The sequence below is a fragment of the Pseudomonas sp. S5F11 genome (assembly GCF_019641515.1).
In the GTDB taxonomy this organism is placed as follows: Bacteria; Pseudomonadota; Gammaproteobacteria; order Pseudomonadales; family Pseudomonadaceae; genus Aquipseudomonas; species Aquipseudomonas rhodesiae.
Genome location: NZ_JAIFJZ010000001.1, coordinates 4,523,511 through 4,638,853, shown reverse-complemented (window position 1 = coordinate 4,638,853; position 115,343 = coordinate 4,523,511). Strand labels below are relative to the sequence as shown.

Sequence of the window (115,343 nt, the reverse complement as noted above, 5' to 3'; positions counted from 1 at the left end):
GCGAGGAAACGCTGGGACAGTCGGCCTTGATCCAGACCGGCGAGCCAGGCTTCGCGGACCACGGTGAGCGGTAACTCGTCCTGCAGGCCGACGGACTCACAGGTTTCCAACCAGGTTTCTCGCAGCTGTTCCAGTTGGCTCAGCAGATAGTCATCGTGTTCACTACTGGCCAGGAAGAACCGCTGCATCAAGTCTTGCAAGCGCTCGCCCCATTGCTGCGGCGCTGCTGGCTCGGACAAGGTCTGATGAGCGTCACTCAGCGCATCGAGCAAGGCAACCAGCGGGCCAATCAGCGCCGCGTCGAGGCCGCCAATTTCGTCGTAAGGTTCGATACCTTCGCAGGCCGCGCCACTGCCCACCGCATACCCCAGCAACATGCGGCGCAGGCCGAATCGCCAGCTGTTCTGTTCAAGCTCAGCAGGCAGGCCCAGGCCGGCACGTTGTTGCGCGTCGAGCCCCCAGCGGATACCGGCGCCTTCGATCCAGCGATGCAGCGTCGGCAGGTCGCGTTCCTTGATTGCAAAGCGTTCGCGCAGGGCGGGAACGTCGAGCAGATCGAGGATTTCGCTGACGGGGAAGCGGCTGTCGGGGAGTTTAAGTAGATGCTCGACTGCGATCAGCAACGGATCGCGGCCGCGTTGGCCCTGGTCCGTCAGGGTGAACGGGATAAAGCGCGGATCGTTGCGCTCAAGCTGACCGAACACAGCACGGATATGCGGCGCGTAGCTGTCGACATCCGGGACCATAACGATGATGTCACGAGGACGCAGCGTGGGATCGGCACTGAAGCGCTGCAGGAGTTGGTCGTGCAGCACTTCGACTTCACGTTGCGCGCTGTGGGCGATGTGGAAACGGATAGACGAATCATGCTCCAAGTCGACAGCGGGCCATAGATCGCGGGTTTCATTGAGTGGGCGCAGTTCGAGGATATCGTCCTGCAACTGATTGAGCAGTGTGGTCGGGGTGCTCTCGCTGAACAGATCGATGCGTCCATCGCGGAATGCGGCGCGGTAGCTATTGGGATCGTCGTAACTGTCCAGCAGGCTGATGTAGTCGCGCCCCTGTTTGCCCCAAGCAGCCAACAGCGGATGGGCATGCTGGTGCAGGGTTTGCGGGTCGATACTGATCGGCATGCCGGCTTTACGTGCCTGGCGTTTGTATTCGTTTCGAAGCAGGTCTTTGTCGGCGACGATGTCGGACCAATGGTGGCGACAGGGGTTGTGTACGCATAACAGAACTTGACTGAAACGAGCCAGACCGGCGAGTGCTTCGAGAGCCTGGGCGGGCAATGACGAAATACCGAACACGATGACCCGTGAAGGGAGGTCGGGTGGAGCTTCCTCGAGGGTATTGATGCGTTCGATAAAGCGCTGATGCACGCCGGCACGGCTTTCGGCCATGCCCTCCTCACCCACATCCAGCAGCAATGCACGCCATAACTCGGCTTGCCAGCAGTTCGCCGGACTGAGGGGCTTGGCCTCACCTCGTCCATTGCGCAGTTGATGCCGACCGGCGGCCCAATCTTCAAGCCAGTCGGCGCGGTAGACCTGATATTGGTCGAACAGGTCGGCCAAGCGTTCGGCCAATTGGTAGCGTTTGCGCAGGTCGGTGTCGTGGGTTAGGAAGCGCTGCAGCGGCTCGAAGTGCGGTTGGTCAATGAGCTCGGGCAGTAGGCGCATCAACCGCCAAGTGAGTGGGGCTTTATCGAGCAAGGATTTGGGGGGGATTTCGTCACGCCCCAGGACCATGCGATAGAGCTGCCACATAAAACTGCCGGGGAGTTGTACGTCGATGGCAGCAGCGATGCCGCAGCCGCCCATGTCATCGTCTTCCGGATCTTCAGCCAATGCCAGCTTGAGCCACTGGGCAATACCGTTGCTTTGTACCAATGCAATTTCATTTTCCAGGGGCGCTAGGGGATACCGGCGCATCCAGCTAACCACCAGGCTGCGCAACTCATCCAAGCGGTTACCGTGAACCACCATGAATCCAGCGCTGAGGGACATCGCATCCGGCATAACAGCTTCCTTGGGAAAGCAAAATCGGGGGTATGGACTTTAGCACCGAAGTCGGCGCTGATGATGCCCACGGCTTTTCGAGCGCGCAAAACAAAACCCCAACTGCTTTCGCAATTGGGGTTTCGGAATTTAATCTTGACGATGACCTACTCTCACATGGGGAAACCCCACACTACCATCGGCGATGCATCGTTTCACTTCTGAGTTCGGGATGGGATCAGGTGGTTCCAATGCTCTATGGTCGTCAAGAAATTCGGGTACTGACTCGTGACCTTTTGGCCTCGCTTCAGCAAATTGGGTATGTGACAGCTGTCGGTGTTTTGTGAGCATCGAACTTTCGGTTCATTGCGTCTTCACACACCGCAATCTGGCCTTTCGACTCAAATTGCTTGGGTGTTATATGGTCAAGCCTCACGGGCAATTAGTATTGGTTAGCTCAACGCCTCACAGCGCTTACACACCCAACCTATCAACGTCGTAGTCTTCGACGGCCCTTCAGGGAACTCAAGGTTCCAGTGAGATCTCATCTTGAGGCTAGTTTCCCGCTTAGATGCTTTCAGCGGTTATCTATTCCGAACATAGCTACCCGGCAATGCCACTGGCGTGACAACCGGAACACCAGAGGTTCGTCCACTCCGGTCCTCTCGTACTAGGAGCAGCCCCTCTCAAATCTCAAACGTCCACGGCAGATAGGGACCGAACTGTCTCACGACGTTCTAAACCCAGCTCGCGTACCACTTTAAATGGCGAACAGCCATACCCTTGGGACCGGCTTCAGCCCCAGGATGTGATGAGCCGACATCGAGGTGCCAAACACCGCCGTCGATATGAACTCTTGGGCGGTATCAGCCTGTTATCCCCGGAGTACCTTTTATCCGTTGAGCGATGGCCCTTCCATACAGAACCACCGGATCACTAAGACCTACTTTCGTACCTGCTCGACGTGTCTGTCTCGCAGTCAAGCGCGCTTTTGCCTTTATACTCTACGACCGATTTCCGACCGGTCTGAGCGCACCTTCGTACTCCTCCGTTACTCTTTAGGAGGAGACCGCCCCAGTCAAACTACCCACCATACACTGTCCTCGATCCGGATAACGGACCTGAGTTAGAACCTCAAAGTTGCCAGGGTGGTATTTCAAGGATGGCTCCACGCAGACTGGCGTCCACGCTTCAAAGCCTCCCACCTATCCTACACAAGCAAATTCAAAGTCCAGTGCAAAGCTATAGTAAAGGTTCACGGGGTCTTTCCGTCTAGCCGCGGATACACTGCATCTTCACAGCGATTTCAATTTCACTGAGTCTCGGGTGGAGACAGCGCCGCCATCGTTACGCCATTCGTGCAGGTCGGAACTTACCCGACAAGGAATTTCGCTACCTTAGGACCGTTATAGTTACGGCCGCCGTTTACCGGGGCTTCGATCAAGAGCTTCGCGTTAGCTAACCCCATCAATTAACCTTCCGGCACCGGGCAGGCGTCACACCCTATACGTCCACTTTCGTGTTTGCAGAGTGCTGTGTTTTTAATAAACAGTCGCAGCGGCCTGGTATCTTCGACCGGCATGAGCTTACGGAGCAAGTCCTTCACCCTCACCGGCGCACCTTCTCCCGAAGTTACGGTGCCATTTTGCCTAGTTCCTTCACCCGAGTTCTCTCAAGCGCCTTGGTATTCTCTACCCAACCACCTGTGTCGGTTTGGGGTACGGTTCCTGGTTACCTGAAGCTTAGAAGCTTTTCTTGGAAGCATGGCATCAACCACTTCGTGTTCTAAAAGAACACTCGTCATCAGCTCTCGGCCTTAAGATCCCGGATTTACCTAAGATCTCAGCCTACCACCTTAAACTTGGACAACCAACGCCAAGCTGGCCTAGCCTTCTCCGTCCCTCCATCGCAATAACCAGAAGTACAGGAATATTAACCTGTTTTCCATCGACTACGCTTTTCAGCCTCGCCTTAGGGACCGACTAACCCTGCGTCGATTAACGTTGCGCAGGAAACCTTGGTCTTTCGGCGTGGGTGTTTTTCACACCCATTGTCGTTACTCATGTCAGCATTCGCACTTCTGATACCTCCAGCAAGCTTCTCAACTCACCTTCACAGGCTTACAGAACGCTCCTCTACCGCATCACTTACGTGATACCCGTAGCTTCGGTGTATGGTTTGAGCCCCGTTACATCTTCCGCGCAGGCCGACTCGACTAGTGAGCTATTACGCTTTCTTTAAAGGGTGGCTGCTTCTAAGCCAACCTCCTAGCTGTCTAAGCCTTCCCACATCGTTTCCCACTTAACCATAACTTTGGGACCTTAGCTGACGGTCTGGGTTGTTTCCCTTTTCACGACGGACGTTAGCACCCGCCGTGTGTCTCCCATGCTCGGCACTTGTAGGTATTCGGAGTTTGCATCGGTTTGGTAAGTCGGGATGACCCCCTAGCCGAAACAGTGCTCTACCCCCTACAGTGATACATGAGGCGCTACCTAAATAGCTTTCGAGGAGAACCAGCTATCTCCGAGCTTGATTAGCCTTTCACTCCGATCCACAGGTCATCCGCTAACTTTTCAACGGTAGTCGGTTCGGTCCTCCAGTTAGTGTTACCCAACCTTCAACCTGCCCATGGATAGATCGCCCGGTTTCGGGTCTATTCCCAGCGACTAGACGCCCTATTAAGACTCGCTTTCGCTACGCCTCCCCTATTCGGTTAAGCTCGCCACTGAAAATAAGTCGCTGACCCATTATACAAAAGGTACGCAGTCACAGAACAAAGTCTGCTCCCACTGCTTGTACGCATACGGTTTCAGGATCTATTTCACTCCCCTCTCCGGGGTTCTTTTCGCCTTTCCCTCACGGTACTAGTTCACTATCGGTCAGTCAGTAGTATTTAGCCTTGGAGGATGGTCCCCCCATATTCAGACAAAGTTTCTCGTGCTCCGTCCTACTCGATTTCATGACTAAGAGATTTTCGCGTACAGGGCTATCACCCACTATGGCCGCACTTTCCAGAGCGTTCCGCTAATCTCAAAGCCACTTAAGGGCTAGTCCCCGTTCGCTCGCCACTACTAAGGGAATCTCGGTTGATTTCTTTTCCTCAGGGTACTTAGATGTTTCAGTTCCCCTGGTTCGCCTCTTGCACCTATGTATTCAGTACAAGATAACCATCTTATGATGGCTGGGTTCCCCCATTCAGACATCTCCGGATCAAAGTCTGTTTGCCGACTCCCCGAAGCTTTTCGCAGGCTACCACGTCTTTCATCGCCTCTGACTGCCAAGGCATCCACCGTATGCGCTTCTTCACTTGACCATATAACCCCAAGCAATCTGGTTATACTGTGAAGACGACATTCGCCGAAAATTCGAATTTCTCAACTAAGAGAACTCACAAATTTTACCTTAGCCTGATCCGTTACCAGTGAAAGTAACGTTCAGTCTATCTTTCTATCACATACCCAAATTTTTAAAGAACGAACTAGTCAAAGACTAGAAATCAACATTCACCATCGACACGATGGAATGCTCATTTCTAAGCTTTATACAAACAGAAGCAGTAGTGGTGGAGCCAAGCGGGATCGAACCGCTGACCTCCTGCGTGCAAGGCAGGCGCTCTCCCAGCTGAGCTATGGCCCCGTATTTCTACAGGCGTTTCCCACACAAAATTGGTGGGTCTGGGCAGATTCGAACTGCCGACCTCACCCTTATCAGGGGTGCGCTCTAACCAACTGAGCTACAGACCCAATTTCGGGCTGCTTCTTTCGTCTTCTTCAATGAATCAAGCAATTCGTGTGGGAACTTATGGAGCAGCTGATGTCGTCGATTAAGGAGGTGATCCAGCCGCAGGTTCCCCTACGGCTACCTTGTTACGACTTCACCCCAGTCATGAATCACACCGTGGTAACCGTCCCCCCGAAGGTTAGACTAGCTACTTCTGGTGCAACCCACTCCCATGGTGTGACGGGCGGTGTGTACAAGGCCCGGGAACGTATTCACCGCGACATTCTGATTCGCGATTACTAGCGATTCCGACTTCACGCAGTCGAGTTGCAGACTGCGATCCGGACTACGATCGGTTTTATGGGATTAGCTCCACCTCGCGGCTTGGCAACCCTCTGTACCGACCATTGTAGCACGTGTGTAGCCCAGGCCGTAAGGGCCATGATGACTTGACGTCATCCCCACCTTCCTCCGGTTTGTCACCGGCAGTCTCCTTAGAGTGCCCACCATTACGTGCTGGTAACTAAGGACAAGGGTTGCGCTCGTTACGGGACTTAACCCAACATCTCACGACACGAGCTGACGACAGCCATGCAGCACCTGTCTCAATGTTCCCGAAGGCACCAATCTATCTCTAGAAAGTTCATTGGATGTCAAGGCCTGGTAAGGTTCTTCGCGTTGCTTCGAATTAAACCACATGCTCCACCGCTTGTGCGGGCCCCCGTCAATTCATTTGAGTTTTAACCTTGCGGCCGTACTCCCCAGGCGGTCAACTTAATGCGTTAGCTGCGCCACTAAGAGCTCAAGGCTCCCAACGGCTAGTTGACATCGTTTACGGCGTGGACTACCAGGGTATCTAATCCTGTTTGCTCCCCACGCTTTCGCACCTCAGTGTCAGTATCAGTCCAGGTGGTCGCCTTCGCCACTGGTGTTCCTTCCTATATCTACGCATTTCACCGCTACACAGGAAATTCCACCACCCTCTACCATACTCTAGTCAGTCAGTTTTGAATGCAGTTCCCAGGTTGAGCCCGGGGATTTCACATCCAACTTAACAAACCACCTACGCGCGCTTTACGCCCAGTAATTCCGATTAACGCTTGCACCCTCTGTATTACCGCGGCTGCTGGCACAGAGTTAGCCGGTGCTTATTCTGTCGGTAACGTCAAAACCATCACGTATTAGGTAACGGCCCTTCCTCCCAACTTAAAGTGCTTTACAATCCGAAGACCTTCTTCACACACGCGGCATGGCTGGATCAGGCTTTCGCCCATTGTCCAATATTCCCCACTGCTGCCTCCCGTAGGAGTCTGGACCGTGTCTCAGTTCCAGTGTGACTGATCATCCTCTCAGACCAGTTACGGATCGTCGCCTTGGTGAGCCATTACCCCACCAACTAGCTAATCCGACCTAGGCTCATCTGATAGCGCAAGGCCCGAAGGTCCCCTGCTTTCTCCCGTAGGACGTATGCGGTATTAGCGTCCGTTTCCGAACGTTATCCCCCACTACCAGGCAGATTCCTAGGCATTACTCACCCGTCCGCCGCTCTCAAGAGAAGCAAGCTTCTCCCTACCGCTCGACTTGCATGTGTTAGGCCTGCCGCCAGCGTTCAATCTGAGCCATGATCAAACTCTTCAGTTCAAACATCTTTGGGTTTTTAAGAAACCCTAAACTTGGCTCAGCAATCGTTGGTTACATCTTTGATTTCTCGCGGAGTAACTTGTGATGCTGATAATCTTGTTGACTATCAGTCTGACTCCACAAGCACCCACACGAATTGCTTGATTCAGTTGTTAAAGAGCGGTTGGTTAAGATCTTTCGTCTCAACCGAGGCGCGCATTCTACAGCAGCCTCATTTGCTGTCAAGTGATTATTTTCAGAAGTTTTTGAAGATTTCCTCAACAACTTCAACCACTTGCGCTTCCGATCTCTCGTTAGCGGGAGGCGAATTCTACAGCGTTACACGCTGCTGTCAACACCTCTTTTTCTCCGCTTTCGATCGAGAAGATCGAAACGTTAATAGAGCCAAACAACACTGCTCTACCAACTCCTTCTGGGCTTCGATGAACTGAAGCGATCCGCTGTCGAATCTTGCGTAACTCTTTGTTTACCAAGGAGTTTTCCGTTTCGACTGCGCCGGAAGTGGGGCGAATTATAGACTTCTGGAATCTGCCGTCAAGCGTTAATTACACCTTTTCCGCAGAAGATGGCTTTTTCGCCATAAGTCGGGGGATACGGCGCATTAATGGGGGTACCCGCAACGCCAAAAGCAGCGCCCCTATAAAGGCGTAGACTGCCCACTCCTTCAGATCTGCCCTCACGATCCACAACATATGCAATAAACCAAGACCAAGAATCACATACACAAAGCGATGCAGCTTCTTCCAACGAGTACCCAGCCGACGCTGGCTATAGCGATTCGAAGTCACGGCCAAGGCTAACAAGCCCAGGAACCCGAATGCTCCGACGATAATGTAAGGTCGCTTGCGCAACTCCACTCCCAGTTGTGACCAGTCCAACCCTAAGACAAAGACACAATAAGTAGCCAAATGCAGCACCACATAAGCAAAGCACCACAACCCCAACTGCCGACGCACCGCTATCCACCCCGACCACCCAGTGAGCTTCTGCATCGGCGTCATTGCCAGAGTGATCAGCAACAGGACCAACGTGCCCAACCCCAAGCGATCAACCAACACCTTGCCCGGATCAGGCCCCAGCGCAAAACTCCATGCTTGATACAACCACCACAACGGCCATATCGCTACGGCGATAAAAACGCCGACACGCCAGATAGGATGACGCATCAATAGTTCTTCCGCAGGTCAAGGCCCGTATAAAGAGAAGCCACCTCTTCCGAGTATCCATTGAACATCTGCGTTTCACGCACGTTAGGACTGAAAAGGCCACTTGGCAGCCGACGCTCCCGCGCCTGAGTCCAACGAGGGTGATCGACAGTGGGGTTCACATTTGCATAAAACCCATACTCATCCGCAGCGATGCTTTGCCATGTGGTTTTCGGTTGCTCACTGACCAGGCTGATACGCACAATCGACTTCACACTCTTAAAGCCATACTTCCACGGCACAACCAAACGTAACGGCGCGCCATTCTGGTTAGGCAGCTCCCGCCCATACATGCCCACGGCAAGAATCGCCAAAGGGTTCATCGCCTCATCCAAACGCAAGCCTTCCACATAAGGCCAATCGATCAGAGCGAAGCTAGAACGCTGACCCGGCATGCTTTTTGGGTCCTGCAAAGTCTCGAAACGGATGTACTTGGCCTTGGACGTCGGTTCGACCTGCTTAAGCAAAGCGGCAATCGGAAACCCTATCCATGGAATAACCATCGACCACGCCTCGACGCAGCGTAAACGGTAGATTCGTTCTTCCAATTGATAAGGTTTCATGAAGTCTTCAAGGGCATAACGCCCAGGTTTCGCCACCTCACCATCGATCACAACACTCCAGGGCTCAGTCTTGAGCGCACCGGCATTTTTTGCCGGATCGCCCTTGTCGGTACCGAACTCATAGAAGTTGTTGTAGTGGGTTGCGTCCTTGAATGGAGTAACTGCCTCATCTTTGACCGTTACCGCTTGCCACTTTGTAGCAGGCAGCTTTTCGGTAAACCACCCAGGCGCCCTACCCGGTTCGACGTCGGCATAACGCGCAGCATCCTCCGCACTCGCCCAACGTGGAAGACTGGTGGCGGCAATGCCGGCAAGTGCGCCACCGAGCAGGCTGCGACGAGAGAGGTAAAATGATTCAGGCGTGACGTCCGACTCATGGGAATCGGACGCTTTAGGCAATTTGATTAACATGGCAACTCCGCAGCATTGGAGGACTGATGCACCAATAGACTGTGGAGTATGGGGGAAATTACATTAAGGCAACGTTTTGTCCCGACGCAGACGCAGCAAATACTGAATCGGGCCCGACGCGGCATAAACCAGGAATGCCAGCAGCAGAATCCGCGGCGGATCGCTGAACACCACGGCGAACACCAGCACCACGACAAGAATCGCCACGAAAGGCACACGCCCCTTGAGGTCCAGCTCCTTGAAGCTGTTGTATTTGATGTTGCTGACCATCAACATCCCGGCAGCCGCCACCATCAAGGCCACCAGGAACGACATTTTCGACCCCTGGATACCGTAATCACTGAACGCCCAGACAATACCCGCCACCACTCCCGCAGCAGCCGGACTGGCCAAGCCGATAAAGTAACGCTTGTCCGCGGTACCCACTTGGGTATTAAAGCGCGCCAGACGCAAAGCGGCACCCGCGACATAGATAAAGGCAACCATCCAGCCAACCTTGCCCATATCACCCAGCGCCCAAGCAAACGCCAGTAATGCAGGGGCGACGCCGAATGCCACCATGTCCGACAGCGAGTCGTATTCGGCACCAAATGCACTTTGCGTATTGGTCATCCGCGCTACACGACCATCCAGACCATCAAGCACCATGGCCACAAAAATCGCGATAGCAGCAAAACCGAAATATTTGCTGGCACTCGCCGCGTCGCCCGCCGCCAGTGCACTTTGGGCGCTCATGGAGTTGATGATCGAGTAGAAGCCGGCGAACAGGTTCGCGGTGGTAAACAAGTTAGGCAGAAGATAGATGCCACGATGCCGGACCTTGCGGCCTTCCGCGTCATGCCCTTCTTCAACATGCTCATCAATCGGCAGCATGCTTTCGGCGTCGGAAGCCTGGTTTGGCTCTTCGGGACGTTCGCTCATGGACTTTACCTTGCAACAGTTTGAAAAATTCGACAAAGACTTGCGGCGAGTGTTCGCCAGCAAACGATGCAGCTTTATACCAGAACCGGCCAGCCAAACGAAAAAACGCGGCCTAGGCCGCGTTTTTCTTTGATGCGTACGACTTAGTTTTTGGCTTTGTCGACGATCTTGTTGGCACCGATCCACGGCATCATGGAGCGCAGTTGCTCGCCGATGACTTCGATACCGTGAGCAGCGTTGTTACGACGCTTAGCGGTCATCGAAGGGTAGCCGGTAGCGCCTTCGCTGATGAACATTTTGGCGTACTCGCCGTCCTGAATGCGTTTCAGGGCGTTGCGCATGGCCTGACGGGACTCGGCGTTGATTACTTCCGGACCAGTCACATACTCGCCGTACTCGGCGTTGTTGGAGATCGAGTAGTTCATGTTGGCGATCCCGCCCTCGTACATGAGGTCAACGATCAGCTTCAGTTCGTGCAGGCATTCGAAGTAGGCCATTTCCGGCGCATAGCCAGCTTCAACCAGGGTTTCGAAACCAGCTTTTACCAGTTCAACGGTACCGCCGCACAGAACGGCTTGTTCGCCGAACAGGTCGGTTTCAGTTTCGTCTTTAAAGGTGGTTTCGATGATGCCGGTACGACCGCCACCCACGCCAGCAGCGTAGGACAGCGCAACGTTCTTGGCGTTGCCCGATGCGTCTTGGTAGATCGCGATCAGGTCAGGAATACCGCCGCCTTTGACGAACTCGGAGCGTACGGTGTGGCCCGGCGCTTTCGGCGCGATCATGATCACGTCCAGGTCGGCGCGTGGCACAACCTGGTTGTAGTGAATTGCGAAGCCGTGGGAGAAGGCCAGGGTGGCGCCTTTTTTGATGTTCGGCTCGATTTCGTTCTTGTACAGCGAGGACTGGAACTCGTCCGGGGTCAGGATCATGACCAGGTCGGCAGCAGCAACCGCGGAAGCAACGTCAGTCACTTTCAGGCCATGAGCTTCAGCCTTGGCTACGGTGGCCGAGCCTTTGCGCAAACCAACAGTCACGTCAACGCCAGAGTCTTTCAGGTTGCAGGCTTGCGCGTGACCTTGGGAGCCGTAGCCGATGATGGCGACTTTCTTGCCCTGGATGATCGACAGGTCACAATCTTTATCGTAATAAACTTTCATGAGGTTCCTCTATATATCCAGGCCTTAAGGCCATTCGCTAATTTGGGTTAGATGCTGAGTACTTTGTCGCCACGGGCAATCCCGGTGACACCACTGCGTACGGTTTCCAGAATCGAGGCTGTCCCGATCGACTGGATGAAGCTGTCCAGTTTGTCGCTGGTACCAGTCAGTTGAACGGTATAAACGCTGGCGCTCACATCGACGATCTGCCCGCGATAGATGTCGGTAGTCCGCTTGATCTCAGCACGTTGGGCGCCCGTGGCCTTGACTTTAACCAGCATCAGCTCGCGCTCGATGTGAGCGCTTTCCGACAGGTCGACCAGCTTGACCACTTCGATCAGCTTGTTGAGGTTCTTGGTGATCTGCTCGATCACCTCATCGTGGCCTACGGTTGTCAATGTCAGACGCGACAGAGTCGGGTCTTCGGTCGGCGCCACTGTCAGGCTTTCGATGTTGTAGTTGCGTTGCGAAAACAGGCCGACAACACGAGACAGAGCGCCGGGTTCGTTCTCAAGAAGCAGGGAGATGATATGCCGCATGATTACGTACGCTCCGTCTTGTTCAGCCACATGTCGCGCATAGAGCCGTCTTTGATCTGCATCGGGTAGACGTGCTCGCTGGTATCCACCTGAATATCGATGAACACCAGACGATCCTTCATGGCGAACGCCTCTTCCATCTTCGGCTTCAGATCTTTCGGATCAGTGATGCGAATGCCAACGTGGCCATACGCTTCTACCAACTTGATGAAATCTGGCAGCGACTCCATATAGGAATGGGAGTGACGGCTGTTGTAACTCATGTCCTGCCATTGACGCACCATGCCCAGCACGCCGTTGTTCAAGCAGACGATCTTGACCGGCAAACCGTACTGCAGGCACGTCGACAGTTCCTGGATGTTCATCTGGATGCTGCCTTCACCGGTGACGCACGCAACATCGGCGTCCGGGAAACTCAGCTTCACCCCCATAGCGGCGGGAAAACCAAAGCCCATGGTGCCCAGGCCGCCGGAGTTGATCCAGCGGTTCGGCTTGTCGAACTTGTAGTACTGCGCGGCGAACATCTGGTGCTGGCCCACGTCGGAGGTCACAAAGGCGTCGCCCTTGGTCACTTCGCACAGGGTTTCGATCACGGTTTGTGGCTTGATGATGCTGCCGTCACCCTTGTCGTAAGGGAACAGGCCGCGATCACCGCGCCACTCATCGATCTGCTTCCACCAACTGGCCACCGACTCCTTGTTAGGCGTCTCGCCGATATCCTTAAGCGCGGCGACCATTTCGGTCAGCACGCTCTCTACAGGACCCACGATCGGCACGTCGGCCTTGATGGTCTTGGAGATGGACGCCGGATCGATGTCGATATGGATGATCTTGGCATTTGGGCAAAACTTGCTCGCGCCGTTGATAACCCGATCATCGAAACGTGCGCCAACCGCCAGAATGACATCCGCGTGGTGCATGGTGAGGTTAGCGGTGTAGCTGCCGTGCATACCGAGCATGCCGACGAACTGACGGTCCGTACCCGGAAACGCACCGAGCCCCATCAGTGTGTTGGTCACCGGCAAGTTGAGCAGCTTGGCCAGTTCGGTCAGCGGTGCGGAACCGCCGCCCAGGATCACACCACCGCCCGAGTACAGCACTGGGCGCTTGGCCGCCAGCAACATCTCTGCGGCCTTGCGGATTTGCCCTGAGTGCCCACGGACCGCCGGGCTGTAGGAACGCAGCTTGGCTTTTTTGGGGAAGACGTATTCGAATTTTTCCGCCGGGTTGGTCATGTCTTTCGGAACATCGACAACGACAGGGCCCGGACGACCGGACTGTGCGAGGTAGAAGGCCTTTTTCATGACTTCCGGGATTTCCGACGGATGCTTGATCATGAAGCTGTGTTTCACGATCGGCCGGGAAATACCAATCATGTCGGTTTCCTGGAACGCATCGGTTCCCACCATGGTGCTGGGCACCTGGCCGGAAATGATCACCATCGGGATGGAGTCCATATAGGCCGTCGCAATGCCGGTAATAGCATTGGTTGCGCCTGGGCCGGAAGTTACCAGCACTACACCGGCTTTACCGGTGGCGCGGGCATAACCGTCAGCCATATGGGTCGCGGCTTGTTCGTGGCGAACCAGGATGTGGGTAACAGCCGGTTCCTTGAACAGCGCGTCGTAAACATGCAGAAGAGCACCACCTGGGTACCCGTAGATATAGTCGACGCCTTCGTCACGCAAAAAGCGGACGAGCATCTCACCACCAGATAAAAGCTCCACGTTGTTCACCTCTAAAACGCCAGAATACCGTCCGTTAAAAACCGACGGGTCTTAATAGGTTTACTTCTCAACAGAGCATGAGCGACGGTGGTCGCCGACTACGTCAGCACTGACTGAGCAAGTATTGGGATCGTCCCAAGTGTTGCGGGCTTTTCCCACCCAGCGCGAGGTAACGCGTTGCGGGTGTAACAGGTCGGCGCGGATGTGCGCCTCATGATCTGCTGAGCGGGCCTGCTTCTGGCAGTCCCGATACAGCGGACTTTGGATTCTTCTGTTTCAGGCCCTTCAAGTCAAGCAATAATTGCGCTTTTTTCCAACTAAGCGCATGAGAACGTAGAAGAAAGGGCCGTGAGGAGGGATAAAACTCGCCTGAATGTCGTGAAGCGGTAGAAATATGCGCAAGACTGCCGAAAAAGCCGGCAGTCAGGCAATTAACGAGCGTCGACGATCAATTGATCGAACTTTTTCAGCGCGTTGCGCAATCCGAGGCTTTCCTGAGGCCGGTCTACATAGACCATCTCGGCCATTTCTAGAATCCCCGACGCGCGTGGCAAAGGCAGATCCTGTTCAAGGATGTGCTTCATGCGCGCCAGGAAGATCCATTGCAGCCACTGGTGGAAATCCAGCGTATCCACCGAAAACGGCTCAACACTGCTGAGTGCTTCAGAGCTGGGGGGAACCTCTTCCCACCAGCCTTGCACGCGCAGCTCTCGCTCAATCAGCAATAACTGTTCGGCAATCGCAGGAAAACGCCCATCCATCAGAGGTTGACCTTGGCTTTCTGGCGGGCCTGGGCGGCGCCGGCGGCATCGCCCTGCGCGGCGCGCGCGTCGCCGATCAATGCCCACAGGCTGGCTTGCAGGTCTGGGCGACCATTGGCCAGGCTCAAACCCCGACGCGCGAATTGTTCGGCCTGCGGCGCGTCGCCCTGAGCCATGCGCACCTGCGCCAGGCGATACAGGACCTGAGGTTCTCGGGGTGCGACACGTTGCGCGCGTTCAAGGCTTGAGGACGCGCCGTTCAAATCGCCACCCGCCTGTTGCTGCTGAGCAGTGGTCAACAAAGCCAGCACCGGCCCGTCCAGTTGCTCGTCAGCCGACAAGCCGCCTGCATTGGAAGACGACGGAATGCCGCTCGGCGAGGACGGCATGTTATAGGTGCCTTGATTGACCGGCGCCGTTTGAATCGGCGTGGCGTCGATCGGGCCGGAAGTGCTTGGCCCTGGTGTCCACGGCTCGGCACTGATCGGCGCCGAAGTCGCGGCACCGCCGCCGGGCACCATCACCACCACGCCCGAGTCCTGCGGCACCGCTTGAGCTGCGGCCTGGACGGGACGCTTGGTCACGGTTTGGCGGAAGCCGCCATTGGCCGAGATCCGGTCGCTATTGGAAACGGCCGTGCTCGAGTCCACCACTGGAATGGAACCGCGTTGCACGCTGGAGCAACCGCCGAGCAAAGCCAGCGCTGTAATAGCTGGAAACCACCACTTGTTCACTTGAAACCCTCTTTGCTTAGTTCATCCAGCCCTTGACCCAGTCCATCACCGATTCTGCGTCAGCAGGGGCACCGCCACCGCACGCAGCACCGGGTGGTGGTTCGCTGCCGCGAATATACGGCATCTGCACCGCGCCCGGGCAGTTGGCATCAGAGCCCTGACCGGTGTGCGGATCGATCCAGGCCTGCACGATGTTATCCGGCTGCGGCATGTTCAACGGGAGCGGGTCAGCCTTGCGCATAAAACTGGTCCAGACCTGCAACGCACCTGTCGCACCGGTGAACGGTGTCTTGCCATTATCGTCGCGCCCCAGCCATACAACGGCCAATACATCCTGACCAAAACCGGCGAACCAACTGTCCCGCGAATCGTTACTGGTGCCGGTCTTGCCCGCCAGCGTCAGATTGGACGGCAGCACCTTATAGACCGAACTGCCAGTACCTTCGCGCATTACGCGCTGCATGGCGTTCTGGATCAGGTAGATGGAACCCGCGTCGAAACGCTGCTGAATCTGGAAAGGATAGCGCTTGAGCGGCTCCCCTTCGGCGGTCAATACACTGCGGATGCCCCGCATCGGCGTATTGAAGCCACCGTTGGCCAGGGTCTGATACATCGTTGCCACTTCCATCGGCGTCATCGCGCCAGCGCCCAGCAGAATGGATGGAAACGCTGGGAATTCACGAGTAATGCCCAGTCGCGCCAATGTCTTGAGCACATTCGGCACCCCCACTTCCAGACCGAGGCGAGAGGTGGAAATGTTGTAGGAATGCGCCAAGCCCTGGTACAGGAATACCGTGCCATGGGAGCGGCGATCAAAGTTCTGCGGGGTCCACACCTGACCATCCCCGCCCTTGACCGACAGCGGATCGTCCGAGAGCCAACTCGTGAGCGTGTATTTGCTCGGCTTTTCCAGTGCGGTCAGGTACACCGCCGGTTTAACCAGCGAGCCGATCGGGCGCACAGCATCCAAGGCGCGGTTGAACCCGGCAAAGCTGGCCTGACGACTGCCGATCATGGCCTGCACTTCACCCGTTTCAGGGTTAGTCACCACCATTGCCGCTTCCACTTCGTCGGAACCTTTGCGCCCGGTCAGACGCTTGAAGGTGTCGTTGACCGACGCTTCAGCCTTCATCTGCAGGATCGGGTCAAAACTGGTGAAGATTCGCAGCCCCTCCTCGGTCAAGTCTTCGTCGCGATAGTCTTCACGTAACTGGCGTTTGACCAGATCGATAAAGCCTGGGAATGAGCTGTCCGCCAACTTGCCGCGGGAGGTCACGCCCAATGGCATTTTCTTGGCCGCGGCAACCTGCTCGGCGTTAGCAACGCCCTGCTGCTCCAGCACGTCCAGTACCAGGTTGCGGCGCTCCAGCGCACGCTCCGGATTACGACGCGGATTGTAATAGGAAGGCCCTTTGACCATGCCGACGAGCAGCGCTACCTGGTGCAGCTTCAATTCGGACAGCGGCTGGCCGAAGAAGAACTGACTGGCCAAGCCGAAACCGTGCACTGCGCGCTGACCATCCTGGCCGACGAACACCTCATTAAGGTATGCCTCAAGGATTTCCTGCTTGCTGTAATGCAGTTCAAGCAGCATCGCCATCATGGCTTCGGTGAGCTTACGGGTCAGGCTGCGCTCGTTGGTCAGGTAGAAGTTCTTAACCAATTGTTGCGTCAGCGTACTGCCGCCCTGGGTCATTTTGCCGCCAGAGGTGTTCACCCAGATCGCGCGGGCAATCGACTTGGGCGAGACGCCCCAGTGGCTGTAGAAATCGCGATCCTCTACTGCAACCAAGGTTTCCAGCAGGTAAGGCGGCACCTGATCCAGCTTGATCAGGATGCGATCTTCAAGGTTTTTAGGGTAAATACCGCCGATCATCAGCGGTTCCAAACGAACCACAGGCAGTTTGGAACCATTGAGCGACGACAGTTCGGCCACATAATCGCCGGAGAAGCGCACGCGTACCGGCTGAGGCTTTTCCAGGCCTTCATAGAATTGGAAGCCACGAGTGTTCAAGTCAACCGTATTACCGCTGACGGCGGCGGCACCCGGGCCATTGCTGACCGGCTCACGGCGATAACCGAGCGCGTCGAGCTCGGTGAGGAAGTCATCCTTGCTCAGCTTCTGGCCAGTGAACAGCTCCAGCGGGCGGGCGTAGACCTTGGCCGGGATAGTCCAACGTTTACCAGAGAACTTCTCTTGGACCACAGCGTCGAGGTACACCGCAAAGCCGGCGAGCACTACAAGACCGACAAGGCCGAGCTTGAGCGCCCAGCCCAACCAGGGGCGCAGGCTGCGGGAAGGTGTTTTTTTACGGGAGCGGGGAGATCGGGTTCGAGTCATGGCGGCGGATTATACGCATTTTATCGATGATCAACATGAGCCGGACAGCGGTTTGCACGACCGCCTACAGCGGCCATAATGCCCGACATGATTTCCCCAAGACTCTGAAGGATCGCCCGTGAGCCAGTCCCTGATCGCAGCCCTGCAAGACCCGGCGTTGTACCCCCATCCGGTAGAAGCGTTCCAAGTCATCGAAACCCATATCTCCTGGGTCATTTTGACCGGCCCCTTTGCTTATAAATTGAAGAAACCGATGAACTTCGGCTTTCTGGACTTCACCGCCCTGGAAGATCGCCGGCATTTCTGCAACGAGGAATTGCGCCTCAACCAACGCCTGACCCAGGATTTGTACCTGGAAGTACTGCCGATCACCGGCACCGCCGAATCGCCACAACTGGGCGGTGACGGCCCTGTGATCGAATACGCGCTGAAGATGCGTCAGTTTCCCCAAAGCCAACTGCTCAGCACCTTGCAGGCCAATGGCGAACTGACCGCTGCGCACATCGATGAAATGGCCCGGCAGATCGCGCACTTTCACCTCAGCGCCCCTCATGTACCGCAAGCTCACCCCGCCGGGACCCCGGACGAGGTGATGGCGCCGGTGCGACAGAACTTCGAGCAGATCCGCCCGTTCCTCAGCGACAAGGCCGACCTGGCTCAACTCGACGCCTTGCAAGCCTGGGCCGAAAGCAGCTTCGAACGCCTCAAGCCGCTAATCGCGCAGCGCAAGCTCGATGGGTTCACCCGCGAGTGCCACGGTGACATCCACCTGGGCAACGCAACCCTGATCGATGGGCAAGTGGTGATCTTCGACTGCATTGAGTTCAACGAACCGTTTCGCTTCACCGACGTTTACGCCGACACCGGTTTCCTGGCCATGGACCTGGAAGACCGCGGCCTCAAGTCCCTGGCTCGCCGCTTCATCAGTCAGTATCTGGAACTGACCGGCGACTACCAGGGCCTTGAGTTGCTGAATTTCTACAAAGCCTACCGTGCCCTGGTCCGCGCCAAAGTCGCGCTGTTCAGCATGCCGAGCGAAGCCAGCCCGGTGCAACGGGCCACCACCCTGCGCCAATATCGCAACTACGCCAATCTGGCGGAAAGCTACAGCACCATTCCATCGCGCTTTCTGGCGATCACCCACGGCGTCTCGGCCGTCGGCAAAAGCCACGTCGCCATGCGCCTGGTGGAAGCCTTGGGTGCTGTGCGCCTGCGGTCGGATGTAGAACGCAAACGCCTGTTCGGTGAACAGCAGGTAGAAAACACACCTCAGGCGGGCATCTATGCCGCCGACGCCAGCACCAAGACCTACGCACGCCTGAATGAAATCGCCAACATCGTGCTGCGCGCCGGTTTCCCGGTGGTGCTGGACGCGACGTTCCTCAAACGTGAACAACGCGATGCTGCCGCCAAGGTCGCCGAAGCCACTGGTGCGCCGTTTCTGATTCTGGATTGCAATGCGCCACAAGCGGTCATCGCCAGTTGGTTGGCGCAACGCCAGGCGGAACAAAACGACCCGTCCGACGCGACCCTGGCAGTTATCGAGGAACAGCAGGCCCATCGCGATCCCCTCACGCCGGAAGAGTTATTGCAGAGCAAGCGGGTGGAAACCAATCAAAGCGGAACCCTGGATGCACTGGTCGCGCAAATTCGTCAGCGTCTGCCAGGCTTGTAAGAAAAATTTATTGGTCGCGTCGTCTACTTAAACGCGCGACCGCACAATAGTGGCACTATAATGGCGTCATAAGTCCAACAGGAGTCGTTTTCATGAGTAAGCCTAAGCTTCTTGATACACCGCTCTACGCGCTCCTGCACAAAGACGATATCCGCGGCTTCAACCAAGAGCGCCCTACCGAAGGTGTCATCGATATGCGCGGAGGCGATTTCCGCGGTTTGGACCTGCGCGACCTGAACGCCACCGGCGTGGACTTCACCGACGGGTATTTCCGCTCTGCCGACCTGCGCGGTCTGGATTTGCGCGGCTGTTCGCTGGAAGGCGCCAGCCTTGCCCATGCGCAGATTTCCGGCACGTACTTCCCGCCTGAACTGACCGCCGATGAGATCCTGATGTCGGTCAACTTCGGCACTCGCCTGCGTTACCGCACCAAGTGAACCTCAAGGTCCAGGCCCCGGTTATGCGCCAGCGTAACCTGGGCCTTGGGACTGCGCGCGTCAAAGTTACAGCGTCAGGCTTATAAGCTTTTGAGCCGTATCAGAGCAAAGAACTGCACTTTTCCTACTGAACGCTACACTCCTTTTCAGGCCTGTCTGGTCACGATACCCACCGCACCGTTCGGCCGTCGCAAGGAGGCTTGATGAACGATGAGCTGCAACACCTGAAAAACCTCGGCAAGACCTCAGCGCAGTGGCTGCATGCAGTGGGCATCCACAGTGCATCCGACCTGCGCCGCCTGGGGGCGGTCGATGCCTATCGAGCAGTAAGGACTCGCGGATTTCGGGCATCGAAAGTGTTGCTGTATGCGATCGAAGGGGCTTTGCTGGATGTGCACTGGAACGATATTCCTGCCGAACGCAAGGAAGCCTTGAATCGCCAGCTGGAGGCCGTGTCGTCTCGCCCTAAGAGTTGAGCCTGGCTAGATCTCGCCACTCGGCGTTTCGAACGAGCGTTTGAGAAAACTTCAGGAAGCCGCACAAACAACGGTTGACTCTCAAATGAGAATCGTTATGATTATCACAACTGGTCGCGAGATCAGCCGATAACTGAAAGGCCCTTGGTTCGGACTCTCAGATTATCTCCTCATCAGGCTAATCACGGTTATTTGACCCGGCTTTTGCCGGGTCTTTTTTTGCCTGATAGAAATCCCATTTCAGCGCGCGATGACCAATGGATGCCCACGCTCCGGATGCGGCTGCACCAACACTTCAAGGCCGAATACTGCCTTGACGATCTCAGGCTGCAGCACCTGGGTCGGCGTGCCCAAGGCGTAGGGACGCCCTTGCTCCAGGAGCAGCATCCTGTCGCAGTAACGCGCCGCCAGGTTCAGGTCATGCAGGATCACCAGCACCGCCGCTCCGCGGTCAGCAAAGGCACGTATTGCCTGCAGGATGGTGTGTTGGTGCAAGGGGTCGAGCATCGATGTGGGCTCATCCAGCAGCAATGTCTGCCCCGCCTCACCCGGCCACAATTGCGCCAATACCCGTGCCAGGTGCACGCGCTGGCGCTCACCGCCCGATAAGGCCAGATAGTTGCGACCGCTCAGGTGCCCGACATCCGCCGCCTGCAACGCCGCAGCGATGATCTGCTCATCACGGGTTTTGCCGGTCTGATGGGGCAGTCGCCCCATCCCCACCACCTCTTCGACACGGAAAGCAAAATCCAGGGTGGAGGTTTGCGGCAACACTGCCAGGCGCTGAGCACGCTGTGCCCCGCTCCATGCGCTCAAAGCCTGCTGATCCAGCCAGACATTGCCCTGATCTTCTTGCAACTCACCGCTCAAGGTACTCAACAGTGTGCTTTTGCCGGCGCCATTGGGCCCCAGCACGCCGAGCACCTCACCTGGCAGCAGATCGAGGGTTATGTCCGCCAATACGATTTTGCTATCACGACGGACCTGCACCCCTTCCACCCGCAACATCAGGCGCGTCCTCGTAATAACAAGTACAGAAAAAACGGCGCGCCGATAAATGCAGTCACAATGCCGATCGGTAATTCGGCAGGCGCCAGGGCAAGCCGTGCGATCAGGTCGGCACACAGCAACAAACTCGCGCCCGCCAACACCGACGCAGGCAATAGCACGCGATGATCAGGCCCAGCGAGCAATCGCACCAAGTGCGGCACCACCAAGCCGACAAATCCGATCATCCCCGCCGCAGCCACCGCCGCCCCTACACCCAGGGCGGTGCAAAACACCAGTTCACGTTTAAGCCCTTCGACATCAACGCCCAGGTGGCTCGCTTCAGACTCGCCAAGCAGCAACGCATTCAACGCCTTCGCCCGCCGCGGCAACCACAGCGCCACCCCCGCAGTTACCAGCAACAACGGCCATAGCCTTGAATAGCTGGCACCGTTGAGGCTACCCAGGTTCCAGAACGTGAGTGTGCGCAACGTGGCGTCATCTGCCAGATAGGTAAACAAACCGACTGCCGAACCGGAGAGAGCCGTTAGCGCAATGCCCGCGAGCAGCATCGTGGCCACATGGGTCTGACCATCACGCCTCCCCAGGCGATAAACCAACGCAGTCACCCCCAGCCCACCGGCAAACGCGCACAACGACAGCACATAGGGCCCGAACACATCCGGTAAACCGCCCAGGAACGCAGAGCCGACAATCGCCACCGCCGCCCCCAAGGCCGCACCGCTGGACACCCCAACCAATCCCGGGTCCGCCAACGGGTTACGAAACAGCCCCTGCATCGCCACCCCCGACAACGCCAACACGCCGCCGACCGCCAGGCCCAGCAAGGTGCGCGGCAGCCGGATCTGCCCCAGGATCAGCTCAGCCTGCTCCAGGCCGTGGGCATCGATGGGTAGGCCCATCAAGCGCAAAGCTGCACGAAGCGTATCCCCCAGCGGCAGGCTGACGGGCCCTAAAGCCAATGACAGCCAGGTGGCCAACCCGCATAAGAGCGTCAAGCCGATAAACAACGTTCGTGGCTTTACCAGTGTGGTCATGGTGTAGCTTCAGACGAAGTCGGATAGAACCCAGCCGATAATACTTCCAGATTTTGCGGCAGACGCGGCCCCAATCCGCCAACCAGCAGAGTGGGGTCCACTTCAAGCACCCGGCCCTGTTTGGCCGCTGGCGTCGACGCCAAAATCGGGTTTTCCTTGAACAGCGCCGCACGCGCCGCCGCCCCTGTCAATGCGCGATCCGCAAACACCAGCACCTGCGGACTCAGCCCCGCCAGCGACTCTGCCGAAAAGGGTTTATACCCCGTGTGCGTAGCTAGGTTGTGGCCACCCGCCTGGCGCAGCATCCAGTCCGCTGCCGTGTCCTGGCCAGCAACGAGCGGCTTGCCACCGGCATTGCCAACAAGCAGCAACACACCCGGCGCCTGCCGAGTCGCCTGGATCTTCACGAGGCGGTTTTTCTGCCGTTGCAGCGCCTGCTCATAATCGCCGAACAGTGCGCGCGCCTCAGCCGCCTTACCGAGTAATGTCCCCAGGTGCTCAAGGTTGCTTTTCAGCGCCTGTAAATCTGGCTGTGCGGAAAACATCTCCACTTGCACACCCGCGCTGCGGATCTGCGCCAGCACCGGCGGCGGCCCCATTTCTTCGGTGCCCGCCAGTACCTGCGGACGCAGGCTGAGAATGCCCTCGGCCGACAATTGACGCTGGTAGCCAATACTCGGCAACGTTTTGAGTGTCGCGGGATGCTGGCTGGTGGTATCCACACCCACCAGTTTTGGCTCGCCCCCCAAGGCCACGACCCACTCCGACAGCGCGCCACCGGCACTCACCCAGCGTTGTGGTAGTTCAGAGGCCATTGCCCCGTGATTGATGAGCAAACCAACAACAAGCGCAATAGCGCTGGTACTCAGGCGCATAACAGGGTTTCCTTCCAGGGGCTGGGTCTCAGAACGCTTTTCGAGGAGACAGATTGGCCCTGCCAGGCATCGAACGTAGCGCCCCGTCAGCCGACGAGCGAAGCCCGCATTTGATAATTGTTTGCATTTGAACGTCAAGGTACTTAAGGATTGAAATGAAGTTTCTCTGCTCCTCCGCCGCACTGGCACCCAATACCAGCCTCGGCTTTGATATCGACGGGTGCAAGTTATTGGCTGTGCGCCGCGATGGCATTGCCTACTTCTATATCAACCGTTGCCCCCACCGCGGTGTTGCACTGGAGTGGCAACCCGGCCAATTCCTCGACGACAGCGCCAGCCTGATCCGGTGCGCGACCCACGGTGCCTTGTTCCTGATTGAAACCGGCGAGTGCATCGCCGGACCCTGTGCCGGTAAAAGTCTGGTCGCCCTGCCCGGCCGCGAAGACGCACAGGGCCTGTGGGTGGACCTCTAGTCGAGCAGCACGTCCAAGCGGCGATCCACGCAAATCTCTTCGGCCGTGACACGCACGCCATAGGCCAGCACCTCCACCCCCGCCGCCTTGGCCTCGCGCAGCGCCGCGCCATAGGCCGCATCGATTTCCACGGCCGGGCGCACCGCATCGATCCCCGAAAGATTGACGCAATACAACTGCACCGCCCGCACGCCATCCCGCGCCAGGTAAGCCAACTCCCGCAGATGCTTGGCTCCGCGCTGGGTTACCGCATCGGGAAAGGCCGCCACTCTGGAATCATCGAAACCTAAGGTGACACTTTTAACTTCAACGTAGGCCGCGCCATGGGGATAGTCCAAACTGAAGTCGATACGGCTTTTCTCCTGGCCATAGGGGACTTCGCGCTTCAACGCGGTAAAGCCATCCAACTCGGCGATCACCCCAGCGCGTAGCGCCTCCTCAACCAATTGATTGGCGCGCGCCGTATTCACGCAGGCCAGCCGGCCCTGGGGCGTTTCGGCGATTTCCCAGGTGCCGGGCAACTTGCGCTTGGGGTCATCGGAGCGGCTGAACCAGACCTGCCCGCCTTCGACCATGCAATTGAGCATGGAACCGGTGTTCGGGCAGTGAATCGTGAGTAACTCGCCGGTAACGGTTTCGATATCGGTGAGAAAACGCTTGTAACGGCGAATCAAGCGGCCTTCTTCAAGGGGAGGATAAAAACGCATCAGCCTTGCCAACTCCGTAGACCACGGGCGATGCGCTCCACCGCCTCCTGCAGGCGCTCGATGTTCTGCGTATAGGCAAAGCGCACATGATGGCCGGCCTGATAGCGGCCAAAATCCAGACCGGGCGTGAATGCAACGTGCTCGGTTTCCAGGAAATGACGACAAAATGCGAACGCATCGCCGCCAAACGCGCGAATATCGGCGTATAGATAGAAGGCCCCTTCCGGCTCGACCTCAATGCCAAAGCCCAGCTCCCGTAGCGCCGGCAGCAGGAAGTCGCGACGGCGACCGAACTCGGCGCGGCGCTCCTCCAGAATGCTCAATGTTTGCGGAGTGAAACACGCCAGCGCCGCATGCTGAGCCATGCTCGGCGCGCTGATATAGAGGTTTTGTGCCAGCTTCTCCAGCTCTCCCACCGCTGCGGGCGGCGCCACCAGCCAGCCCAGGCGCCAGCCGGTCATTCCGAAATACTTCGAAAAACTATTCAAGACGAAGGCGTCATCATCGACTTCCAGCACACTGGCGGCGTCGGTGCCGTAGGTGAGGCCGTGATAAATCTCATCCACCACCAGATGGCCATCGCGCGCCTTGATTGCACTCGACAGCTCGGCCAGTTCGTCACGGGTGAGAATCGTGCCGGTCGGGTTCGCCGGCGATGCCACCAGGGCGCCCACACTGTCCTGGTTCCAATGCTTGTTTACTAAGTCGGCCGTCAGTTGATAGCGCATGTCCGGCCCTACCGGCACCAGTTGCGCGGCGCCCTCGACCAAGCGCAGAAAATGCCGGTTACATGGGTAACCTGGGTCTGCCAGCAGCCAGTGCTTGCCCGGGTCAACCAGCAAACTGCTGGCCAGCAGCAACGCACCGGAACCGCCTGGCGTGATCAGGATGCGTTCCGGATCGACATTCAAGCCGTAGCGTTGCTGATAAAACCCACTGATGGCTTCGCGCAGCTCCGGCAGGCCACGGGCGGCGGTGTAGCGGGTTTTGCCATTGGCCAGCGCGGCCTGGCCGGCCTGGATAATCGGCTCGGCCGTGGTGAAATCCGGCTCGCCGATTTCCAGGTGGATCACATCATGGCCGGCCGCTTGCAGCTCATTGGCACGCGCCAGTAACGCCATGACATGAAAAGGTTCGATGGCGCGACTGCGCGCACTGTAGGGCTGGGCCATTAGCCTTCCTTAACGGTGAGGACAAAATCAGGATTCTACCGAACCCTCGCGGTAAAACATGCTCTATTGCCTGCTCGGTCGTTCGTGATGAACCCGGCACGCGCCAGCAAAACGACTAAAATCAACATTCGAGGCGATCCATACCCAGCCACAGCGGGCTGCTGCAGTTTGCAACCCCTGAGCGAAGGGCTTCGACAACCGGGAGTGGCGCACCCTGAATCTATCTGGTAAGTTCGCCCGCTTGCAGCCGCAGGGCCGGCAGGTGTCGGTGACGTTGCAATCCTGCGCAATGGATTAGAAGAGTGAGAGGCGGTCTATTCATGTCCACCCAAGCAAAGCAACAGCAGCAGAGCCTCAGCGGCTTCACACCTTACGTCGAAACGAAGGGTGAGGAGTACATGGGCAAGCCCATGCGCCAGCACTTCACCAAGATCCTGCAAAAGTGGAAGCAGGACTTGATGCAGGAAGTCGACCGCACGGTTGACCATATGAAGGACGAAGCCGCCAACTTCCCGGACCCGGCCGACCGTGCCAGCCAGGAAGAAGAGTTCGCCCTCGAACTGCGCGCTCGTGATCGCGAACGCAAGCTGATCAAGAAAATCGACAAGACGCTGCAACTGATCGAAGACGAAGAATACGGCTGGTGCGAATCCTGCGGCGTCGAGATCGGCATCCGTCGCCTGGAAGCCCGCCCAACCGCGGACCTGTGCGTAGACTGCAAGACCTTGGCCGAAATCAAGGAAAAACAGGTCGGCAAATAATCCTGCCGGGCTGATCGAATGGGGCGTGCGAACGCTCCATTTTTGTTTCTGGCGCTTGCCGATTTTCCAGTAGTATCCGGCCCATGACAGCCTCTACCTATATCGGGCGTTTCGCCCCCACGCCCAGCGGCCATTTGCATTTCGGCTCCCTGGTCGCCGCCCTCGCCTCCTACCTCGACGCCCGCGCCAATCAAGGCCTCTGGCTGATGCGCATGGAAGATCTGGATCCCCCCCGCGAAGAGCCCGGCGCCCAGGCGGCGATTCTTCATGCCTTGGAGAGCTATGGATTTGAGTGGGACGGTGAACTCGTCCGACAAAGCGAACGGCATGATGCCTACGCCAAAGTACTGAACGACCTGTTCAACCACGGCCTGGCCTACGCCTGCACCTGCTCACGCAAACAGCTGGAGCCTTACAACGGCATCTACTCGGGCCTTTGTCGTAACGCCGGTCATGACCCGCACGACGCAGCCATCCGTTTGCGTGTTCCTGAGCTGGAATACCACTTTACCGACCGAGCACAGGGCCATTTCCGACAGCACTTGGGCCGTGAGGTCGGCGATTTTGTTATCCGTCGGCGCGACGGCCTCTACGCCTACCAGTTGGCCGTGGTGTTGGACGATGCCTGGCAAGGCGTAACCGACATCGTGCGCGGCGCCGACCTTTTGGACTCCACGCCACGCCAGCTGTACCTGCAAGAACTGCTGGGCCTGCGCCAACCGCGCTATTTGCATGTACCGTTGATCGTTCAGCCGGACGGCCACAAATTGGGCAAGTCCTATCGCTCACCGCCGTTGACACCCGACCAAGCCACGCCCTTGCTGTTAAGAGCCTTGCGTGCCCTTGGCCAACAAACGGGCAGCGAACTGCTCTACGCCAGCGCGCGCGAGCTGCTCGATTGGGGCGTCCGGCATTGGGATGCCAACCGCATCCCGCGCGCGCTCACGTTGGCAGAAGCGCAATTGAGCTGAAGGCGCTTGCAGCTTGCCAGCCATCCGTTACCATCGCGGCAGTTTTTAACTCAGAGGCCAACATGTACATCTATCGATTGGTCCTGCTGTTGGTCGTCGGGATCTACCTGTTTTCCCCCGCCATCATGGATTGGTGGATCGACGCCACCGGCGCCTGGTATCGCCCGTATCTGCTGTGGCTGATCCTGATCGTCGTGACCTTCATCCTGCAGAGCCAAAAAGATGCCGATGAGCTTTAGCCTCACTCAGATGCTGCTGATCAGCGCCGCCTACCTGGCCGCGCTGTTCGGCGTCGCCTGGATCAGTGAGCGCGGGATGATCCCGCGGGCGATCATTCGCCATCCGTTGACCTACACCTTGTCCCTTGGGGTCTACGCAAGCGCCTGGGCGTTCTATGGCACGGTGGGCCTGGCGTATCAGTATGGCTACGGGTTTCTGTCCAGCTACCTCGGCGTATCCGGAGCATTCCTACTGGCGCCGGTGCTGCTGTACCCCATATTAAAAATCACCCGAACTTACCAGCTGTCGTCCCTGGCCGACCTGTTTGCGTTTCGCTTCCGCAGCACCTGGGCCGGTGCGCTAACCACTGTGTTCATGTTGATCGGCGTGTTGCCCTTGCTGGCCTTGCAGATCCAAGCGGTGGCCGACTCCATCAGCATCCTTACCCATGAGCCGGTGCAGCATCGCGTGGCCCTGGCCTTTTGCGCGCTGATCACGCTGTTCACGATTTTCTTCGGTTCACGCCACATCGCCACCCGCGAAAAGCACCAGGGGCTGGTATTCGCGATAGCCTTCGAATCGGTGATCAAGCTGATCGCCATCGGCGGCGTCGGCCTCTATGCGCTCTATGGCGTGTTCGATGGCCCACAACAGTTAGAGCTTTGGCTGCTGCAGAACCAGACTGCCCTCGCTGCCCTGCACACACCTTTGCAGGAAGGCCCGTGGCGCACATTGCTGCTGGTGTTCTTCGCGTCGGCAATCGTGATGCCGCACATGTATCACATGACGTTCACCGAGAACCTCAACCCCCGCGCGCTGGTGAGTGCAAGCTGGGGCCTGCCGCTGTTCCTGCTATTGATGAGCCTCGCCGTACCGCTGATCCTCTGGGCAGGTCTAAAACTGGGCGCTACCACCAACCCGGAATACTTCACCCTCGGCATTGGCATGGCCGCCAATAGCCCGGCCCTTGCATTGCTGGCCTATGTCGGCGGTCTGTCGGCGGCCAGTGGCCTGATTATCGTCACGACCCTGGCGCTGTCGGGCATGGCGCTCAACCACTTGGTGTTGCCGCTGTACCAGCCACCGGCGGAAGGCAATATCTACCGTTGGCTGAAATGGACACGCCGTGCGCTGATCGTCGCCATCATCATGGCCGGCTACGGCTTCTACCTGATGCTCGGCGCTGGGCAAGACCTGGCCAACCTCGGCATCGTGGCGTTTGTGGCCACCTTGCAGTTCTTGCCGGGGGTGCTGTCGGTGCTGTACTGGCCGACCGCCAACCGTCGTGGTTTTATCGCGGGGCTGCTCGCGGGGATTCTGGTGTGGGTCGTGACCATGCTGCTGCCACTGGTCGGCAACCTCCAGGGCTTTTACATCCCGTTGCTGAATATGATTTACGTATTGGACGACACCAGTTGGCACATGGCCGCGATTGCCTCCCTGGCCGCCAACGTTTTGATGTTTACCCTGATCTCGCTGTTCACCAACGCCAGCCCCGAGGAAACCAGCGCCGCCGAAGCCTGCGCAGTGGACAACGTGCGCCGCCCGCAACGCCGCGAACTGCACGCAGCCTCGCCCCAGGAGTTCGCCACGCAACTTGCCAAACCCCTGGGCGCCAAGGCCGCACAAAAGGAAGTCGAGCAAGCGCTGCGCGATCTTTATTTGCCCTTTGACGAGCGCCGCCCGTATGCGTTGCGCCGCCTGCGCGACCGTATCGAAGCCAACCTGTCCGGCCTGATGGGCCCCAGCGTTTCCCAAGACATGGTCGAAACCTTTCTGCCCTACAAGGCCGGCGGCGAAAACTACGTGACCGAAGACATTCACTTTATCGAGAGCCGCCTGGAGGACTACCACTCGCGCCTCACCGGCCTGGCCGCCGAACTCGATGCGTTACGCCGTTACCACCGCCAGACCCTGCAGGAGTTGCCCATGGGCGTGTGCTCCCTGGCCAAGGATCAAGAGATTCTGATGTGGAACAAGGCCATGGAAGAGCTGACCGGTATCGCCGCGCAGCGCGTAGTGGGCTCGCGCCTCACGACCTTGGGCGAACCGTGGAAAGAGTTGCTGCAGGGTTTTATCAACCTGCCTGATGAGCACTTGCACAAACAGCACCTGGCCCTCGATGGCCAGACCCGCTGGCTCAACCTGCACAAAGCCGCCATCGACGAGCCCCTGGCCCCCGGCAACAGCGGTTTGGTGTTACTCGTGGAAGATTTGACCGAAACCCAGATGCTCGAAGACAAACTGGTGCATTCCGAGCGCCTGGCCAGCATTGGTCGCCTGGCTGCGGGTGTGGCCCACGAGATCGGCAACCCGATCACCGGCATTGCCTGCCTGGCCCAGAACCTGCGCGAAGAACGGGAAGAAGACGGTGAAATCACTGAAATCAGCGGGCAGATCCTTGAACAGACCAAGCGCGTATCGCGCATCGTGCAGTCCTTGATGAGTTTTGCCCATTCCGGCGCTCATCAGAATCAGGACGAGGCGGTGTGCTTGGCTGAGGTCGCGCAGGATGCCATCGGGCTGCTGGCCTTGAACCGACGCAATTTCGAAGTACAGTTCTTCAACCTGTGCGATCCCGATCATTGGGTCGACGGCGACTCGCAACGCCTGGCCCAAGTCCTGATCAACCTGTTGTCCAACGCTCGCGACGCCTCGCCACCCCACAGTGCGGTACGCGTCAAGAGCGAGGCTTTCGAGCATACGATCGACCTGATCGTGGAAGACGAAGGCAGCGGCATTCCACAGAACATCATGGACCGTTTGTTCGAACCCTTCTTCACTACCAAGGACCCAGGTGAAGGCACCGGTCTGGGCCTTGCACTGGTCTATTCCATCGTTGAAGAGCATTATGGACAAATCACCATCGACAGCCCGGCTGACACCGAAAGCCAACGCGGCACCCGTATTCGGGTGACTTTACCGCGTCATGTCGAAGCGACGTCCGCTGTGAACTGAGACCGTCGAGAGAATTGAATCAATGCCGCACATTTTGATCGTCGAAGACGAAACCATTATCCGCTCTGCCTTGCGTCGCCTGCTTGAACGCAATCAGTATCAAGTCAGCGAAGCCGGCTCGGTGCAGGAAGCCCAGGAGCGCTTCAGCATTCCCACGTTCGACTTGATCGTCAGCGACCTGCGCCTGCCCGGGGCGCCCGGCACTGAGTTGATCAAACTCGGCCAAGGCACCCCGGTGCTGATCATGACCAGCTACGCCAGCCTGCGCTCAGCAGTGGACTCCATGAAGATGGGCGCGGTGGACTACATCGCCAAGCCTTTCGACCATGACGAAATGCTCCAGGCAGTGGCCCGCATACTGCGCGACCGCCAGTCGGCCAGCAGCGTTCCCGCCGAGCAGCGCCCCGCCGGCAAGGCTGCCAACGGCTCAGAAAAGCCTGGCGTCGACAACAGCAACGGCGAGATCGGCATCATCGGCTCCTGCCCACCGATGCAGGACCTTTACGGCAAGATCCGCAAAGTCGCCCCCACCGACTCCAATGTACTGATCCAGGGTGAATCCGGGACTGGTAAGGAACTGGTGGCCCGCGCCCTGCATAACCTCTCCAAGCGCGCCAAAGCTCCGATGATTTCGGTGAACTGCGCGGCGATCCCAGAATCGCTGATTGAATCCGAACTGTTCGGCCACGAGAAAGGCGCCTTTACCGGCGCCAGCGCTGGACGTGCGGGCCTGGTCGAAGCGGCGGACGGCGGCACGCTGTTCCTCGACGAAATCGGCGAGCTGCCGCTGGAAGCACAGGCGCGGCTGCTGCGAGTACTGCAGGAAGGCGAGATTCGCCGTGTAGGCTCGGTGCAATCGCAAAAGGTGGATGTGCGCCTGATCGCGGCGACCCACCGCGATCTCAAGAGTCTGGCCAAGATCGGCCAGTTCCGTGAAGACTTGTACTATCGCTTGCATGTGATCGCTCTCAAGCTGCCTGCCTTGCGCGAGCGTGGTGCAGACGTCAACGAGATCGCCAATGCCTTCCTGCAGCGCCAGAGCGCGCGCATCAACCGTACCGACCTGAAGTTTGCCCCGGATGCCGAACAGGCCATTCGGCATTACTCATGGCCAGGTAACGTGCGCGAGCTGGAGAACGCCGTGGAACGCGCGGTGATTCTGTCGGAAAGCCCGGAAATTTCCGCTGAGCTGCTGGGCATTGACATCGAACTCAGCGACCTGGAAGACGACGAGTTCATCGGCTTGGCGCCGCAACAGGGCGCGGCCAGTAACACCAGCCATGAGCCGACGGAAGATCTGTCGCTGGAAGATTACTTCCAGCATTTCGTCCTGGAGCATCAGGACCACATGACCGAGACCGAGCTGGCGCGCAAATTAGGCGTGAGCCGCAAGTGCCTGTGGGAACGCCGTCAGCGCTTGGGCATTCCTCGGCGTAAGACCGGCGTGGCCAGCGAGAGCTGAGGGCGCGCCCACCGGTAACACCGGCAAATGTGAAAAAACTGTTACCGCGGACAACCCGCGTAACAAAAGCCGGGGCTTACGGTAACGAAGCCCCGGCTTTTTTTGGCCCGTCAAAAAACCGAAACCTCCTCAACCCCCCGGTTTTGCTGGACGACACAAAAGTTGGCACGCACCCTGCTATATGCTTAGTACAAAAACAATAACAAGCTTTGTACAAGACAATAAAAATAAGACGAATCGACTCACGCATAACAAAAACAACACGGCGGAGGCGCAGCTAACTGATTCTTTTGGAGAGGCGTTGCATTTGGGGCTTGCCCCGCAACCAGGCCGAGAACAACAAAAACTGCCCTAAGGCAGAGCCTGAACTGGTTGGATCGTAGATCAGCAACACAGCGACCAAAGCAATCCGTTTGCTCTTGACTCCCGATTGGGAGTGTCATGAAGGTGAAGCTTCATGGCGAGGGCGATCAACAAAAACAAGAAGCCCGAAATCAATAATAAAAATAGAGCACGCAACTACTTCTGGGGGAGCTTCGGCTCCCCTTGTAGTTTCCGCGATTTGACCTTCCAAAGCTTATGGCGCAATGCCTGCAGCTTGTTCCTACACCATCCCCTGACTAAATGCTAGAATCCCGGCCCATCATGCGGTCATTCTTCGTTTTGGCCGAACATTCCTTCAAACAGTGCATCCCATGCTGAAGAAGCTGTTCCAGTCATTCCGTTCTCCCTTGCGTCGTACGCAACACAAACGCAGCACGCCTGAAGTGCTCAATAGCAGCCAGCATTCGCTGCAACGTGCTCAGTTCAGCCGTTATGCGGTGAATATCGTCGAACGGTTGCAGAACGCCGGCTACCAGGCCTACCTGGTGGGTGGTTGCGTACGCGACATGCTGCTCAACATCACGCCCAAGGACTTCGACGTCGCCACCAGCGCCACGCCCGAACAAGTGCGCGCCGAGTTTCGCAATGCGCGGATCATCGGTCGCCGGTTCAAACTGGTGCATATCCACTTTGGCCGAGAAATCATCGAAGTCGCCACATTCCGCGCCGGGCATCCGCAAAACGATGAAGAGGAAGACACCAACCAGTCTTCCCGAAACGAAAGCGGGCGTATCCTGCGTGACAACGTGTACGGCACCCTGGAAGAAGACGCGCAACGCCGCGATTTCACCATCAACGCCTTGTATTACGACCCGGTCAGCGAGCGCATCCTCGATTACGCCAACGGCGTGCACGATATTCGCAACAACCTGATCCGCCTGATCGGCGACCCGACCCAGCGCTACCAAGAAGACCCGGTACGCATGCTGCGCGCCGTGCGGTTCGCCGCCAAGCTGAACTTCGGGATCGAGAAACACACCGCCGCCCCCATTCGCGACCTGGCGCCGATGCTGCGGGAAATCCCCTCGGCGCGCCTGTTCGAAGAAGTGCTCAAGCTGTTCCTCTCGGGTTACGCGGCCGATACCTTCGAAATGCTCGTCGACCTGCAGTTGTTCGATCCGCTGTTCCCGGCCAGTGCCGAGGCGCTGGAATACAACCCCACCTACACCCACACGCTGATCAGCGAAGCGCTGATCAATACCGACCTGCGCATCAAGCAGAACAAGCCGGTGACACCAGCCTTCCTGTTTGCTGCGCTGTTGTGGCCAGCCCTGCCAAAACGTGTGCTGCGCTTGCAGGAACGAGGCATGCCGCCGATTCCGGCCATGCAGGAAGCCGCTCACGAGTTGATCGCTGAGCAGTGCCAGCGCATTGCAATTCCGAAACGTTTCACCCTGCCGATCCGCGAGATCTGGGACATGCAGGAACGCCTGCCACGCCGCAGCGGCAAACGCGCCGATCTGTTGCTGGACAACCCGCGCTTCCGCGCCGGCTACGATTTCTTGCTATTGCGCGAAAGCGCCGGCGAACAGACCGACGGCCTGGGCGAATGGTGGACCGACTACCAGGATGCCAATGACAGCGAACGCCGCGAGATGATCCGTGAGCTGGGCAGCAAAGGCGATGGTGCTGGCGAAGGGCCGAAAAAGCGTCGTCGCAGCGGTGCCAAGCGCAAACGTAGCGCCGCCGATGCATCTGGCACCGCAGGCGAGTAACCGTGGAACGTATCTACATCGGCATGGGCAGCAACCTGGCGGCCCCGGAGCAACAACTGCGCAATGCTGTCCAAGCGCTGGCGCGGTTGCCCGGCACTACCCTCGCCGGGGTGTCCGCCTTCTATCAAAGTGACTCCCTATTGCCCGGGCAACCGCGTTACACCAACGCAGTGGCAGCCTTGGACAGCGACCTGGCGCCCCTGGACCTGCTCGACGCGCTGCAAGCTATCGAAAATGACCAAGGCCGCGAACGCCTCGAACGCTGGGGCCCTCGTACCCTTGATCTGGATATCCTGCTGTTTGGCGATCACCTGATCGACCAGCCGCGCCTGAAAGTGCCCCACTACCAGATGCACCTGCGTGCGTTTGTGTTGTACCCGTTGGCCGAACTGGCGCCCGCCGCATTGCAATTGCCGGATGGCAGACGCCTCAGCGCCCTGCTCGAAGCCTGCCCGTTTGTCGGCCTGGAACGGCTCCCAGTTGCTGAATCGCGTCAGTAACAGCGGTAACACCGCCGTCGTAACAATGCGGTAACACATCCAATTGACTTCCCGTGTCCTCCTCACGACTATAGGCGTCCCGCTGCCGCCAACCCGGCGCTAAAGGGCGCAATCCAGGCCTTATAAGCACTGCTCTCAAGACGGTGCGCCTGTATAAACGAAGACTCACGCGCGTTACTCGCTGTTTCCAAGCGCCTGAACGAGGACCCTTTTCATGCCAGACATTACCCTGACCACCTTGCAGAGCCTCAAGCTCAAAGGTGAAAAAATCGCCATGCTGACCTGCTATGACGCCACTTTCGCCCACGCCAGTTGCCAGGCCGGGGTCGAGGTGTTGCTGGTGGGCGACTCCCTGGGCATGGTTCTTCAAGGGAATGACAGCACACTGCCTGTGACCACGGATGAACTGGCGTACCACACCGCCAGCGTCAAGCGCGGCAATGATGGTGCGTTCATCATCGCCGACCTGCCGTTCATGGGGTACGCCACCCTCGAACAAACCTTCCTGAACGCCGGAAAACTGATGCAGGCCGGCGCCCACATGGTCAAGGTCGAAGGCGCCGTATGGCTTGCCGAGTCGATCCGCCTGCTGGCTGAGCGCGGCGTGCCGGTATGCGCACACATGGGCCTCACCCCGCAGTCGGTCAATCTGCTCGGCGGCTATAAAGTGCAAGGCCGCCAGGAAGCCCAAGCGCGACAGATGCGTGCCGACGCCATCGCCCTGGAGCAAGCCGGCGCCGCAATGATTCTGCTGGAATGCGTGCCGAGCGAACTGGCCGCTGAAATCACCCAGGCCGTCAAAGTACCGGTGATTGGAATTGGCGCCGGTTCGGCCACCGATGGCCAGGTACTGGTGCTGCACGACATGCTCGGGCTGTCGATCAGCGGCCGGGTTCCGAAGTTCGTCAAGAACTTCATGCTCGGCCAGGACAGCATCCACGCCGCCTTGAGCGCCTATGTCGCCGAAGTCAAAGGCGTGACCTTCCCCGGCGCCGAACACGGATTTTCTGCATGAACACCGTAAAAACCGTACGAGAACTGCGATCGGCCGTGGCCCATGCGCGCAAGGCCGGCAAACGCATCGGCTTTGTGCCCACCATGGGCAACCTGCACAGCGGCCACGCCACGCTGGTGACCAAGGCCGCGCAACAGGCCGAATTCGTGGTGGCGAGTATCTTCGTCAATCCACTGCAATTCGGCGCAGGCGAAGACCTGGATAAATACCCCCGCACCCTGGCCGCCGACCAGGAAAAACTCCTGCAGGCTGGCTGCAACCTGCTGTTCGCGCCGACCGTCGAAGAGATGTACCCCGACGGAATGGCCGGCCAGACCCGCGTCAGTGTCCCGCAATTGTCCGAAGGTCTGTGTGGCGCCAGCCGCCCCGGTCACTTCGAGGGCGTGGCCACGGTAGTCAGCAAGCTGTTCAATATGGTTCAGCCGGACATCGCGGTGTTTGGTCAAAAGGACTACCAGCAACTGGCCGTGATTCGCGCCATGGTGCGCGACCTGAACATGCCGATCCAGATCATCGGCGAACCCACCGTACGCGCCGACGACGGCCTGGCGCTGTCCTCGCGCAACGGTTACCTCAGCGATGAACAACGTGCCATCGCTCCGGTGCTGTACCGCAGCCTCAGCCAGATGGCCGCTGCGATCAAATCCGGCGATCGCGATTTCGCCAGGCTGCGCGCCGAACAGGTGGAGCAGATCGAAGCCGCCGGGTTGCGCCTGGATTACCTGGAAGTGCGTCAGGGCGTAAATCTGCGCTCGGCCACGGCCGAAGACCGTGACCTGGTGATTCTGGTCGCCGCCTATCTGGGCGCAACCCGCCTGATCGACAACCTGCACCTGACCCTCGACTGACCCTGCCGACACCCCGCCATTGCTCCGCCCGCTGTGCCGGTATAAAAAAGTACCGGCTACAGCACAGACAAAGCCAAGACATATGCCCACGCTAGGTTTAATGTAATCGCCCTGCGCTATGGTTAGCGCTATCTGGAACCCAGCCCCTGATAAAAGACTGGATGTTCCGGGCTTTGAAGTGTCCTAAAGGCAGTCCCCGTAATAAAAGGAAACCCGCAGCGATGGCGTACTACCGCACTCCTCATGACGTTACCGCTCTGCCCGCCTGGCAAGCGCTCACTCAACACCGCCAAGCCATGCAGGATTTCAGCATGCGCGAAGCGTTCAATGCCGATCCCCAGCGTTTTTCCCAATTCACCTTGAGCAGCTGCGGACTTTTCCTCGATTACTCGAAAAACCTGATCACCAGCGAAACCCGTGACCTGCTGGTGGCCCTGGCCAAGGAAGTCAATCTCAAGGGCGCCATCGATTCGCTGTATGCCGGCGACCCAGTCAACTCGTCCGAAGGCCGCCCGGCCCTGCACACGGCCCTGCGCCGTCCGGTGGGCGACAAGTTGTCGGTCAACGGCGTGAACATCATGCCGGACGTGCACAAAGTGCTGAATCAGATCACTGATCTGGTCGGCCGCATCCATGACGGCTTGTGGCGTGGCTACACCGAAAAACCGATCACCGACGTGGTGAACATCGGTATCGGTGGCTCGTTCCTCGGCCCGGAGCTGGTCTCCGAAGCCCTGCTGTCCTACGCTCATAAGGGCGTACGCTGCCATTACCTGGCGAACATCGACGGCAGTGAGTTCCACGAACTGACCATGAAGCTGCGCGCCGAGACCACGCTGTTTATCGTCTCGTCGAAATCCTTCAACACCCTGGAAACCTTGAAGAACGCCCAGGCCGCACGCGCATGGTACCTGGCCCAGGGTGGCTCGGAAGCCGAGCTGTATCGCCACTTTATTGCGGTGTCGAGCAACAACGCGGCAGCTGTGGCCTTCGGTATCCGCGAAGAAAACATCTTCCCGATGTGGGACTGGGTCGGCGGCCGTTACTCGCTGTGGTCGGCCATCGGCTTGCCCATCGCCCTGGCCATCGGTATGTCCAACTTCAAGGAATTGCTGTCCGGCGCCTACACCATGGACCAGCATTTCCAGAACGCACCGTTCGAAGCCAACATGCCCGTGCTGCTGGGCCTTTTGGGCGTGTGGTACGGCAATTTCTGGGGTGCGCAGAGCCATGCGATCCTGCCGTACGACCACTATCTGCGTAACATCACCAAGCACTTGCAACAGTTGGACATGGAATCCAACGGCAAGAGCGTGCGCCAGGACGGCACGCCGGTGTCCACCGACACAGGCCCAGTGATCTGGGGCGGCGTGGGGTGCAACGGTCAACACGCGTACCACCAGTTACTGCACCAAGGGACTCAGTTGATTCCGGCCGACTTCATCGTGCCGATTGTCAGCTTCAACCCTGTGTCCGATCACCATCAGTGGCTGTACGCCAACTGCCTGTCCCAAAGCCAGGCGCTGATGCTCGGCAAAACCCGCAGCGAAGCCGAAGCCGAGTTGCGTGACAAGGGCATCGCCGAGGAAGAGGTGCAGAAGCTGGCGCCGCATAAGGTGATCCCAGGCAACCGTCCGAGCAACACGTTGGTGGTCGAGCGCATCAGCCCGCGTCGCCTGGGTGCTCTGGTCGCCATGTATGAGCACAAAGTGTTTGTACAAAGTGTGATCTGGGGTATCAACGCTTTCGACCAATGGGGTGTGGAGCTGGGTAAAGAACTGGGCAAGGGCGTGTACAACCGCCTGACCGGTGCCGAAGAAACCTCGGCCGAGGATGCTTCGACCCAGGGCCTGATCAACTACTTCCGCGGGCGTCACCGCGGCTGATCGCACTGCCCGCAAGGCCAACGTCCGTTTGGACGTTGGCCTTGCCCCCCTCCCCACGCTGGGTGCATCTTTATGCCTTGTCCCGACAACAAGAATAAGGACCGCTCATGTTCGATATCAGCACGTTTCCCGCCGCCGATGCCGTCCGCCGGGCAGCACAACTCAGTCAAGAGGACTATCAGCGCCTCTACCGCCAATCCATCGAGCAACCCGATACTTTTTGGGCCGAGCAGGCCAGCGCTTTTCTCGACTGGATAACCCCATGGCATACCGTCCAACTGTCAGATATCAACACCGGTGCCGCCCATTGGTTCGCCGGCGGCCAGTTGAACGTCAGCTATAACTGCATCGATCGCCACCTCCAGCACCGCGCCGATCAGCCGGCCTTCATCTGGGAGGGCGACGATCCGACAAACTCCAGCAAGATCACCTACCGCCAACTGCACCAGAACGTTTGCCGCCTGGCCAACGTGCTGAAAAGCCGTGGCGTGAAGAAAGGTGACCGGGTGTGCATCTACATGCCCATGATCCCCGAAGCCGCCTACGCCATGCTGGCCTGCACGCGCATCGGCGCAGTGCACTCGGTCGTGTTCGGTGGATTCTCGCCGGATGCCCTGCGCGACCGCATCCTGGACGCCGATTGCCGCACCGTGATCACCGCCGACGAGGGTGTGCGCGGCGGCAAGCCGGTGGTGCTGAAAAACAATGTCGACAAAGCCCTGGCCAGTTGCCCGCGTGTGAGCACCGTGCTGGTTGTGCAACGTACCGGCGCGTCCGTGAATTGGAGCGACGGCCGTGACCTGAAATATCAAGAAACCCTGGCCGCCGCCAGCGATGATTGCCCGCCCGAGCCCATGGACGCCGAAGACCCGCTGTTCATCCTGTACACCTCCGGCAGCACCGGCAAACCCAAGGGCGTGCTGCACACCACCGGGGGCTACCTGCTGCAAGCGGCGATGACCTTCAAGTACGTGCTCGACTACCGCGACGGCGAAGTCTTCTGGTGCACCGCCGATGTCGGCTGGGTCACCGGCCACAGCTACATCGTGTATGGACCGCTGGCCAACGGCGCCACCTCGCTGATGTTCGAAGGCGTCCCCAGCTACCCGGACAGCTCGCGCTTCTGGCAAGTGATCGACAAGCACCAGGTGAATATTTTCTACACCGCCCCCACCGCGTTACGCGCCTTGATGCGTGAGGGACACGGCCCGCTGGAAAGCACTTCCCGCGCCAGCCTGCGCCTGCTGGGCAGCGTAGGCGAGCCCATCAACCCGGAAGCCTGGGACTGGTACTTCAACGCCGTGGGCGAACAACGTTGCCCGATTGTCGATACCTGGTGGCAGACCGAAACCGGCGGCATCATGCTCAGCCCGCTGGTCAGTGCCCAGCGCATCAAACCCGGCTGCGCTACCCAGCCGATGTTTGGCGTGCAGCCGGTACTGCTGGACGAACACGGCCGCCCTTTCACTGGCCCAGGCAGCGGCGTGCTGGCAATCCAGGCCAGCTGGCCGGGGCAGATCCGCAGCGTCTACGGCGATCCGCAACGCATGATCGATACCTATTTCAAACCCTACCCCGGCTATTACTTCACCGGCGACGGCGCGCGGCGCGATGAGGATGGCGATTACTGGATCACCGGGCGTATCGATGATGTGATCAACGTCTCCGGTCATCGGATCGGTACTGCCGAAGTGGAGAGCGCTCTGGTTCTACACGACCAAGTGGCCGAAGCCGCAGTGGTGGGCTATCCCCATGATGTGAAGGGTCAGGGCATCTACGCGTTTGTCACGCCCATGAACGGCGTGGAGCCCAGCGATGCGCTGAAAAAACACCTTTTGGAACTGGTCAGCCAGGAAATCGGCAGCTTTGCCAAACCGGAACTGCTCCAATGGGCACCGGCCCTGCCGAAAACCCGCTCCGGCAAGATCATGCGCAGAATTCTGCGCAAGATTGCCTGCAACGAGCTGGACAGCCTCGGCGACACCTCAACCCTGGCCGACCCCAGCGTAGTGGACGGCCTCATCGACAAACGCTTGAACCGATAGGAAGCCTTACGTCGCCATGGAATTTATCCGCAGCCGTATCGAAAGCCAGTTGATGAGTCTGACGGGGCTGTCACTGGGCCAGTTGGACTTGGAGAACCCCAAGGGCGATCCAGGCCTGTTCGGGCCGGATTCGATCAGTTGGCAAGTGCATGGCGACTTCAGCAGCATGCTGATCGGCGGGATCAGCGCATTGATGCTGCAAGCCCTGCACCCCTTGGCCCTGGCCGGGGTGTGGGACCACTCGAACTTTCGCCAGGACATGCTTGGACGTCTACGACGTACCTCGCAGTTCATTTCCGGCACCACCTTCGGCGCACGCAAGGACGCCGATTGGCTGATCGAGAAAGTGCGCACCATCCACCTGCAAGTGGTCGGCCACGCCCCGGACGGGCGCCCCTACGCGGCGAGCGATCCGGCGCTGCTGACGTGGGTGCATGTGGCGGAAGTGAGCAACTTTCTCGCCGCCCATCTGCGCTACCGCAACCCACGCCTCTCAGGCGCCGATCAGGACCGTTACTACAGCGAGATTGCGCTGGTCGCCGAACGCTTGGGCGCGCAAAACGTACCGCGTTCCAGGCAGGAAATTTCTGAGTATCTAGAGCGCATCCGCCCCGAACTGCTATGCGACGAGCGCAGCCGGGAAGTGCTACGCCTGCTGCTCAATGCGCCCGCGCCCAGCCCCTTGGCCAAGCCGTTTGGCGCTTTGATGATGCAGGCCGGCATCGACCTGCTGCCGGATTGGGCCAGTGAAATGCTCGATCAGCATCAGAGCCCGCTGCAGCGCCGGATGATCCGAGCCGGGGTCAAGCGCAGCGCACCGTTGCTACGCTGGGCGATGCGCGATGGTTCGGTGCAGCGCGCCCATCGACGGATGGGGTTGCTGTAGGCCGCATCCCTTAGCTGGTAGACTTCGCGCCCTCATTGCCCACATTTACCTAAAGCAAGGCGCGCTCTATGTCTCCCCTGAACCAGGCGCTGCGCGCCGCCCTCGACCATCGCCAAGACTTGATCCACGAGCTGCATGCTCAAGGCACCGATTGCTACCGACTGTTTCATGGCAGCCAGGAAGGCGCCGGCGGCTTGACCATCGACCGCTATGGCCCGCAGTTGCTGGTGCAGAGTTTCCATCAGTCGCTGCAAGCATCCGACTTGCTGGACCTGCATCGACAGATCAACCAGTACATGGGTATGGAGTTGCTGCTGGTGTACAACGACCGCTCCCGAGGCAACTCGCGGATCGATCGCGAAGACTCGGTGTACCGCGCCGACCCCGTCGCTCTGCAAGACCTGGTCGGCCACGAGTGGGGCCTCAATTACCGTGTGCGCGGACGGCATGCCGGACAGGACCCGCTGTTGTTTCTCGATCTGCGCAACACACGTGGCTGGGTCAAAGAACACGCCGCCGGCAAGAGCGTGCTGAACCTGTTCGCTTACACCTGCGGTGTGGGCCTGAGCGCCGCCGCTGGGGGGGCTCGGGAGGTGTGCAACTTGGACTTCGCCGAAGGCAACCTGGCGGTCGGGCGCGAAAATGGCCAGCTCAACCCCCACCTGCAAACGATGAACTTCGTGCAATCGGACTACTTCCCCGCCATTCGCCAATTGGCCGGCCTGCCGATCACTCAGCGTCGCGGGCAGAAACTGCCCAGCTACCCGCGCCTGGAGCAGCGCCAATACGACCTGGTATTGCTCGACCCACCCGCCTGGGCCAAGAGCGCCTTCGGCACCGTCGACCTGCTCCGCGACTATCAAAGCCTGCTCAAACCCGCCCTGCTCACCACCGCCGATAACGGCGTGCTGATCTGCTGCAATAACTTGGCAAAGGTCAGCATGGACGACTGGCGTGAACAGGTGCTGCGCTGCGCGGAAAAAGCCGGGCGCCCTGTACGTGATTGGAAAGTGATGACTCCGAGCGCGGATTTCCCATCGCAAGATCAACAGCCGCCCCTGAAAACGCTGATCCTGCAGCTGTAAGATTCGTCCCAAACGCCCGGCTCTTCGGAACCGAAAACCCGTGCCATACTCCAAGGCACTCCTTGTTCGACATAGATGGCGTCACCCATGCCCAAAGGATTGATCCGCGCCGCCGGCGCCTTGTTGACTGCCCTGGCCTTGTACAGCTTGCTGGGCTTTTTGATCCTCCCCGGCATTGGCCTTCGCATTGCCAACCAACAATTGGCCGAGTACGCCACAGTGCCGGCACGCATCGAGCGGATCGAACTGAACCCGTTCAGCCTTGAGCTGACGGTCTGGGGCCTGAAAATAGGTGACCCGGGCAAGGAGCAGCTGGGCTTCGAGCGTCTGTATGCCAACCTTCAGGTCGACAGCCTTTGGACCCGCGCCCTGCATCTGGCCGATGTGCAACTGGACAAGCCCAAGACCGAATTGCTGTTCAACAAATCCGGCCAATTGAACCTGGCGCAGTTGTTCAAACTACCACCCAGTGAGCCAACACCGACTGATCCTGACGCCAAGCCCTTCCCGCTGCGTGTGGACAACATCAAACTGGCCGGTGGCTATTTGCACTTTGAGGACTTGCGCCCCAGCGAGCCCATCGAATTCCTCTACGACAAACTCGACTTCGAACTGAAGAACCTCAGCACCCTGCCTGAGGACAATGCCGACATGACCCTGGTCGCGGCCGGCCCCGAGGGCGGGCATATCGACTGGAAAGGCAATTTCAGCCTGGTGCCGATCACGTCCCAGGGCACCCTGAAGGTCACCGACGGCAAAATGAAAGCCTGGTGGCCGTATGTGCGCGACGCACTGCCCTTGGTGCTTGAAGATGGCGTACTCAATTTCAGCACCGAATACACCCTCAGCCTGGCCAAAGATACCCAACTGAACCTCACCAACACCGCCGCCAGTATCGCGCCGTTTGCCATCAAGGCGCCGGACGGCCGGCCACTGGTGCGATTGGAGCGTCTGGACGTCAGCGACACCACCGTGGACCTGGCGAAACAGCAAGTGGTCGTCGGCAAAATCCGCAGCAATAAGCTCGAAACCTGGGCCGCGCGTGAGGCTGACGGGCAACTGGACTGGCAAAAACTGTTCGCCAGCCAACCGAGCAAACCGGCCAAGGCACCGGAGCCGGCCAGCGCCCCTGCCACCGCCGACTCGCCCAAGGCAGAACCCGCCGCGCCCAGCAAGCCATGGCAAGTGCTGCTCAAGGATGTGCAATTGCGCAACTACCAAGTGCACCTGGCTGATCGTCAGGCCAAGCCTGCGGTCGCACTGGAACTGGGCCCGCTGAACGTCGACATGCAGAACTTCGACAGCCTCAACGGCAGCCCCTTCAACCTGAAAATCGATAGCGGCTTGGGCAAACAGGGCAAGCTGCAGGCCAGTGGTGAGGTCAACCTCAACCCGGTCACCGCCAGATTGAAAGTCACGACCCAGGACATCGACCTGCGTGTCGCCCAGTCCTATATCAGCCCATTCATACGCCTGGAACTGCGTAGCGGCATGCTCGGCAGCAATCTGGACGTCAACCTCAAGAGCACCGAACCGCTGGCACTCCAAGTCACTGGCCGGGCTCAGGTCGACCAACTGCACACCCTCGATACGCTCAAGACCCGCGACTTTCTCAAGTGGCAGCGTCTGGTACTCGAAGGCGTGAATTACCAACATGGCCAAAGCCTGTCGATCGATAAGGTCAACCTGCTGCAGCCCTACGCCCGTTTCATGATCAACGATGATCGCACCACCAACGTTGATGACCTGCTGATTCCGCAGCCGGCGGACACTGGCGCCAAGTCGACAGCCAAACCGGCTGCGAGCAAAGACAAGCCGCTGGGCATTCGCATTGGGCAGATTGCGATCAACGACGGCTCGGCCAACTTTGCCGACTTCAGCCTCACGCCTAACTTCGCCACGGCGATTCAACAGCTCAACGGCCAGATCGGTACCATCGACAGCCGCCAGGCCAAGCCTGCCAGCGTCGACATCAAGGGTAAGGTCGACCGCTATGCGCCCGTGACGATCAAAGGCAGTGTCAACCCGTTCGATCCGATGGCGGCGCTGGACATCGCCACCAGCTTCAAGCGGGTCGAACTGACCACCCTCACGCCTTACTCAGGCAAGTTCGCCGGTTTCCGTATCCGCAAGGGCCGCCTGAACCTCGACTTGCATTACGTGATCACCAAAGGCCAACTGAAAGCCGAAAACAAAGTAGTGGTCGAACAGCTGCAATTGGGGGAAAAAGTCGACAGTGCCGATGCGGTGGATTTACCGATTCGTCTGGCCATCGCACTGCTCAAAGACAGTGACGGCAAGATATCCATCGAGCTGCCCGTCAGTGGCGACCTCAACAATCCCCAATTCAGCGTTATGCCGATCGTTTGGCAGACCCTGCGAAACCTGGTGGTTCGCGCCGCCACGGCGCCTTTTAAATTCATTGGCGGGCTGGTCACCGGCGGTGGTGCCGAAGACTTGGGCAACGTCTCGTTCGCACCGGGCTCCAGCGAATTGAGCAAGGACGCCGAAGGCGCGCTGAATAAACTGGCCACAGCGCTTAAAGAACGCCCTACCCTGCGCCTGGAAATCGAAGGCACTGCCGCCGCCAGCAGCGACGGGCCATTCCTGGCTGAACAACGTCTGGAGCGCGAATACCAATACAACTACTACAAGATGCTGCAGCGTCGGGGAGACAAAGTCCCGGCCCAGGCCTCATTGCTGCAAGTACCGGAAAGCGAGAAAGCGCCCCTGCTGGAAGGCATCTACCGAACCCGCTTGAAACAGCAGCCGCCCGCGGAGTGGAAAGACCTGAGCCGAGACGAGCGTTCGGCGAAGCTTAAGGACGGCGTGATCAAGTTCTGGAGTACCAGTGATGTGCTGTTGCGCCAATTGGGTCAAGACCGTGCCAGCACTATCAAGGACTACTTGGTGGATAAAGGGCAATTGGAAGACGATCGGGTTTACTTCATTGATGCGCAGTTAGGCCAGGCTGAAAAAGACGGTAGCGTGGTGACGCCAATGCATCTGGATGCCGAGTAGTGAGGGGGCGTATCTAGGCGCATTGTGGCTGGGGCCGTGCTCGTAGTGTCCGTCTGGCCCCAAAGACGATGATGCCTACCTCACGCCAAGTCACAGTCTTGGCGTACTTTGAAGGAAGCCCTCAAACGGCTGCAGGCGCAGCCGGTAATTAAGATCAGCCAGCTACCGCAGCCTACGTGGAATGGCGACTAACTAAGGCACGTTAAGCTGGACCGACGCCATCAACGCACTGGCGGCTCTTGACCCATAGCCCAAACTGTTTCATTACCTCAACCACAGGCTCTAACCGCCGTCCGTCGAGTGTGAGCTCATATTCAACCGTGACGGGCACGGTGGGAAATACTGTACGTTTGACGAGACCTGCTTCCTCAAGAGCGCGTAAATCGAGGGTTAACATTCGTTGGGAAATAGCGGGGATGTCCCGCCTAAGCGCATTAAAGCGCTTTGGCCCATCGAGCAGGTATGAGGCAAGGAGCAGACGCCAGCGACCACCGAGCAAACGCATCGCTTCTTCGACCGAGCAGCCAGATATATTGTCTTTCATGGTCAAAATCCTAAACGCATGCAGGTATATTTTTTGTACCTATACTACAAAATAGTGCGTTCTTCCTATTTTATACCTGACATCTAGAATGAGCTGAAACCACCTCTGTGTTGGAATTGAAAGCGCTCGCTCATGCTCTGGAGTCTGTAAATGAAGCTGTACTACATCCCCGCATCTTGCTCCTTATCGCCCCATATCGTCATGAATGAGCTTGGTCTCGACGCCACGCTGGTTAAAGTCGATCACAAGAAACACCTCACCGAATCAGGTGCCGATTACTTCGAGGTCAACAGCTTTGGTTATGTGCCGGCAATCGAGCTGGACGACGGCACTATCCTGCGTGAAGGCCCAGCAATCGTGCAATATTTGGGTGACCTGAGGCCGGAGCTTGGGCTTGTTCCCCCCCATTGCACCCTTGATCGATACCGGCTTCAAGAGTGGCTGAGTTTCCTGGCGTCTGAGATTCATAAGGGGTTCATTCCGCTGTTGTACTCCACACTCGCAGGTAAATACGTAGACACTGCCAAGCCGAAGCTGGAGAAGCGCTTCGCCTGGATTGACGAACAGTTGAGTACTCGCCCATACCTCATGGGTGATTCCTTCACTGTGGCAGATGCCTATTTGTTCGCATTGACAGGCTGGGGGCAGGCCGCGTGGCTGACCAGTTATTACAAAGCCGACATTCACTTCGACAATTTGCCTAACCTACATGCCTGGTATGACCGGGTTAAAGTGCGTCCTGCCGTTCAAAAAGCGTTGCAAGAAGAAGGTCTTGCGTGAACGTGGGTGCAGGCCGATTCGAGATAGCTATGGACAATCAATACTAGCTCCCCCGGTGCAATAGGCTCGCTTGTTGCAGTCGGCCTTAAAATAGAACAGGCCCCGACACAAAGTGCCGGGGCCTGTAATGACCACATCCGTGTAGTCGGTCGCATGAATCTCAGAGGTGCATTGAGTGGATATCTAACTCACGCGCCGCCGCCGCTAAGCTCAGACGAACCATTGAGCGTTACTCAGCTTTCAGGCCATCAGCCGATACAGCTTTCACGCCTTTGATTTTCTTGGTGATCGCAACAGCAGTGGCTTTCTGCGATTCGGTCACTGGGGTAGCGGACGACAGGGAAACCACACCTTTGTTGGTCTCGACCTTAATGTCAGTGCCAGGAATGCCTTTTTCGGTTACCAGGTCAGCTTTCACCTTGGTGGTGATCCAAGTATCCGAAGTGGCTTCTTTGGACTTGTCGATGTTGTCAGCCTTTGCAGCGCCGCCAGCCATCAGGCCATCAGCGGAAACAGCGGTAACACCTTTGATTTTCTTGGTGATAGCTACGGCAGTCGCCTTCTGCGAGTCCGAAATTGCTACATCGGAAGACAGGGAAACCACGCCTTTGTTGGTTTCAACCTTGATGTCCGAACCTGGAATGCCTTTTTCGGTCAGCAGGTCAGCTTTGACTTTGGTGGTGATCCAGGTATCCGAAGTGGACTCTTTAGCCTTGGTCATCTCGCCAGCAGCCAGGGTCATCGGCGCCTGAGTAGGTTGGGCGAAGGCAGCGTTGGCCATAGCCAGGGTCAGAGCGGTAGCTGTTGCGGTAGCGAGAGCGAACTTCTTCATACGAGTAACTCCTGTTTTATTAAAAGTCTGCAGCGTGTAAACCTCAATGCTGCAGCGTTAACAGGGATATTGCAGACACTGTGCCAATTCTATTCTTGCTATTAAAACCTTTAAAAACAATGACTTACAAATCAACACCATTTCCGGAATCGTGCATATTGCATGAAGCCCTCAACACCTGCATGCAAGTTGCGGCATTCGGGTTTTCATTAACCGTCTGATTTTTAGGCATTTTCCAGCAGCCATAAAAAAAGGACTCCGAAGAGTCCTTTTTTAGCTTGAGAACTAGGGGTAATTAAACGCCCGAGGCTTTGGCCGCTGCTACGTCTTTGATGGACAGTTTGATACGGCCGCGGTTGTCCACGTCCAGTACCAGTACTTCCACTTCCTGGCCTTCTTTGAGGATATCGGTCACCTTCTCAACGCGAGCGTCGCTCAACATGGAGATGTGAACCAGACCGTCCTTGCCTGGCAGGATGTTGACGAATGCGCCGAAGTCGACAATGCGCTCAACCTTACCTACGTAGATTTTGCCGATCTCAGCTTCTGCAGTGATGCCCAGCACGCGCTGACGTGCAGCTTCCGCAGCTTCCTTGGTTTCGCCGAAGATCTTGATCGAACCATCGTCTTCGATATCGATCGAGGCCTTGGTTTCTTCGCAGATCGCACGGATGGTCGCGCCGCCTTTACCGATAACGTCACGGATTTTGTCGGTGTCGATCTTCATCGCGATCATGGTCGGAGCGTTTTCCGACAGTTCGGTACGCGACTGACCAATGATCTGGTTCATCTGGCCGAGGATGTTCAGGCGCGCTTCAAGGGCTTGGCCCAGAGCGATTTCCATGATTTCTTCGGTGATGCCTTTGATCTTGATGTCCATCTGCAGCGCAGTAACACCTTTAGCGGTACCGGCTACTTTGAAGTCCATGTCGCCCAAATGGTCTTCGTCACCCAGGATGTCGGTCAGGACGGCAAACTTCTCGCCTTCCTTCACCAGGCCCATGGCGATACCGGCAACCGGCGCCTTCATCGGCACACCGGCGTCCATCAATGCCAGGGAAGCACCGCACACGGAAGCCATCGAGCTGGAACCGTTGGACTCAGTGATTTCCGATACGACACGGATGGTGTACGGGAACACGTCAGCAGCCGGCAGCATGGCCTGAACCGAACGACGGGCCAGACGGCCGTGACCGATTTCGCGACGACCCGCACCGCCCATGCGACCGCACTCGCCCACCGAGAACGGAGGGAAGTTGTAGTGCAGCATGAAGGGGTCTTTTTTCTCGCCTTCCAGGGTGTCCAGCAGTTGTGCGTCACGGGCAGTGCCCAGGGTCGCAACTACCAGTGCCTGAGTTTCACCACGGGTGAACAGGGCCGAACCGTGAGTCTTCGGCAGAACGCCGACTTCGATGTTCAGCGGGCGCACGGTACGGGTATCGCGGCCGTCGATACGTGGCTTGCCGTTAACGATGTTTTCGCGAACGGTGCGGTATTCGATTTCACCAAATGCAGCTTTGACGTCGCTGGCGGAAGGCTGGCCTTCTTCACCGGACAGCTTAGCCACCACCTGATCCTTCAACTCGCCCAGGCGAGCGTAACGGTCGGCCTTGACGGTGATGGTGTAGGCGTCGGAGATGGCAGCGCCGAACTCAGAACGGATGGTGCCCAGCAGTTCGGTAGCTTCGGCTTGCGGAGCCCAGGTCCAGGTTGGCTTGGCGGCTTCAGCAGCCAGCTCGGTGACCGCTTTGATAACGGCCTGGAATTCGTCATGGGCGAACAGTACAGCGCCCAGCATCTGGTCTTCAGTCAGCTCTTTGGCTTCCGATTCAACCATCAGTACGGCTTCCGAGGTACCGGCAACGACCATGTCCAGGCTCGACGCTTTCAGTTGCTCGTAAGTCGGGTTCAGCAGGTAACCGGTGCTTTCGTGGAACGCAACGCGGGCAGCGCCGATCGGGCCATCGAAAGGAATGCCGGAGATGGCCAGGGCAGCCGAAGTACCGATCATCGCAGCGATGTCCGGATCGGTCTTCTTGCTGGTGGACACGACGGTGCAGACAACCTGCACTTCGTTCATGAAGCCTTCAGGGAACAGCGGACGGATCGGACGGTCGATCAGTCGGGAAGTCAGGGTTTCTTTCTCGGAAGGACGACCTTCGCGCTTGAAGAAACCGCCAGGGATCTTACCGGCAGCGTAAGTCTTTTCCTGGTAGTGAACGGAAAGAGGGAAGAAGCCTTTGCTAGGGTCAGCGGTCTTGGCGCCAACAACGGTCACCAATACGGTAACGTCATCATCAACGGTAACCAGCACTGCGCCGGAGGCTTGACGGGCGATACGGCCTGTCTCGAGGGTAACGGTCGACTGACCGAACTGAAATTTTTTGATAACCGGGTTCACGGTGTCCTACCTTCTTTGTGGCTCTTGGGGAACTTGTCTTCTTGCGAAATTCTTGGGCAATGCCGGGAATCGGCCCGACGCTCGTCCAGGGTAAAACGTGTATCCAGATAAAACTTGAGGCTGGGAGCCTGCCATGGGCCAGCGGGATTCCACTGACACACGGCAGACAACCAACCTCTAGCGCAATCGCTTATTAGCGACGCAGACCCAGGCGACCGATCAGAGTCTGATAACGACCCAGATCTTTGCCTTTCAGGTAGTCCAGCAGCTTACGGCGCTGGTTTACCATGCGGATCAGACCACGACGGGAGTGGTGGTCTTTACCGTTGGCCTTGAAGTGACCTTGCAGCTTGTTGATGTTGTGGGTCAGCAGTGCAACTTGCACTTCTGGCGAACCAGTGTCACCAACAGCTTGCTGATAGTCAGCTACGATTTGTGCTTTTTCTTGAACGTCGAGAGCCATGAGGCAATCCTTTTTTCAGGAAACCACCCAAAGGGAAGTTTCAACAGGCCAGGGACAAATCCCTGTATCTAAAAATGAGTGTTGACCATGCCTGTTAACAGCCACACTCGTTCGGTCATTCTGACCGAATCAGTCGACGCGGCGCGATGCGCCCGTCTTCGCTCACTTCACCGATACCGATAAAGCGACCGTTGTGATCCTGTACTCGCACCATACCGAACTTCGGGGCATCCGGAGCGCGTACCGGTTGGCCGTTGAGCCAGTAGAACGCGCTGTGTTCCGAGAAGTGCAGCAATGGCCAATCCAGCAGCCCACTGTCCGATGGCATCAGGAAGCGATCAACCGCTTCATTACCGCCTTCGGCATGCACCGCTTCCAACTCTTCCAACGTCACCGTCTGGGCCAGACTGAAAGGCCCGGCCTGGGTGCGTCGCAGTTCTGCAACGTAGGCACCGCAACCGAGCTTTTCACCGATATCTTCCACCAGGGTACGGATATAGGTGCCTTTGCTGCAGTCCACGGCCAAACGCGCGGTATCGCCTTCACAGGCGAGCAATTCCAAGCGCGCAATAGTAACAGAACGCGGTTCACGCTCCACTACTTCACCCGCACGCGCCAACTTGTAAAGGGGCTGGCCATCACGCTTGAGCGCCGAGTACATAGGCGGTATCTGGCTGATTTCTCCACGAAAAGCGGGTAAAACAGCCTCGATATCAGCACGACCAACGGTCACGTCACGAACCTGCAGAACATCGCCTTCGGCGTCGGCCGTGGTAGTGGTCTTGCCCAGTTGCATCAGGGTTTCGTAACCCTTGTCGGAATCGAGCAAGTATTGCGAGAACTTGGTGGCCTCGCCGAAGCACAGCGGCAATACGCCCGTAGCCAGCGGATCGAGACTACCTGTGTGCCCGGCCTTCTCAGCGTTGAGCAACCAGCGGACCTTCTGCAGCGCTGCATTGGAGGTAAAGCCAATGGGTTTGTCGAGCAGAATGATGCCGCTGACGTTACGACGGATACGTTTGACCTGAGCCACCGCTTACTCCTTGGCGTCTTCAGGTGCGGACGGGTGCTGGCTGTCTTCAGCCACGGCGCGCTCAATCAGTGCCGACAGATGCGCACCACGCACCACACTTTCATCGTAGTGGAAGTGCAGTTGGGGAACGCTGCGCAGCTTCATTTCACGGGCCAACTGCATGCGCAGGAAACCTGCTGCAGCGTTGAGCACCTTGATGCTTTGCGCTATTTCTTCGCTGTTATCCTGCCCCATCACGGTGATGAAGATCTTCGCGTGGCCCACGTCACGGCTCACCTCAACAGCGGTGATGGTGACCAGGCCAACGCGCGGGTCTTTGACTTCGCGACGGATCAGTTGAGCCAACTCTCGCTGCATCTGATCGCCGATACGCTGGGTACGGCTGTATTCTTTTGCCATGTCTTGTTACCTGTTACTGCCACACGGTGAAACCCGTGGGGTCTGAAAGCGGCAAACGCCCGGCCTGACAAAAGCCAGACCGGGCGTTGCGTTTAGAGTCCGTACGCGGTGCGGGGCATTTGCATACCCACTCGCCGCGTGGCTCCGGAAGTGCGCGAGTTAGAGGCTGCGAGCAACCTGAACCTTCTCGAAGACTTCGATCTTGTCGCCAACCTTGACGTCGTTGTAGCTCTTGACGCCGATACCGCATTCCATGCCGGCACGCACTTCGGAAGCGTCATCCTTGAAGCGGCGCAGGGATTCCAGCTCGCCTTCGAAGATAACGATGTCTTCACGCAGTACACGGATTGGGCGGTTACGGTACACAGTGCCTTCGACAACCATGCAACCGGCGATCGCACCGAATTTCGGCGAGCGGAACACGTCACGCACCTCGGCGATACCCAGGATGTTCTCCCGGACGTCGCTGCCAAGCATGCCGGTAAGGGCTTTCTTGACGTCTTCAATGATGTCGTAGATGACGTTGTAGTAACGCATGTCCAGGCCTTCCTGCTCGACGATCTTGCGAGCGCCGGCATCGGCACGCACGTTGAAGCCGAACAGTACAGCGTTGGAAGCCAGTGCCAGGTTGGCGTCGGATTCGGTGATACCACCGACACCGCCACCGACAACGCGCACTTGCACTTCGTCGTTACCCAGGCCGTTCAAGGCGCCGTTCAACGCTTCGAGGGAACCACGTACGTCGGATTTGAGGACGATGTTAAGCGTCTTCTTCTCTTCCTGGCCCATGTTCTCGAAGATGTTTTCAAGCTTGCCGGCGTGAGCACGGGCCAGTTTGACTTCGCGGAACTTGCCTTGACGGAACAGAGCCACTTCACGGGCTTTCTTCTCGTCGGCAACCACGCTCATCTCGTCGCCAGCGTCCGGAGTACCGTCCAGGCCGAGAATCTCGACTGGAATGGCCGGACCGGCTTCCTTGATTGGCTTACCGTTCTCGTCGAGCATGGCACGTACACGGCCGTAGTTCGAACCGACCAGAACCATGTCGCCTTGGCGCAGGGTACCGTCTTGAACCAGCACCGTCGCAACCGGGCCACGGCCCTTGTCGAGGCGGGATTCGACCACGACACCGCGGCCAGGAGCCGATGGTGTTGCGGTCAGTTCCAGAACTTCGGCTTGCAACAGAACGGCTTCAAGCAGTTCGTCAACGCCGGTACCCATTTTCGCGGAGACCGGTACGAATGGAGTGTCACCACCCCACTCTTCGGAAGTCACGCCATGAACCGACAGTTCGCTACGGATGCGATCAAGATCGGCGCCCGGCTTGTCGATTTTGTTCACAGCTACAACCAAAGGAACGCCAGCAGCCTTGGCATGCTGAACGGCTTCGATGGTTTGTGGCATCACGCCGTCGTCCGCCGCAACCACCAGGATCACGATGTCAGTCGCCTTGGCACCACGGGCACGCATTGCGGTAAACGCGGCGTGACCAGGGGTGTCGAGGAACGTCACCATGCCACGGTCGGTTTCAACGTGGTAAGCACCAATGTGCTGGGTGATACCACCAGCTTCACCCGCAGCCACCTTGGCACGACGGATGTAGTCGAGCAGGGAGGTTTTACCGTGGTCAACGTGGCCCATTACGGTCACAACCGGTGCACGGGAAACCGCTTCACCTTCAAACTTCAGGGACTCGGCCAGGGAATCTTCCAGGGCGGTGTCGCTGACCAGGGTCACTTTGTGGCCCAGCTCTTCAGCAACCAGTTGAGCAGTTTCCTGATCCAGTACCTGGTTGATGGTGGCCGGCGTGCCCAGCTTGAACATGAACTTGATAATTTCAGCAGCCTTGACCGACATCTGCTGGGCCAGATCGCCCACAGTGATGGTCTCGCCGATCTTCACTTCGCGCACAACAGGGCCGGTTGGGCTCTGGAAACCGTGGGCGTTGCGTTTCTTCAGCTTGGCCTTGCCGCGACCACCGCGACGGAAGCCATCGCTCTCTTCGTCGGTAGTACGTGGGGCAACGCGTGGAGCAGGCGCTTTCTCTTTGACCGAAGCACGATGCGGAGCGTTTTTACGCTCGCCATCGCCGCCGCCGCGACGATTGTTATCGTCGGCACGTGGTTTGTCCGGACGACGGGGCTCTTCACGCTTACGGTCAGCTGCAGGGGCTGGTGCAGCGGCAACCGGAGCGGCCTCACGCACAGCTTCAACAGGTGCACTTGGCGCGGCAACCGCTTCAGTGGCAGCAGGTTGCGCAGCAGCAGGCTGGCGACGCGCTTCTTCTTCGGCGCGACGCTTGGCTTCTTCTTCAGCCTTCTGACGTGCAGCATTTTCTACTGCGCGACGTTCTTCCAGTTCACGTTTGCGCTCGGCTTCGATTTCTTCCGGGCTGCGCTGTACGAAGACTTTCTTCTTGCGTACTTCAACGCTGATGCTCTTGCTACCCGCAACACGCAGGGTGCTGGTGGTTTTGCGCTGCAATGTAATCTTGCGCGGTTCTTCCACTTTCGCCTTGTGGCTGCTCTTCAAGTGAGTCAGCAAAGACTGCTTCTCACTATCGCTCACACCTTCATCGGCGGCGGTGTGCGGCAGACCTGCCTCACGCATCTGCTGCAACAGGCGCTCTACCGGTGTTTTGACCTCATCGGCCAGTTGTTTCACCGTGACTTGCGTCATGCACTTCTCTCCTCAGGCCGCGCCTAGTTACTCGAACCAATGGGCTCGGGCGGCCATGATCAACTTGCCGGCACGATCTTCGTCAATGCCGTCGATGTCGAGCAGATCGTCAATAGACTGCTCGGCCAGGTCTTCGCGGGTAATTACGCCGCGCACCGCCAGTTCCATCGCCAAATCCTTGTCCATACCCTCAAGCGAGAGCAGGTCTTCGGCCGGATGGGCGTCTGCCAGCTTTTCCTCAGTAGCGATGGCTTTAGTCAACAAGCGATCCTTGGCCCGAGCGCGAAGCTCGTTGACGATATCTTCGTCAAAGCCGTCGATGTTGAGCATTTCTTCCAACGGTACGTAGGCAATCTCTTCCAGGCTGGTGAAACCTTCATCTACCAGAACCTGTGCCAATTCTTCATCGACTTCCAACTCTTCGATGAAGTTGCGCAGGATGTCGCCGGTTTCAGCTTGCTGCTTAGCCTGGATGTCCGATTCGGTCATCACGTTCAGGGTCCAACCGGTCAGTTGGCTGGCCAGACGCACGTTCTGACCACCACGACCAATGGCCTGAGCCAGATTGTCTGCGCCAACGGCGATGTCCATGGCATGGGCATCTTCGTCAACGATAATTGCCGCCACTTCAGCCGGCGACATGGCGTTGATCACGAACTGCGCCGGGTTATCGTCCCACAGGACGATATCCACACGCTCACCGCCCAACTCACCGGACACCGCCTGAACGCGCGAACCGCGCATACCAATACAAGCGCCCTGCGGGTCGATACGTTTGTCCTTGGAGCGGACCGCGATTTTGGCGCGCGAACCCGGGTCACGGGACGCAGCCATCACTTCGATCAGACCTTCGGCAATTTCCGGCACCTCGATACGGAACAGCTCGATCAGCATTTCCGGTGCGGTACGCGACAGGATCAACTGAGGGCCGCGGTTCTCGGTGCGGATTTCCTTGAGCAGCGCCCGCAAACGCACGCCGACACGGAAGGTTTCGCGAGAGATGATGTCTTCACGGGCCAGCAACGCTTCGGCGTTGTTACCCAGGTCGACGATCACATTGTCGCGAGTTACTTTTTTAACGGTACCGGAGATGATCTCACCCAGGCGTTCGCGATAGGCGTCAACGACTTGAGCGCGCTCGGCTTCGCGAACCTTCTGCACGATGACCTGTTTAGCAGTCTGTGCAGCAATACGGCCGAATTCAATCGATTCGATCTTTTCTTCGACGACATCACCGACCTTTGCGCCAGGGTGCGTTTCAGCAACCTTGCTCGGCCAGGTTTCGATGGCCGGATCATCAAGATCGGCTTCTTCGACGACCGTCCAGCGACGGAAAGTCTCATAGGCACCGGTGTGGCGGTTAATTTCCACACGCAGATCAACTTCGTCTTCAAAACGCTTTTTGGTAGCAGTGGCCAAAGCCAGCTCCAACGCTTCAAAAATCACGTTTGCCGGTACGCCCTTTTCATTGGATACCGACTCAACAACCAGCAGTACTTCTTTGCTCATCGTACGCCTCGCCTTTCGCAAGCCATTGGATCCGCGGGATCCGCGTCTCAGTCAAAACTGGGAATAATGTTGGCCTTGTCGACCATATCGATCGGCAACAGGAACTCATGGTCTTCTACCTGCACCACGACGTCCTGCTCTTCTACACCGCGTAGAAGGCCCTGAAAGTTGCGTCGCCCTTCAAAGGGAGATCGCAGCTTGATCTTCACTTGTTCACCGACATATTTAGCAAACTGCTCGAGAGTGAACAGTGGGCGTTCCATGCCTGGCGAGGAAACTTCAAGGGTGTACTCAACGGAAATTGGATCTTCAACATCCAACACACCACTGATCTGACGGCTGACAATGGCACAATCGTCCACCAGCACGCCGCCCTCTTTATCGATATAAACGCGCAACATTGAGTGGCGACCTTGAGCCGAAAACTCAATACCCCAGCATTCATAGCCTAGGGCCACGACCACCGGGGCCAGCAAGGCCTGCAACTCTTCTAGCTTGCTCGACACCTGAACCCCCTCGTGCATGTATGTGCATGCTGTGCAAAATAAAAAAATGGGCGAAACGCCCATCCTTGAAACGCCGTCGAACAGCGGCGTTGAAAGTGTCCAGCTAACAAAAAGCCCCTTAAAAGGGGCTCCGCTAAAACTGGTTGCGGGGGCCGGATTTGAACCGACGACCTTCGGGTTATGAGCCCGACGAGCTACCAGACTGCTCCACCCCGCGACAAAGCTGGGGCGGAAGTATACGACCGATCCCTTACAGGGTCAATGTAACCTTCCACCTACAAGAAAGCCCGCAACAGCGGGCTCTCCTGATAATTGGTACCGAGAAGGGGACTCGAACCCCTACACCCTATGGGCACAACCACCTCAAGGTTGCGTGTCTACCAATTCCACCACCTCGGCAATACAGCGTTTAAAACCCTTCTTACTTCTGCTCTTGAGCTGGAGGTACGTCAGTCGCTGGAGTAGCCGACTTTTGCTCTTGAAGCACCGGGACATCATCAGAAGCCGGTTTTGCTTTAGGTACTTCTAACACTGCTGGATCTGGCAAACCTACTTGAGTCAGCATATGAGCTTTCTCTTTAGCAAAGTAACCTAACCCCAAGCTGGTTATGAAGAAACCGGCGGCAAGTATAGCAGTAAACTTACTAAGAAAGGTAGAGGAACCTTGGCTTCCGAACACAGTATTTGAAGCACCTGCACCGAAAGACGCACCAGCATCCGCACCTTTACCCTGTTGCAACAAAACCAGGGCAACTACGCCCAGGGCAGCCAACAGATGAAAAACGACTACGACTGTTTCCAGCATTTTTTCAGTTTCCCGCGGCGCGACAAATCGCACCGAACTCATCTGCATTCAGGGAAGCTCCACCAATGAGCCCCCCATCGATATCCGGCATGCCGAACAGTTCGACCGCATTGGCCGCCTTCACGCTGCCGCCGTATAGAAGACGCACACCTTGTGCGACTTCAGAATTCTCTGCCGCCAACTGAGCGCGGATGGCTGCGTGCACATCCTGCGCCTGTTGCGGTGTAGCAGTCAGCCCGGTACCAATGGCCCAGACCGGCTCATAAGCAATGACCGCCTTTGCAAACGCGCCAACGCCCAACTCTTCAATGATGCTGCCAAGCTGACGCGAGACAACCTCAAGAGTCTTGCCGGATTCGCGCTGCTCCAGGGTCTCCCCTATACACAACACAGGAACCAAGCCACATGCTTGTGCTGCTGCGAACTTGCGATTGAGGGTGCCATCCCGCTCACCCATCATCTGGCGACGCTCGGAATGCCCAACAAGCACAAATGAACATCCCGCGTCGACCAACTGACTTGGCGCAATCTCGCCAGTCAAAGCACCTTGCATGGCCTCCACTGCAGAATTCTGCGCGCCGACCTGAATCGACTTACCTTTCAAGCCATCAACCACCTGGGTGATATGCAAGCAAGGCGGGAAAACCGCAACATCAACACCGCTAGGCAAAGCCAAGTGACGAAGGCCATTGATCAGCTCAGCGACACTGGCGCGGGTACCGTGCATCTTCCAGTTACCAGCTACCATAGTGCGACGCATGCTGTACCTCGTCGGTCAAAGTGGGCGCAGATGTTACCCAACCACATCATCACTGGCAAGCCGAATTCAGGCGCAAACTTCAGTTACCAGTTTCGCCAGGTCTTCTGCATGGCCACGGACCTGTATTTCATCTTCCCCTTCGACCATGACACGCACTAGAGGCTCGGTCCCGGACTTACGCAACAACACGCGCCCACGGCCAGCCATTGCTTGGGTCACGCGCTCGCACGCTTCCTTAACAGCGGGGTGCTCGATTGGGTTTTCGCCACCGGCAAAGCGCACATTGAGCAGCACCTGCGGGCATTTACGCATGGCCTGACGCGCTTGAGCGAGGCTCTCTTCACGACGCCGCAGCGCAAGCAACACCTGCAATGCAGAGATAATGGCATCACCTGTCGTGGTGTGCTGGAAGCAGACAACATGCCCGGAGTTCTCGCCCCCCACCTGCCAATTTCGCTCCAGGAGCTCAGCAATCACATAACGGTCCCCAACATTCGCGCGAATGAAAGGAATGCCTAATTCCGCCAGAGCCAACTCAAGGCCCAGATTGCTCATCAGTGTCCCAACGACACCGCCCTGTAACTTGTTACGCTCATGCAGATCGCGAGCAATGATGAATAACAGATCATCACCGTCTACTACAGTACCGGTGTGATCCACCATCAACACACGGTCACCGTCGCCATCAAAGGCAATCCCCAGATCGGCATGCTGAGCCAAAACTGCGGCCTGCAATTGCTCCATATGAGTAGAACCGCAATTCTCGTTGATGTTCAAACCGTTAGGCTGGGCCGACAGCACTGTCACATCAGCGCCCAACTCCTTGAATACGCTTGGCGCCACTTTGTAAGTCGCACCGTGAGCGCAATCGACAACGATTTTAAGGCCAGCGAAATTAGTACTGCTTGGCACACTGCTTTTGCAAAATTCGATGTAGCGGCCCGATGCATCATTGATACGTGACACTTTGCCCAACTTACTGGACTCGACCACTGTCATGGGGGCATCCAGCAACTCCTCGATCATTAACTCGATTTCGTCCGGCAGTTTAGTGCCCTGCCCAGAGAAGAATTTGATGCCGTTGTCGTCGTGAGGGTTGTGAGAAGCGCTGATCACAATACCGGCCTCAGCATGAAACGTGCGCGTCAGGTAAGCGATCGCCGGCGTAGGCATTGGCCCCAACAACATCACATCCGCACCTGCAGCTGACAAACCAGCCTCAAGCGCTGATTCAAACATGTAACCGGAAATTCGAGTGTCCTTCCCCACCAGGATGCGGCACGCCCCCATACTGCGGAACGCCATGCCTGCCGCCCACCCCAACTTGAGCATAAAATCAGGAGTAATGGGAAACTCGCCGACCCGACCACGAATACCGTCGGTGCCAAAATATTTTTTAGTCATAAGTGCTCCATCATTCTTATTCGGCTGATTCTACCGCGGCAATCATACGCACCACGTCAACGGTCTCGGCGACATCATGCACGCGCAAAATCCGTGCACCTTTGGTCATGGCAAGCGCCGCCAGTGCAAGGCCGCCATACAGACGTTCGCCAACAGGACGATTCAACGCCAGCCCAATCATGCTCTTGCGCGACACCCCGACCAACAGGGGACGACCAAGGGCATGCAAGGACTCCATGTGTTTGAACAAACTTAAATTGTGCTGCAAAGTCTTGGCGAATCCAAAACCCGGATCCAGGATGAGCTGCTCCGGCGCTATTCCGACTGCCGCGCACTGAGCGATTCGCTCAGCCAGGAAACCCGTTACCTCACCTACCAGATCATCGTAATGGGGGTCGTCCTGCATATTCCCGGGCTCACCGAGCATATGCATCAGGCACACCGGCAATCCTGTAGCCGCAGCCGCATCCAAGGCTCCATCACGCCGTAGAGACCGCACATCATTGATCAATCCAGCCCCAAGTCGCGCGGTTTCGCGCATGACAGCCGGAGTCGATGTATCAACGGAGATGATCACATCCAGCTCACGTGCGATGCGCTCGACAATGGGAGCAACCCGCTCCAACTCCTCAAGTGGAGAAACTATACGAGCACCAGGCCGAGTCGATTCGCCGCCGACATCGATCAAGGTCGCACCAGCCGCCACCATCGCCTCGGCATGACGCAACGCTGCATCCTGCTGACTGAATCGGCCGCCGTCGGAAAAGGAATCGGGAGTTACATTGAGAATGCCCATGACATGCGTATGGGCCAAATCAAGAACCCGGTTGCCGCAAGGCAACCGGGTGGAGGACAACACAGAAGTCATTTCAAACCTTAGTGGTCAGCCGCAGGGCCGCCGATTGGGGTCTCAGGGCGTTCATTCTGAACAACGGGCGGAGTACCCGAGGTACCTGAACCACCCTCCCAGTCACGAGGCTCGCGCGGTGGACGACCCGCCATGATGTCGTCGATCTGATCAGCATCAATGGTTTCGTACTTCATCAGAGCATCGGCCATCGCGTCGAGCTTGTCGCGATTATCCGTGAGGATCTGCTTAGCAGTGCCGTAGCACTGATCAATGATGCTGCGCACCTCGGAATCGATCAGCTTGGCAGTCTCACCGGAGAAACTGGCATTTTGACCGCCACCACCACGCCCCAAGAACACTTCGCCATCTTCCTCGGCATACATAAGAGGGCCGAGTTTTTCGGACAAGCCCCACTTGGTCACCATATTTCGTGCAATCTGGCTGGCGCGCATGATGTCGTTGGAGGCGCCGGTGGTCACACCGTCAAAACCCAAAGTCATCTCTTCGGCAATCCGCCCGCCATACAGCGAACAGATCTGACTGATCAGCGCGCGCTTGGAGAGGCTATAACGGTCTTCCTCAGGCAGGAACATAGTCACGCCAAGTGCCCGGCCTCGTGGAATGATCGACACCTTGTAGACCGGGTCGTGCTCAGGCACAACGCGCCCCACAATAGCGTGACCAGCCTCGTGGTAAGCAGTGTTCTGCTTCTCTTTTTCGGACATAACCATGGATTTGCGCTCGGCGCCCATCATGATCTTGTCTTTTGCCAGCTCGAATTCTTTCATTTCAACAATGCGCTTGCCGGTACGCGCTGCAAACAACGACGCCTCGTTCACCAAGTTGGCAAGGTCGGCACCGGAAAAACCTGGGGTGCCACGAGCAATCACCGCAGGAGCAACGTCGTCGCCCATCGGCACTTTGCGCATATGAACTTTCAGAATCTGCTCGCGTCCACGAATGTCCGGCAGGCCAACCACGACCTGACGGTCGAAACGGCCTGGACGCAGTAACGCGGGGTCAAGCACATCAGGACGGTTGGTTGCGGCGATGACGATAATGCCGTCATTCATCTCGAAACCATCCATCTCCACGAGCAATTGGTTGAGCGTTTGCTCGCGCTCATCGTGACCACCGCCCATGCCCGCACCACGATGACGACCAACGGCGTCAATTTCGTCGATAAAGATAATGCACGGCGCATGCTTCTTAGCTTGCTCGAACATATCGCGAACACGGCTTGCGCCGACACCGACGAACATTTCGACAAAGTCAGAACCGGAAATCGTGAAGAACGGCACCTTGGCTTCACCAGCAATCGCCTTGGCCAGCAAGGTTTTACCAGTACCCGGAGGACCGACCATCAGCACACCGCGCGGAATACGCCCACCAAGGCGCTGAAATTTGCCCGGATCGCGCAGGAACTCGACGAGCTCGCCCACTTCCTCTTTAGCTTCATCACAACCGGCAACGTCGGCCAGAGTGGTTTTCACCTGATCTTCGGAGAGCAGGCGTGCCTTGCTCTTCCCGAAGCTCATCGGCCCACCCTTGCCTCCCGCGCCGCCTTGCATCTGGCGCATGAAGAACATGAACACAGCAATGATCACCAGGATTGGGAAGCTGGCTACCAATAGCTGGGTCCAGATGCTCTGTTGCTCCGGCTGCTTACCTTCAACGACGACATGGTTGTCCACCAGATCGCCGATCAGACCGTTGTCCTGGATTGCCGGACGAATCGTCTTGAAGCTGTCGCCATCGGTGCGTTTGCCGGTGATCACGTAGCCATCAACCGCTACGCGCTCAACCTTTCCATCCTTAACTTGCTGGATGAAGTCGGAATAGTTGAGGGTCTGCGGCTCGTTAGGGCTGGAGAAGTTGTTCATCACCGTCACCAGGACAGCCGCGATGATCAACCACAGGATCAGATTCTTTGCCATATCGTTCAATTAACTACCCTCTGAAGCAAGCTCCGCTGCTGGCGCGCGCTTCGCATGATATTCACCGACCTAACTTACTACATTACCTACAACTCTGGCAGGCACCGTCTGTAACCCTTTGTGAAACTTTGACTACACAATATTCGTAAAGCTTCATGACGAAAGCGATATAAAAAAACCTATCGACTCCGTTGAAACCTTCAAAGACGCTCATCACTCGCGGCGCCTTCGATGCCACGGAACCCTCGAGCCAACAGATATTGCTCGCGGGATCGATCCCTTGAGGAGTCCGGCTTGCGCATCTGCACCTTATCGAACAGCTTACGGATATTCTTGTGGTACTCGTCAAAACCTTCACCCTGGAAGACTTTGACCAGGAAATCACCGCCTGGGCGCAATACACGCCCTGCCAGATCCAACGCCAATTCACACAGGAACATGGCGCGTGGCATATCAACTGCCGGTAATCCACTCATATTGGGTGCCATGTCGGAAATCACAAGGTCCACCTGCGAATTTCCTACAGCCTCAAGGATCTCGGCCAGCACGGCATCCTGAGTGAAATCACCATGAACAAAGGTCACATCCGGGATGCTGTCCATCTCCAGGATGTCGGACGCGATCAACCGCCCCTGACCACCAATCAGACGACTGGCCACCTGCGACCAACCACCTGGGGCTGCCCCCAAGTCGATAACGCTCATGCCTGGCCGGAATAATTTATCCTTGTCCTGCAGCTCCAGCAGCTTATAGCTAGCCCGGGAGCGGTAGCCGTCCTTCTGCGCCTTTTTGACGTAAGGATCGTTGAAATGTTCTTTTAGCCAGTTAAGGCTGGTTTTGGAACGGGCCACGGGCCACCTCGAAAATAAAACGGGTCGTGATTAACTGGGCGGTCCCGGACTCGCTCGGGTAAACTGGCCGCCGCTTTTTACAAGATCAGACGCAGGGGTCAGATTATGCCGCTCACTCAAGAGCAGAAGAAACAGTACAAATCCATTGGCCACCATCTGAAACCAGTTCTGATTGTGGCAGACAACGGTTTGACTGAGGGTGTGCTAGCCGAATTCGAGCGCGCACTCAACGATCACGAACTGATCAAAATCAAGGTCAACATCCTTGATCGCGAAGCACGTCTGGCCGCCATTGCAGAACTGTGCAAAGTGGGCAAAGCAGATCTGGTTCAGGTTATCGGCAAGATGGCGCTGCTGTATCGCAAGAATTTCAGCGTCAACAAGCAACTGTCGAACGTTCATCGCTTCAAATGAGAAAAGAGTCAAGGGCGTGCTTTGCGCGCCCCGCCACTCCATCCCGGCGCAGGCTGCACAACTAGCACGAGCCCCGAGAAACCTAGCACAAGATAGCTGAATAGCCGCCAGCGCAACGCCTCAGGCAGCCAGAGATGCACGACGCAGTACATCGCGCAAGCATACAGCGCCATCAGCAGCAGTTGCCCTCGAATATCCCGCCACAAACTCTCCAAACCTTCAGCCTTGATCAACACCAATGTTTGAAGCAATACGCACGCTGCCGCAAAGCCCACCAGCAACGCACTGAGCATTCCGTCGAGCTCATCGATCAGCAACGGCGCCAAGCCAATCAAACCGAGTGCCGGCAGCACCCCAATATGGAGCAGCCACAAACCACCCACCCACAACATCTGAGTGAGTTGCCAGAGCATGGCGCCCGCACGAAGCGGGCGCCGCCTTTCAGATGTGACGAACTTCGACAATCTCGTACTCGATCACGCCACTTGGCGTTTTGACGGCGACCACGTCACCCTCTTCCTTGGCGATCAAGGCACGTGCAATAGGCGAACCGACAGAGATTTTGCCCTGCTTGATGTCAGCCTCGTCCTCACCCACGATGTGGTAAGTCACGCTTTCGTCCGTCTCAACGTTGGCGATTTCGACAGTGGTACCGAAAATCACCTTGCCGGTGTGCGGAATAGTGGTCACATCGATGATCACAGCATTTTGCATGCGACCTTCGATATCACGAATCCGCGCCTCGACCATACCCTGCTGCTCGCGAGCAGCGTGATATTCAGCGTTCTCCTTCAAGTCACCCAGCTCACGGGCCGTACCGATGTCCTGGCTCAGCTTCGGACGTACGACCTTGGTCAGGTGGGCGTGCTCCTCTTCCAGGGCGCGAGCGCCCTGAACAGTCATTGGATATTTGGTAATGCTCATGCCTTCAATCCTGCGTGTAGATCCTGCAAGCGACGAACGGTCTTTTCTGGACCGAACTTAAGTGCTTCACAGATAGCTTCGCCAGCAGCAATGGTGGTGGTGCAGTAAATCTTGTGCTGCAAGGCGTTACGACGAATGGAGTAGGAATCCGCGATCGACTGACGACCTTCGGTCGTGTTGATGATCAGAGTGACTTCGTCATTCTTGATCATGTCGACCACATGCGGACGACCTTCCGTTACCTTGTTCACGCGGCGCACCTTAAGGCCGGCAGCCTCGATCAACTTGGCAGTCCCTGCGGTGGCAACGACTTCGAAGCCCAAGTTGATCAGATCACGCGCCACGCCTGCAACCAGCGGCTTGTCGTCATCGCGAACACTGATGAACGCAGTACCGCCGGTCGGCAGAATTTCGCTGGCCCCCATCTGTGCTTTAGCAAAAGCCTCACCGAACGTGTCGCCCACGCCCATCACCTCACCGGTAGACTTCATCTCTGGGCCCAGGATCGGGTCCACGCCAGGGAATTTGGCGAATGGGAACACCGCCTCCTTCACGCTGTAGAAGTTCGGGATGATTTCTTTGGTGAAACCGATTTCTTTCAGAGTCTTACCGGCCATCACGCGCGCAGCGATCATGGCCAGGGACACGCCGATGCACTTGGACACAAATGGCACGGTACGCGAAGCTCGTGGGTTGACCTCGATGACGTAGATGTCTTCGCCTTGCAACGCCAACTGCACGTTCATCAGACCGACCACGCCCAACTCCAAAGCCATTTTCTTGACCTGGTCGCGCATCACATCCTGAATGTGCGCCGGCAGCGAGTAAGGCGGCAGCGAGCAAGCAGAGTCACCGGAGTGAACACCGGCCTGCTCGATGTGCTGCATGATCGCGCCGATCACTACGTCGGTGCCATCGCAGACCGCATCCACGTCCATTTCGATGGCGCAGTTGAGGAAGTGGTCCAGCAGCACCGGGCTGTCGTTGGACACTTTCACAGCATCGCGCAGGTAGCGCTTGAGTTCTTCTTCTTCGTAAACGATTTCCATCGCTCGGCCGCCCAGCACATAAGACGGGCGCACCACCAACGGATAGCCAATTTTGCTGGCCGCACGAATCGCTTCATCTTCGCTACGCACGGTGGCGTTTGGCGGCTGACGCAGGTTCAAGCGCTCAACCATTTGCTGGAAACGCTCACGGTCTTCTGCACGGTCGATGGCGTCCGGGCTGGTACCGATAATTGGCACACCAGCAGCTTCCAAGGCACGCGCCAGCTTCAGCGGAGTCTGGCCGCCGTACTGAACGATCACGCCTTTAGGCTTCTCGACACGCACGATTTCCAGCACGTCTTCCAGGGTCACCGGCTCGAAGTACAGACGATCAGAAGTATCGTAATCGGTGGAAACGGTTTCCGGGTTGCAGTTGACCATGATGGTCTCGTACCCGTCTTCGCGCAGGGCGAGAGCAGCGTGTACGCAGCAGTAGTCAAATTCGATGCCCTGGCCGATACGGTTAGGACCGCCACCCAGGATCATGATCTTGTCGCGACCCGACGGCGCCGCTTCGCACTCTTCCTCGTAGGTGGAGTACAGATAAGCGGTATCGGTGGAGAACTCGGCCGCGCAAGTATCCACGCGCTTGTAGACCGGGAAGATCTCCAGCTTGTGGCGATGAGTGCGCAGGTTCTTCTCGGTCACACCCAGCAACTTGGCCAGGCGCTGGTCGGAGAAGCCCTTGCGCTTGAGGCGGAACATCATGTCGCGGTCGATGCTGGCCAGACCCAGGGTCTTGACCTTCTCTTCTTCCTTGATCAGATCTTCGATCTGCACCAGGAACCATGGGTCGATCATGTTCATGCCGAAGATGTCTTCGACACTCAGGCCGGCACGGAATGCATCAGCGACGTACCAGATCCGCTCGGCACCCGGCACGGTCAGTTCGCGCTTGAGCACGCTCATGCTTTCCGGGTTGCTCAGATCGAGCTTTTCATCCAGGCCGCACACGCCGACTTCCAGGCCACGCAGAGCTTTCTGCAAGGACTCCTGGAAGGTCCGGCCGATGGCCATCACTTCGCCCACGGACTTCATCTGGGTAGTCAGGCGCGCATCCGCTTTGGCGAACTTCTCAAAAGCAAAGCGCGGCAGCTTGGTCACCACGTAGTCGATGGAAGGCTCGAAGGACGCTGGGGTCTTGCCGCCAGTGATGTCGTTCGACAGTTCATCCAAGGTATAACCCACGGCCAGTTTGGCAGCGACCTTGGCGATCGGGAAACCCGTGGCCTTAGAAGCCAGTGCCGACGAACGGGAAACACGCGGGTTCATTTCGATCACGACCATACGACCGGTGTTCGGGCAGATCCCGAACTGAACGTTGGAACCGCCGGTTTCTACACCGATCTCGCGCAATACCGCCAGGGAAGCGTTACGCAGGATCTGATATTCCTTGTCGGTCAGGGTCTGCGCCGGCGCCACGGTGATGGAGTCACCGGTGTGCACGCCCATCGGGTCGAAGTTTTCGATGGAGCAGACGATGATGCAGTTGTCTTTCTTATCGCGAACAACCTCCATCTCGTATTCTTTCCAACCGATCAAGGATTCGTCGATCAGCAGCTCTTTGGTCGGCGACAGGTCCAGACCACGGGCGCAGATTTCTTCGAATTCTTCACGGTTGTAGGCAATACCACCACCGGTGCCGCCCATGGTGAAGGACGGACGGATGATGCATGGGAAACCCAAGGTCTCGAGGACCGCATTGGCTTCCTCCATGCTGTGGGCGATACCGGAGCGCGGGCAGGCCAGGCCGATGGACTTCATGGCCTTGTCGAAGCGCGAGCGGTCTTCGGCTTTGTCGATGGTGTCGGCATTGGCGCCGATCATCTCTACGCCGAACTTCTCCAGAACGCCTTCGCGCTCCAGATCCAGGGCGCAGTTCAGGGCAGTCTGGCCACCCATGGTCGGCAGCAACGCGTCCGGACGCTCTTTCTCGATGATCTTGGCAACCGTCTGCCATTTGATCGGCTCGATGTAGGTCGCGTCAGCCATCGCCGGGTCGGTCATGATGGTGGCTGGGTTGGAGTTCACCAGGATGACGCGGTAGCCCTCTTCGCGCAGGGCTTTACAGGCCTGGGCGCCGGAGTAGTCGAACTCGCAGGCCTGGCCGATCACAATCGGGCCAGCGCCGAGAATCAGGATGCTTTTTATGTCTGTACGTTTTGGCATGGGTTTGTCACTCAAATCCGCAGGTCAGTCGGCAAGCCGTCTTGAACAATCTTTAGAGAGCCCGCGAGGGCCACCGGGTTTCGGGGCCGCCCGCAGGCTGCTCAGTCAGCGTCGCTTGGCCATCTCATTGATGAAACGGTCGAACAGCGGCGCTACGTCGTTCGGGCCCGGGCTGGCTTCAGGGTGGCCCTGGAAGCTGAACGCGCTCTTGTCGGTGCGCTCGATGCCTTGCAGGGAACCGTCAAACAGCGACTTATGAATCGCGCGGACGTTGGCCGGCAAGGTGGCTTCATCCACCGCAAAACCGTGGTTCTGGCTGGTGATCATCACGACACCAGTGTCCAAGTCCTGAACAGGGTGGTTGGCGCCGTGGTGGCCGTGCCCCATTTTCAGGGTTTTAGCACCGGAGGCCAGAGCCAGCAGTTGGTGGCCGAGGCAGATACCGAATACCGGAATCTCGGTTTCCAGTACTTCCTTAATGGCCTGGATGGCGTAGTCGCAAGGCTCAGGGTCACCCGGGCCGTTGGACAGGAACACGCCATCCGGTTGCAGAGCAAGCACGTCGCTGGCTGGGGTTTGCGCAGGTACCACGGTCACGCGGCAGCCACGCTCGACCAGCATGCGCAGGATGTTGTACTTGACGCCGTAGTCGTAAGCGACCACGTGATAAGGCAACTCGGCAGCATCGATGGTCGCATGGCTATCTGTCTTCAAATCCCAGACCGTGGAGCGCCATTCGTACTTCTCTTTGACGCTGACAACTTTCGCCAGGTCCATGCCCTTCAGGCCAGGGAAGCCTTGTGCCGCGGCGATCGCCGCCTCTTCGGAAATATTGTCGCCGACCATGATGCAGCCGTTCTGCGAGCCTTTTTCACGCAGGATGCGCGTAAGGCGACGCGTATCGATACCAGCGATCGCCACCACATTGTTGGCTTTGAGGTAATCGGACAGTGACATCGTGTTGCGCCAGTTGCTCGCAACCAGTGGCAGATCACGAATCACCAGCCCCGCCGACCAGACACGATCAGACTCGACATCTTCCGGCGTAGTACCGGTGTTGCCGATATGTGGATAGGTCAGGGTAACGATCTGTTGGGCGTAGGAAGGATCGGTAAGGATTTCCTGATAGCCGGTCATGGCAGTGTTAAACACTACCTCTCCAACGGTTTGACCGTCGGCTCCAATGGCTTCGCCGCGAAAAATGCTGCCATCAGCAAGGGCGAGTATGGCTGGCTTAGTCAAGAAGACCTCCCGTAAATAAAGCCTGAAAGGGCGATCGCAGGTTGTAAAAAAGCGGAGTGACGTATGGACACGTCACCCCGCTTGTTCACTGAATTATTCTGCGCGCTTTTAGTGGACACACTAAAGCTGTAGCTTACAGAAAAAGGCTTTTTGGGTCCACCGCTAATGAGCCTTAAAGGCAGGGGAATGCGACAGGACGTCGCTTAGCGGGTAAAAACGGAGGCTCAGGATAATCCTGAACCCCCGTTTTGGCTACTGATTAGTGCAGATCCAGCACGTCTCGCATGTCGTACAGGCCAGGCTCACGCCCCTCCAGCCAGAGCGCGGCACGGACCGCCCCCTTAGCAAACGTCATACGACTGGAAGCCTTATGCGTGATCTCCAGGCGTTCGCCTTCGGCCGCGAATAGCACGGTGTGATCACCAACGACGTCCCCACCACGAACAGTCGCGAAACCGATGGTGTCGCGCGCGCGCTCACCGGTATACCCCTCGCGCCCGTACACCGCGACTTTTGACAAGTCACGACCCAGCGCATCAGCGATAGCCTCGCCCATACGCAGCGCAGTACCCGAGGGTGCGTCGATTTTGTGACGATGGTGGGTCTCGATAATCTCGATATCCGCCTCATCACCCAGCACTCGCGCCGCCATGTCCAACAGCTTGAGCGACAGGTTCACACCGACACTGAAGTTGGCGGCAAACACCATAGGGATCTCATTGCCTGCCTCCACCAGCAACTGCTTTTGCTCGGCACTCAACCCCGTAGTGCCAATGACCATAGCCTTGCCTGCCTTGCGACAGAACGCCAGATTCTTGAGCATCACCTCGGGTAGCGTGAAATCGATCAACACATCGAACTCATCGGCTACCTGCTCCAGGCTGCCCGACAACGAAACGCCGATACGCCCCAATGAGGCCAACTCACCGGCATCTGCGCCGATCAACGTGCTGCCCGGGCGAACGATCGCCGCCGTCAGCCCGGAGGCCGGTGAGCGCAACTGCACCGCTTCAACCAGCGTCTTGCCCATGCGCCCGGCAGCGCCCATTACGGCTATACGTCGCATACTCAATTCCTTACAGATCGCCGAAGAAGCGCTTCACGCCTTCGAAGAAACCAGTGGTTTTCGGCGAATGGGTATCATCGCCTTCCAGCGAGCTACGGAACTCTTCGAGCAGCTCACGCTGACGACGCCCCAGATTGACCGGTGTTTCCACCGCCACACGGCACATCAAGTCACCTGCACCGCCGCCACGTACCGGCGCAACGCCTTTGCCGCGAATACGGAACTGTTTACCGGTTTGCGTGCCTTCAGGGATCTTGAGCTTGACGCGACCATCCAGCGTCGGAATCTCCAACTCGCCACCCAGCGCCGCATCGACAAAACTGATCGGCACTTCGCAGAACAGATGCTTGCCGTCGCGCTGGAAGATCGCATGCTCACGCACGTTGATCACCACGTACAAGTCACCCGTTGGCCCTCCCTGGGTGCCAGCCTCACCCTCACCCGACAGGCGAATGCGATCACCGGTATCCACACCCGCCGGCACTTTCACCGACAAGGTTTTGTACTCTTCGACACGACCTTCGCCATGACAGGAATCGCATGGATCGGAGATGATCTTGCCCTGTCCATGGCAACGCGGGCACGTCTGCTGCACCGAGAAGAAGCCTTGTTGCATACGGACCTGGCCGATACCACCGCACGTAGGGCAGGTGATGGGCGAAGAGCCTTTCTTGGCGCCCGAACCGTCGCATGGCTTGCAGTTGACCAGCGTTGGCACACGAATATTGACGCTGGTACCGCGAACCGCTTCTTCCAAGTTCAGTTCCAGGGTGTAGCGCAAGTCGCTGCCACGCTGCGCACCGCCACGCTGACCACCGCGGCCGCCGCCAAAGAAGTCGCTGAACACATCGCCGAAAATATCGGAGAAGTTCTGCCCACCAAAACCGGCGCCGCCGCCCCCCATGCTTGGGTCGACACCGGCATGGCCATACTGATCGTAGGCCGCACGCTTATTGGGATCACATAGGCATTCGTAGGCCTCATTGGCCTCTTTGAACATTTCTTCGGATTCTTTGTTATCCGGATTACGGTCCGGGTGGTGCTTCATCGCCAGACGACGGTAAGCCTTTTTCAGCTCTGCCTCGCTGGCACCACGCTCCACACCCAAAACTTCGTAATAGTCACGCTTTGCCATAAGTCTTTGCACTCTTAAGGACGTTCAGCCAGGCCCTCCTGAGCCTTGCCGAACTCGTTGAGCCCCAATACAGGCCCGGACCCAACTCACGTCAATTCAACGATCCTGGTCATCACTGCTTTCAGCCAGGCGCCCGGCCAAAAACGCGGCATTAAACCCTCGGAAAGCAGGAGCATCCCCGATCACACCGCCAGCATCCGACTGTTGTCGCACACTGTAAAAATTCGCATACCCCAGACACGCCAACGCGGGAGCTAGCTCCCGCGCGGCGACATCCTACCAGTCACCGCTTGAAAGCGGTCAACCGGGCGACCAAGTTACTTCTTCTGGTCTTCTTTAACTTCTTCGAACTCAGCATCGACAACGTCATCATGCTTGGCTTCTGGTTCTGCCTGTTGTGCAGCACCGTCTGCCGGCTGAGCTTGCTCGGCGTACATCTTCTGAGCCACTGGCGCAGAGACTTTCGACAACTCTTCAATCTTGGCTTCAATGGCGGCCTTGTCATCGCCTTTGACGGCGGCTTCCAGGGCAACCACGGCAGCCTCGATTGCAGCTTTCTCTTCAGCCGTTACTTTTTCGCCAGCATCCACGACCATTTTGCGGGTCGAGTGCACCAGAGCATCGCCCTGGTTACGAGCACCAGCCAACTCAGCAAACTTGGCATCGGCGTCAGCATTGGCTTCAGCATCACGAATCATCTGCTGAATTTCTTCATCAGACAGACCGGAGTTGGCCTTGATCGTGATCTTCTGCTCTTTGCCGGTCGCCTTGTCTTTCGCACCTACGTGCAGAATGCCGTTGGCGTCGATGTCGAAGGTCACTTCGATTTGTGGCACACCACGAGGCGCTGGTGGAATATCAGCCAGGTCGAACTTGCCCAGAGACTTGTTCTGAGAGGCTTGCTTACGCTCACCTTGCAGCACATGAATAGTCACGGCGCCCTGGTTGTCATCGGCAGTCGAGAACACCTGAGATTTCTTGGTAGGAATCGTGGTGTTTTTCTCGATCAGCGCGGTCATCACGCCACCCATGGTTTCGATACCCAGGGTCAGCGGGCTGACGTCCAGCAACAGCACGTCTTTCACATCACCGGCCAATACCGCGCCCTGAATCGCAGCACCCATGGCAACCGCTTCGTCCGGGTTGACGTCTTTACGTGCTTCTTTACCGAAGAACTCGGTGACTTTCTGCTGCACCAGCGGCATACGAGTCTGACCGCCCACCAGAATCACGTCATTGATGGAGCCAACGTCGATGCCAGCGTCTTTCAATGCAATGCGGCAAGGTTCGATGGTGCGCTGAACCAGGTCTTCAACCAGTGCCTCCAACTTGGCGCGAGAAATCTTCACGTTCAAGTGCTTAGGACCGGTAGCATCTGCTGTGATGTACGGCAGGTTAACGTCAGTCGACATGCTTGACGACAGCTCGATCTTGGCTTTCTCGGCAGCTTCTTTCAGACGCTGCATCGCCAGCGGATCACCTTTAAGGTTCATGCCGCTTTCTTTCTTGAATTCGTCAACGAGGTAGTCGATCAGACGAATGTCAAAGTCTTCACCACCCAAGAAGGTGTCACCGTTGGTAGCCAGCACTTCGAACTGGTGCTCGCCATCGACTTCGGCAATCTCGATCACCGATACGTCAAAGGTACCGCCACCCAGGTCATAAACGATCACGGTGTGATCGCCTTTGGCCTTGTCCATACCGTAAGCCAGAGCAGCAGCGGTCGGTTCGTTGATGATACGTTTTACGTCCAGACCTGCGATGCGGCCGGCATCTTTGGTCGCCTGACGCTGGCTGTCGTTGAAGTAAGCCGGAACGGTGATCACCGCCTCGGTCACAGCTTCACCCAGATAGTCTTCGGCAGTCTTCTTCATCTTTTTCAAGACTTCAGCCGAGATCTGCGGAGCGGACATTTTGTTGCCGTTCACTTCAACCCAGGCGTCACCGTTGTCAGCCTTGGCGATTTTGTAAGGCACCATCTTGATGTCTTTCTGCACGACTTCTTCGTCGAACTTGCGACCGATCAGACGCTTTACCGCGTACAGAGTGTTATGCGGGTTAGTCACCGCCTGGCGCTTGGCCGACTGACCGACCAGGATCTCGCCGTCGTTGGCGTAAGCGATAATCGAGGGCGTGGTGCGCGCGCCTTCGGCGTTCTCAATAACTTTGGCCTTGCCGTTTTCCATGACCGAGACGCACGAGTTGGTGGTCCCCAGGTCGATACCGATAATTTTGCCCATGATTTACTCTCCCGAAACTTGAATTTTGTTGCCGCAGCAGTTTTGGCTAACTGCGGTAGCACTTAAACGCTTGACTTATAAATGGGGGCCTTGCGGCGGATTTCAAGCCTGCTCATCAATAGAAGGTGCAACGGGCGCTGACGCCTTGCTTACCACCACCATTGCCGGGCGCAGCAAGCGACCGTTGAGCAGGTATCCTTTCTGGAACACCTTCAAGACGCTGTTGGGCTCAAGGTCGTGGCTTTCTTGCATGGCCATAGCCTGATGATGCTCAGCGTTGAACGGCTCACCGCCTTGCGGATCGATAGCTTCCAGCTGATACCGCTTGAGCGTGTCCTGGAACATCTTCAGGGTCAGCTCAATGCCTTCGCGCATCGCACGGATGTTTTCATCATCCGGATTGGACAGCTCCAGGCCGCGCTCCAGACTGTCGATAATCGGCAGCAGGTCGCTGGCGAATTTTTCCAGCGCGAATTTATGCGCTTTTTCTACATCCTGCTCGGCACGGCGGCGGACGTTCTGCAGATCAGCGGCAACACGCAAAGACTGATCCTGCGCAGCGGCCAATTGCTCTTCTAGCACTTGCACACGAGTTGCCAGTTCATCACCGACAGCCGAATTGGCGTCTGGAGTTTGCGTATCCTGCGTCTGTTCGTCAGCCATAGATTCTCTCCTTTCAAAATCATGCGCGAACTCAACTCGCGCTTCTGTTCCGGTATATGGGGCCACAATTTCCAGGTTCAAGGGCGCAAGCATGACCAAAAGTCACGCAGAGGGTCAGGATTAATTCCTGCCCGCAAATTCCCGATTGCGCTAAAAACAGTATGGATCCAAGCAAATCGAACTAAGCATCAGGATTGTCACCTCCTGACAAAACACTGTATAAATAACCAGACATAAAGCCTGGGAGCCGCCGTCATGCTCGTGCACCTGTCCGTACATAACTACGCCATTGTTGAACATCTGGATCTCGAACTGGATCGCGGAATGAGCGTAATCACAGGCGAAACCGGCGCCGGCAAGTCGATCATGCTAGACGCCCTGGGCCTGACCCTGGGCGATCGCGCCGACAGCGGCGTAGTGCGCCCAGGCGCAGAAAAGGCCGATATCCTGGCCACTTTCGACTTGGCGGATATTCCAGAAGCTGAAACCTGGCTGGCTGAGCGCGACCTTAGCCATGAAGGACCGTGCATCCTGCGACGGGTCATCACTGCCGAAGGGCGCTCACGCGGCTATATCAACGGCACGCCCTGCCCGCTTGGCGACCTGAAAGCATTGGGTGAATTGCTGATCGATATCCACAGCCAGCACGAACATCAGTCTCTGCTTAAAACCGACACACATCGGCGCTTGCTCGACGAATACGCTGGCGCCACCGATCTATCCAGGCAAGTGCAGCTTGCTGCGCAACGCTGGCGCCAGACACGCCTGGAACTGGAACGACTCTCCAATTCCGGCGATGAGCAACGCGCTCGCCATCAGTTACTCAGCTATCAGCTCGAAGAGCTGGAGAGCCTGGGTCTTGGCGAAATGGAGCTGGAGCAGCTTGAACAGGAACACAAGAACCTCACCAATGCAGAAACCCTTCTGGGTATCTGCCGTCAGGTGGTGGAGCAATGCAGCGAAAGCGATTCCGGAAATGTGCTCAACGCGCTCACGGCCAGCCTCAACCGCCTGTCCAGCGTGAATAACGCCTCGGGCTCGCTGAGCGAAGCGACAACCCTGCTGACCAGTGCGCAGATCCAGGTTGAAGAAGCAGTCGGCGAGCTGAATAGGTTTCTGGACCACTTCGATGCCGATCCGGCGCGCCTGCAGGAAATAGAAGAACGACTGGACACTATTTATACCCTGGCCCGCAAACATCGAATCCAGCCCACTGAACTGGCGGCGATGCAGCAGAAATTGCTGGATGAAATCGAAACCCTGAATGCCAACGATGAATCCATTGAAAGACTGGGCGACGAACTGGCCTCCTATGCTCGGCATTATCAAGAGAAAGCCCGCGAACTGAGCGAGTTACGCCAGCACGCAGCCACAAATCTTGCTGGGGCTGTTGAGCAAGAAATTCAGCGCCTGGGCATGCCCGGCGGACGCTTCACTATTGAGTTGCGCACCAATACCAGTAACGAATTGCAGCCCCATGGCCTGGAACAGGTAGAACTGCTGGTCAGCGCCAACCCGGGGCAACCTCTCAAAGCGCTGGCAAAAGTCGCCTCCGGGGGCGAGCTGTCGCGAATCAGCCTGGCTATCCAAGTGATTACCGCACAGACCTCCAGAGTACCCACGCTGGTATTCGACGAGGTGGACGTAGGCATCGGCGGGCCAACGGCGGAAATTGTCGGCCAACTGTTGCGCCGCCTGGGAGAGCGAGGCCAGGTACTCACAGTGACGCACTTGCCGCAGGTCGCGGCGCAAGGGCATCAACATTTGTTTGTACACAAGGTCAGAGGCAGCGATGCAACACGTACAGCTGTGTCCAGATTGAACAAGTCAGAACGCGTGGAAGAAGTGGCTCGCATGCTGGGTGGGATAGACCTGACCAAAGAGTCTCTGGCGCATGCGAAGAAGATGGTCGTAGCCGCCAAGGCATGAACCGGAATTTTCTTGCAAACAGCACGAAGGCGACCCAAGGGTCGCCTTCGTGCTGTTTGCAAAGTACATCTGTAGCGTTTTTTTACTTTTTCTTACGGATGTACAGCACAAGATTATGGTCAACCAGATCGAAGCCATGTTCTTCAGCGATTTCATGCTGAAGCTTCTCGATTGCCGGGCTGGTGAACTCAATAACCTCATTGGTATCGAGGTCCACCATATGGTCGTGATGACCACCGTCAGCCAGTTCGAACACTGCATGACCGCCGTCGAAATTATGACGAACCACCAGCCCTGCGGCTTCAAACTGGGTCAGCACACGGTAAACCGTGGCCAGGCCAACGTCCTCATTAGACTCCATCAGCGCCTTATAAACATCTTCAGCACTCATGTGGCGCTGCTCGGCAGAATCGAGCATTTGTAGAATCTTGACTCGTGGCAGAGTCACTTTGAGACCGGCTTTGCGTAGTTCGCTATTTTCAACCATGGTTAGCTTTCTCGCGGATGCTGCTTCGCAGCTTCTCTTAATACGGGTATGATCGGCGTTTACGTTGTCCCAGCCAAGATAGTGGAAGTCGCCCACCGATGCAAAACACCAAGCTCTTGCTAACCAGTTTCACCTTTGTGGGACTGCTCGCACTCGCCGGTTGTTCATTCCCCGGGGTTTACAAAATCGACATCCAGCAGGGCAATGTCGTCACGCAGGACATGATAGACCAGTTACGCCCCGGAATGACCCGACGGCAAGTACGGTTTATTATGGGTAACCCCCTGCTGACCGACACTTTCCATGCCGATCGCTGGGATTATCTCTACAGCATTCAGCCGGGTGGCGGTGAACGCCAGCAGGAGCGCGTCAGCGTCATTTTTAATGGCAGTGACCAGCTTGTCAGCCTGTCAGGTGACTTCATGCCCGGCGTAAGCCGTGATGAGGCTTTGCTTGGCAAAGATAATGGCGCGAACGTTACGGCTCCCGCGCAAGAGGGGGAAAAGCCGAAGTCGGAGGTCCCAGCCAAGCCGGGTTCCTTGCTGGACAGAATCCAGAAGGATGTCGACGGCGTGGAAACCGTTCCCGTCCCGACACCTCAGCCGTTGGACACCAGCCCACAATAAAACTGTGCGGCACACGAAAAAAAGCCCGGCATGCCGGGCTTTTTCGTATCTGCCGATTAGCGGAGCTAAGTATTCTGCTGCCTGGCAAGCGCTGCCTTGGCTGCACGCAACCTGCGCACTTCCTTGGGATCAGCCAACAAGGGACGGTAAATCTCAACTCGATCGCCCGCTTGTACAACACGCACATCAGCGTCAGAAATAGCCTTACCGAATATCCCTAATGGACAAGTCGCCGGATCAATACCGGGGAACTGCTCCAGAACTCCCGAGAGCTGTACCGCCTTGCGCACACTCGTGCCCAAGGGCACGGCCACGGCAAGCAAGACCTGACGATCGACAGCGGCGTGCACCACTTCGATTTCAACCATGCAGCTGCTTAGCCCGCTGACAGAATGCATCCACCAAGGTATTGGCCGCCTGATTGAATAACGGCCCAAGCGTCGCTCGTACGATGGGTCCGGCATAATCAAACGACAAATCCAGGCTGATTTTGCAGGCCTTGTCCGTCAATGCTTTAAAAATCCATACGCCATGCAACTGGGTGAATGGGCCTTCCTGCAAATTCATTTCGATGGATTTACCCGGCACCAATACATTGCGCGTAACGAAGTGCTGACTAAGCCCCCCCTTGGCCACGCCCACGCTGGCGACCATGTGCTCAGCACTGCTTTCAAGCACTTCGGCAGTTGAGCACCAGGGCAGGAATTCCGGATAACGCGCCACGTCGTTGACCAGATCATAGAGCGCCTGTGCCGGATAGGGCAGCAGCGCCGAACGTTGAATATGCGTCGTCATGTGTGCGTTATTTCCACAGCTGAGCGGCAAACATCGCGAAGGAACAGCCCGATCCGCGAGAGAAAAAAACCAAAGAACTGCCCGCATTGTCCGGGATTCGTCCAACACGCTCAAGCACGCAGGTTGACCGTAGCCGCCAAGCTCGCAACTGCCTATAATGCCGCCCCTATGGCTAAACAAAAGAAACACCCCACAGGGACCATCGCGCAAAATAAAAAGGCGCGACACGATTACTTCATCGAACATCGTTTCGAGGCTGGTCTGGTCCTGGCCGGCTGGGAAGTAAAGAGTCTGCGTGCCAGCAAACTGCAGCTGGTCGACAGTTACGTACTGCTCAAGGATGGTGAAGCGTGGCTGCTGGGCAGTCATATCACCCCGCTGACCACCGCGAGTACTCATGTGATTGCCGACCCGGTACGCACCCGCAAGCTACTGCTCAACGCCCGCGAGCTGGACAAGCTTGCTGCGGCCGTGCAGCAGAAGGGCTATGCCTGCGTCTGCCTGTCCTGGTACTGGAGCAAGCACTTGGTCAAGTGCGAAATCGCACTGGGCAAGGGCAAGAAGGAATACGACAAGCGCGACACCGAACGCGAGCGCGACTCCAATCGCGAGCTGCATCGCGCGGTACGCAACAAGGGCAAGGAAGAATAACCTTGTAACGATGTAGCCTCGGCCAGCACCCGCGGCTACATCCCTTTGCGTCGCTCCGCACGTGCCACGCGCTGAACCTCCTGACGAACTTCCTCCAACACTTCCTGCACGTACAACAAGTGTCGTGTAGAAACCTCCCTTGCCTGCTCGGCCCGCCCCTCGATGATCGCTAGGTACAAATCCCGATGCTGATTGATCAGCATGTCACGGGTTTCTGTACGTTGCTGATACATGCCACCGATATTAGTCACCACGTTACGCTTGAGCAGATCGAACAAACCTCGAATCGTGTGCAGCAGCACCGCGTTATGACTGGCCTCGGCAATAGCCAGATGAAACCGAGCATCCGCCGCCCCCTCCTCGGCCCGGCTGACTTCATCGACGCGCGTGTAGCAGTCCTGCAAAGCTTCAAACGCGGTAGTCAGCCGTTCCCGGTCGACTTCGGTAGCACGCAACGCCGCGTAATACGCGCATGACGCCTCCAAAGTCTGGCGAAACTCCAGCAAGTCACGCTGGGCTTCTGGATTGTTCTCCAGTAGATGCAGGAGCGGATCGCTGAAAGTCGAACCCAAAGAGTCGACGACGTAGTTGCCGCCCCCCTGACGACTGACTAACAAACCTTTGGCCGCCAGCTTCTGGATAGCCTCGCGCAACGACGGACGCGAGACTCCGAACTGCTCAGCCAAGGCACGTTCAGCCGGCAAACGCTCGCCGGATTTCAACGTACCCTCAAGGATCATTCCTTCAAGCTGCTCAACAATATCGTCAGACAGACGGCGCTGCCGCACCTGATCAAACGCCATAACTCACTCTCCACCATCCCGACCACTCGCCGGGCCCTCTATTCTGGCCTATCGCCGCCGTTCCAGCACCCATCAGAGTGCCTTCGATTTTGCCGCTCAGATCCCCTCAGCCATCCCACTACGACCAAAGTTTTGCAGGCGGCAAATTGACACATCCCACGAAGGCTTTTAACCTAGCTCACATCGATTGTAAATTGGTATTACCAATTGTCCATATCGACAAAAAAGTGCCTGACCAACAACAATTAGGGGCCACCCCATATGCAAACCTGGCAACAGCTTTACAGCCCACTCGGCAGCCTCGGCTTGTCCGCTCTCGCCGCAGTCATCCCGATCGTATTCTTCTTCCTGGCCCTGGCAGTGTTCCGCCTCAAAGGGCATGTGGCCGGCAGCATTACCCTGGCACTGTCGATCATGGTGGCGATTTTTGCTTTCCAGATGCCGGTCGATATGGCTTTCGCCGCTGCCGGTTACGGGTTCGCCTATGGTCTGTGGCCTATCGCGTGGATCATCGTCGCGGCCGTGTTCCTTTACAAACTTACGGTTAAAAGCGGCCAATTCGAGATTATCCGTAGCTCGGTTCTGTCGATCACCGATGACCAACGCCTGCAAGTGCTGCTGATTGGCTTCTGCTTTGGCGCCTTCTTGGAAGGTGCGGCCGGTTTCGGCGCACCCGTGGCCATCACCGCCGCGCTGCTGGTCGGCCTTGGCTTCAACCCGCTTTACGCCGCCGGCCTATGCTTAATCGCTAACACCGCCCCCGTCGCATTTGGCGCACTGGGCATCCCCATCATCGTGGCCGGGCAAGTGACGGGCATCGATGCGTTCAAGATCGGCGCCATGACTGGCCGCCAACTGCCATTGCTGTCGCTATTCGTACCGTTTTGGCTGGTATTCATGATGGACGGTCTGCGCGGCGTGCGTGAAACCTGGCCAGCAGCCCTGGTTGCGGGTTTGAGCTTTGCAATCACCCAGTACTTCACCTCCAATTTCATCGGCCCGGAACTGCCAGACATCACTTCGGCGCTGGCCAGCCTGATTGCCCTGACGCTGTTCCTGAAAGTCTGGCAACCCAAGCGCACCGCTGGCGCGCAAATTGCCGGCGCCACCTCAAACACGGTAGTGACTGCAAGTGCCGGCGGCTTTGGCCAGCCGCGCAGCACGGTCGCATCGCCGTACAGCCTGGGGCAGATTTTCAAGGCGTGGTCGCCGTTCCTGATTCTCACGGTGTTGGTGACGATCTGGACCCTCAAACCGTTCAAGGCGATGTTCGCCGCCGGCGGCTCGATGTACAGCTGGGTGTTCAACTTCGCGATTCCACATCTGGATCAACTGGTGATCAAGGTCGCCCCCATCGTGACCAACCCCACCGCAATCCCGGCGGTGTTCAAGCTGGACCCGATTTCAGCCACCGGTACGGCGATTTTCTTCTCCGCGCTGATCTCGATGCTGGTGCTGAAGATCAACGTCAAAACTGGTCTGACCACTTTAAAAGAAACGTTTTACGAACTGCGTTGGCCAATCCTGTCCATCGGCATGGTGCTGGCATTTGCTTTTGTCACCAACTATTCCGGCATGTCGTCGACCATGGCGCTGGTATTGGCCGGGACAGGGGCAGCTTTCCCGTTCTTCTCGCCATTCCTCGGCTGGCTGGGGGTTTTCCTGACAGGCTCCGACACCTCGTCCAACGCACTGTTCAGCTCGCTGCAAGCCACCACTGCCCACCAGATCGGCGTCAACGACACGCTGTTGGTTGCCGCCAATACCAGCGGTGGCGTTACCGGCAAGATGATCTCGCCACAGTCGATCGCCGTGGCCTGCGCCGCTACCGGCCTAGTCGGCAAGGAATCCGACCTGTTCCGCTTCACCCTCAAGCACAGCCTGTTCTTTGCCACCATCGTGGGCTTGATCACGTTGGCACAGGCCTATTGGTTCACCGGTATGCTGGTGCACTGAGACCTGCACGTAATAGGGTAAGAACCGACGCCGGGTAACTATTCCGGCGTCCGCTATTTCTGGAGGACGAATGAGTCTGCCTGCCGCTTTCCTTAATGACGTCGCACAGCTGATCCCACCAAACCGACGCTTCGACGACCCGCTGTCCACCCTCGCGTTCGGAACCGACGCCAGCTTTTACCGATTGATCCCACAACTGGTGATCCGTGTAGAGTCCGAAGACGAAGTCGTGACGCTGCTGCAATGGGCCCAACGCGACCATGTACCCGTTACTTTTCGCGCCGCCGGCACCAGCCTGTCCGGGCAAGCGATCAGCGACTCGGTGCTGATCGTACTGGGCGACAACTGGAACGACCGCGAAATTCGTGGACAAGGCACGCAGATCCGTTTGCAGCCCGGCGTGATCGGCGCGCAGGCCAACGCCTGGCTCGCGCCGTTCGGGCGCAAGATCGGTCCGGACCCGGCATCCATCAACGCCTGCAAGATCGGCGGTATTGTTGCCAACAACGCCAGCGGTATGTGCTGCGGCACCGCACAGAACACTTACCACACCCTGGCGGGCATACGCTTGGTGTTGGCCGACGGTAGCCGTCTGGATACGGAAGACCCTGTCAGCGTCAGCGCTTTTCGCGCGCAACACGGCGCACTGCTGGAGCGCCTGGCAACACTGGGGCGCGAAACGCGGGCAAATACCGAGTTGGCGGCGAAAATTCGCCATAAGTACCGCCTGAAAAATACCACCGGCCTGTCACTTAACGCTTTGGTGGACTTTGACGACCCGCTGGAAATTCTCAGCCACCTGCTGGTGGGCTCCGAGGGTACGCTGGGTTTCATCAGTGCAGTGACCTACAACACCGTGGTCGATCATCCGAACAAGGCGTCGGCATTGATTGTGTTCCCGGATGTGGAGACCTGTTGCAACGCCGTCACCGTGCTGAAAACTCAGCCAGTCTCGGCCGTAGAGCTACTGGACCGCCGTAGCATGCGTTCGGTGCAGAACAAACCCGGCATGCCCGCGTTCGTACAACACCTATCGGAAAATGCCTGCGCACTGCTGATCGAATCCCGCGCGGCGACTTCCTCGCTACTGCAGGAACAACTGGCACTGATCATGGCGTCCCTGGCCCGTTTTCCTGTGGAAAAACAGGTCGACTTCACCGAAGACCCCGTGGAAAACGCCCGCCTGTGGGCCATTCGTAAAGACACCTTCCCCGCCGTCGGCGCCGTACGCAAGACCGGTACTACGGTGATCATCGAAGATGTGACCTTCCCGGTCGAGCAATTGGCTATCGGCGTAAACCGCCTGATCGAACTGTTCGACAAACATCACTATGACGAAGCGATCCTTTTCGGACACGCGCTGGAAGGCAATCTGCACTTCGTGTTCACTCAAGGCTTCAACAGCAGTGAGGAAGTCGCACGCTATCAAGCGTTTATGGATGACGTCGCGCAGCTGGTTGCAGTGGAGTTCGGCGGTTCGCTCAAGGCCGAACACGGCACCGGGCGTAATATGGCCCCATTCGTCGAGCTGGAATGGGGCAGCGATGCCTATCAGTTGATGTGGCAACTCAAGCGTCTGCTCGATCCCAACGGCATTCTCAACCCGGACGTGGTGCTCAGCGAAGACCCGCAGATCCACCTCAAGCACCTCAAGCCGCTGCCCGCCGCCGATGAGTTGGTGGATAAATGCATCGAGTGCGGATTCTGCGAACCGGTGTGTCCGTCCAAAGGGCTGACACTGAGCCCGCGCCAGCGCATTGTGATCTGGCGCGATATACAAGCCAAGAAACGCGCCGGGGTCGATACCACCGAACTGGAAACGGCATACCACTATCAAGGCATCGACACCTGCGCCGCCACCGGCCTCTGCGCCCAGCGCTGCCCTGTGGGAATTAATACCGGCGACCTGGTGAAAAAACTGCGTGCCAGGAACGCAGACCGTACGAAAACGGCCGAATGGCTGGCCACCCATTTCTCCACTGCGTTGCAAGGTGCGCGCTTTACCCTGCATGTGGCAAATGGCGCCCGCATGCTGCTGGGCGCGCCGCGTCTGGCCAAGCTGTCTGCCACAGCAACCCGTTTGTCGAAAGGGCAAATCCCTCAGTGGACAAACGCCATGCCCCAGCCGGAAAAAGCCATTCGCTTCAGTCCTCCTGTAACTGACGAGAGGCCCCGCGTCGTCTACCTGGCGGCATGCGTGTCGCGGGCAATGGGCCCAGCTGCCGGCGATAAAGAGCAGATGTCGCTGTACGACAAAACCCGTGGCCTACTGGAAAAAGCCGGTTACCAAGTGGTTATCCCAGAGAATCAAGACAACCTCTGCTGCGGTCAGCCATTCGCTTCAAAAGGTTACGCCGAACAGGCCGAACACAAACGCCAGGAACTGATCGGCGCCCTGCTCCACGCCAGTCGCGGCGGCCTGGACCCCATCTACTGCGACACCAGCCCCTGCACCCTGCGCCTGGTGCAAGACCTGGGCGAAACCCGCTTGGACCTCTATGACCCGGTGCGGTTTATCCGCACCCATCTCATGGATCGACTGGACTTCACACCGCAGGAAGCACCGATCGCGGTGCACGTCACCTGCAGCACCCAACACCTGGGCGAAAGCCAGGCGCTGATTGAACTGGCCCGACGTTGCGCCAGCACCGTGATCATCCCGGAAGGCATTCATTGCTGTGGTTTTGCCGGTGACAAGGGCTTTACCACGCCGGAACTCAATGCCCATTCGCTGCGCTCACTCAAGGACGCGGTGCGATTTTGCAGCGAAGGCATTTCCACCAGCCGCACCTGCGAGATCGGCCTGAGCCAACATGGCGGCATCGATTATCACGGACTGGTCTACCTGGTGGACCGGGTCACCCAGGCCCGTGCCCATTAACGCTGCAAAAAAACAGAACCCCTGCGCGTCGGCGTAGTCAGCTGAATAGGCCTCGACAATCGAGGCCCTCACTGATGTCGCTGGCAGCCGTACGCCAGCAGCGTCGAGCCCTTTTGCGCAAGGAGATACCCGATGAAGCGTTCCGCTCTAGCTGGCTTGTTCATGACTGCTGCGATGCTGGCCTCTCCCGCCTTTGCCGCCGGCGACAAAGACCTATGCCAGATCAACTTGGATAAAATCAATAACGGTAAAGCGTTACTCGCCACCGATACCAGTGGCAAAAGCGGCGAAATCGACACCGCCGTGGCCCAGGCTAAAGCGGCCCACGCCGCAGGCGATGACAAGAAGTGCATCGAGATCACCTCCAAGACGCTGCAAGACCTGCAAAACAGCGAGAAAGGTGGCGAGTAAGCGTTAAGGCCAACCTTCGGGTTGGCCTTCCGTGACGGTTTGGCGTACACTGCACAGGCTTGTCACTCACTACGAAACAACGAGTTACAAGCACGGGGCCGTTTAGGATTCGACGCCGGTTGCGAAACTTTAGGTGCATGCCGAGTTGGTAACAGAACTCGTAAATCCACTGTTGCAACTTCTTATAGTTGCCAATGACGACCAATACGGTGCTGCTCTCGCTGCTTAATTGCAGCTGACATGCACTCCTGGTGCCTTCGGGCCCAGCAATCATCAGGGGATGTCTGTAAACCCAAAATGATTGTCATATAGAACAGAATCGCCGTGCAGTACGTTGTGGACGAAGCGGCTAAAACTTACACAACTCGCCCAAAGCACCCTGCCCGTCGGGTCGCCAAGGGTTAACTTAATAGACACGGCTACGCATGTAGTACCGACAGCGGAGTATTGGCGGACGGGGGTTCAAATCCCCCCGGCTCCACCAAATAATCATCTAAAGACGTCCACGGACGTCTTTTTTTGTGCCTGAAACCCAGTAAATACGGGACTTTCAGCGCTATCAGCGTCCACGGACGTCCAGGAGCAGCCACGCCTTTTGGCATTCCAAATGGCATTCCAAGCCCGTAGGTGCTAATTTTTGGAATGCCAAAATCAATTCTGGAATGCCAATGTGCGCACAAGCTACCCGCCTCACTGAACTCAAAATCAAATCTGCCAAGCCTGCTGAAAAGGACTATGTCCTATTTGATGGCGGCGGACTTCAAATGCGAGTGAGAAGCAATGGCTCTAAGCTGTGGAACTTCAACTATCGACATCCTGTGACGAAGAAGCGGATCAACATGGGACTGGGAACCTTCCCTGAAGTCTCGTTAGCGCAAGCACGCAAGGGTTCCATTGAAGCGAGGGAAGCACTTGCCCATGGCATCGACCCTAAAGAGAAACGGGATGCTGTGCTGCAAGCTAAACAAGCTGCAACTGAACACACATTCCAGAATGTGGCGACGTCCTGGTATGAGCTGAAGAAAGATGCTGTGACGTCGGCCTACGCTGAGGACATCTGGCGCTCGCTAACGTTGCACGTATTCCCGGACTTGGGCTCCACACCGATCTCAGCCATCAGCGCACCTCAAGTCATCAACCTGCTCCGGCCACTCGAAACCAAGGGCAGCCTTGAAACCGTGAAGCGGCTGACGCAGCGGCTCAACGAGATCATGACTTACGGGGTCAACTCGGGACTGATTCACGCGAACCCGCTCAGCGGTATCCGCTCCGTCTTCAAGAAACCGAAAAAGAAAAACATGGCGGCACTGCCCCCCGATGAGTTGAAAGAACTCATGGTGGCAATAGCCAATGCCAGCATAAAAAGGACAACCCGCTGCCTGATCGAGTGGCAGCTCCACACCATGACCCGGCCAGTCGAGGCAGCAACCACCCGCTGGGCAGATATCGACATAGAGAAGAAGATCTGGACGATTCCTGCGGAGCGCATGAAGAAGCGCCGCACGCACATTGTCCCGCTCACGCAGCAGGCTCTCGCGCTCCTGGAAGCGATCAAGCCCTACAGTGGACATCGGGAGCATGTGTTCCCCGCAGACCGGAACCCTCGTACCCACTGCAACAGCCAAACCGCCAACATGGCACTGAAACGCATGGGTTTCGAAGGACGCCTGGTAAGCCATGGGATGCGCTCTATGGCGAGCACCATTCTCAACGAGCACGGCTGGGATCCTGAATTGATTGAGGTTGCGCTTGCTCACGTCGATAAAGACGAGGTACGTAGCGCGTACAACCGAGCAGATTACATAGAACGCAGACGCCCTATGATGGCGTGGTGGAGCGACCACATTCAGGAAGCTGCTACAGGCAACCTGTCGGTGTCAGCTATCAGAGATAATCAAGACAAAAAAGTCGTCTCGATACGTTGACCCAACGTCAGCTCTTCGCCAGAAGCGAGCTACGGACATGCTGCCACCTCACAGGGTTGCCGATGGTGAAGGTCTCATCATGGGCGAGATCAAGACGATTTTCATACGGGACGTGATTGATGCGTTGTCTGCGTCTCTTGACCTGCCAGCCGGTCGCGGTAGGGATCCATAGCCCCATGTACTGTGGGTTCACCTGGATCAGTTTTCGCTCAGGACTGCCAGCGTCCCACATTCTTCAGAATGTCATTTTCGCCCTTCCTCATCCCTCTCAAAGCCTTCAGGACCAGTATCCGGTTTCTTCTACAGCGATAAATCAATCAAAAATCGGATCCGAAAATATTTCAAACCTATATCACCTCTGTGAACGCCCCGCAGTATGGACTGCTGCTGGGGATTTTGCGTGCCAGCTTCTACCTCGGCACGCTCATCACTTGAGAGGATTTGCACATGTTTACCCCTTGCCCAAGCTGTAACTCTGGACGCGTCATCACTAAAAATATCGGTAAACAAACGGGTGGATTGATTGGCGCCGCAGGTGGTGCAGCCAGTGGCGCCGCCGGTGCCCTGTCAGGTGCGGAAGCCGGCGCGGTACTGGGTGTAGTCGGTGGGCCGGTGGGCATTGCTATTGGCAGCATCGCCGGGGCGATTTTGGGTGGTCTGTTCGGCGGGGCCGCGGGGGGCATTGCGGGGGCCACGCTGGGCGAGCAGATCGACGACAAGGTGCTGGCCAATTACCAATGTCTAGAGTGCGGTTACAGCTTCAGCGTCAACCGTTAAGCCTTTGTGAACGGGCGTCGCTCGTTGATGAAACGACGCTCTTTCCCCTTCATCCGTAAGGAATCATTCTCATGGCTCATCTCGTTGAAACCATGGCCTACGCTGGCGCTACTCCCTGGCATGGCCTGGGCAACAACCTGCCCCGCAAACAACCTATTGAGGTCTGGCAGCGTGAAGCCGGCATGGACTGGGAGATTCAGGAAAGTCCGGTCCATTTTAAGTCTGACGCCATTGGCCACCTGGGCACCATCCATTCCTTCCCCGAGCAGAAAGTGCTCTACCGCTCCGACACCAAGGCCCCTCTGTCGGTGGTCTCGCAGCGTTACCACACCGTGCAGCCGAGAGAGGTGCTGGAGTTCTACCGCGATCTCACCGAGGTCTCCGGCTACGAGTTGGAAACGGCCGGCGTGCTCAAGGGTGGTCGCAAGTTCTGGGCGCTGGCGCGCACCGGGCAAGGCGCAACGCTCAAGGGTAACGACCAGGTCAACGGCTACCTCCTGCTCGCCACCTCCTGTGACGGCACACTGGCTACCACAGCAACGCCAACCACCGTGCGTGTGGTGTGCAACAACACCCTGACCATCGCCTTGGACGGCAGCAGCCGCGCCATCAAGGTGCCCCACAACACTCGCTTTGAACCGAAGACGGTGAAGAAGCAACTGGGCATCGCCGTCTCTGGCTGGGACGAATTTATGTATCGCATGAGGGCTTTGGCTGAACGCAAGGTGCAGTGGCATGAGGCGCTGGGTTTCTTCATGAACGTGATGTGTGAGACCAGCCCAACCGGTGCTCTGCCGGAGCAACTCCCCAATGAGCGAGCCCTGCGCAAGGTGCAGGACTTGTACGAAGGGCGTGGTCGGGGCAGTCAGCTAGAGTCGGCACGCGGCACCGCTTGGGGCCTGCTGAATGCCGTGACCGAGTATGTCGACCACGAGCGCCGTGCCCGCAGTAACGAGTACCGCCTGGACTCGGCATGGTTCGGTCAGGGGGCGCAGATCAAGCAACGCGCCCTGGATGCCGCTCTGCAACTCGCCGCCTAACCCTCACTCACATCAATCCTCGCGCCCGGTCAGCCTTGTGCTGGTCGGGCGTTTTTATGCCAACAGGTAAAGACGATGAAAGCAACGTCATTGAATAGTAGCACCCCTAAGAAACGCCCTGCCCTGCGCCTGGTCAACACCAAGGAGCTGCCCCGCGAGGACTGGTTGCAGATCCGCAAGCAAGGCATCGGCAGTTCGGATGCCGCCGCTGCAGTGGGTCTGAACCCCTACAAGTCGCAGTTGGAGCTGTGGCTAGAGAAGACCGGTCGCGATGCAGGGCTACCGAAGGCCGATCCTCACGATGAGGAAAGCCCGCTGTACTGGGGCAATGTGCTGGAACCCATCGTGGCCTGGCACTACAGCAAACGCAGCCAGAACAAGGTTCGACGGATCAACGCTGTACTACAGCATCCCGATCCGGCGCTCCCGTGGATGCTCGCCAATATCGACCGCGAGGTAATCGGTGCTCCAGAGGTGCAAATCCTCGAATGCAAAACTGCCGGCATAAACGGGGCGCGCCTCTGGAAAGAGGGCGTGCCCGAATATGTGCAGTTGCAAGTCATGCACCAGCTTGCAGTCACAGGCAAGCAGGCCGCTGATGTGGCGGTGCTGCTCGGTGGCCAGCAACTGGAAATCCATCGCATCACACGCGACGAGGCGTTGATTGCTCGGCTGATTGATCTAGAACGGCTGTTCTGGGATTACGTCATCAGTGACACCCCGCCACCGGCCGATGGCACAGCATCTGCGGAAGCGGCATTGCGCTGCCTCTATCCCGAGGATAACGGACAGACCTTGGACTTCAGCCAGCACCCGGCGCTGACCAGCACGTTCCTGGAGCTCAAGTCAGTTCGTCAGAACATTGCTCAGCAAGAAACGCGTGAGGCGCAGCTCAAGCAGATTCTGCAGCAGGCCATGGGGGAAGCCACCCGTGCAGAGTTTGCTGAGGGCTACATCAGCTGGAAGAAATCCAAGGACAGCATTGGTCTGGATGTCGAAAAGATGCTCAAAGACAAGCCCTACCTGCAGGCTCGGTACCCCAAGGCCAAAGCAGGCACTCGTCGCTTCCTGCTCGCCTGAAACAACCTTCTCACCCTAGCCACCCGGACCGTTCACGTCCCGGTGGCTTTTGTATTTTCAGATCAAGGAGCACCACCATGCTCAAAGGTTTAGCCATCACTCCGCCGGTACTCGGGCGCATTTCCATCGGTAAGGTCGTCGAGAAAAACGGCAAGCGCCTGCCCGAGAAAGATGATCAGTTCACAATCACGTCGCAAGTCCAGAGCCGTGACGGCTGGCTGCTGCATCCACTCAACGAAGAACTGCGCAATGGTCAGGACGGCAAGCTGCGCAGCATTCCGATCCGCTTGTTGTTCAACGTACCAGACCTCAACTTTCGTGCGGACTACAGCCTGTTCGACCGTACGACCGGCAGGCCGTTGTGCGTCGGCAATGGTGAAACTTGCAAGCGTTTGACCAAGGACGGCATCCAATCGCTGCCCTGCCCTTCACCCGATGGTTGCCCACTGGCCCAAGGCAATGCCTGCAAACCTTACGGTCGACTGAACGTAGTGATTGGTGATGACGACCCACTGGGCAGTTTTGTCTTCCGCACCACTGGATTCAATAGCATCCGCACCCTGGCAGCGCGCCTGCATTACCTGCAAGCCATCTCTGGCAATCGCCTGGCCTGCCTGCCGCTGGAGTTGCGTCTACGCGGTAAGTCCACCCGGCAGAGCCATGGCACACCGATCTTCTACGTCGATATCACGGTGCGCAGTGGACTGAGTTTAGAAGACGCCCTATTGGCCGCCAAACAACTGGAAGAGACCCGGCAAGCCTCGGGCTTTGACCAGAGCGCCTTGGATCACGCAGCCCGGCAAGGTTTTAACAATGGCGCTTTTGAAGACAGCGAGGAGGACAGTGGCGTTATTGTCGAGGAGTTCTTTCCCGCTGCTGAAACCCCACCCAGCAACGCAGAGGCCAAACCGACAGCGCCGTCAAAGCCCTCACTGGTTCAGAAGCTGGAGGCTCAGGCTATCGAGCACAGCACTAGGCCTTCCGTTCAGTAACGCTCTGCTCAACCTCCCCAGCCTTCCCCATTCTTACAGGAATACTGTCATGAAATATCACAAGCTCAAAGCCGGTGAAGCGAGTGGCACATACGTCATGGAGTCCCCCGTCACCGAGGCCGACATCCTGCAGATGGCGCAACAACTGGCCATGAGTCGTCTGTCTAAAGGCAGGGCACTGACTGAGCCGAAGCAGGTGTTCAGCCACCTGCAAACACTGCTGCAGTACCACGAGTATGAAGTCTTTGCCCTGCTGCTGCTCGACTCCAAACATCGGGTCATAGGCTTTAGAGAACTGTTCAGAGGTACGCTGGATGGGGCTAGCGTGTACCCACGAGAAGTGGTCAAGATCGCCTTGGAGCACAACGCTGCGGCCATCATTATGGTGCACAACCACCCCTCCGGCGACCCAGAACCCAGCCAAACCGATCTGACCCTGACCACCACCCTCAAGAACGCTCTGAACATGGTCGGCACCCGCATATTGGATCATGTGGTGGTTGGCCATGACGGATGTGTGTCGTTGGCCGAACGAGGTTACCTGTAACCCCTAAGGTTCACACCGCCCGATGGACTGCCCCTGGCTGATGCCAGGGCGGTCATCGGCACGGTACTCCGTCACTTATTTTTTTATGATCCAGCAGTTGTACTTAATAAATCACAAAAAAGCTGTGACCAACCCAGCAGCCATATTTGCAGCAAAAGCCCTGAGCGCTCCCGCCCTTGAAATCAGGCGAGTCTCAATCTGAATGCCTACAATTTGCACAGAGTCCACCACAACCTTTTCAAAGACCATACACGCACCTACGGGTTGTGGAACAGCACCTGGCTGCGCTGGATAGGCCAGAGCTACCAGGTTACATCCAGTGGCTTTGGAGAAGGCTAGCGCTTCGTAGATGTCAGTTTCACTGATGCGAAGCTGTCCCTTCTCCACATGCCCCTTGTACTTGGCATCCAGCAGCATCCTTGGCCTTGTTCCGTCCTGCTCAATCACGCAGTCTGGGTACACTGAAAGTTTGCTCAAAGCACCGGTCCTCATTCTGATCTTGGTGCCCAAGGGATAGCCCTGTTGGGGCACTACGGCACTACGACCAAAACCCAATCGTGCAGCCACCGTTAACAGATCCTCCCACACACGCCAGGTATTCACTAAATAACCAGGTGCATGGGACTGGCCCTGCTTATAGCTAAGCCCTAAACCTCCCAGAACATCGACGGACAGCTCATGCAGTGGCTTCCACGCTCGGTGCCGTGCAGGAATGGGTTTTCGACGATTAGCAGCTACGTTCTGAGGCGAAAGGTCTTCAATCAAACGCACCAATGAACTTGCAGCCGATGGGTCACTTACTTCAGGGAGTAACTCCTTGGCTGCTGCCAAGATGTCCCCATTCCAACCGTTCTTGCGATCAAAACGAATGAGCTCTTGCTCAAAACCATCAGGTGAAGGAAAGATGATCTCCACCGGATCAGGATCACCATCGATGAAGAAGTCTGCTTCACGCACCCTACGATAGCTACGTAGCGGCCTACGTTTACGGGCCTCGTACATGCTCGTGATGGAACGAGCTACTAGCGTAGACAAGTCCCTTGGAGTACCTCCTGATGCCGATAAACGCTCGGAAGCCAGGAGTCGCCCGTGGCGTGAAAGCGTGGAGAGAAAGAAGAAATCTTCGCGCCACGCAGTATCGGTATCGTCGAGCCCCAAAAACTTGGGAGCAACTTCCAGTTCCAATGAAGGAGCCAGGCGAATGAGACCCGCAAAATCGATGGCACGTGTGCCTTTGGCATCAACACTGATAGGGTTGTAGTTGAGCCTCAGGCTCGATGCAGCACGGTTCCCAGCCTCCAGTAAAAGGCTGTTGGCCTTTATGCGATCCACCCCAATGGCATCAGCAATCGCACGGCTTAGGTCAACAGGTGAACCGTACTCAACAAGGGACAGCCGTGTTCGGGGGGTTACCACGTGCTACCCCCTAGGGCTGGCAAATGCCCTAAGAGCCGCGTAAATATTGTTCTCAGCAAAGTTCTTAGGTCCTTCAAGAAGAAATCGCAAATCGTCCGCAAAAGTCGTCTCGGTGAGTTTGAACGGATTGAAGACCGGCCCATCGAGCGCATTAAGAGCTGCAGCGATGCCGCGGGTGTCCCCAAAGAACACCTCTTCCACATGTGCACGCACCTTGGCCCATCCTACACACAGCGTGCCTAAAGCCTCGTTAAGACCCAATGTTTGCGGCCTCACATTCGACATCAGCACGCCATGCCCAATCTGAAACTCTGGGCCACGTCCCAGGGCAATTTGCGCGTTTACAGCAACCCAGGCACTAACTGAAGCCTCCAAGGCATCGCTCACGCTAGTGAGCACATCAGGCAATGGATTGGCACTCTTGGCACCCAGTCCATAAAACGTCCGCAAAGCCTCTTCATCAGGCTCCAAACGCAGAGGCTCCCAGCGCCGCAAAAACGCGACATCCAAGGGTTCCACAGACGCATCGGCCTGATTCATCGCAGCAAGGATGTAGAGGTCATGAGGTAATGCGTACTCGATCACATCACCAGAGATGGGATCGAGCATTTCAAAAAACTGCGTTTCGGCACGTCTGGCCCCATCAGGGGCCAAGCGCTTGTCGGACTCCATGGCGACGATGGCACCACCGAACGCCTGGACCGCAGGGCCTCGGTTGATCTCATCAATGATCAAAAGCGCAGCACCATTGACGCCCTTCGCATGCTCACTGGCACGATACAGAGTGCCTTTCACGATGGTGAAGTCTGGGGTTCCTGCTTGCTTGTTAACTGCCGGAGTGATTCCCGACACAAAGTCACGGTACTTGGAGTTTTGGTGAAAGACCGTCCGAAATACCTTGCGATCCATCTTCGTGGGAGCAGGAATATCTTTAACAGCCCCAGCAGCGGGTGGAATCGGTATACCGCCCATAGGGTTGAGCTGTGGTGGACCACCTGCGGGAGCGACACCAAAACCCGTTTCAAAGGCCAGTGCGACTTCAGCCAAGAGCTTCGATTTTCCTGTGCCAGGTGGACCGGATACCAGCACGTTGCGGGAACGCGATAGCAGCTTTAATGCCTGCTTGCAGTCGTCACTTGCCATTGCAGTACTTGCCCGCGTTAGTGAAATCTCGGTAACCGATCACCGCGCGATTAGCAGCACGTTTGGCATTCAAACAGCCCAGCAACTCGGCAGCAACCACCGGGTCCCATTTACCCTCAATACGCAGCGTCTTTTCTTCAACGTAGTAAGGCCAAACAGATCCATCGCTTAACTGAATCAGTAGCAGCAAGATGCGGTTGCCCACACCCCCCCTGGGTACAAGACTCGTGTCAAAACAGCCGTACTCATGCACCCGAGCAATGCGACCTTCTGATGGACGCACATCAGTAGGAGTCTCAAAGAAGGAGTCCTTACGCATAACTTGGCCGCTAACGTCATGCCAAAAGAACTCGCCTTGGAACACGTCGATTTCTTCGACCACACCATCGCGCTTACGATTTTCCTTTGTCTTCTTCGGAAACATCTCCGTGATAACAGGCAGCAGTGTTTTAAAGGAGCCAAAACGAAAATCGCGAGCCCCACCGCCCGTGTCGGAATCGTTGGACTGGGCGAGAATTTTCCTCAGGTCTCCAGGGACAATTTCCTTGTACAGAATTCGAGCAACATGCCCAGCTCCATTAGCCATGAATTTTGGATCCTTCTTCTTCGATTTCTTCGCCCCCTAGGGCGAGCTCAGAGGGGACATAAGCAATAGCCCCCAACGCACGTGCCTCCACCGCACGGTGCGACCAAACTGTAGACTGGCTGCCTGTGCGTTTTGCCATTGCAGCCAAAGCACTATCTCGGGTAATTGTGGACTTGTCCTCACCAGGGACTCCCACCTGCCCCCGATCCAAAAGCGGGAAATCTTGGAACATTAACTCCATGTCCTTTAAATCGAGCCCATATGCCACAGCCACTTCCGCATCAATCTCCCCACGAAGCTGGGCTGAGCGCTCGTAGGTTTCACGAGTAGCCCCCGCACTGTCGAGTGTGCGTAGTTCGCGTGCAGCACTCACCAGCCTCTTCCAAGGCAAGCCATCTTTGGCGAGTTTTGGCATGGGCACGCTTTGCAGCAGAAAGTAATTCACCGTCGTAGTGAGCACGCGGCGAAGCATCCAGTCAAAGGCAAAACTGTTGGCGATCGATACCCACACCAGCAGCCGTTCTTCCGATGGGTCCTCAGGAAAAAGAATCGTAGGCACCTTATTACCACAGACTACACCTGCAGGGATTAACGAGGCCATGAGTGAGCGCTCATTCGTCTGTCCCGCGATATCGCAAAAGCCGGCACGCAGCACCTCAACACGGTGCTTATTAGCACGGGGCATGTCAGAGGGCGAAATCCAAAACTGGGGGGAAACGCGTGACCCTCCAATGGCATAGGCCTCCCATAACGCACTGCGACCAGTGCCAGACACGTGCCCTTTTACACCGAAACGATGTGCCTGCACCATCCGCCCTTCCACCAGTGGCAGGGCGCCAGGCGTGGCACGCCCAAGGAACTTAGGACGCTCCTTGGTCATATCAACTTCGCGGCAAAACTTCGGGATCCAGCCGTAACCAGGCTCGTCCCACGAAACACCTGCTTCGCTGATCTTCGAAAAGAGCTTCCACTCAGATACGCTACGAACCTCAGGCAGGCTCAAATCGCCCCGAATACCCGCAAGTGCTGCACGCCCAATGGTGGCAGCTCCCGTGATCTCCAAGCTCGTAGGGGTGCCCCGCTCATGCATGAGGGTAATGGGCTCACGCTTGCTCTTTTGAGAGCCAGCCTTCGTGAGAGCCACCGCCAGGAACTTAAAACGCGTGTCGATGGCAAAGAACCGTGCACGGTTATCGATGATCGACATGGACACGCTTTGGCTCGCATCAAAAATTTTCTGCCGCATGGCACGGGTTCCTTGCGAGCGAATGAGCCCCCCAGGGATTAGTGCAACCACTACACCCTGCCCTTTACAGAGTTCAAAGAAGAGGTCAGTGAAAGCGATGTAGAGGTCTGGCTCTCCATTTCCCAAATCGGGATAGCGAGCCAGCAGGCGACGAGAGTAATTCGCTACCTCATCGCGCTGCTGGGCAAATCGCTCCTCATCAAGCCCATGAATGTGGGCCCCATAGTGACGCTTGGTACCTGAAGACTTCAAGAACTCGTGCCGCGAGAGCTTGACCTTCTCCCATGGCGGGTTGCCGATCACTGCATCAAAACCCTCTGGAGCCATGGCAATCCAAACCTTGCGATCTGCCATCAAGCTATCACCACAGTACCAACGTGCACGCATAGCTTTAAGAATCGATACATCATCAGTGAACGACGCAAGTGCAAGTAATGCCGCACGCAAAGAGTTGCCCGAAAGATCCGCTGCACACACACCATAAGCTAACCAATACGCAGTCTTGGCTCGGTCCATCCCACATACTGCGTGAGTCAAGGCCGCCAGCAAAATTCCTGCGCCGCAGGCCGGATCAATCACCTTGCTCTTGTATGAGAGCTTGGGGGCAGCGAGCTTCGCCAGTCGTGTAGCCAGACGAAAGTCAGTATGGTAGGCGCCCGTGCTTTTTCGATCCTGCTCATGCAAGGCCTCTCGCGCTAGGACACTCAGTGCCAAAGCAGGGTGAATCGGTGAACGCTCGATGGCACTTGCCACAGGTGCAGCAAGCTCCAAGAGCTCTGCCGCTGAGCTCTTGCTTCTGACCCCAAAAGTCTCGTGAAACGCCGCCAAGTCAAACCCACCAAAACGCGCTGATGCTGCCTCCAAAACTTGAAGCCGAAGCTCGAAGCTGGCAGCGCCATGAGCGCTACCAACAGCCTTTGTGAGAGCTGCCTCCGCTGAGGCCAGATACTCCGCTTCAACGGGACGAGGTGCGCTCATGCGTAGTTCTCCAGGAGTACGGGATTAATGGTTTTTTTAACTGCCTCGGGCTGAGCTTTGAGCAGCTGTACCGCAGGCCGCTCCACCACCACCAAAAATTCGCTCACGTCAGAGGCAGTGCTACTAGCCACCTTATTGGGACGGTAACGACCAATGGCTCCCAGGGGATGCATTGTGGACGTGCCGATCTTTGAGAGCTCAGACTCGATGTCTTGCATGCAGATATGCCCTTCACTGCTGTACGAGAGCAGAACCTTTTGAGCCTTCAAGCCTTGCACCAAACGTGAGAGCGTTTGCAGAGCACGAGTCTTGTAGCAAAAATCTGAAGCCAGTTTCTTCCAAGGACGAAGCCCTGCAACCCCCTTTACCTCAGGTTCATCACCCAGAGCCACCGTTTCAAGGATGTGGTAATAACTCGCGTACTGCCGCTTAGTGTATGGGGGATCCAAATAAACTAAATCATGCGCCGCGTTGGGCACATCAAACACATCACCCACAGTAGCCTCAACACACACGCCTCTCTTTTTGAGATCACGGCAGCGCATAGCGATTGTGTCTTGCGATTGGTTTGTCCATTTGGAAAGAAAGCAGCCAAAGGTGCCAGCGATATTGGCCACCCTATTCAAAGCGCCGAATAGGTCTGCAATAAGCAACCGCTCCTCTACCTCATCAATAGTGCCTGCTCCCGCCCAATCGGCGATCTGCGCCCGTATAGCATCGATTCGTGCCGCATTTTCCTGCGTGAAGTAGCGTCGCTCAAGGCCACAGGTGTCCACCGATGCGGGACTGTACTCGCGCCACATAAAGCCATGCTTGGGCTTAGCCGCATTGAGTTTAGCGATGGCCTGGGTATAACCACCTAGCTTCTTGAAAGCCGCTTGATCAGCACTGATTAACCGAGCCCCTGAAGAAATCACTGCTGAATGCAAACTGTCGTTGATACGCACGTCCCATCCCAGATCAGCAGCGGCTTCAGCAACCACCCCTGTGCCACAGAAAGCGTCCACAAAAAAGGCGCCCTGTTTAGGGAGCCCCATATAGGTCGTTATCTGATCAATGAGCCTGGACTTCGAACCAATGTAGCGAAAAGTCATGCTACTGCTCCCTCGTGCGGTTTACGGCCTGGACGCATCCGCTTGGAAGCAGGAGGATGGCTTTTTTTGTCCTCAGAGGCGATGCCGTTGCGGTCACAGTAGTCACACAGCAGCACTTCGAGCATGTTGACCATACTGCGCTGTTGGTGGTCTGCGACCTCCTTTAAGACCTTCTTAAAGGTCGGAGAGACTCGCAGGTTGAGGGTTTCGCTCTTGGTGTCGGTGAATCGCATAGGGTGGCGCCACGCAAATGTCTGTGCAGTTGCGTCAGTGTACATACATCCAGCATTTTTTTCCTCAGAGATTCAGAAAAATGCCAGCACCTCGAAGACTGCGAATTCCTCAGCAGCGTGATTGCTCAATTTCACTAGCGCGCATCACCGATGCCGATGGCGCCCCTACCACTGCCCGTTCCCGTTGTTGTTGATAACCACTCTGCTGGAATAGTTCAGCACCAAAGACATTGCAAAGGGCTGTCAGAGCAGGCTCACACCGAAGCCATGCTGGCAATCTCCATAAACCTTGGTGGCTACCGTGCAGTGGTAGCTGGTCCTGTAAAAAAGTCAGCCTGGCCCTGCGGGTCATCACGACATAGACAGTAAGTTGAATTGTTCTCTCAGGCCGACCCCGCGATCCGCTCCGCCAGCGGCAAATCTGCTAGCTCGCCCCCCAGCAACTTGCCTTGCTCCAGATCGAACGGCAGAACCCAAAGCTTCAACTGCTCGGAAAATATGAACGGCTCAGTCAGGGCAACAGGGAAACGCTCGGTCTTTGGGTAGATCAGCACCATCTGGCCCGTTCCTTTCAGGTAGGTCTGCCCATAGGCGTACATCTGGTAGAAGTCGGCCTGGCTCAACCTATACTTACTGGACCGATCCGAAGTGTCGAGCAGCTTCCACTTGGCATCCATCACCCAGGTTTGCTTTTCAGACTCGAGCAACAGATCGGGCTTGAGCTTGAACATCGGTACCTTCTGATGTGTACACAGCGAATGCCTTGCACGCTGCGGCAACAACTGCGCGCCTGCAAGCAACTGTCTGTTTAACAGCACCTCTACATAATGCTCGAACAGCTTTTCCATCGGAAACAGCATGCTGATACCACGCCAATCCCCGCTCACCGACAATGGCGACTGCTCGCCCAGGATAAGCTCGCACCAGGGTTTGATCGGCTGGTAATGCGCCATGAACCGGTCGTTGCGCCACAACTGTAAGTCCTTGCGCATATCGCGGCTCGCGGGCACTTCCAGCAGCAGGCTACGGAGTTCGTGAGCCAGCCGCCAGTTACCCGGTTCCTGGGTACTCTTGCATACCTGCTCCAGCGCCAGCTTAAGCAAACGGTTTTCTGGACGGTCAGGCAGGAATACATCGTGACGGATTTGGAAATGATGCTGGCGTCCCGGTGGTTGACGCGCCTGCGCTACGAAATTGAGTTGACCACGTAAAAAACGCTGTTCCTCTTCAATGCGCTGGTAATCGAAACGCATGCCGCGTTTGGCCAGATAGTCCAGCGCCTCTAGAAACTGGCGCATGACCCATTCCGACAGTGGCGCGTCAAAGAGCTTCAGATCAGCCGCGCCTACCTCTCGTGTGGGCAGCTTCAGTGCCGTCTGGATCATCCGCTGCAACAGATCCCGACTGCCCTCTAAGCAATCCATACGCTCGGTATGCTTGGGAAGAATCTCCAGCTGTGTGCCGCAGGGTGTTTCTATTACACCAACGTAGTTGTCCAGCTTGAGTGAGCACCGCCCCTCGACCTGCAACAAGGTGGCGCCAGACTTGCTGAATGAGGCGCTCAACTCGCACAGCCAGTTGAAGGCACTGACCGTTACCTGGGCGCAGTCCAGCGAACGCTTGACCGGCTCGGTGGTCAGCCGGGCGTATTCGCGAACGGTGATCTGCGTGATCACGCTTCTTCAGCCTCTAACGCGTCTACTGGAGCCTCTACCTTTGCCCGTACCTCAATGATACCGGTATAGGCGGAAACTCTATGGAAGGCGGCATCGTTAACTGCCCAAGGCAGGTTGTGCGCCGAAACTTTCACATCGGTACCGAACAACGACTGGACATCCCGCTGGCTCTGGTAAACAAAGCGATCGGCTGCAGCCTTACGGTGGTCATTCAGCACCCACTGGATGCGCTGCCAGTCCTCAAAGAAGTATTCCTGCAGTAGCGGCAAAATATGGTTGCGGAAGATCAATGCCAGCCTTTCCAAGCGATCACCAGCCTCTAGCGACATAAAGTAGGCATGCCCCAGACAATGGTCACGGTCCAGCAAAACCTCGATACGATGGTTCATCACCCGCAGCAGCTGGCCAATATTCACGCCCTCGACCGTCAGGCCATCCAGCAGCGTCGGCCTTGGCGGCATTTCACGGAAGTTGAAGCGACGGCGCAGGGCGATATCCAGACCGGCTAGTGATCGGTCGGCAGTATTCATGGTGCCGATGAGGTAAACGTTGGCTGGCACACTGAAGGGCCTCTTCGAGTAGGGTAACTCGACACTCAGTGCCTCCGGCGCCCCTTCGCGCTTGGAGGGTTCAATTAAGGTAATCAGCTCGCCGAAGATACGCGAAACATTGCCGCGATTGATCTCGTCGATGATGAGCACATGGGGTTTTCGCTCGCTACTGGAGGCTATCGAAGGCTCCTGCGGCATTACTCCCTGCTTTTCTAGGTAGCTGAGCAGGTCCGCCCAACTGAAGCGCCCCATCGCATAGACCGTCTTGAGGGTGAACTGCCGGTTGTCATTAAGAGGCAGGATCGATTGTTTCACATCCCGGTACAGCCATTTCACTGAACGCACGTGTTGATAATCCGCAATGATTCCGGCTGGCCCCTTCTCCTCGTAGCGATAGTCACTGGTGACCACGCCCACGGCGCCGATCTGGTCCGCCGAATGGATGCACAACAAGATGTCACCAACGACCATTTCTCCGGCGAAGTAACTCAGGGTGCCTTTATCGCCCGAGCCCAGCTTCTGGTAATACTGGTTCTGCTCTGGGTCCTGCCGCAGATCGCCTGTCTTCCCCCAACCAATTCGCGCCTCGCCATGATCCAGGCAATAGGTCTTGGTCTGTGAATTACCTGTGCCATTGATGGAAATCTTCCAGATACGTGGATTGCTGCGTATGCCAATGTCGGATTGGTCTCCCTGAGTGCGCGCGTCATCGCACAGGCGCTTGAACACCCCGGGTTCAACCTTGTACTGAAGCTGCTTGTCCTCATCGTCGCTTTCAGCGCGCAGACCTTCGACGAAGTCTTCATAACTGAAGCTCTGGTGGAAGGTCACGAAGCGAATCCGGCCATCCGTTGATAGGTTGTCGAAGCGCTCCTTGAGCGCTGCGCGATCCTCCCGGTTGGCGGCCAAATACTCTGGATCAAGAATTTCCAGCGCAGCGTCTATGGTGGCGTATGTTTTGCCGGTGCCTGGTGGGCCGAAGAGAATCTGGTTCAATGCAAGGGAGGGCGAGCTATCTGCCAACTTTGTACCAACTTCAACGCCGCTCTGCTGGGCGAGGTACTTGCAGTAGTCCAACCATTGTTTGAGTCCATTCTGTACGTTATTGCTATTGCTGGAACCGATCCGCGCATGCTCACCTTGCGGTCCGTAGAGCTGATACAGTTGAGTCAGCTCGTCTATATCGTTGATCTCAAAGACCTTCTTGCCACAGTGATTCGATACTGTGTTGACGCCGGACAAATAGGCGGTGGCGGTACTTGGCATCTTGCCCATTGCAATCATCCAGTCCTTGAATTTCTTGCTTTCCAAATCGCTCACAGGGTGTTCTCCAGATTCGACTTCGCCTCCAGTAAACGCAGCTGGCCGGCGATCAGGCGCGGCAGCAAAGTGCCGCGGAGTTGGGTGAGGGCCTTGGGAGCCCGACGGTTCGCATACATCCGCTCGAAGACGGGAGTCGCCTGCAAAGGCCGCAAGCAATGCTTTATCTGAGTCTGGATTTTATTCCCGCCATTACTCGGTGTCCGCCGTGCTTATCGCCCTGGCCTCAAATTCCTTAAGCTTTAATTACATTTCGCCGCCACTAAAAAATGAAGCCTTCGCCAAATGCTTATTGGCGAGAAAATAGCTTGGCCGGCTTTCGTTCTATCCCTACCGCTTGCAGTTACACGTACAGCGGCTTAATACTGGTTAAACATACAGGTAAATTTTTCAATCATGCACCTCCGCGCAAGGCCTTGAAAATGCGCGTTGCATCTGAAGACCCCCCGGGATATGGGCGTTTTGTTGACAGTTTACCATGCCGAGTCAAAGTGCCATCATACAAGCAGAACAGATTGCGCCGATCTATTGGTTTCACACAACGCAATCTCATCCAGGAAGCGATATGCCATCATTTATTGGGCATGCGCGATCAACACCCTACAGACAAGGACGTGTGCATGCCTTTGCCCTCCCCTTCCATTGCACTCAATGCTTCTGTGCCAAGCAGTGACGCACTGACCTCGTGAACGGCCCTGAACGCGACCCGAATGCGGCAACTGCGGTTGTAACCTTCTCGGGCCGGCCCCCTTCTCGCACGACGGGAAAAGACCAGCGATTACTTGCATATCCCAGCGCATAAGCCTCTGTGCACCCTATGCCATGCCTTCGCGCAGACCATCAACACTTAAAGGAATATCACCATGCTCGAAAGCCAGAAAGAGTTCGCCACTTACTTGAAGAAAATGCAGGTGCTGCTCAATGACCAAGCGTTTTCATTCGATCAGTCATTGCTTCCAAAAGTGATGGAGACCGAGCTTGTAGTGCCCGTGATCGGGGCCTTCAGTGCCGGTAAGAGCTCGCTGTTGAACGCGCTGATGGGCAAGGACATCTTGCCGGTCGGGATTGCGCCAGAAACTGAACTGGCGACCGAGCTTCGTTATTCCTCCGAGCCTTATCTGCTGGCCATCAAGCCCGACGGCGTGCAGGAACGTTTGCCTGTTGAAGCACTGAGTACCATCAACCGTCGTTCCAGCGAGTTTTCTCACTTGCGCCTGTACCTCGACAGTGAGGCGCTGAAAGCCATTGCGCCCCTGGTGCTGGTCGACATGCCTGGCTTTGGCTCATCGCTGGAAAACCACAACAAGGCCATTGCTTACTACCTGCCGCGCGGTGTGCACTTCGTGGTGCTGACCAGTATCGAGGACGGCAACATTACGCAGTCGATGCTGCGTAAACTCGACGAGCTGAAAACCTACAACACCGACTTCACCTTCCTACTGAGCAAATGCAACCTGCGCGCCGCCGACCAGGTAGAAGACGTACAAGCCTACATCGACGACCAGCTCGGGGTGTATTTCGGCGAGCATTACCGCAGCATCCCCCTCGGCAACCGGGGTGGCGAGGAACTGACGCACGCGCTGACCGCCTTGCAGCCCGACGCGTTGTTCTCGCGTCTGTTCATCGACATTCTCAAAGACCAGAACTTCGAAGTGCTGGCGCAGATCAACCTGGCGTTGAGCATGCTGAAAAAGGACAAGGCCGAGAGCGAGCAAACCGCACGCGCACTCGAACAGGCCCTGGCCAAGCTGCTGGAGCAGCGCAAGGACGTCGAGTCGGACCTGAAGGATCGCTACTCGGGAAAAATGCTCGACCGTAGCCTCCGCGGCCTAGACAACTCCCTCAACGACTCCCTCGACGAGCTGGTCACCTTGGGTAGCAGTAAGAACCCGAGTGCCCTGTCGAATGCACTCTCCGACATCATCCGCAGCAGCCTGTCCAGCACGATCAAATCTGAAGTGCAGGACATCTCCACCAACATGGTCGACCGAATTGCCAGCAACCTCAGTGCCACCAGCAGCCAGATGTCCGTGCTGGACATTAGCGGCAACTGGAGCGAGGAGCTTTCCAACAAGGTCAAATTCTCGCTGGAGCGCACCACGGAAATGCTCAGCGACTGGTCGACACGCCTGAGCAATCGTGCCGAGGAAGACAAAAACAGCGGCGTCATGCTCTACCGCAGCCTCTCTACCGTGCTCGCTGTCACCACCACCGTAGTCAATCCGCTGGTAGAGCTGGTGATCATCTTCTTGCCCGAAATTCTCAAGATGTTTAACGGTGGCGGTAACGAGCGCGAGAAGTTTCGCCAGAAGCTGACCGGCGAAGTGTTCCCCAACATCAAGGCGGAACTGCGCGGGAAAATTCCGGCAATCATCGACGAGCAGCTCAACGCCATGCTGAAGAAAATCAGCGACGGTTTCGAAGAGCAGATCACCAAGCAAAAGCACGTTATCGACTCAATTGCACAGGAAAGCCTGCAGCTTGAAGCGCAGATCAGCGAGAAGACCGCTGTGCTGGAAAACCTTGCCACCGCAGTAAAAGCCGCTGCAAACGAACACCTCTACAAGTAAGGCGAACGACCTAATGGATTACCAATCACTCGTCGCTTTTAGCGAAAGCCTGCACACGCTGGCAGCAAGCAACCAGGACCTGTTTGAGCGCGAAATCGAGCAGTTCAAGCGGCTGAACGGCATCGACCAACCGCAACAGCTCGCGCAAGCGTGCCAGACGCTGCAGGACCAGAACCGGCTGATGAACATCGGTATCGTTGGCCGTGTGAAAGCCGGAAAGTCATCGCTGCTCAATGCGCTGATTTTTAATGGCGAGCCGATCCTGCCCAAGGCCGCAACGCCCATGACCGCTGCACTGACCACCATTACCTGGGGCGAAGTGTTCCAGGCCAAGGTTGAGTTCTACAGCGAAACGGACATCGCCGCGATCCGCTTCAAATCGGACCAGTTCGAGCAACGCCTGGCCACGCGCAAGCGCGAATGTCTGGAAGAACTGGTGAAGCGTCGAAACGCCCAGGCCAATGGCGCGCCCCTCGATATGGCGCAGCTGACGAGCATGGCCGATAAAAAAGCCTTGAGCGAACTGCAACGCGAAGAAGGCTTGTTCGCGGCATACGACCAGTTCCAGCGCATGAAGAAGTCAGAGCTCGATGCAGCCACCCTGCACCTGCACAGCGAGATTCAGGCAGGTAACCCGAAAGAGCTGGCGGCGCTTTTGCATAACTATGTCGGTGCCGACGGTACATACATGCCGTTCACCAAGACGGTTCATGTCGCCATGCCGCTGGAGGCACTGCGCGATATCTGCATCATCGATACCCCCGGCATGAACGATCCGGTCCAGTCGCGCGAAGAGCGCACGGTCGAATTGCTGAAAACCTGCGACGTAGTGTTCATCGTCAGCCCGGCTGGCCAGTTCCTCAATGAGCAAGACCTTGAGGTGATGGGGCGTATTACCCAGAAGGAAGGCATTCAGGAACTGGTACTGGTGGCCAGCCAGATCGACACACAACTGTACGGCAGCGAAAAACGCGCGCGCTTGAGCGATGCCGTGGAAGCCATCCGTGCCCAGCTGTCGGCACGGGCACAGAGCACCCTTGCAGACCTCAAGATGAGCAGCCCGGAAGTGGGCTCGGTGTTCGACAACCTGATCGGATCAGTACACCGTAACCTGCTGCATAGCTCCGGCTTGTGCCACAGCCTCAACCGCCGCTTCGAAACGCCCGAAACCTGGGACTCGAACGAGCAGGTGACCTGGGACAACCTGTCCACCGATTACCCGGATTACTTCACTCGTGACAACCAGGCACTGTCGTTGAGCAGCCTGGACAGCTTGGCAAACATTGACGCGATCAACGCCATGCTTGCCCAGGTGCGCGAGAAGAAAACGGAGATCACACGGGAAAAAATCGCCAACCTGATGGTTCGCAAACAAAAGAACCTTGAGGCATTCAAGGCGCTGATCATCACCCTGGCACGCAACCAGGTCATCCAGATCAAGAACGCCAACGTCGATCAGCTGGACGAACAACTGGCTTCGCTGGAATCGAAACGACTGGATCTCTCGCTGGAACTGGATGTCAGCTTCAAATACACCATGGCCGACTACCGCCAGAAGTTGCGTGACGACATGCGCAAGACAGCTGCGCAATTGCTTCGCGAGACGCAGTCCTCTGTCAAAGACGCGGAAGGCTCTTTCAGTGAAACCATTGTCGTCGACAACCCTGGGGTTGGCAGCTGGTTTGCCCGCAAGCTTTGGGGCGGCGGCACTACCGAGAAAACGGTCGTCCGCGCCAAGATCATCAGTAGCCAGGTCATCTCCACCATCAACGAGTTCATGAACGACATCCAGGATGAGCTGGGCGCCAAGGTGGAAAGCTCTCATCGCGGGTTGAACGAAGAGCTGGCCCGGACCCTCACGCCCAAGATCCGTGAGGTGCTTGAACAGGATGCCAATGCGCAAATGATCAAGCTCGCGATTCTTTCGATCATTCAATCGATTCCTGACGATGACTTTGATTTGGGCATTCCGTTGCCTGACTCCCTGAAAAGCAACGGCACGCTCAAGGGCTACGAGGCCGAACGTTTCAAGGATGCCGCCGATGACTTCATCGGCTCGTTGGGTAGCAAGGTCAAAAGCAAGATCAGTTCGTTCATCAACGATGTTGAACGCAACGCACCTTCCACCATCTCCAACTCCTTCGTCGATGAGATTCAACGCCGGATCAATGTGCTCAAGGATCAGGTCGACAACGCGGCTCAAACCATTGACCGGCTTGAACGTCTGGCACGCAAGGCCGAAGAGGTCACCCTGTGAGCAACCCGCCAGCCATTCATGAACAGGCACGCTCGACGCTGGAGTCGCTGTCCCGCTTCTGGCAGTTCAAACGCAAGAAGCTGGCAGCTGAACTTCAGGGCCACCTGGATGATGCCCAGTGCCAGCTCGACACGTTTTTCAGCACCAATCAGCAATTGTCCGCGCTGTGCGCGGGCCAGAACGACGAAATCGGCGAGCTAAAATCGCGCAACGGCTCGCTAGTCGATTCGTTGCAGCTTGAAACAGCCAATTTGGCCTCGACCTCCGAAGCGTTAGCGCAGGAGAAGGGCAAGCTCCAGAAGGCTATGCTCGCACTGGCCCAGGCCAAGGTGTACGCCAAGGATCTGGAAGAGCGGCAGGCTCAGGCCATGACCCAGATCGCAGGACTCGAAGAGCACCTTGCCGATCACAAGCAGGAGCTTGTCGACAAAGAGCGGTGCATTCAGGAACTCCAGCACACCCTGGCCGATACTCGACAGCAGATCGAAGCGCTGAACAACGTCAAACAGCGGTTGACCGAGCAGTGCGCCGAGCAGACTGAGCAGATCCGCACGCTGGAGTCGCGCAATGAGACGCTCAGCGACCAGTTGCAGGCAGAACAGGCCAATACGGCAGAGCTGGAAGCACGCAAGGACCAGGCGCTTGCCGAGATCGCCACCCTTCAACAGCAGCTAGCAGATCGCAAGCAGGCGCTGGTGGAAAAAGAACAGCGTATCGCTGAACTTGGGCACACCCTCTCGGACGCGCAACAGCAGATCGAAGCACTGAACGATGCCAAACAGCAGTTGGCCGAACAGTGCACCGGGCAGGCTGTACAGATCGACTCGCTGGAGTCGGACAATGAAGCGCTAACAACCCAGCTGCAGGCAGAACGAGCCAATGCGGCCGAGCTGGAGGAACGCAAGGCACAGGCGCTGGCACAAATTGCCGAGCTGGAGACGTACCTGGAGGAACATAAGAACCAGTTGATTTCCACGGAGCAGAACGTCGACCTACTGGAAAGCCTGACCGAACAACTGAAGGCCTCCCAGCAGCACCTGGAAGACAACTACGCCGACATCAACAAGCAGCACCTGTCGCTAACCGAGAAATTTTCCCTGGTGAGCAAAGTCCTGGCCCAGCAACCGCCCGGTAATGAAGAGCTGGCCAAATTCGCCGACCTGATCAACCACGACTATATGGAATTCGCCAGCCGAGAATCGTCGTTGGCCGGTGAAGCCCAAGCAGTGCTCGACATGCAGGCGATCCTCGCCGAGATGCAGATGCTGAACAACTTCCCGAGCATTGCCGGCAAAACCATCCTGAGCATTGCGGGTGGTTTCAGCAGCGGAAAGTCGGCGTTCGTCAACAGCTTCATCCGTAACCCGAGCGTGAAGTTGGCGACCGGCATCAACCCGGTGACCGTGGTCCCCAGCTACGTGGTGTGCTCCGAAGAAACCCGGATCAAGGGTTATTCGTATAACGGTGGGGCCATCGACCTGGAGCCCAGCCTGTACGCGTCGATGTGCCACGAATATGTTCAGGCCTTCGGCTTCGACCTGCGGCGCATCCTGCCCTTCATCAGCGTCAAGGTTCCCATGGACCCGGAGCTGTTCGGCAACCTGTGCATCATCGATACGCCCGGCTACAACCCGGGTACCACGGGTGGGGCCGCGGCCTCCGACCGTAGCACTGCAGCCTCCCTGGTCAATCAGGCATCGGCGCTGGTCTGGGTCATCGGCCTTGACCCGGCCGGGACCATCGACCAGTCCGACATCGAGTTCATCGAGTCCACGCCGTTCCGCGCAGAGTCGCTGTATATCGTGTTGAACAAGGCGGATGTGAAGTCTCAGGACGATATTCTCGAGATCATGGAGCAAGTAGCCGACGACCTGAGTTTCGCGGGTATCGAGTACGCCGGCATGTGCGCCTATTCGTCCACGCGCAAGAAAGACTACCCCTCCAGCGGCCTGACGTTCGAGCAGTTCCTGCGCTCGATCAACCGTAAAGTGGATGTAGTCGGCAAGGTTAACAGCAAGCTCGATACCGTATTCGATGCCTACAAGCAGGCCATCCAGGCCGATATTGCGCAACTGGAAGGCCGCAAGGGCGAGTTCAATGCGTTCAAGCTCGATGCACTGGAAATAGGCGGAACGGCGCTGTTTGACAGAATTGATCGAGCATTCCCCATCTCTGAGCAAATGTTCGATTCTTCCGGGCTGGAAAAACTCGTTGATGAATGCGAAGGCCTTCGTCGAACGCTCAAGCTGGCCGCTCGAAAAGCCCTGGAGGTTTGCGAACTCGTTCGCACCAGAACCTCTGTCGAGTCTGATGACTTCCTTCGCACTCGAATACGCCGCTAAACGCCGGCACACAGCGTGTTACTAACCCAGGCCTGCCTGCTGGCAGGCCGTTGCTGGCCAGGGCGCTGAACCCTGGCCTGTGCGCTCAAAATCGCCGCCGCGCCAGCAACTCCGCCAACGCCCCTTCAAGCCACCCGGCGGTGCGCATCTTCAGTGCCTTGCTCCCGCACCTCGGGCACTGGTCAAACCACTCGCCGGGCATCAGCACATCACTTTGCGGTGCCACTGTCTTTGTCCAACCGCATCCTTCACATTCAAAGGTGAAGGGCCTGGGTTTGATGGGCATTCTAAAGCTCCTTGGTCTCTTCGCTGATGTATTGCCATCGGTGCATTCAACTGCCCGGATAAGCCAATTCGATCTGCTCGTCGAACGCGCCACCAACCCCGCAGTAATCACGTGGAACACGCTCAAGATCCTCGGCTACCTGCACGATCACCTGGCGCAGTTCCAGGCGTTCGAACCAGCGGGCAGGAATGGCAGCAGCACCATACTGGGCACCCAACAAGTGCCCGGCGACAAGCCCTGTGCTGTTGCTATCGCCACTGTGATTCACCGCCGTGATCACCCCTTCTTCGAGTGATCGTGCTGTCAGCGCACACCACAGTCCAATCGCCAGCGTCTGTTCGGCGACCCAACCACCGCCAAGATCGCAAATGCGTTGCGGGGTTGGCTTATAGCCCTCGTAAAAGAAGAACAGCACCCGTTCAATAAGGCTGCGCGTTTCTTCCATACCAGGCACTTGCCCATACTTGGCCAAACTTTGAGTCACGGCGTGTTCCAGGCTGTCTTGTAGATCGACAACACGCTGAAGAATGTCTGCGAATAGCCCAGCCGCCAGGTAGCCCGTCGGATGCCCGTGCGTCAGGCGCCCAGATTGCGCTGCGTAGTCAAATGCATTGGCAAAGAATGCACAGGGCGCAACACGTACCAACGCGCCACAGCCTTTGCTGTTGTTTTCGGCAACCGCTCCCAGCTGCGCGCTGGCCTTGAGTGCGCTCAGGCAGGTTGTGCCAGGGGCGCGACGAGACCAGAGCTCCACCTGCTCGATCAGCCAGCCATCTGCGGCGACCGGTGTCGTCGAGGGGTAATCCTGGGTCAGCAGCCAGCGCAGCAACGCGTGGTGAATAACGCTCGGGACATGGCACGCCTGCCGTGAACTGCCAAGCACAAAAGCGCGCAGTAAACCTTCTGCGGTGAACAACATCATCTGCGTGTCGTCGCTGATGGCACCGGTTATGCCGTAAGCCGGGGCAAAATCAATGATGCCCTGCGGACCGAACCTGGCCTCGATGGCAGGCCACTCAAGAAACTCCACGGGGGCGCCGAGCGCGTCTCCGACAGCACCGCCTAGCAGGCAGCCTTTGATCCGTTCAAGTCTGTTCATGCCCTTCTCTTATCGCTCTGCACAGATCAAGTTCTGCAAAATCATGAGCTTGCTTTGCAACTGCTCGATGTGCCTTTTCTCAGCACGCAGTGCCGAACGTAGCTCCCGGTTTTCCATTTCCCAGATCCGCGCCCAACGCGCGTCCTTGCGACAGGCGAGCGCCACGTGCCAGATTTCTCGCAACCTCAGGTACTGCATCAGGAGCACCGTCAAGATCATCCCGATCAACACCAGCGCCCCTGTCGAAACCGCTTCAGACATAGTCATGTCCACTTCCTTTCGTGACTTCAACTTATTTCGAAGACAGACACACGATATGTAGTGATTAACGACAGGTCTAGAATGTAGACTTATACAGGTAAAGTATTCGCGCACATGGAGAGGGTATGAAACGCAAGCAATCCATTGAACAGGTACGCTGGGACCTGGCACTTCGCTATCGTTTGATCGAGACCGTTACCTGGTGGGAAGGCAGGCTGACCACGGGGCACTTGATGCAGAGCTTTGGCATCAGCCGCCAGCAGGCGTCCAAGGACATCAATACTTACATCAGCGAGCATGCGCCCAAAAACTTGACATATGACAAGCAGCTCAAAGGGTATGTGCCGAGCAAGCAGTTCAAACCCCTGTTCATCGACGACAGTGCCAGTGCCTATTTGCACCTGCTCTATCAGAACAATGAGCGTGCCCCGCACATCGACGGACTGGCACTGGCCTATGCGCACACCAAAGTGTTGGAAGTGCCGGATCGCCCCATTCGGCCGGAGATCCTGCGCCCCTTGCTCAAGGCTTGCCGCGAAGGCCTGCGCCTGGAAACCGAGTACGTGTCGTTTAATACCCCGAACGTAGAGGTTCGCCTCATCGCCCCTCACACGCTGGTCTACACCGGCATGCGTTGGCATGTGCGGGCTTACTGCGAAAAGAATGGCCAGTACCGCGACTTCGTGCTCAGCCGCCTGCGCGGGCAGCCGGACCTGCTCGACGAATCGCCGAACACACGGGAGCTGGATGAAGACTGGAATGTCGAGATTCCGGTTATCTTCGAGCCCGATGGGCGATTGAACGAGGCACAGAAGGCAATCATTGAAACCGACTTCGGAATGACGCAAGGACAATTGGTGGTGCCCAGCCGCAGGGCCTTGGTGAAGTATGTGTTGATGCGTTATCGGATCGACCCGCGCAACCTGGCGACGAGCCCTGAGGCCCAGCAAATTGTGGTGAGCAACCTCAAGGAACTGAGGCCGTGGCTGATGAATGACTGACGCTCAAATCCCTGAGACGAGGGGCATGACGCCCCGAGTCGATGGCCAGTTAATGCTCGTTCAGCCGCGGGTGTATCTGCTCAACCCTATTCGGAGGACGACTCACCCACGGCCAGCCAAGAAGAGATCCAACCGTCGAGGATTTCAGCCATACCGGCTGGCGACATCTGTATCAACAGTCAGGGCTGTCCCCAGTCACTGTAGCTTCCGCCCCATGCCTTGGGCCTCGATGATCATGCAGTCGAGCAGAGCGAGCATGTCATCGACGTCAATTTCCTGGAAGCAGCCCTTCGCCTCCTGCTCCAGGATCATGGCGGCGAATTCCTCGCTGTATTCGACCTCACCCTCGGTTTCAACTTGCGCAGGTGCTGGGTCATCCGAGTGACCATCCTCTTGATCGTTACACATCACGAACCTCGCGTTGAAATGGGACCTTAGCTGAACGGTCGCGCCAACATGGCCCAAGCAGACACCCGTTGGAAGCAGAAAAAGGACGGAGTTGTCGACGTTATCGGCGTTTGTCAGGCCGAATCAGAGGCACGTCGGTCCAGCTCCTGTTTCATCTCCATGTATTCACGGACAAACTCGTAGCCCTTCTTGGCAACGACGATGACACCGATAATTGCGAACAGATTTTTCATAGCACAACCTCTTGGGATTGACGGGTTTCGTCGACCGTTCCGAACCTGACCGCCATGCACAAGCCGTTGACCAGGTTCATGTCTTGCGGCGTCTGGCAACGAATGGCCATCAGATCAGGACTGGCGACGATACAAGCCAGCGACTTCGCCCGACTGACTGCTACATTCAAACGGTTTTTCGAGTACAGGAAGCCGATGTCCCTGGGCAGGTAGTCTTCATTCGACGTCGCCATCGAGACGATGACAATCTCTGCCTCTTGCCCCTGAAACTTATCCACAGTGCCGACGCGCGCACCCGCCGGCAGCACTTGCTTCAACAGCTGTACCTGCAAATTGTAGGGCGCCACGACCAGGATGTTTTCGAGAGACACCGCGTGCTCCTCGCCGGTGTTATCCACAAAGCGCTGCTGCAGAAAGTACGTGTACAGCGCTTTGACGTACGCGGCTTCTTCATCGGAACTCTGGCCGTTGCCGTCGTGCTCAACAGGGCAAAACATCAGTCCGCTGCCCGGTACGTCCGGGCGCTGGCCATCCAGTCGCAACACCTGCCGCTCGGCTCCTGGTGCCGACGACAGCTGACCTTCGTACACCGCATGAGAAATGAATGAGCAAACGTGCGGATGCATCCGCCAGGTTTGCGCCAGAAACACCCCACGGTCAGGCGCAATGGTGGGCGTGCCATCCAGCAGATAATCGAGGATAGAGTCACCGGAACGGCCAGGGTGCACGCCTTGCACGGGTTGCGACAATTGCATCTGGTCTCCCATCAAGACGATGTTGCGTGCCGCAATGCCCATGGTGACCAGGTTCGCCACGCTCACTTGCCCGGCCTCGTCGATGAAGAGGTAATCCAACGCCTCGGTGAAGGTCTCGTCGGCAAATAGCCAGGCGGTACCCGCAGTCAGGTCAATTCCCGGCCCCCAGGCATCAAGGAAATCCTTTTTGTCTTCGATGGAGCGAATGCAGCGACCAGTGAACTCAGTGCCATCTCCCTCCGATGACTTTTTCAACCCCTTGAATGCAACGCCCTCTGCTTGTGCACGAGACTCAACAGCAGCCAACAGGTTGTTGATGGCATGGTGCGAATTGGAGGTCACACCGATGCGCTTGCCTGCTTTGAGCAGGTCAACAATGACGTGCGAGCCCGTGTAGGTCTTGCCGGCACCCGGTGGCCCCTGAATAAACAGCACGCTGTTCTCGAGGTTGCGTACCACCTGCTTGATGGCATCCGTCGTCGTCAGGCGTGGATCCAGCAGTGGCGCACCCGGCTGGACGTCTTTCACCCGTGGAACGCGTCGATGGAGAAAGTCCGCCACCGCCTGGAAGCGCTGCTCACCGGCCAAGACGCTGTCGGCATAGCGAAACAGTGCCTCGCGCAGCGAAGTCGATGGAATCGGCCTGCCGGGAATCATGTCGAAGTCATCCGGTGGCGCTTTGTTCGCGGTGGCTTTGAACATCGCCAGACACGCGTGACTGTCCAGGTTAACCAACTGCACATTGGCCAGGGACTCGGTGATGACGCCTTGGGAACCCGTGCGCATCTTGCTTTCTTGAGGTTCGAAACTGTATTCAAACAGAAATGATTTCTTGATCGGTTCGGGCGGCGTTTTTGTACGCCGCAAACCGGCCAGGCTCTCGATATCCTCCAGCAGCTCCTCAGTGGTCATGTCCTGACGACTGAACAACTGCCACCATGTCGGCTTGTCTGCCCGACGGTGGAAGTCGAGCAGTTGGAAGGTGAGCAACCTGACTTGATCCGCTTCGCTCAGAGCACATTCGGCGGCGGACAAGCCAGCGAGCAAACGATCGCGATAGCTTTCCAGACGAACCTCGATCTCCTTTTGTTCCGCTACAGCTTTCTCGCTTTCTGCTTCAGGCTCGGAAAGAGTGCTCGCATCCGAAGGTTTAATGCTCAAAAGCCAGTTGCGCAGAAGATAGGTGGATAGCACGTCGTCTTCGTTGTACCGCTCGATCTGCTCGAGCAACGCCGACTCGCCAGTCTCTTTCCAACGCTCATAAAACACGATGCTCGCACCGGCATTGGTAACGTCGCCGTCGCGCTGCCCCATGTAAAAATGCTCGATGTTCTTGATCGAGTAGCTGGGCTCAGACACCCGGATCGCTTCGCGCACGACCTTGTAGAGGTCGACCAGCTTGCCGTTGCGCAGCAACCAGTCCACTTGTGCCTCGCGTGTACCGTGCTGGCTCATCAGGCGCTTGATGGCCGTCTCTTCATAGCTGGCATAGTGGTAGACATGTGCGCTGGGGTAACGCTTGAGGTGGGCGATGACCCAGTCGATGAACTGCTCGAACGCGATCTTTTCTTCCTCTCGGCTATGTGCCCAGAAGGGTTTGAAGGATTGTTGGCCACCTTCGTCGATATACAGACCGAAGAGATATTCCAGGCCGCCCTCCTCCAGCGGATTGCCCTCCATGTCGAAAAACAGATCGCCTTCAACCGCCGTGGGCATTCGGCTAAAACCACGCCTTTTCCCCACGACCGGCAGAAACTCGAACAACGGGCCATCACTGGAACGCCCCTGGAACTGCAAACGCGCCTGATGGCGCAACTTGCCCAGCGACTCCACTTGCAACTTGGGGATGCGCAAGTCATCGGTACTGTTCGCCAACTGCTGCAATGTGGTCACTCCACCAGCCTGCAATTTCTTGATTTGCGAGCGGCTGATGCCGGCGACTGCCGAGAGGTGATCGTCTTGCAGCCGTTGTTCGTCACAGCGATCGCGCCACACACAAAACCCGCAATGCCCGCATGGCTCCGGGTACGTCACAGGTTGTCCGTCACCGTTCACGAACGCCGTGAAACGCTGCAGCACTTGCTCCAGATAATCGGCGTAGTCAGCGACCCGAAACGCCTGCTCCGTACGCGCAGAATCACCCAGTACGACATACATGAACTGCGGCTGTATGCCCTGGATTGCAATCAGCATTCGCGAGTAAAGCGCAACCTGCACAAGGAACTTGGCCTTTGCAGACTTGGCCAGCTTGGTGTCGATCACCTCATAGCTATGATCGCCCAGCGTCGACGCCCGCGGCACCTTACGCAGGAAGTCGGCATGCCCAATAAAGGCACCTTCCTGGAGCGAAGCCTGGAAGATGATGTCCGCACCAGCCTTCATGGCCTCAATGGTCAGTTCCACCCGCCGCGCGAAACTCGGATTGCCCTCGGCAATGTCGACTACGTGAGCATTTTCGCGTTTGAGTCGTTCAAGAAACGTCGCTTCATGAGCGAGCCCCTTGCCCTGGATCAGGCGGTTCTGCTCGCTTGCCGGCGCTTTTTCCATAGGGGCAACAAGATGCTGAAGGTCCAGTGCCGTTAGGTGCTGGCACTCCAGAAAACCACAGATGTCTGAGGCGGAATACAACTGAACGCCGTTCCGGGTTTGCATGGTTGTATTCCACCCTGTGAAAGGCCGAGGGGCACATGGTGCTGCGCAAATGTTGCGTGTGTTGCTCAGGCGTCGAGCGAGCAGTCCTGGTAAAACTGCTCGAACAGACTCGTTGGCGAGTGCTGCGCATCAAGCAGGCCGAAGTGCTTGCCCACGTTACGCCCCAGGGCCATGAGTGTCCTTGCAGAGTTCTCGGTACCGGCATAGCCGGCACTCACGATGTAGTCGACACGATCCTTGTCGGTCGTCGCTCGCGCATACGCGTTGCCCGTGATCAACACATCCACCAAGCAGACACTGACGCGCTCATCACCGACTGTGAACGGCTCGAGGGCCTCGGTAGCC

The 115,343-nt window shown here is 57.2% G+C and carries 90 protein-coding genes, 4 tRNA genes, 3 rRNA genes, 1 other RNA gene and 1 pseudogene (2 of these 99 cut by a window edge); 37 read left to right on the top strand and 62 right to left on the bottom strand.

Annotated features, from left to right (window positions below; all coding sequences use genetic code 11):
• The 15 genes from recC to mrcB form a co-directional block, all read right to left on the bottom strand.
• Window positions 1–2,018, bottom strand: partial view of an exodeoxyribonuclease V subunit gamma gene (gene recC / locus K1567_RS20920; RefSeq protein ID WP_220698831.1) — the 5' portion only. 1,435 nt of this gene lie to the left of the window's left edge; only the first 2,018 of its 3,453 coding nucleotides appear in the window; its start codon is at window positions 2,016–2,018; the stop codon falls past the left edge of the window.
• Window positions 2,019–2,151: 133 nt separating this feature from the next.
• Window positions 2,152–2,267: ribosomal RNA gene (gene rrf / locus K1567_RS20915) — 5S ribosomal RNA — on the bottom strand.
• Between the two features lie 151 nt (window positions 2,268–2,418).
• Window positions 2,419–5,310, bottom strand: a 23S ribosomal RNA gene (locus K1567_RS20910).
• 247 nt (window positions 5,311–5,557) lie between these two features.
• Window positions 5,558–5,633: transfer RNA gene (locus K1567_RS20905), tRNA-Ala, on the bottom strand.
• A gap of 30 nt (window positions 5,634–5,663) precedes the next feature.
• Window positions 5,664–5,740, bottom strand: a tRNA-Ile gene (locus K1567_RS20900).
• Between the two features lie 81 nt (window positions 5,741–5,821).
• Window positions 5,822–7,358 (bottom strand): 16S ribosomal RNA (locus K1567_RS20895).
• The 16S, 23S and 5S rRNA genes sit together here with 2 tRNA genes alongside, the layout of an rRNA operon.
• Window positions 7,359–7,903: 545 nt before the next feature.
• Window positions 7,904–8,524: a protein-methionine-sulfoxide reductase heme-binding subunit MsrQ gene (gene msrQ / locus K1567_RS20890; RefSeq protein ID WP_169868952.1), complete on the bottom strand. Its 621-nt coding sequence runs from the start codon at window positions 8,522–8,524 to the stop codon at window positions 7,904–7,906.
• On the bottom strand, window positions 8,524–9,537 hold the full coding sequence (msrP, locus tag K1567_RS20885; RefSeq protein ID WP_169868953.1) for a protein-methionine-sulfoxide reductase catalytic subunit MsrP: 1,014 nt from the start codon (window positions 9,535–9,537) through the stop codon (window positions 8,524–8,526). Before msrP ends, msrQ begins: the two co-directional genes overlap by 1 nt.
• Window positions 9,538–9,600: 63 nt before the next feature.
• Window positions 9,601–10,458 carry a CDP-diacylglycerol--serine O-phosphatidyltransferase gene (pssA, locus tag K1567_RS20880; protein WP_034100654.1) on the bottom strand — a complete coding sequence of 286 codons (858 nt, stop codon included), beginning with the start codon at window positions 10,456–10,458 and terminating at the stop codon, window positions 9,601–9,603.
• A gap of 143 nt (window positions 10,459–10,601) precedes the next feature.
• The gene (ilvC, locus tag K1567_RS20875) at window positions 10,602–11,618 is read right to left on the bottom strand and encodes a ketol-acid reductoisomerase (RefSeq protein WP_003194132.1); all 1,017 of its coding nucleotides are present in this window, start codon (window positions 11,616–11,618) and stop codon (window positions 10,602–10,604) included.
• Window positions 11,619–11,665: 47 nt separating this feature from the next.
• Window positions 11,666–12,157, bottom strand: coding sequence for an acetolactate synthase small subunit (ilvN, locus tag K1567_RS20870; protein ID WP_003176102.1), 492 nt, complete (start codon window positions 12,155–12,157; stop codon window positions 11,666–11,668).
• A 2-nt stretch (window positions 12,158–12,159) separates the two neighbouring features.
• Window positions 12,160–13,884 carry an acetolactate synthase 3 large subunit gene (locus K1567_RS20865; RefSeq protein ID WP_034100944.1) on the bottom strand — a complete coding sequence of 575 codons (1,725 nt, stop codon included), beginning with the start codon at window positions 13,882–13,884 and terminating at the stop codon, window positions 12,160–12,162.
• A 431-nt stretch (window positions 13,885–14,315) separates the two neighbouring features.
• The gene (locus K1567_RS20860) at window positions 14,316–14,645 is read right to left on the bottom strand and encodes a YqcC family protein (RefSeq protein WP_034100655.1); all 330 of its coding nucleotides are present in this window, start codon (window positions 14,643–14,645) and stop codon (window positions 14,316–14,318) included.
• Window positions 14,645–15,379, bottom strand: a complete 735-nt coding sequence (locus tag K1567_RS20855) for a M48 family metallopeptidase (protein WP_034100657.1) — start codon at window positions 15,377–15,379, stop codon at window positions 14,645–14,647. The genes K1567_RS20860 and K1567_RS20855 overlap by 1 nt, the downstream gene beginning before the upstream one ends.
• A gap of 16 nt (window positions 15,380–15,395) precedes the next feature.
• Window positions 15,396–17,720, bottom strand: coding sequence for a penicillin-binding protein 1B (mrcB, locus tag K1567_RS20850; protein ID WP_220698830.1), 2,325 nt, complete (start codon window positions 17,718–17,720; stop codon window positions 15,396–15,398).
• Between the two features lie 118 nt (window positions 17,721–17,838).
• Here mrcB and K1567_RS20845 point away from each other — a divergent pair, with 118 nt between their 5' ends.
• The 3 genes from K1567_RS20845 to K1567_RS20835 all read left to right on the top strand — a co-directional run bounded on the left by K1567_RS20845 (window position 17,839) and on the right by K1567_RS20835 (window position 20,308).
• Window positions 17,839–19,395 carry a bifunctional aminoglycoside phosphotransferase/ATP-binding protein gene (locus K1567_RS20845; protein WP_034100660.1) on the top strand — a complete coding sequence of 519 codons (1,557 nt, stop codon included), beginning with the start codon at window positions 17,839–17,841 and terminating at the stop codon, window positions 19,393–19,395.
• A gap of 92 nt (window positions 19,396–19,487) precedes the next feature.
• Window positions 19,488–19,832 (top strand): pentapeptide repeat-containing protein, encoded by a 345-nt coding sequence (locus K1567_RS20840; protein WP_034100662.1) that lies wholly within the window; start codon window positions 19,488–19,490, stop codon window positions 19,830–19,832.
• Window positions 19,833–20,035: 203 nt separating this feature from the next.
• Window positions 20,036–20,308 carry a TfoX/Sxy family protein gene (locus K1567_RS20835; RefSeq protein WP_034100663.1) on the top strand — a complete coding sequence of 91 codons (273 nt, stop codon included), beginning with the start codon at window positions 20,036–20,038 and terminating at the stop codon, window positions 20,306–20,308.
• Window positions 20,309–20,548: 240 nt separating this feature from the next.
• Here the strand turns inward: K1567_RS20835 and K1567_RS20830 are convergent.
• The 3 genes and pseudogenes from K1567_RS20830 to K1567_RS20820 form a co-directional block, all read right to left on the bottom strand.
• Window positions 20,549–21,268: pseudogene (locus K1567_RS20830) on the bottom strand (heme ABC transporter ATP-binding protein); the annotation flags it as partial.
• Window positions 21,269–21,315: 47 nt separating this feature from the next.
• The gene (locus K1567_RS20825; RefSeq protein ID WP_034100667.1) at window positions 21,316–22,353 is read right to left on the bottom strand and encodes an iron ABC transporter permease; all 1,038 of its coding nucleotides are present in this window, start codon (window positions 22,351–22,353) and stop codon (window positions 21,316–21,318) included.
• On the bottom strand, window positions 22,350–23,228 hold the full coding sequence (locus tag K1567_RS20820) for a hemin ABC transporter substrate-binding protein (protein ID WP_034100668.1): 879 nt from the start codon (window positions 23,226–23,228) through the stop codon (window positions 22,350–22,352). Before K1567_RS20820 ends, K1567_RS20825 begins: the two co-directional genes overlap by 4 nt.
• Before the next feature lie 155 nt (window positions 23,229–23,383).
• Here K1567_RS20820 and K1567_RS20815 point away from each other — a divergent pair, with 155 nt between their 5' ends.
• Window positions 23,384–23,701 carry a Rieske 2Fe-2S domain-containing protein gene (locus tag K1567_RS20815; protein WP_213548013.1) on the top strand — a complete coding sequence of 106 codons (318 nt, stop codon included), beginning with the start codon at window positions 23,384–23,386 and terminating at the stop codon, window positions 23,699–23,701.
• Here K1567_RS20815 and sfsA read toward each other — a convergent pair.
• Complete coding sequence (gene sfsA / locus K1567_RS20810) at window positions 23,698–24,408, bottom strand: DNA/RNA nuclease SfsA (RefSeq protein ID WP_220698829.1); 711 nt, start codon at window positions 24,406–24,408, stop codon at window positions 23,698–23,700. The two genes, K1567_RS20815 and sfsA, sit on opposite strands and share 4 nt — an antisense overlap.
• Window positions 24,408–25,580 (bottom strand): pyridoxal phosphate-dependent aminotransferase, encoded by a 1,173-nt coding sequence (locus tag K1567_RS20805; RefSeq protein WP_220698828.1) that lies wholly within the window; start codon window positions 25,578–25,580, stop codon window positions 24,408–24,410. The genes sfsA and K1567_RS20805 overlap by 1 nt, the downstream gene beginning before the upstream one ends.
• Before the next feature lie 320 nt (window positions 25,581–25,900).
• On the opposite strand from K1567_RS20805, the gene dksA reads away from it, so the two are divergent.
• From dksA to K1567_RS20735, 14 genes are all read left to right on the top strand, one after another.
• On the top strand, window positions 25,901–26,341 hold the full coding sequence (gene dksA / locus K1567_RS20800; protein ID WP_034100675.1) for an RNA polymerase-binding protein DksA: 441 nt from the start codon (window positions 25,901–25,903) through the stop codon (window positions 26,339–26,341).
• 83 nt (window positions 26,342–26,424) lie between these two features.
• Window positions 26,425–27,312 carry a tRNA glutamyl-Q(34) synthetase GluQRS gene (gene gluQRS / locus K1567_RS20795; RefSeq protein ID WP_220698827.1) on the top strand — a complete coding sequence of 296 codons (888 nt, stop codon included), beginning with the start codon at window positions 26,425–26,427 and terminating at the stop codon, window positions 27,310–27,312.
• A gap of 62 nt (window positions 27,313–27,374) precedes the next feature.
• Window positions 27,375–27,551, top strand: coding sequence for a hypothetical protein (locus K1567_RS20790; RefSeq protein ID WP_003176118.1), 177 nt, complete (start codon window positions 27,375–27,377; stop codon window positions 27,549–27,551).
• Window positions 27,535–30,489 (top strand): sensor histidine kinase, encoded by a 2,955-nt coding sequence (locus K1567_RS20785; protein ID WP_162276695.1) that lies wholly within the window; start codon window positions 27,535–27,537, stop codon window positions 30,487–30,489. The genes K1567_RS20790 and K1567_RS20785 overlap by 17 nt, the downstream gene beginning before the upstream one ends.
• Before the next feature lie 22 nt (window positions 30,490–30,511).
• Complete coding sequence (locus K1567_RS20780) at window positions 30,512–31,951, top strand: sigma-54 dependent transcriptional regulator (protein WP_169868958.1); 1,440 nt, start codon at window positions 30,512–30,514, stop codon at window positions 31,949–31,951.
• A gap of 695 nt (window positions 31,952–32,646) precedes the next feature.
• Window positions 32,647–34,050, top strand: coding sequence for a polynucleotide adenylyltransferase PcnB (locus tag K1567_RS20775; RefSeq protein WP_034100683.1), 1,404 nt, complete (start codon window positions 32,647–32,649; stop codon window positions 34,048–34,050).
• Between the two features lie 2 nt (window positions 34,051–34,052).
• Complete coding sequence (gene folK / locus K1567_RS20770; RefSeq protein WP_034100686.1) at window positions 34,053–34,550, top strand: 2-amino-4-hydroxy-6-hydroxymethyldihydropteridine diphosphokinase; 498 nt, start codon at window positions 34,053–34,055, stop codon at window positions 34,548–34,550.
• Between the two features lie 214 nt (window positions 34,551–34,764).
• Complete coding sequence (gene panB / locus K1567_RS20765) at window positions 34,765–35,565, top strand: 3-methyl-2-oxobutanoate hydroxymethyltransferase (RefSeq protein WP_034100689.1); 801 nt, start codon at window positions 34,765–34,767, stop codon at window positions 35,563–35,565.
• Window positions 35,562–36,413, top strand: a complete 852-nt coding sequence (panC, locus tag K1567_RS20760; protein WP_034100690.1) for a pantoate--beta-alanine ligase — start codon at window positions 35,562–35,564, stop codon at window positions 36,411–36,413. Before panB ends, panC begins: the two co-directional genes overlap by 4 nt.
• A gap of 221 nt (window positions 36,414–36,634) precedes the next feature.
• Entirely contained in the window at window positions 36,635–38,299 is a 1,665-nt protein-coding gene (pgi, locus tag K1567_RS20755) for a glucose-6-phosphate isomerase (protein ID WP_034100692.1), read from the top strand.
• 107 nt (window positions 38,300–38,406) lie between these two features.
• Window positions 38,407–40,344: an acetate--CoA ligase gene (acs, locus tag K1567_RS20750; RefSeq protein ID WP_169868960.1), complete on the top strand. Its 1,938-nt coding sequence runs from the start codon at window positions 38,407–38,409 to the stop codon at window positions 40,342–40,344.
• A 16-nt stretch (window positions 40,345–40,360) separates the two neighbouring features.
• Window positions 40,361–41,230: an oxygenase MpaB family protein gene (locus K1567_RS20745; protein ID WP_034115098.1), complete on the top strand. Its 870-nt coding sequence runs from the start codon at window positions 40,361–40,363 to the stop codon at window positions 41,228–41,230.
• Window positions 41,231–41,298: 68 nt separating this feature from the next.
• Complete coding sequence (locus K1567_RS20740) at window positions 41,299–42,315, top strand: class I SAM-dependent rRNA methyltransferase (protein WP_220698826.1); 1,017 nt, start codon at window positions 41,299–41,301, stop codon at window positions 42,313–42,315.
• 87 nt (window positions 42,316–42,402) lie between these two features.
• Window positions 42,403–45,336 carry a DUF748 domain-containing protein gene (locus K1567_RS20735; RefSeq protein WP_169868961.1) on the top strand — a complete coding sequence of 978 codons (2,934 nt, stop codon included), beginning with the start codon at window positions 42,403–42,405 and terminating at the stop codon, window positions 45,334–45,336.
• Between the two features lie 202 nt (window positions 45,337–45,538).
• On the opposite strand, the gene K1567_RS20730 is transcribed toward K1567_RS20735, so the two are convergent.
• Window positions 45,539–45,880, bottom strand: coding sequence for a helix-turn-helix domain-containing protein (locus tag K1567_RS20730; protein ID WP_034100702.1), 342 nt, complete (start codon window positions 45,878–45,880; stop codon window positions 45,539–45,541).
• A 150-nt stretch (window positions 45,881–46,030) separates the two neighbouring features.
• Here K1567_RS20730 and gstA point away from each other — a divergent pair, with 150 nt between their 5' ends.
• Window positions 46,031–46,660, top strand: coding sequence for a glutathione transferase GstA (gene gstA, locus K1567_RS20725; protein ID WP_169868962.1), 630 nt, complete (start codon window positions 46,031–46,033; stop codon window positions 46,658–46,660).
• A 229-nt stretch (window positions 46,661–46,889) separates the two neighbouring features.
• On the opposite strand, the gene K1567_RS20720 is transcribed toward gstA, so the two are convergent.
• The 16 genes from K1567_RS20720 to rlmE form a co-directional block, all read right to left on the bottom strand.
• Window positions 46,890–47,492, bottom strand: coding sequence for a BON domain-containing protein (locus tag K1567_RS20720; protein ID WP_034100705.1), 603 nt, complete (start codon window positions 47,490–47,492; stop codon window positions 46,890–46,892).
• Between the two features lie 295 nt (window positions 47,493–47,787).
• Window positions 47,788–49,893, bottom strand: coding sequence for a polyribonucleotide nucleotidyltransferase (pnp, locus tag K1567_RS20715; RefSeq protein WP_034100707.1), 2,106 nt, complete (start codon window positions 49,891–49,893; stop codon window positions 47,788–47,790).
• A gap of 193 nt (window positions 49,894–50,086) precedes the next feature.
• Window positions 50,087–50,356, bottom strand: a complete 270-nt coding sequence (gene rpsO, locus K1567_RS20710) for a 30S ribosomal protein S15 (protein ID WP_003177875.1) — start codon at window positions 50,354–50,356, stop codon at window positions 50,087–50,089.
• A 115-nt stretch (window positions 50,357–50,471) separates the two neighbouring features.
• Window positions 50,472–51,389 (bottom strand): tRNA pseudouridine(55) synthase TruB, encoded by a 918-nt coding sequence (truB, locus tag K1567_RS20705; protein WP_034100709.1) that lies wholly within the window; start codon window positions 51,387–51,389, stop codon window positions 50,472–50,474.
• A 3-nt stretch (window positions 51,390–51,392) separates the two neighbouring features.
• A complete protein-coding gene (gene rbfA / locus K1567_RS20700; RefSeq protein WP_034100712.1) occupies window positions 51,393–51,788 on the bottom strand; it encodes a 30S ribosome-binding factor RbfA in 396 nt (131 codons plus the stop codon).
• A gap of 159 nt (window positions 51,789–51,947) precedes the next feature.
• Window positions 51,948–54,467, bottom strand: a complete 2,520-nt coding sequence (gene infB, locus K1567_RS20695; protein ID WP_034100714.1) for a translation initiation factor IF-2 — start codon at window positions 54,465–54,467, stop codon at window positions 51,948–51,950.
• A 27-nt stretch (window positions 54,468–54,494) separates the two neighbouring features.
• Window positions 54,495–55,976 (bottom strand): transcription termination factor NusA, encoded by a 1,482-nt coding sequence (gene nusA, locus K1567_RS20690; protein ID WP_034100716.1) that lies wholly within the window; start codon window positions 55,974–55,976, stop codon window positions 54,495–54,497.
• Between the two features lie 47 nt (window positions 55,977–56,023).
• Entirely contained in the window at window positions 56,024–56,482 is a 459-nt protein-coding gene (rimP, locus tag K1567_RS20685; RefSeq protein WP_034100945.1) for a ribosome maturation factor RimP, read from the bottom strand.
• 140 nt (window positions 56,483–56,622) lie between these two features.
• A tRNA-Met gene (locus tag K1567_RS20680) sits at window positions 56,623–56,699 on the bottom strand.
• A 96-nt stretch (window positions 56,700–56,795) separates the two neighbouring features.
• Window positions 56,796–56,881: transfer RNA gene (locus K1567_RS20675), tRNA-Leu, on the bottom strand.
• A gap of 22 nt (window positions 56,882–56,903) precedes the next feature.
• The gene (gene secG / locus K1567_RS20670) at window positions 56,904–57,287 is read right to left on the bottom strand and encodes a preprotein translocase subunit SecG (protein ID WP_034100718.1); all 384 of its coding nucleotides are present in this window, start codon (window positions 57,285–57,287) and stop codon (window positions 56,904–56,906) included.
• A 4-nt stretch (window positions 57,288–57,291) separates the two neighbouring features.
• Window positions 57,292–58,047 (bottom strand): triose-phosphate isomerase, encoded by a 756-nt coding sequence (tpiA, locus tag K1567_RS20665; protein ID WP_034100720.1) that lies wholly within the window; start codon window positions 58,045–58,047, stop codon window positions 57,292–57,294.
• Window positions 58,048–58,113: 66 nt separating this feature from the next.
• The gene (gene glmM / locus K1567_RS20660) at window positions 58,114–59,451 is read right to left on the bottom strand and encodes a phosphoglucosamine mutase (protein WP_169868964.1); all 1,338 of its coding nucleotides are present in this window, start codon (window positions 59,449–59,451) and stop codon (window positions 58,114–58,116) included.
• A gap of 16 nt (window positions 59,452–59,467) precedes the next feature.
• Window positions 59,468–60,319: a dihydropteroate synthase gene (folP, locus tag K1567_RS20655; RefSeq protein WP_047882053.1), complete on the bottom strand. Its 852-nt coding sequence runs from the start codon at window positions 60,317–60,319 to the stop codon at window positions 59,468–59,470.
• An 8-nt stretch (window positions 60,320–60,327) separates the two neighbouring features.
• Window positions 60,328–62,238 carry an ATP-dependent zinc metalloprotease FtsH gene (ftsH, locus tag K1567_RS20650; RefSeq protein WP_034100726.1) on the bottom strand — a complete coding sequence of 637 codons (1,911 nt, stop codon included), beginning with the start codon at window positions 62,236–62,238 and terminating at the stop codon, window positions 60,328–60,330.
• A 200-nt stretch (window positions 62,239–62,438) separates the two neighbouring features.
• Complete coding sequence (rlmE, locus tag K1567_RS20645) at window positions 62,439–63,089, bottom strand: 23S rRNA (uridine(2552)-2'-O)-methyltransferase RlmE (RefSeq protein WP_034100727.1); 651 nt, start codon at window positions 63,087–63,089, stop codon at window positions 62,439–62,441.
• A gap of 105 nt (window positions 63,090–63,194) precedes the next feature.
• On the opposite strand from rlmE, the gene K1567_RS20640 reads away from it, so the two are divergent.
• Window positions 63,195–63,503: a YhbY family RNA-binding protein gene (locus K1567_RS20640; RefSeq protein ID WP_010206607.1), complete on the top strand. Its 309-nt coding sequence runs from the start codon at window positions 63,195–63,197 to the stop codon at window positions 63,501–63,503.
• Between the two features lie 8 nt (window positions 63,504–63,511).
• Here K1567_RS20640 and K1567_RS20635 read toward each other — a convergent pair whose 3' ends face one another.
• The 8 genes from K1567_RS20635 to grpE all read right to left on the bottom strand — a co-directional run bounded on the left by K1567_RS20635 (window position 63,512) and on the right by grpE (window position 74,084).
• Entirely contained in the window at window positions 63,512–63,916 is a 405-nt protein-coding gene (locus tag K1567_RS20635; protein ID WP_034100731.1) for a hypothetical protein, read from the bottom strand.
• A gap of 28 nt (window positions 63,917–63,944) precedes the next feature.
• A complete protein-coding gene (gene greA / locus K1567_RS20630) occupies window positions 63,945–64,421 on the bottom strand; it encodes a transcription elongation factor GreA (protein WP_034100946.1) in 477 nt (158 codons plus the stop codon).
• A 2-nt stretch (window positions 64,422–64,423) separates the two neighbouring features.
• Window positions 64,424–67,645, bottom strand: coding sequence for a carbamoyl-phosphate synthase large subunit (gene carB / locus K1567_RS20625; RefSeq protein WP_034100733.1), 3,222 nt, complete (start codon window positions 67,643–67,645; stop codon window positions 64,424–64,426).
• A gap of 105 nt (window positions 67,646–67,750) precedes the next feature.
• Window positions 67,751–68,887 carry a glutamine-hydrolyzing carbamoyl-phosphate synthase small subunit gene (gene carA / locus K1567_RS20620; RefSeq protein WP_034100735.1) on the bottom strand — a complete coding sequence of 379 codons (1,137 nt, stop codon included), beginning with the start codon at window positions 68,885–68,887 and terminating at the stop codon, window positions 67,751–67,753.
• Between the two features lie 259 nt (window positions 68,888–69,146).
• Window positions 69,147–69,953 (bottom strand): 4-hydroxy-tetrahydrodipicolinate reductase, encoded by an 807-nt coding sequence (gene dapB, locus K1567_RS20615; RefSeq protein WP_040265425.1) that lies wholly within the window; start codon window positions 69,951–69,953, stop codon window positions 69,147–69,149.
• Between the two features lie 10 nt (window positions 69,954–69,963).
• Window positions 69,964–71,088, bottom strand: coding sequence for a molecular chaperone DnaJ (dnaJ, locus tag K1567_RS20610; protein WP_034100739.1), 1,125 nt, complete (start codon window positions 71,086–71,088; stop codon window positions 69,964–69,966).
• A 317-nt stretch (window positions 71,089–71,405) separates the two neighbouring features.
• Entirely contained in the window at window positions 71,406–73,328 is a 1,923-nt protein-coding gene (gene dnaK, locus K1567_RS20605) for a molecular chaperone DnaK (RefSeq protein WP_034100742.1), read from the bottom strand.
• Between the two features lie 102 nt (window positions 73,329–73,430).
• Entirely contained in the window at window positions 73,431–74,084 is a 654-nt protein-coding gene (gene grpE / locus K1567_RS20600) for a nucleotide exchange factor GrpE (protein ID WP_259445012.1), read from the bottom strand.
• A gap of 162 nt (window positions 74,085–74,246) precedes the next feature.
• On the opposite strand from grpE, the gene recN reads away from it, so the two are divergent.
• Window positions 74,247–75,920, top strand: coding sequence for a DNA repair protein RecN (recN, locus tag K1567_RS20595; RefSeq protein ID WP_169868966.1), 1,674 nt, complete (start codon window positions 74,247–74,249; stop codon window positions 75,918–75,920).
• Between the two features lie 82 nt (window positions 75,921–76,002).
• Here recN and fur read toward each other — a convergent pair whose 3' ends face one another.
• Window positions 76,003–76,407, bottom strand: a complete 405-nt coding sequence (gene fur, locus K1567_RS20590; protein ID WP_010562662.1) for a ferric iron uptake transcriptional regulator — start codon at window positions 76,405–76,407, stop codon at window positions 76,003–76,005.
• A 98-nt stretch (window positions 76,408–76,505) separates the two neighbouring features.
• On the opposite strand from fur, the gene K1567_RS20585 reads away from it, so the two are divergent.
• Window positions 76,506–77,033, top strand: coding sequence for an outer membrane protein assembly factor BamE (locus K1567_RS20585; RefSeq protein WP_034100750.1), 528 nt, complete (start codon window positions 76,506–76,508; stop codon window positions 77,031–77,033).
• Between the two features lie 65 nt (window positions 77,034–77,098).
• Here K1567_RS20585 and K1567_RS20580 read toward each other — a convergent pair whose 3' ends face one another.
• Window positions 77,099–77,401 carry an RnfH family protein gene (locus K1567_RS20580; protein ID WP_034115110.1) on the bottom strand — a complete coding sequence of 101 codons (303 nt, stop codon included), beginning with the start codon at window positions 77,399–77,401 and terminating at the stop codon, window positions 77,099–77,101.
• A complete protein-coding gene (locus K1567_RS20575; protein WP_034100754.1) occupies window positions 77,394–77,828 on the bottom strand; it encodes a type II toxin-antitoxin system RatA family toxin in 435 nt (144 codons plus the stop codon). Before K1567_RS20575 ends, K1567_RS20580 begins: the two co-directional genes overlap by 8 nt.
• 168 nt (window positions 77,829–77,996) lie before the next feature.
• Here K1567_RS20575 and smpB point away from each other — a divergent pair, with 168 nt between their 5' ends.
• Window positions 77,997–78,479: an SsrA-binding protein SmpB gene (gene smpB, locus K1567_RS20570; RefSeq protein ID WP_024077453.1), complete on the top strand. Its 483-nt coding sequence runs from the start codon at window positions 77,997–77,999 to the stop codon at window positions 78,477–78,479.
• Between the two features lie 35 nt (window positions 78,480–78,514).
• On the opposite strand, the gene K1567_RS20565 is transcribed toward smpB, so the two are convergent.
• The gene (locus K1567_RS20565; protein WP_034115111.1) at window positions 78,515–79,282 is read right to left on the bottom strand and encodes a GntR family transcriptional regulator; all 768 of its coding nucleotides are present in this window, start codon (window positions 79,280–79,282) and stop codon (window positions 78,515–78,517) included.
• A gap of 261 nt (window positions 79,283–79,543) precedes the next feature.
• Between K1567_RS20565 and K1567_RS20560 the strand changes: the two genes are divergently transcribed.
• The 10 genes from K1567_RS20560 to radC all read left to right on the top strand — a co-directional run bounded on the left by K1567_RS20560 (window position 79,544) and on the right by radC (window position 90,891).
• On the top strand, window positions 79,544–81,238 hold the full coding sequence (locus tag K1567_RS20560) for a lactate permease LctP family transporter (protein ID WP_169868967.1): 1,695 nt from the start codon (window positions 79,544–79,546) through the stop codon (window positions 81,236–81,238).
• 70 nt (window positions 81,239–81,308) lie between these two features.
• On the top strand, window positions 81,309–84,119 hold the full coding sequence (locus K1567_RS20555; RefSeq protein ID WP_220698825.1) for an FAD-binding and (Fe-S)-binding domain-containing protein: 2,811 nt from the start codon (window positions 81,309–81,311) through the stop codon (window positions 84,117–84,119).
• Between the two features lie 132 nt (window positions 84,120–84,251).
• Window positions 84,252–84,530: a hypothetical protein gene (locus tag K1567_RS20550; RefSeq protein ID WP_040265442.1), complete on the top strand. Its 279-nt coding sequence runs from the start codon at window positions 84,252–84,254 to the stop codon at window positions 84,528–84,530.
• 94 nt (window positions 84,531–84,624) lie between these two features.
• Window positions 84,625–85,014, top strand: a transfer-messenger RNA (tmRNA) gene (gene ssrA, locus K1567_RS20545).
• Window positions 85,015–85,198: 184 nt separating this feature from the next.
• Entirely contained in the window at window positions 85,199–86,455 is a 1,257-nt protein-coding gene (locus K1567_RS20540; protein ID WP_220698824.1) for an integrase domain-containing protein, read from the top strand.
• A gap of 447 nt (window positions 86,456–86,902) precedes the next feature.
• Window positions 86,903–87,232, top strand: coding sequence for a hypothetical protein (locus K1567_RS20535; protein ID WP_220698823.1), 330 nt, complete (start codon window positions 86,903–86,905; stop codon window positions 87,230–87,232).
• Window positions 87,233–87,303: 71 nt separating this feature from the next.
• Window positions 87,304–88,272: a DUF932 domain-containing protein gene (locus tag K1567_RS20530; RefSeq protein WP_220698822.1), complete on the top strand. Its 969-nt coding sequence runs from the start codon at window positions 87,304–87,306 to the stop codon at window positions 88,270–88,272.
• Between the two features lie 75 nt (window positions 88,273–88,347).
• Window positions 88,348–89,352, top strand: coding sequence for a YqaJ viral recombinase family protein (locus K1567_RS20525; protein ID WP_220698821.1), 1,005 nt, complete (start codon window positions 88,348–88,350; stop codon window positions 89,350–89,352).
• 77 nt (window positions 89,353–89,429) lie between these two features.
• Window positions 89,430–90,344 (top strand): hydrolase or metal-binding protein, encoded by a 915-nt coding sequence (locus K1567_RS20520; RefSeq protein ID WP_220698820.1) that lies wholly within the window; start codon window positions 89,430–89,432, stop codon window positions 90,342–90,344.
• 49 nt (window positions 90,345–90,393) lie between these two features.
• A complete protein-coding gene (radC, locus tag K1567_RS20515) occupies window positions 90,394–90,891 on the top strand; it encodes a DNA repair protein RadC (RefSeq protein WP_220698819.1) in 498 nt (165 codons plus the stop codon).
• Between the two features lie 111 nt (window positions 90,892–91,002).
• Here the strand turns inward: radC and K1567_RS20510 are convergent, their stop codons facing one another.
• From K1567_RS20510 to K1567_RS20475, 8 genes are all read right to left on the bottom strand, one after another.
• Window positions 91,003–92,307 (bottom strand): McrC family protein, encoded by a 1,305-nt coding sequence (locus K1567_RS20510; protein WP_220698818.1) that lies wholly within the window; start codon window positions 92,305–92,307, stop codon window positions 91,003–91,005.
• A gap of 3 nt (window positions 92,308–92,310) precedes the next feature.
• Entirely contained in the window at window positions 92,311–93,450 is a 1,140-nt protein-coding gene (locus K1567_RS20505) for an AAA family ATPase (protein WP_220698817.1), read from the bottom strand.
• Window positions 93,440–94,036, bottom strand: coding sequence for a hypothetical protein (locus K1567_RS20500; protein ID WP_220698816.1), 597 nt, complete (start codon window positions 94,034–94,036; stop codon window positions 93,440–93,442). The genes K1567_RS20505 and K1567_RS20500 overlap by 11 nt, the downstream gene beginning before the upstream one ends.
• On the bottom strand, window positions 94,029–96,260 hold the full coding sequence (locus K1567_RS20495; protein WP_220698815.1) for an Eco57I restriction-modification methylase domain-containing protein: 2,232 nt from the start codon (window positions 96,258–96,260) through the stop codon (window positions 94,029–94,031). The genes K1567_RS20500 and K1567_RS20495 overlap by 8 nt, the downstream gene beginning before the upstream one ends.
• The gene (locus tag K1567_RS20490) at window positions 96,257–97,354 is read right to left on the bottom strand and encodes a DNA adenine methylase (protein WP_220698814.1); all 1,098 of its coding nucleotides are present in this window, start codon (window positions 97,352–97,354) and stop codon (window positions 96,257–96,259) included. The genes K1567_RS20495 and K1567_RS20490 overlap by 4 nt, the downstream gene beginning before the upstream one ends.
• Window positions 97,351–97,587, bottom strand: a complete 237-nt coding sequence (locus K1567_RS20485; RefSeq protein ID WP_220698813.1) for a hypothetical protein — start codon at window positions 97,585–97,587, stop codon at window positions 97,351–97,353. The genes K1567_RS20490 and K1567_RS20485 overlap by 4 nt, the downstream gene beginning before the upstream one ends.
• Before the next feature lie 383 nt (window positions 97,588–97,970).
• Window positions 97,971–99,263: an McrC family protein gene (locus tag K1567_RS20480; protein ID WP_220698812.1), complete on the bottom strand. Its 1,293-nt coding sequence runs from the start codon at window positions 99,261–99,263 to the stop codon at window positions 97,971–97,973.
• Window positions 99,260–101,098, bottom strand: coding sequence for an AAA family ATPase (locus K1567_RS20475; protein ID WP_220699053.1), 1,839 nt, complete (start codon window positions 101,096–101,098; stop codon window positions 99,260–99,262). Before K1567_RS20475 ends, K1567_RS20480 begins: the two co-directional genes overlap by 4 nt.
• An 899-nt stretch (window positions 101,099–101,997) precedes the next feature.
• Here K1567_RS20475 and K1567_RS20470 point away from each other — a divergent pair.
• The 3 genes from K1567_RS20470 to K1567_RS20460 are packed head-to-tail and all read left to right on the top strand — an operon-like array spanning window position 101,998 to window position 108,303.
• Window positions 101,998–103,704 (top strand): dynamin family protein, encoded by a 1,707-nt coding sequence (locus K1567_RS20470; protein ID WP_220698811.1) that lies wholly within the window; start codon window positions 101,998–102,000, stop codon window positions 103,702–103,704.
• A gap of 13 nt (window positions 103,705–103,717) precedes the next feature.
• Window positions 103,718–105,961, top strand: a complete 2,244-nt coding sequence (locus K1567_RS20465; RefSeq protein WP_220698810.1) for a dynamin family protein — start codon at window positions 103,718–103,720, stop codon at window positions 105,959–105,961.
• Window positions 105,958–108,303: a dynamin family protein gene (locus K1567_RS20460; RefSeq protein ID WP_220698809.1), complete on the top strand. Its 2,346-nt coding sequence runs from the start codon at window positions 105,958–105,960 to the stop codon at window positions 108,301–108,303. Before K1567_RS20465 ends, K1567_RS20460 begins: the two co-directional genes overlap by 4 nt.
• A 332-nt stretch (window positions 108,304–108,635) precedes the next feature.
• Here the strand turns inward: K1567_RS20460 and K1567_RS20455 are convergent, their stop codons facing one another.
• Together K1567_RS20455 and K1567_RS20450 are read right to left on the bottom strand one after the other, a co-directional pair.
• Window positions 108,636–109,688 (bottom strand): ADP-ribosylglycohydrolase family protein, encoded by a 1,053-nt coding sequence (locus K1567_RS20455; RefSeq protein WP_096426790.1) that lies wholly within the window; start codon window positions 109,686–109,688, stop codon window positions 108,636–108,638.
• Window positions 109,689–109,697: 9 nt separating this feature from the next.
• Complete coding sequence (locus tag K1567_RS20450; protein WP_096426791.1) at window positions 109,698–109,955, bottom strand: hypothetical protein; 258 nt, start codon at window positions 109,953–109,955, stop codon at window positions 109,698–109,700.
• 119 nt (window positions 109,956–110,074) lie between these two features.
• Here K1567_RS20450 and K1567_RS20445 point away from each other — a divergent pair, with 119 nt between their 5' ends.
• Window positions 110,075–110,950: a WYL domain-containing protein gene (locus tag K1567_RS20445; protein WP_096426792.1), complete on the top strand. Its 876-nt coding sequence runs from the start codon at window positions 110,075–110,077 to the stop codon at window positions 110,948–110,950.
• A 195-nt stretch (window positions 110,951–111,145) separates the two neighbouring features.
• Here K1567_RS20445 and K1567_RS20440 read toward each other — a convergent pair whose 3' ends face one another.
• The 3 genes from K1567_RS20440 to K1567_RS20430 all read right to left on the bottom strand — a co-directional run.
• Window positions 111,146–111,358 (bottom strand): hypothetical protein, encoded by a 213-nt coding sequence (locus tag K1567_RS20440; RefSeq protein ID WP_172901756.1) that lies wholly within the window; start codon window positions 111,356–111,358, stop codon window positions 111,146–111,148.
• Window positions 111,359–111,587: 229 nt separating this feature from the next.
• Window positions 111,588–114,998 (bottom strand): TM0106 family RecB-like putative nuclease, encoded by a 3,411-nt coding sequence (locus K1567_RS20435; RefSeq protein ID WP_096426794.1) that lies wholly within the window; start codon window positions 114,996–114,998, stop codon window positions 111,588–111,590.
• Window positions 114,999–115,063: 65 nt separating this feature from the next.
• Window positions 115,064–115,343: the 3' portion of a hypothetical protein gene (locus K1567_RS20430; RefSeq protein WP_220698808.1), read on the bottom strand. Its footprint extends 1,202 nt past the window's final position; the window shows 280 of its 1,482 coding nt (coding positions 1,203–1,482); its start codon lies beyond the right edge, outside the window; the stop codon is at window positions 115,064–115,066.

What these genes read in the sequence shown, in the direction of transcription:
- K1567_RS20505 (WP_220698817.1), bottom strand. Translation starts at nt 93,450, where the DNA reads ATGGCAAGTGACGACTGCAAGCAGGCATTAAAGCTGCTATCGCGTTCC.
- K1567_RS20805 (WP_220698828.1), bottom strand. Translation starts at nt 25,580, where the DNA reads ATGGCCCAGCCCTACAGTGCGCGCAGTCGCGCCATCGAACCTTTTCAT.
- ftsH (WP_034100726.1), bottom strand. Translation starts at nt 62,238, where the DNA reads ATGGCAAAGAATCTGATCCTGTGGTTGATCATCGCGGCTGTCCTGGTG.
- K1567_RS20730 (WP_034100702.1), bottom strand. Translation starts at nt 45,880, where the DNA reads ATGAAAGACAATATATCTGGCTGCTCGGTCGAAGAAGCGATGCGTTTG.
- K1567_RS20785 (WP_162276695.1), top strand. Translation starts at nt 27,535, where the DNA reads ATGCCGATGAGCTTTAGCCTCACTCAGATGCTGCTGATCAGCGCCGCC.
- ilvC (WP_003194132.1), bottom strand. Translation starts at nt 11,618, where the DNA reads ATGAAAGTTTATTACGATAAAGATTGTGACCTGTCGATCATCCAGGGC.
- K1567_RS20525 (WP_220698821.1), top strand. Translation starts at nt 88,348, where the DNA reads ATGAAAGCAACGTCATTGAATAGTAGCACCCCTAAGAAACGCCCTGCC.
- rbfA (WP_034100712.1), bottom strand. Translation starts at nt 51,788, where the DNA reads ATGGCAAAAGAATACAGCCGTACCCAGCGTATCGGCGATCAGATGCAG.
- infB (WP_034100714.1), bottom strand. Translation starts at nt 54,467, where the DNA reads ATGACGCAAGTCACGGTGAAACAACTGGCCGATGAGGTCAAAACACCG.
- K1567_RS20470 (WP_220698811.1), top strand. Translation starts at nt 101,998, where the DNA reads ATGCTCGAAAGCCAGAAAGAGTTCGCCACTTACTTGAAGAAAATGCAG.
- K1567_RS20500 (WP_220698816.1), bottom strand. Translation starts at nt 94,036, where the DNA reads ATGGCTAATGGAGCTGGGCATGTTGCTCGAATTCTGTACAAGGAAATT.
- panB (WP_034100689.1), top strand. Translation starts at nt 34,765, where the DNA reads ATGCCAGACATTACCCTGACCACCTTGCAGAGCCTCAAGCTCAAAGGT.
- K1567_RS20745 (WP_034115098.1), top strand. Translation starts at nt 40,361, where the DNA reads ATGGAATTTATCCGCAGCCGTATCGAAAGCCAGTTGATGAGTCTGACG.
- K1567_RS20495 (WP_220698815.1), bottom strand. Translation starts at nt 96,260, where the DNA reads ATGAGCGCACCTCGTCCCGTTGAAGCGGAGTATCTGGCCTCAGCGGAG.
- K1567_RS20780 (WP_169868958.1), top strand. Translation starts at nt 30,512, where the DNA reads ATGCCGCACATTTTGATCGTCGAAGACGAAACCATTATCCGCTCTGCC.
- K1567_RS20440 (WP_172901756.1), bottom strand. Translation starts at nt 111,358, where the DNA reads ATGTGTAACGATCAAGAGGATGGTCACTCGGATGACCCAGCACCTGCG.
- K1567_RS20835 (WP_034100663.1), top strand. Translation starts at nt 20,036, where the DNA reads ATGAACGATGAGCTGCAACACCTGAAAAACCTCGGCAAGACCTCAGCG.
- panC (WP_034100690.1), top strand. Translation starts at nt 35,562, where the DNA reads ATGAACACCGTAAAAACCGTACGAGAACTGCGATCGGCCGTGGCCCAT.
- grpE (WP_259445012.1), bottom strand. Translation starts at nt 74,084, where the DNA reads ATGCTTGCGCCCTTGAACCTGGAAATTGTGGCCCCATATACCGGAACA.
- tpiA (WP_034100720.1), bottom strand. Translation starts at nt 58,047, where the DNA reads ATGCGTCGCACTATGGTAGCTGGTAACTGGAAGATGCACGGTACCCGC.
- K1567_RS20435 (WP_096426794.1), bottom strand. Translation starts at nt 114,998, where the DNA reads ATGCAAACCCGGAACGGCGTTCAGTTGTATTCCGCCTCAGACATCTGT.
- glmM (WP_169868964.1), bottom strand. Translation starts at nt 59,451, where the DNA reads ATGACTAAAAAATATTTTGGCACCGACGGTATTCGTGGTCGGGTCGGC.
- K1567_RS20790 (WP_003176118.1), top strand. Translation starts at nt 27,375, where the DNA reads ATGTACATCTATCGATTGGTCCTGCTGTTGGTCGTCGGGATCTACCTG.
- K1567_RS20635 (WP_034100731.1), bottom strand. Translation starts at nt 63,916, where the DNA reads ATGCTCTGGCAACTCACTCAGATGTTGTGGGTGGGTGGTTTGTGGCTG.
- msrP (WP_169868953.1), bottom strand. Translation starts at nt 9,537, where the DNA reads ATGTTAATCAAATTGCCTAAAGCGTCCGATTCCCATGAGTCGGACGTC.
- K1567_RS20860 (WP_034100655.1), bottom strand. Translation starts at nt 14,645, where the DNA reads ATGGATGGGCGTTTTCCTGCGATTGCCGAACAGTTATTGCTGATTGAG.
- K1567_RS20445 (WP_096426792.1), top strand. Translation starts at nt 110,075, where the DNA reads ATGAAACGCAAGCAATCCATTGAACAGGTACGCTGGGACCTGGCACTT.
- K1567_RS20540 (WP_220698824.1), top strand. Translation starts at nt 85,199, where the DNA reads ATGTGCGCACAAGCTACCCGCCTCACTGAACTCAAAATCAAATCTGCC.
- K1567_RS20735 (WP_169868961.1), top strand. Translation starts at nt 42,403, where the DNA reads ATGCCCAAAGGATTGATCCGCGCCGCCGGCGCCTTGTTGACTGCCCTG.
- K1567_RS20560 (WP_169868967.1), top strand. Translation starts at nt 79,544, where the DNA reads ATGCAAACCTGGCAACAGCTTTACAGCCCACTCGGCAGCCTCGGCTTG.
- recN (WP_169868966.1), top strand. Translation starts at nt 74,247, where the DNA reads ATGCTCGTGCACCTGTCCGTACATAACTACGCCATTGTTGAACATCTG.
- K1567_RS20775 (WP_034100683.1), top strand. Translation starts at nt 32,647, where the DNA reads ATGCTGAAGAAGCTGTTCCAGTCATTCCGTTCTCCCTTGCGTCGTACG.
- folP (WP_047882053.1), bottom strand. Translation starts at nt 60,319, where the DNA reads ATGACTTCTGTGTTGTCCTCCACCCGGTTGCCTTGCGGCAACCGGGTT.
- smpB (WP_024077453.1), top strand. Translation starts at nt 77,997, where the DNA reads ATGGCTAAACAAAAGAAACACCCCACAGGGACCATCGCGCAAAATAAA.
- K1567_RS20575 (WP_034100754.1), bottom strand. Translation starts at nt 77,828, where the DNA reads ATGACGACGCATATTCAACGTTCGGCGCTGCTGCCCTATCCGGCACAG.
- K1567_RS20825 (WP_034100667.1), bottom strand. Translation starts at nt 22,353, where the DNA reads ATGACCACACTGGTAAAGCCACGAACGTTGTTTATCGGCTTGACGCTC.
- K1567_RS20585 (WP_034100750.1), top strand. Translation starts at nt 76,506, where the DNA reads ATGCAAAACACCAAGCTCTTGCTAACCAGTTTCACCTTTGTGGGACTG.
- K1567_RS20455 (WP_096426790.1), bottom strand. Translation starts at nt 109,688, where the DNA reads ATGAACAGACTTGAACGGATCAAAGGCTGCCTGCTAGGCGGTGCTGTC.
- mrcB (WP_220698830.1), bottom strand. Translation starts at nt 17,720, where the DNA reads ATGACTCGAACCCGATCTCCCCGCTCCCGTAAAAAAACACCTTCCCGC.
- dapB (WP_040265425.1), bottom strand. Translation starts at nt 69,953, where the DNA reads ATGCGACGTATAGCCGTAATGGGCGCTGCCGGGCGCATGGGCAAGACG.
- K1567_RS20815 (WP_213548013.1), top strand. Translation starts at nt 23,384, where the DNA reads ATGAAGTTTCTCTGCTCCTCCGCCGCACTGGCACCCAATACCAGCCTC.
- carB (WP_034100733.1), bottom strand. Translation starts at nt 67,645, where the DNA reads ATGCCAAAACGTACAGACATAAAAAGCATCCTGATTCTCGGCGCTGGC.
- K1567_RS20485 (WP_220698813.1), bottom strand. Translation starts at nt 97,587, where the DNA reads ATGCGATTCACCGACACCAAGAGCGAAACCCTCAACCTGCGAGTCTCT.
- gstA (WP_169868962.1), top strand. Translation starts at nt 46,031, where the DNA reads ATGAAGCTGTACTACATCCCCGCATCTTGCTCCTTATCGCCCCATATC.
- acs (WP_169868960.1), top strand. Translation starts at nt 38,407, where the DNA reads ATGTTCGATATCAGCACGTTTCCCGCCGCCGATGCCGTCCGCCGGGCA.
- dksA (WP_034100675.1), top strand. Translation starts at nt 25,901, where the DNA reads ATGTCCACCCAAGCAAAGCAACAGCAGCAGAGCCTCAGCGGCTTCACA.
- K1567_RS20840 (WP_034100662.1), top strand. Translation starts at nt 19,488, where the DNA reads ATGAGTAAGCCTAAGCTTCTTGATACACCGCTCTACGCGCTCCTGCAC.
- nusA (WP_034100716.1), bottom strand. Translation starts at nt 55,976, where the DNA reads ATGAGCAAAGAAGTACTGCTGGTTGTTGAGTCGGTATCCAATGAAAAG.
- K1567_RS20520 (WP_220698820.1), top strand. Translation starts at nt 89,430, where the DNA reads ATGCTCAAAGGTTTAGCCATCACTCCGCCGGTACTCGGGCGCATTTCC.
- secG (WP_034100718.1), bottom strand. Translation starts at nt 57,287, where the DNA reads ATGCTGGAAACAGTCGTAGTCGTTTTTCATCTGTTGGCTGCCCTGGGC.
- K1567_RS20450 (WP_096426791.1), bottom strand. Translation starts at nt 109,955, where the DNA reads ATGACTATGTCTGAAGCGGTTTCGACAGGGGCGCTGGTGTTGATCGGG.
- K1567_RS20555 (WP_220698825.1), top strand. Translation starts at nt 81,309, where the DNA reads ATGAGTCTGCCTGCCGCTTTCCTTAATGACGTCGCACAGCTGATCCCA.
- pssA (WP_034100654.1), bottom strand. Translation starts at nt 10,458, where the DNA reads ATGAGCGAACGTCCCGAAGAGCCAAACCAGGCTTCCGACGCCGAAAGC.
- K1567_RS20820 (WP_034100668.1), bottom strand. Translation starts at nt 23,228, where the DNA reads ATGCGCCTGAGTACCAGCGCTATTGCGCTTGTTGTTGGTTTGCTCATC.
- K1567_RS20535 (WP_220698823.1), top strand. Translation starts at nt 86,903, where the DNA reads ATGTTTACCCCTTGCCCAAGCTGTAACTCTGGACGCGTCATCACTAAA.
- pgi (WP_034100692.1), top strand. Translation starts at nt 36,635, where the DNA reads ATGGCGTACTACCGCACTCCTCATGACGTTACCGCTCTGCCCGCCTGG.
- K1567_RS20720 (WP_034100705.1), bottom strand. Translation starts at nt 47,492, where the DNA reads ATGAAGAAGTTCGCTCTCGCTACCGCAACAGCTACCGCTCTGACCCTG.
- K1567_RS20740 (WP_220698826.1), top strand. Translation starts at nt 41,299, where the DNA reads ATGTCTCCCCTGAACCAGGCGCTGCGCGCCGCCCTCGACCATCGCCAA.
- dnaK (WP_034100742.1), bottom strand. Translation starts at nt 73,328, where the DNA reads ATGGGCAAAATTATCGGTATCGACCTGGGGACCACCAACTCGTGCGTC.
- sfsA (WP_220698829.1), bottom strand. Translation starts at nt 24,408, where the DNA reads ATGCGTTTTTATCCTCCCCTTGAAGAAGGCCGCTTGATTCGCCGTTAC.
- msrQ (WP_169868952.1), bottom strand. Translation starts at nt 8,524, where the DNA reads ATGCGTCATCCTATCTGGCGTGTCGGCGTTTTTATCGCCGTAGCGATA.
- K1567_RS20475 (WP_220699053.1), bottom strand. Translation starts at nt 101,098, where the DNA reads ATGATTGCAATGGGCAAGATGCCAAGTACCGCCACCGCCTATTTGTCC.
- ilvN (WP_003176102.1), bottom strand. Translation starts at nt 12,157, where the DNA reads ATGCGGCATATCATCTCCCTGCTTCTTGAGAACGAACCCGGCGCTCTG.
- K1567_RS20530 (WP_220698822.1), top strand. Translation starts at nt 87,304, where the DNA reads ATGGCTCATCTCGTTGAAACCATGGCCTACGCTGGCGCTACTCCCTGG.
- rpsO (WP_003177875.1), bottom strand. Translation starts at nt 50,356, where the DNA reads ATGGCTCTCGACGTTCAAGAAAAAGCACAAATCGTAGCTGACTATCAG.
- dnaJ (WP_034100739.1), bottom strand. Translation starts at nt 71,088, where the DNA reads ATGGCAAAGCGTGACTATTACGAAGTTTTGGGTGTGGAGCGTGGTGCC.
- gluQRS (WP_220698827.1), top strand. Translation starts at nt 26,425, where the DNA reads ATGACAGCCTCTACCTATATCGGGCGTTTCGCCCCCACGCCCAGCGGC.
- K1567_RS20640 (WP_010206607.1), top strand. Translation starts at nt 63,195, where the DNA reads ATGCCGCTCACTCAAGAGCAGAAGAAACAGTACAAATCCATTGGCCAC.
- K1567_RS20580 (WP_034115110.1), bottom strand. Translation starts at nt 77,401, where the DNA reads ATGGTTGAAATCGAAGTGGTGCACGCCGCTGTCGATCGTCAGGTCTTG.
- K1567_RS20490 (WP_220698814.1), bottom strand. Translation starts at nt 97,354, where the DNA reads ATGACTTTTCGCTACATTGGTTCGAAGTCCAGGCTCATTGATCAGATA.
- K1567_RS20565 (WP_034115111.1), bottom strand. Translation starts at nt 79,282, where the DNA reads ATGGCGTTTGATCAGGTGCGGCAGCGCCGTCTGTCTGACGATATTGTT.
- radC (WP_220698819.1), top strand. Translation starts at nt 90,394, where the DNA reads ATGAAATATCACAAGCTCAAAGCCGGTGAAGCGAGTGGCACATACGTC.
- K1567_RS20550 (WP_040265442.1), top strand. Translation starts at nt 84,252, where the DNA reads ATGAAGCGTTCCGCTCTAGCTGGCTTGTTCATGACTGCTGCGATGCTG.
- K1567_RS20465 (WP_220698810.1), top strand. Translation starts at nt 103,718, where the DNA reads ATGGATTACCAATCACTCGTCGCTTTTAGCGAAAGCCTGCACACGCTG.
- fur (WP_010562662.1), bottom strand. Translation starts at nt 76,407, where the DNA reads ATGGTTGAAAATAGCGAACTACGCAAAGCCGGTCTCAAAGTGACTCTG.